Consider the following 87,341-nt stretch of genomic DNA (forward strand, 5'->3'; position numbering starts at 1 on the left):
CGGACCGGCCGGGCCGGTTCCATGACGGGACCTTCGGCGCCTATTATGCCGCGCGCCAATTCGAGACGGCCGTCGCTGAAGCCGCCTGGCACAAGGGGCGTTTCTACCGGGCCACCGCAGAAGCCCCTGGCTGGTTCTCGCAGATGCGCGAACTGGTCGGGGCGGCGACTGCCCGGCTGCATGATCTGCGCGGTCAGGTCGCCTTTGCGCCCTGTCTCGCGCCGGAGGATTATAGCCAATCTCAGCAATTGGCCCGGCATCTGCGCGGGAGTGGATCGGACGGCCTGGTCTATCCAAGCGTCCGGGATGCGGGGGGCGAATGCATCGCCGCCTTCTGGCCGGATGTCGTCGCGCTGCCGGTCCAGGGCCGCCACCTGGCCTATCATTTTGATGGACAGAGGATTGATCTGGTCCGGGATGAAAGCGGCGGGGATATCTGGCGGCTGGACTGATTGACACGTTGAGGGGGGGGGCGCCGCTCGCCTGGACGGCGCGCCAAGTCGCCCCGATCGGGGTTGTCGTCGTGATATTCGGGACAGCGCAGCTATCTTTGGCGCTCGGTACCGGTATGCGGTGCGCGGTGCCCCCCGCGTTGACTGTCGAGGTCGGGGATCTTTTCCTCTCGCCCGAAGCCTCATGAGAACAGCCGGATCCGGCGCCTTCGCGCTCAAGATACATTGCGGATGGGCGTCAGGATGTTGAAAGCGCTCGCCTCCTGATCATGGACGACAAACAAGAAATCGGCACAGGCTTTTCTTTATCTGCGCAATTAGCTGAGCGATATTTGACTTATCTGGACTATTGCCCCCCGCCTTTAAATTGCGCTGGAATTACCCGTTGACGGCTCGCGGATCAGCCTATACATCGGCGCCTTCCTACCCCGTGCCCAGATGGCGGAATTGGTAGACGCGCTACGTTCAGGTCGTAGTTCTCGCAAGGGAGTGGAGGTTCGAGTCCTCTTCTGCACCAGGAATCCCCATAGGTTATTGTTTTTATTCGACTTATTGGTAACTTTCGATTCCGGCCCACCTTTCGGTCCACCTCGATTTTCCCGCAACTATGTTCCGCTATGTTGCCGAGTGACTCCCACATTCAAGGCCGGTACACTCAACTCGCCTAGGTAATGTCGTAATCTTGGGCATCGCGATGCTCTTCATTAGCGGAGACATCGTGATGAGGATACTTTCAAAGCGTCAGTGGAAGGAGCTGGTTTTGTACTCGCCGCAACATAGCGCCAGACTGGACGCTCTGCCCCACCGAGGCGGTCCACCAATAATGTTAGTCCGGCGGTTTCCATGTAGCGGCGTTCATGCCGCCACCTCCCCACAGTAAGGCGGTATGAACGCCGCGGGCAAGATGGTTTGTGGAGCAGGTGGTCGGTAGCCCAGAGAAGAGTGTGGGCGCACGGTGTTGTAGTGCCGCCGCCAAGCCTCGATCAGGATCTGGGCTTCCCTGAGATCGAAGAAGATTTCCCTCGCCAGCAACTCGTCTCTGAGCTTGGAGTTGAAGCTCTCGCAGTAACCGTTTTCCCATGGTGAACCCGGTTCGATATAGAGCGTCTTCACGCCGACCCGGCCAAGCCAGTCACGCAGCGCGGTGGCGATGAACTCCGGGCCATTGTCGGAGCGGATATGCTCAGGCGGGCCATGCGCGACGAACAGCTCGCCCAGCGTGTCGAGCACATCGCGGGAGTTGAGCCTGCGTTCGACGCGGTTGGCGAGGCATTCGCGGGTGAACTCATCGATTACACACAGTATACGGAACACCTTGCCGTCATGCGTACGATCCTGAACGAAGTCATACGACCAGACATGGCCTTTGTGCATTGGCCGCAACCGGATACAGGAGCCGTCATTCAGCCATAACCGGCCGCGTTTTGGTTGTTTCATCGGAACTTTCAGCCCCTCACGCCGCCAGATGCGATAGACGCGCTTCTCGTTCACATGCCAGCCATCCCGTCTCAGCATGGCTGTGATGCGGCGATAGTCATACCGGCCGAACCGCTCGGCCAGGGCGATGATGGCCGCTGTCAGCACATCCTCGTCCTGACGCACCACACGCGGCTTACGCTGGGTGGAACGGTGCTGGCCGATCACACGGCAGGCCCGGCGCTCTGTTGCACCGAGTGTCTCCACCACATGATCGGCCGCTTCGCGTTTGCGTGAAGGGCTTAGAACTTTCCCTTTATGACTTCCTGAAGGATCTGGTTGTCGAGAGTCAGATCGGAGATGGCGCGACGCAGCCGCGCATTCTCCTTCATCCGTTTGGCCTGGCCAACCTGCAGCCCGCCATACTCCTTGCGCCACCGATAATATGTCTGTTCCGTCACACCGATCGAGCGCACAGCCTGTGCCGTCGTCTCACCACGCGCGAGGCGCACCTCTACCTCCTGCAGCTTCGCAATAATCTCTTCAGGCGTAGATCTCTTGCCCATGTCTCAGCTCCATATCTGAAGCCGGAACTAACTCAAATAACGGACCATTTTTGTGGGTGCAGACCGGTGGGACGAGAAAGAGTTCGAGCCGTATGTCGCTTACGCGGTGGAGTGTCGACGCCGGGTCAAGGAGCAGATGAACAAGCGCAAGCCGGACGACGAGTTCGAGCAGATCAACTTGTCATACATAGCGAGCGATGACAGGGAGGTAGTGGTTTCCTGTCCTGAATCTCAGAATGCGATTGCAACCCAACAACCAGCGCGGCGTGGTATAAAAGGGTCGACGCCTGTCGATGATAGTCGCCCTTCAAATGAAGGTCAGGAGACAAAAGTCTCTCGGCCTGCCCTAGGCGCGCTATCAGCTTCGGCTACGCCTAAGCAGGAGGTGACCGAGCCCGAGGAGCAACACTTTACGATTCTGTATGGTGATACTGGGCATAGCTACGAATCGATAATGGGCGACCATCTGCGTGGCGCCAAAGGTGTCATTATAGAAGACCCCTACATCAGATTGCTCCATCAAATTCAAAACTTTATTCGATTTTGCGAAACGTGCCTGAACGTAGGCACGATTAATTCAATTACACTGATCACCGGGTATGACGACGATACCCAGTTGTCGGAGATCTCCGAAAAACTCGATGATTTGAAACAAAGTCTCTTGGAGTTGAATATTATCTTGGAGGTCAAGTTAAACCCAAACATTCATGACCGTGAGATTCGGTTGGACAATGGATGGGTCATCAAGATTGGTCGAGGACTTGATTTTTACCAGAGGCCTGAGAGCTGGTTTTCCATCGGGGTCTATGATCTGAGTTTAAGGAAGTGCTTGGAAACGAAGGTCGACATTTTTAAGTCACCTCTGTAATGCGCAACAGTCGCGCTCGCTAAACCCAAAGCGCAAATAAAAACCACCCCAGCCAATACGTCCCCTTGTCCTTCCCCCTTAAGCCCGGGCCAAATTCATCTTAGTGATTTTGGCGGTTCAGGAGGGATTGGAGATGGCTCGGAAACGTTATTCGGATGAGGACGTGGCATCGGCCCCCGTGGAAATCCTAATCAAATCCTAAGTGATTGGGCGGATATTCCCGTCCGGCTTTTGCAGAGGGCTAACTGAGCGCGGGTAGGGTTAACCCTACAGGCCGAGGATTCCCATGCAGCGATATAACAATAAATCCAAAACGTCGTCCTGGGATAGCCCGGTGGATGCGTTTGCCGAGTCCATCCTTAGCCCGGACCGCCTGCAGCAATCGATCATTTTCTACAGTGCTCTAACAGCCCTTATCATCATGTTGACCACGATCACGAGCTTATTTGTGGTCGGTCAGTACAAACCGAATATCGGAACCCTCGTAGACGCACTCACGGTGGCGGCGTTGATCGCATCTGCTTACTTGGCGGCCCAACGTAAATTCATGTTGCTACAGGGATTGCTGCTCTGCGTGAGTATTCCGGTAAATCTGCTCGCGATGCTTGTATTGGACCATGAAGGCATATTTGTCGGTATGCTGTTGCTTAGCATCACGCCGATCATCTGGGGGCTCTTCACCACAATGAAGCTGAGCTTTGCCTACACTGCTTTCATCGTGGGGTTCATCAACTGGTATATGGGGCCAGCCGACCGGCTGGATGTGATCGTGAGCGGAGTAGACAACACGTCACTCACAGCTATCGGGCTGAGCCTGGTTGCCATCGCATGTTGTGTTGCGGCTGTGTTGCCGAAGCAATTTGGGCATAATGTCTACACTACGCTAAAAGAGGTTCTACAACGCGAGAACAGATATCGAGGACGGTCTACATCGTATGCCGAGATGTCGTCGGACTGGCATATCGAAGTCGATTCGACTGGCAAGATTGTCCATTATTTCGGCAAAGGCGACGCCCTTGGTCGTCGCTGGCGCGATGTGTTGGTTGGGTGGGAAAATGATGAGGCGGCATTCAATGGTGCTATTCAACGTCGTGAGCCGTTTTCGAGGATAAAAGGTATTCTACGCGCCGATGGGGTCAATTGCAGCGTCGAGGTTAGCGGGCGTCCGCTATTCTCCGAGAGTGGGGAATTTACCGGGTATCTGGGCGTGGCACATGACATCAGTGTGCGTGAGGAATTTGAGCAGAAGCTGAAGCAGCAGGCTACGACCGATCTTCTAACTGGCTTGGAAAATCGCCATGCATTCAACTCTCTGATCGAATCCTACAAGAGAGATGATCGCCCCGCCTTGATGAGCGTGCTCTACATCGATCTCGACAAGTTCAAGGAATTGAATGACCGGCATGGTCATGCTGGCGGGGATGCGGCGTTGATCGCACTCGGGGGGCGATTGAAACATCTCGCCGACAAGGACGATACCATTCGCATGTTCCGGATTGGCGGCGATGAGTTCTGTTGCGTTGTCGGCAGGGCGGTGAACCTCGGCGAAATCTCGGTCCTGGCAAATCGGATCAGGTCCCTGGTATCAAAACCAATTGCATATGACGGTCGCCTTATTGATGTAACGGCGTCCATTGGTGCGGCCATCGGCTTGCAGGGACAATCTATCGCGGACGTACTGGAACAGGCTGATGCAGCAGTATACGAAGCAAAGTCACAAGGTGGCGATTCCTGCGTCGTTCCGGATGCGAAAGTACGGCAACGCCTGGAGCGCCGCCTGTCCATTCACCGGGATCTCATGCCTGCGATAGATGAGGGCACGATCGAGTTGCATTACCAACCGATTGTCCGGGTTTCAGATTGCCGACTGGTTGGCGTCGAAGCGTTGGCGCGGTGGACCCACCCGAAGTACGGATCGATCAATCCGTCGGAATTCATCGAGATCGCTGAGGCAAGTCGGCACATCATTGCATTCGGACAGTATGTGTTGCGTCAGGCATGCGAAGACATTCTCGGCTGGATGTCGAAGAGCGGTGACAGCATTCGGTTGAGCGTTAATGTATCACCCAACGAATTATTGTCCGACGGTTTTTGTGAATCGGTCGGGGAAATACTTCGAGAGACAGGGTTTCCCCCGAACCTGCTAGAGCTTGAAATCACCGAGCGCGGCGTGCTGCGCAACATAGAAACTTCGTGCAAGGTGATTGAGGTAATCCGGGAAATGGGGGTCACGATCGCGCTGGATGATTTCGGGACCGGGAATTCCTCGCTCAGCCGTCTGGAGCATTTGCCGGTGGACCGGGTCAAGATTGATCGCTCCTTCTTCGTCCGCGCGGAAGAAAGTGATCGCGCCCGTCAAGTCCTCGGCATTCTGTCGGGCATGAGCCGGGTTCTGGATATCAATGTGATTGCCGAAGGTGTGGAGACGGAAGAACAGTTCCGCTTCGTGAATTTGGCCGGCTTTGGTGAAGTACAAGGCTATCTGTTCGGTCGACCTGCCCCGATTTCACAATTGGGACTGGGTATCACGTCGAGTGGCCGTACGGGGCAATTGGCGTGAGTATTACGCGTCGCTGATTGCTTCTTCGATCTTTGGAAGCGTGTGATGCGCCAGATCGCGGTTGAGTTCCGCCACGATTGAAACCGATCCTGAATCCGTGAGCATCGGACGTAATTTGCCGAGTGAGCGAGGATCTGCTGCGACAACAAGATTTGCCGGAACTGATTTGCCTATTTCCTTCAAGGCCATCTCAGCGACGGTTGACAGGAAGCGCTTCTCCGCAAGGTCGTGCCAGTCAGTCTGCTCTGTCGCAGCATGTGCGCCGGAAGGTGTCTTGAATCGCCCGGCTCGATCACTTGACTGATCTCGGTTCGGGGGATTGTCGTCTGTTAAAGTCTCGACAATTCTCAGGTCCAGCAAATCCGCATCGCCCTTGTTTTCCAAAAGCAGTGCTTTTGCGCCATCGCACACAAGGACGAACGCTCCGGTTGGCAAGTGCATAATTTAGTCTCCCAAATGATGCATTCTGCGGGATCGTTCGGTGCCCGGTTTGATCGGTGTCAAGCTTGAACCCTTTCAGGAGGTCAGGACTTCTGACGTTCAGGGCGCATCCAGGCGGCAACAGTGTCCAGGGTCATGCCGGGTTTTCGCTGATCGCGGCCCGCGCATCTGCTGTGACAAAGCAATCTGCATAATCCCCACAAACGGGCTCTGGTGACAGTCGGATCGTGGCGACAGCTTCATATTCTCGCTTGGGCTTGGAGTGCCAAGGGCTATTCAGTTCGTAGACCCCGAAATAGTAGGGGAACATGGCATCCGCAGATTGACGATAGGTGCACGCTGTGTCGGGAGATGTTCTGAGCGTTGTCGTGCAGGCGGTCTCCCGACCGACGATCGTGAAGCTTCCGGCGAAATTCTCTTCAGCGATGTCGACCATGCGATGAAACAGGCTCGCTTCCACCTCGTCTCGGCTTGTCTCTGAATTCCCCCGGAAACTTACCCGTATCAGCCCGTCGCCAACGTTTTCACTCGTATAGCCGTGAAGATTGGTTGCGGGCTGGTAAGGGGTCGGCGCTGTCGCGCAGCCTGTCAGCAGGGCTGCGGCGAGTAATGCGATGGATGCGATAGGTGGGGGATTGAGAGTGACCATGTTTCGTTTGCCTCAATTGGTAAGACTTGGATGATGGACCTTAACCAAACGCGAGCGCCCTCTATTGATGCTTGTCAATTGGGGGAGTTGTTTTCAGTCCTATCGGATGCGTCGCATGGCGAGCCGCATCTGTTTTTCCACTTCGAGCAAGCCGAAAACCGCGATCCCTGCACCGATTATAATGCAAGCGTAAAATGGAGAGAGTGGAACGGTGCCGAATACGGTCTGGGCGGCTGGCAGGTAGGTGGCCATCAGTTGACCGATCATGACGATCAGGAGTGCCGCCCAGACAGAGGGTGTGCCTTTCAGCCCATCCAGTGTGCTGGAAGCGCCATGAAGATAGCGAACGAAGAACAGGTAGGCGACCTGGAGGACGACCAATGTATTAAACGCAACGGTCCGGGCCAGCTCAATGGAAGCGGAGCGATCTAGCGTATAGGTGAAGACTGCGAAGACGGCAGCCGCGAAGAGGACGGTAGCAACGACGATGTCCGCGAGCAATCCACCGTCTAGCAGGCTTGCATCACGCTTGCGAGGCGGCTGTTCCATACTCTTGGGCTCAAGGGGTTCCAGCGCCAGTGCAAAACCGAGAGTCATCTCCGTGATCAGATTGATCCACAATATCTGAATTGCGGTCACCGGAAGCGTCGTGCCGAACAGAAGCGCGAGGATCACCACACTGGACTCCCCGCCGCCGGTAGGGAGAGTCCAGCGGATCAGTTTCCGAATATTGTCGTAGATTCGACGCCCCTCTGTCACCGCGGCAGCGATCGAAGCGAAATTATCGTCTGCCAGGACGACTGCGGCAGCCTCCTTCGCGGCTTCGCTACCCTTGACGCCCATTGCTACGCCAACGTCGGCGCGTTTCAGGGCAGGCGCGTCATTCACGCCGTCTCCGGTCATGGCCACGATCAGGTTTTGGCTCTGCAGGGCCTGCACCAGGCGCAGTTTGTGTTCAGGGCTCGTGCGCGCGAAGACATTGGTCTCCAGCGCCGTGTGGACAAGGTCGACATCATCCATCGCATCCAGATCACGGCCTTCCAGGACGTGACCCGGGTGAGGAAGTCCGATTTCCTTTGCGATGGCCGCAGCGGTGCCGGCATGGTCGCCAGTGATCATTTTCACCTGGATACCAGCGGCATGACACTCAGCGATAGCGTCGACAGCCTCGGCGCGAGGGGGGTCTTTCAAACCGACGACGCCAAGAAACACCAGGGCGCCTTCTAGCGCTTCCCGGGTCAATGCCTGATCCGGTTCGGCCTGTGCAGACGCGAATGCAAGTACTCGCTGTCCCCGCGCAGCCAATTTTGCGGCTAATGCCTTGATTTCCTCGCGGTCGATGGGGACCGGTGTTCCACCTGGACCGATCATGTGCATGCAAAGCGCCGAGATATCCTCAGGTGCACCTTTCGCGTGGATTTGCACGCCCGCTGGCCCCGCATTCCTGGTGGCCATGAAGCGGTGGCGGGAATCGAAGGGGAGAACGGCTTGGCGCGGAGTGTCGCGTCGCACATCCTCGGCATTCCCCAAGACCTTTCCGGCGAAGGCAAGAAGTGCACCTTCCATGGGATCGCCACTGACGACCCAGGCGTCGCCGTGTGTCGTCAGACTGGAATCATTGCAGAGCGCCGCTGTTTCCGCGAGTAGCTCAACGACAGGACGGATGGTCTCCGACGGCGATGGCGTAATATCCCCGCTTGGCGTGTATCCATCTCCTGTCACATCGAATGCCTGTGATGCGATGATGAGTGCTGAGACCGTCATTTCATTGTGAGTTAATGTGCCGGTCTTGTCCGTGCAGATGACGGAAACAGCGCCCAGGGTTTCGATAGCAGGCAGACGTCGAACGATTGCATTCTTTCCAGCCATTGCCCGAACACCAATCGCCATGGTGATGGTCAGGACTGCCGGTAGGCCTTCCGGAATGGCGGCAACCGACAAGCCAACCACGGACATGAAGGTTTCGGAAAAGTCAGCATGTCTGATGAACACGCCGAATGAGAGCAAGGCGGAACCAATCAGCAGGATCAGAATGGTCAGCCATTTGGCAAAGGCATTCATCTGGCGCAGCAGTGGCGTCTGCAGCTGGTCCACAGATGACAGCATACTGCTGATCTGGCCGATTTCCGTATTGACGCCCGTTGCGGTGACCAATCCCTCGGCCTGCCCAGTGGTGACAATGGTACCACTGAATGCAGAGCTCGAACGGTCTCCCAGGACCGCGTTAGCGCGCGACGGTTCCACGGATTTCTCGACAGGTACGGATTCTCCAGTCAGGATTGCTTCCTGAATTTTCAGGCCACTGGATTTTATCAGCCGGAGATCTGCCGGAATTCGGTCTCCAGCCTCAACGAGCACGATATCCCCCGGAACAAGGGTTTCTGCGTCGACTGTTATCCTGTCTCCATCTCGCAGCACGGCCGCATGAGGAGAGAGTAGGGTCGCGATGGCCTCGATGGCGGATTCTGCGCGGCCTTCCTGAATGAAGCCGATGACACCATTGGCCAGCACTACGAACAGGATCACGGCCGTATCGACGGGATGACCGAGCCACCATGTGATGGCGGCTGAGGCGATGAGCACATAGATCAGGGCATTGTGGAAGTGGCGCAGGAACCGTAGCAGAAGTGGCGTTCTGCGTCCGCGGGGCGTCCTGTTTAATCCGTATTCACTCAAACGGGCTGCCGCTTCAGCCTGTGTCAGTCCAAGCCGGGAGGACGAGAGGCGTTCCAAAGCCGCTTCAGTCGGTTCGGCATGAACAGGTACTGACATATGGTTGGGGGTTGGCCGATGATCATGCATGGGCGTGGTCCGGATCCTGTGTCGGGATGCGGAACAGATACATGATTGCGTGTGGTTCGCGTCTCCGTAGAAGTACGGATGGAGACGGGGTGGTGCGGGTGAGTATAGTGTCATGCGATCATGAGGTATTCGATCTCGCGGTCGACTTGAGAGGTTTACTCCCATGACGTTCAAGACAATCTTCGCTCCGCTCGCTTTTGAAGAAACAGCAAGACTGGTGTCAGAGACAGCCTTGTTGCTCGCGGGTGCGTTCAAGGGCCATGTGATGGCTCAACATGTGCGTCCGCGTTTTACAGGCTACCCGCCCATGGAGTTCTATCCAGCATCTGCCTCAGCCACCGTGATGGCAATGGAGGGGCATGATGAAGCCGCGGGCCGCTATGCCCGCGCGTTGCGAACGAAGTTCGAAGATCTCTGCGCTGCTTCGGACGCCCATGTCGTGCCGGTACCGGAGGCGTTGAAACAAAACGGTGTGACCGCTTCGTGGACAGAAGAAGTTGGACAATTCCCGCTCAATTACGGTCTTTCGGCACGTGCGGCAGACCTTGTCGTCATGGCAATTCCCGATGCCAAGGGGGCGCATCCGGAGCGTGAGCTGTTTGAAGCCGTGTTGATGCAATCGGGTGCGCCAGTTTTCCTTACGCCGCGTTCTGGCCTGAGCGCCGTACCGCGCCGACCGCTGGTCGCATGGGATGGCAGCCTGCAGGCATCAAGAGTCGTCCGTGCGGCTCTTCCCCTACTATTGCAAAGTGACGAGACGACACTGCTGACGATTGGGGAAACGGACGCAGCCACGCCGAGCCTTGAGCAGGCAAAGCTGTGGCTCGAGCGGGCAGGGGTTCTGGTCACGAGCCGTCACGTGGAGTGGCCGGAGCGGCCAATCGCGGAACGAATTCTCAATCAATGCGAAGCGAGCAACAGCGATGTTGTCTTGATGGGCGGTTACTCTCATTCCCGGTTGCGTGAATCCATCATGGGCGGCGTGACCTTGCACATGATCCAGCATTCAGACTTGCCAATCTTGATGGTTCATTAGGGGGCGTGGATGAACGTGTTGACGCCCGCACCGGCATCGTATGCAGATACCGATACGGGCGTGCTGCTGTCTGCCCGGGGGCTGACCAAGGTCTATGACACGGGTGAGGTCAAAGTTCAGGCGTTGCGCGGGGTTGATCTGGACGTTCGGCGAGGCGAATTGTTGGTCATGCTGGGAGCGTCCGGCAGCGGAAAGTCCACCTTGCTCAACATTCTCGGAGGACTTGATCGCCCGACCGAGGGGGATGTCCAGTTCGAAGGCAAGTCACTTACCCGGAGGTCGGACGCGGGATTGACCCGGTACCGCCGGAACCATGTCGGCTTTATCTTCCAATTCTACAATCTCGTACCTAGCCTGACAGCGCGAGAGAATGTGGCGCTGGTGACAGAGATCGCACGTGATCCCATACCCCCTGAAGAAGCCCTCGCCATGGTTGGGCTGAGTGCGCGCCTGGATCACTTCCCAGCTGAACTGTCCGGGGGCGAACAACAGCGCGTGGCCGTTGCACGAGCGATCGCAAAGCGACCCGCATTGCTCTTTTGCGACGAGCCAACCGGTGCCCTCGATAGCAAGACCGGCATCCAGGTTCTGGAAGCGCTTGACCATGTAAACAGTGAACTCGGCGCGACAACGGTCGTCATCACGCACAATTTCGGTATCTCCGAAATGTCAGACCGCACAATTCGGCTGTCTGATGGGCGCATTGTGGATGTTGAAGAAGTCGGCAGGGCGAAGAAGCCGGCTGATTTGTCATGGTAGGATGGATATCTGCGCTGGACCGCAAATTGTTGCGGGATCTGTTGCATATGCGCGGTCAGGGGCTGGCCGTGGGCGCGATTGTGGCGTGCGGCGTAGCGATCATGGTGATGGCGCTAGGTGCGATATCGTCTCTCGAGTTGAGCCGCGATACTTATTACGACCGGTTTCGATTTGCGGACGTCTTCTCGAATGCGAAGCGCGCGCCCGAGCGACTCGCAAATGAAATCGCGGAGATTGATGGCGTCCGAACCATCGAAACACGCATTTCTCGCCTTGTAACACTGGACATTGAAGGCATGCGCGAGCCAGCGAACGCTCAATTGGTGTCGGTGCCTGAGAACGGAAAACCAAGACTGAACGGCGTCCTGCTGTATTCCGGACGCTTCCCCGATCCCAGCCGCCCGGACGAGGCAGTGGTTTCCAAGGCGTTCGTAGATGCGCACGGGTTTACGCTGGGCAGCCATGTACGTGCCATCATCAATGGACGTGCGCGTGACCTGGAGATTGTCGGGGTTGGGGATTCCCCAGAGCATGTCTACATGCTGGGCCCGAGCGGTCTGCTACCTGATGAAAAACGTTTCGCTATCTTCTGGCTAAGCCGTAGGGCACTTGAAGCGGCCTTTGATCTGGATGGAGCGTTCAACAGTGTGAGCGTCTCTCTCAGTCCCGGAGCCAACTCACAAAGGGTGATCGACTCGCTGGACAAATTGTTGGAGCCATACGGCACTGGCGGGGCTTATGGCGCGGAAGATCAATTGTCTAATGCGTTCATCGAAAGCGAGATGCAGCAACTGGCATCGATCGCTGCGATCATACCGCCAATATTCCTGATTGTTTCAGCCATGCTGATAAATGCGATTCTGGCGCGACTGATCGCGACGGAGCGCCAGCAGATTGGTTTGCTGAAAGCTTTCGGTTACGATGAGTGGGAAATCGCCTGGCACTATGTGAAGATGGCGTTGGGCATGGTGATCGGAGGTATCCTGGTCGGTTTTGTCCTTGGTGTAGCACTGGCGCGCTTGATGACCAATCTCTATACGGATAGCTTCCGGTTTCCCGATATGATTTTCCGGCTGGATCCGTCGGCATTTGTGATCGGTGGGGGGGCTGCAACCCTTGCCGCGATATTTGGCGCAGTCGGGTCCGCGCGATCTGCAGCGAAGCTAGCGCCAGCCGAGGCAATGTCTGCTGCGCCGCCAACCGTTTATGGAAAAGGACCGGTTCAGCGTGCGTTCGCACACATACACTTTGATGAGCCAACCCGCATGATCCTGAGGCATGTCACGCGGTGGCCCGTGCGTGCAGGCGTGACCGTCATAGGCGTTGCGGCGGCGCAAGCCTTGCTGGTGGGGACTTTGTTTGCGTTCGATTCAATTGACGAAATGATGGAGCAGCACTTTCACCGCACGGATGCATACGACGTCGCAATCAACTTTGTCGAACCGACAAACATTGGCGCTGTGCGAGAAATAGAGCGAATGCCGGGTGTGCTTTCGGTGCAGCCTAACCGGGACATCTCTATCCGCGTGAGGCATGGCCAGTTGGACGAACGGGTGAGGTTGGTGGGTGTGGAGCCTGACGGCCGGCTGCGGCGGCTGCTCGATGATCAGGATAAATTCCTGGGTGTTCCGGATCGAGGATTGGCTGTGTCTTCGCAGCTGGCAGGAATGATCAATGTCGGGCGCGGTGATCGGGTCAGTCTGGAAGTGCTTGAAGGGGAAAGGCCGACGTTGGATGTGTCCGTTACGACCATTGTGAATGAAGCCATGGGATGGCCAGCATTCATGGATGTGGATTCGCTAGAGCGCGCCTTGGGTGAAAGCAATGTCGTCAGTGGTGTTTATGCCATGATTGATCCTGACAGGGAGGCAGTCTTCAGCGCTGCGGTTCTGGAGCGCCCCGGGATTGCCAGCGTCTCTCTCCAGCGCGCTTCGATTGAGAGCTTCAATGACTCAATGGAAGAGAACATCAATATCATGATGACAATCTACGCTTTGATCGGCGGCGCGATTGCCGCGGCGGTCGTTTACAATGCTGCGCGTATCGGCCTGACTGAGCGAGGTCGCGAGTTGGCCAGCCTGCGTGTGCTCGGATTTTCGGAAGGCGAGGTATCTTACATCCTGATTGGAGAATTGGCCTTGCTGGTTTTCCTGGCTCTGCCGCTGGGTGGGGCGATGGGAATGGGGCTCGCCTATCTCGTGGCGATATCAATGGCGACTGAATTATTCCGAGTACCCATTACAGTCGCCCCCTCCACGCACGGGCTGGCCGCCTCCATTGTGATCGTGTCATCGATCGCCGCTGCTCTATTCGTGCGCCAGCGCGTGAAATCGCTCGACCTTATCGCCGTTTTGAAAACCCGGGAGTGACCTCATGGCCCTTCGTAATCGTCTTCTGTTTTGGGCTGTCATCGCCATAATTGTGCTGGCGCTGGCGGTTTGGGCATTCTCACCCCGCGCCATCGACGTAGATATCGTGAAAGCAAGCAGGGGGTCGATGACCGTTTCCGTAAATGAGGAAGGCAAGACGCGCATCCATGATGTCTTTGAAATCTCCGCGCCTGTCTCCGGGCAATTGGAGCGGATCAGTCTCGACGCAGGCGACTGCGTATATCAAGGGGAGACCGTCGTCGCAGGCATCCGGCCGGTGGCTGCGCCCGTGCTGGACAGTCGATCCCAAAAGCAATTGTCGGCAGTTGCCGATGCTGCCGCTGCTGCTGTGACGGCGTCCAAGGCGGAGCTCGACCGGGTTCGGTCCGAACTGAATCATGCCACAACGGATGCCAATCGTTATCGGCTTCTGGCACCGGGTGGCGCGATATCGCGCCAGATGCTGGAACGGGCCGAATCCGAAGAGACGACGCTGCAGGCGGCTGCTCGGGCCGCGGAAGCTGCACTTGCCATGCGCCGGCAGGAACTGGCAGCTGCCCGCGCTGCGCTTAGACCGAGCAGCGAGGACGAGGGCGGAGAGCTCATCGATGTCATAGCACCTATCGATGGGGTTTTGCTGCGGCGCCTTCGCCAGAGTGAAGGACCGGTGGCACAGGGCGCGCCTCTTGTGGAAGTTGGGGATCCTAAGGAGATCGAGATCGTGGCGGATCTGTTGTCGGAGGATGCGGTGCGAATTTCACCCGGAGATCCAGTCGTCATCTCTGACTGGGGTGGGCCCGTTCTGCATGGTAAGGTCCGGCAGATCGAACCTTTTGCCTTTACAAAAGTATCCGCACTCGGGATTGAGGAGCAGCGCGTGAATCTCGTTGTGGACTTGCTGCAAGGCCAGCCTGCGGATCGGCTGGGGCATGGATACAGGGTAGACGTGGCCGTCCAGATCTGGTCGCAGGACGATGTTCTTACGGTCCCGATAACTGCCCTTTTCAAGCAGGACCGCAGCTGGTCTGTCTATCGCGTTGAGAACGGCCGCGCACGCTTGCGTCAGGTAACGATCGGGCATTTGAATGGCCAGGAGGCAGAGATCCTGTCGGGTCTCAATGAGGGAGACGTGTTGGTAGAGCACCCTTCCAGTCGGATTGTCGACAAGGTGTTGGTGCGCGCCCGTGAAGCCGCACAAACGGCTTTCGAAACGCCGGATGATTCAGACTCGGCTGCAGTGCAGCTATCGGCCACGTGGGACAAAGCGGTAGGTGGCTGTGATTTTCTGATCCGCTAGAGAAGGGAGGCGCATTCGCGCGCAATGATCCGCTCTTCATCCGCGACAACGCGCACCACCGGAACCGACGCCCCCCCGGGAGATAGAACTTCTGCATTTGCTTCATTCGCGGTGTCGTCAAGAGTTGGGCCCAGCCAATCGAGGTGCTGAATAATTCGTGAGCGGATTGCTGATGCGTTTTCACCGACCCCGCCGGAGAATACAATTGCGTCAAACCCTTTCATATCTACGGCAAGTGAACCGCATTGGCTGGCGATCCTGTAGCAATATAGATCGATAGCTTCTTTCGCCTCTTGGGCAGGGCTTTCCAGAAGCGTTTTGGTATCTCCCGATATGCCAGAGACGCCAAGTAGGCCAGACTTCGTATAAAGCAGGTCGGAAACCTCTTCGACTGGCATAGCACGATCCTTGATCAGGTGCAGGACCACGCCCGGATCCAGATCCCCGCAGCGAGTCGCCATGGGCAAACCATCAAGTGCGGTCAGGCCCATGGACGTGGCGATGCTTTTTCCGTCAATCATGGCACAGGCGCTCGCGCCGCTGCCCAGATGCAAAGCAAGCACACGCTTTGGACGCGCGCCCAGAACCTCGCCAAGAGTTTCTGCTATGTGTGCATAAGACAATCCATGAAACCCAAAGCGCAATATGCCTTGCTCACTTAGCGCGCGGGGCAAGGCGTAGAGTTCGGCAATGTGCGGCATGGTCCTGTGGAACGCTGTGTCGAATGACAAGGTTTGACGAATCTCGGGCAGGGCATTTGCAACGGCTTGCACGCCCGCGAGATTATGCGGTTGGTGCGCTGGCGCGAAGACTGCGAGGGCCTGTAAGCGCTCAATAGCCCTGTCGCTAACGGCGACCGGGCCCTCAAACAGGGTGCCGCCATGCACGATCCTGTGTCCTATGCCGGAAAGCGTCACACCGGCATCCTGCCTGGTTAGCCATGTTGCAAGCGCGGTGATCAAATGTTTTGGATCGGGTGTGCCAGCGATGACACTTTCAAGCGGATTCTGTTTATCTGGGTCTGAGACGTCCACGCGTCGCGCGCCAGAAAGGTCGCGCACTGCGCCGCGAAAGAGGCATCTGCCCAACCCGCCGCCATCGTCGATTTCGAACATCGAGAATTTGAGACTGGAAGAACCGACATTGAAGGTTGCGACAGCGCGGCGCGTCATGACTGGTCTCGCTGCCAGTGCGCCACGGCTGACGCAAAGGCGCATGAGGCCAGTCGTTCTTCGGCACTGTCGGCGCGGCTGGTCAAAATGATCGGAACACTGGCGCCCAGAACAATTCCAGCCGCAGACGCACCGGCAAGATAGTCCAGCTGTTTGGCCAACATGTTTCCAGCCTCGATGGCGGGAACGATCAGAACATCTGCATCCCCGGCGACCGGAGACTTCAGGCCTTTGGTTGCGGCCGATTCAGGTGAGACCGCCAGGTCAAATGCAAGGGGGCCATCCACGATGCCGCCCTTGATCTGACCTCGGTCCGCCATCTTGCACAGGGCGGCTGCATCCAGGGTGGACGGGATGATCGGATCCACCTCTTCGGTTGCAGACAGGATGGCGACTTTTGGCGGATCGATGTCGATGGCACGTGCCGCGTCAATTGCGTTCTGCGTTATCCAGCGTTTCGAGGTGAGGTCCGGCGCAATGTTGAGAGCGCCATCACTGATGAGTAACGGTTTGTGATACCCGGCGGTCGAGAGCAGGAACACATGGCTCATGCGCCGGTCAGTGCGCAAGCCGCCGTCGCGTTTGACGACTTCAGCCATCATTTCATTTGTGTGGAGTGCGCCCTTCATGAGGGCATCTGCCTCGCCTTCATGGATCAGCTCTACGGATCGTGCTGCGGCCGCGTGGCTGTAGGGTGCTTCAATTTGCACAAGGCCAGAGATGTCCAGGCCCGCCGATTCCGCTGCGGCCGACATTTTGGCAATGGGTCCCACCAGGATGGGCGACATGATACCTGCCTGCGCCGCGTCCAAAGCACCCTTCAGGCTGGAGGCGTCTACAGGATGTATAACCGCAACGCGCAATGTGGGGCCCGATTGAGATGCAGCTTTCGCAACGAGCCAATCGAACTTGCCGTCCATATCGTTGGTCACGGCTTGGGTCGGCTTTTTGCGGGATATCGAATTGTGCGGATCATGCGATCACTTTCTCCAGAAAATTGTTTTGTACACTCAATCCTGACGGAGACATTTCGGCAAGCCCGTAGAAGTACGTGAATTCAGGGGTAATGCGTATTTCAAGGCGAGATAGACTTTGGTTGAATGGCAAAAGACAGAGCTCAAACTCGCATACATCAACCCTTGCAGGAGAAATGCCGTGGCCCAGACAAAATCCCAGACTCCGAAAGCGACAGCGAGCCCGAAACCAAGTCCGCAAGTCGGCACAAACGGAACAGGTTTCATTCCCAATAGCGCGATACCGATCCCGGTAGCCGACACGATGCAATTTGGTGCCGACAGCATGAAGCACTTCATGGAGGCAAGTCAGGACATGGCGAAATTCTACAACAGGCGTCTGCGGAAGGACATTTCTTTCATGAGCGAACTTGGCACTTGTAAATCCCCACAACAGGGTGTCGCAGTTTGGTGTCGCGCAGCCAGCGAAGCAGCGCATGATTATGTTGACCAGTTCGACCGCTATGTGGCGATCACGCTGGATAGCTCATCACCTGAGTAACACTAAGGTGCACAATCAGCTTCACCCGTAGTCAGAGGAAAATCCCTCTACGGATGTACTTGCGACTTGCAAGCGCAAGGTCCCGTATCGAGACTTCAAGTTTCGAACGTAGTTGCAGCATTCATCGTTCGAGGATTGATCGGCAATGGAGAGTGGCTGACTTACAGGGCCATCCTGCGATGTCTGCGGTCAGCTTCATCATTCTGACCAGCCAGTCGTTTGAGATACTGGCGATTCTTAAGGCTAAAGCGATCAGCCCGAGGCATGTCGATGACGCCATCTTGCTTGAACTGGTTGAGCATGCGGCTAACCGTTTCAAGTGTCAGCCCCAGATGATCGGCCATATCACATCGGCTCATGCGAATAGGTGTGTAGCCGTCAGCTTCGGGCGCGAAATGTGAGTCCAGGAAAAGTACGAAATCTGCCACTCGCTCCTTCGCACAGCGACAAGCCAGCAACGTGGCCTGACGGCGCGCGTCTGCGGAAGCCTTGTCTATCTCGTGGAACACCGTCTGACGAAATTGCGCTTCTTGCAGAAGGCGTCGCTCAAAAGCTTCACGGCTCACATAGTTTGTTTCCACGCGGCTCAGCGCTTCTGCACTTGTCGGGCTGGTGGTGCACAAACACAGGGAAACGTAGTCACCCGGGCCCGAAAATGCTTCGATCTGACGATGCCCGTCCGCCGTGACCCGGTAGACCGTTACGGTGCCCGATACGATCTTGTGGATACCCCGCTCAATGTCGCCTTGATGGAAAAGGTGAGCCCGGGCGGGGTAGACCTGCCGTGTGCTAGCCAAGGTCGCATGCGCTTCATGAACTGCTGCAAACCGTGCCATGCCATTCTCCTAGCAATCATCCATCAAGTAAGAATGATGCAAAGCGGCGGCGCGGACACTCCGGAAGAATACGCATATTGGAAAATGGGGATGATAAGAGGGCCGGCTGGTGTGCGCGGCTGGTTGAATGATATGCCGGTGAAATGGCAATTTAAGCGATCAGGCCGGATTGGATGGCCTTGACGACCACTTCGGTCCGATTGCGTGCTTCCAGTTTCAAGGCCAAGGACCGCAAGTGTAGTTTTACCGTCGTTTCCTGAATGTCGAGCAAGCGGGCGATCTGCTTATTGGACTCTCCTCGCTGCAGGCAGAACAGAACTTCTCGTTCACGTGGTGTAAGACTTGAGCCATCCGCTCCTTGGCCCTTTTCAGTCTGTGTGGGACTGAAAACCTGTCCAGCCAGAATAAGCCGGACCGCGGCGACCAGGCCATCGCCCGGCATCGTCTTGGGAATAAAGCCCCGGGCGCCACTTTCCAACAGGGCGGTTATCTCCATTTGACCTGCGACACCTGACAGGATCGCAATCGGCTGATCGGAAAACATGGCAATAAGTTCTTTGACGTCCTGAACACCCGTGATGCCCGGCATCCGCAGGTCCAGCAAAGCGAGATCATAGCGATCGCCATTCTGAAGAGCGGTCCGAACGACATCGCCATCGCGCATGATGGTAATCTTCGCATCGGGCAATTCGTGCTCCAGCAGTGAGCGGACGGCGTCCAGTACGAGATCGTGATCATCGGCAATTAGAAGGTGCATGCTGTAAATCCGATTCAATCGTTCGCTGACAATGGTGGGTGTGCCGGCGCGGTTTTGCCAATCTTGTGCAGGGTGGCCCATAATTTCTCACGAGACAGTGGTTTGGCAATCGTCGCGGCCAGACCGGCTGGCAAAGGGGAAGCGAGAGCGCCGGAACTCATTACGACGGGAATGTCCGCCCGGACATTCAGCAATTCGAGAACCAGTTCATCACCGCTCATTTGTGGCATGCGCCGGTCCGTTACAATCAACTCGAAGGCCCAGGGTGCGACTTTGAAGACGCCAAGCGCGGCAACCGGATTGGTAAAGCCCACAGCATCCCAACCGAATTCTCTCAACAAGGCCACGACAAGGTCTACCTGAAACTGATCGTCGTCAATTACCATCGCGCCTTGAGCGCTTGAAATTGGCGTATCGGTGTCGATGATGGAATTGGAAGATGTTCTGGAGGCGCAAGCATCCAGCAAAGGCAAATCGATTACGACCATCGTACCTTCGCCCGGTCGACTGTAAGCGCGCATCCGACCGGTCTGCCCCTGTAGCAGGGCATCGACGGTGACAAGGCCAAGTCCGCGACCGGTACCTTTGGTCGACTGAAATGGCAAAAAAGCTGTATCAAGAGCTTTTTGAGACATGCCGACTCCATCGTCGCGCACGATCAGGCGCGCAGCCGGGAATGAGTGGCAGTCTCCGCGGTTGCAAATTGCGGATGGGTGGAAGTCCGGTTCTACCGTAATGTCTTCATCAATCTGCTCCAGAGAGAGGTAGACACTCCCATTCTCGTTGATGGCCTCGCGCGCATTCTTGACAAGATTGAAGACCATTCGGGAAAACAGGGTTGGATCGGTTTCGCAGATAAGCTTGCTTGTGGTCGCCAGAGTTTCGAAGCCCTGCGTTGCCAAGAACTGGTTGCTGTTGAGTTCGCTGACATCCCGCACGAGATCGTTCAGGGAACAGACTTTTTGCTCTGGTTCGGTATCGAAATGCATCAGGTCTTCGACCAGATCATTGGCCTGATTACAGGATTGCAGAATGCGCTCTATCAACAATTCGGAGATGTCGGCCTGTCCGTCGTCAGTCAATAATTGCGCGGAGGCGTTTATGATGGCCAGAATGTTTGCAAAGTCGTGCCCGACCGATTTTGCCATTCGGCCGAGGGCATCGCGGCGTTCAGCGTCGAGTAGCATTTCGTGCAATTGTTCTCGCTGGGCCTCGCGGCGCCGAATTATGCCCACATCGCGAGTGGAGCAGAGAATGCCTCCATCCGCGATCGCCGTCAGCGACAGATCCTGATGGACTTTCGAGCCATCATTGGCAATGCCGACAACTTCGCCCCGCCAATATCCGTTTTGCTGGAAGAGAGGAAAAATGTCGCGCTCAAATCGGTGCAACGTGTCCTTGGCGTACAGAATCGTCCAGGGCTGTCCGATACACTCACTGGCATAGGCATACCCGAACATGCTGGCATGGGTCGGATTCATGTAGGTGAATATGCCATCCTTGTTGGTGATGGCGACACCGTCGGCAGACACATCAATCGCGGTTGACAGATGTTTGACCTGAAGGGCTTCTTCGCGGAGCTGTTCGGTGATTTCATAAAGTTCAGCGGATCGAACTTCCAGCAGGTTTTCCGCAGCCGCGCGTGCAGCAGACTCTCTGTCGAGCTTCCGCTGCAGTCTTGCCAGATTTTCTTCGCTTTCGTTCAAGTTCAATCCCTGCGGAACACGTGAAATTCCGCATTATAGAGGTACCGATGTTTACTATCGGTTCGTACAATCTCAAAATCTTCGAGTTTATTATAGTGATCAAGGGCTGCCATGATCATGCCTTCACATAAATCGGCCATCGGTCGTCCTGAGGCGTATGTGATGCGCATTTCGCGGTCTCGATCACGAGATCGGGGCTGGATATCCGGCACTTCAGCATCGGGATAGAGTTTACGCACATCTCGGTGGATGACGCCATGAATGCGTTCGATCAAGTCGAAGGCATGATCAATACCCTCTTGAGGGTGTCCCGCAATTAGCGCGGGGAACAGGCTGCGTCCAAAACCAACCAGTAATTGTCGCGCTGACCGGCCTGTCTGATCTGAGAGCGCGGTAACCAGTTTCAGCATTTCGACATGGTCGTAATATCCGACATTCGTATATATTCCGTCCGATTCCAAATCGGTCGTGCGTAGCAATTCGTCGATTGTGGCTTCGCCGAACTCCTTTTCTGCGAATTCCAGAAACTGTCTGAACACAACTCCCTTCATCATTTGGCTCCAGTTCATCCAAAATTCAGCGAAGCAACAGACCTCGGCCCGATCGCGCCAAGGCTTTTATGCCTTTTGATTGAATACCAGTGATCGATTGAGCGAACTACCTGACCAAAAGGTCAGGTCGGCCCCGCCCTTTGCGCTGCAAGACCGTCCTTCCGGAGAATATACCGCACTACAATAAAGGCCGATTGTGTCCTCGAGCTTAGTACTCATTCGGGGATACGAAATGACGAACTTGAAACTGACACTGCAATCAATTGTGATCTCTGCATCGCTGGTCTCTGCTATCCCGGCTTCCGCCCAGATAAGCATGGAAGCCGGTGGATGGTCAGATGCGCCGCTTGGCTTCAGCCGCGATGCCCAGGCCAATCGGATCATCATCGCCGGAGGGGGATCAGGATCCTCAGCCGCCACCGGTTCATTCGGGAGCACGCGTGCGATGATGCCGTCATGGTCAGGTACGACGACTGGCGGCAGCGCAACCGCAATCGGCAACATGATCAGTGTGGAGATTGAAGGAAACAACAACACCGTGATGGTGGATGCCTCCCAAATCAATTTGGGAAACCAGTCCGCAATCGTTGCCCATCTTCCAACGAGTGGGGGTGACTGATCATGACCTGTCGCAAAGCATTTCGCACGTTTCTGATCGGCGCAGGTCTGGTCATCTCGACGGCTTGCACGTCGATGGAAGGGATCGTCTCCAATCCGGACTATCTGTCGACCGGCGCAATTGTGGAAAACAGCTCCACTGCCTATTCGGGCCAGCTCACTTGCATGAAGTGGAGCACACCAGCGGAAAAGCCACGGATCGCCGTGGGCGACATACGCGACATGACCGGAAGATTTTCGACATTCGAAGGCGCAGTGGCCACGCAGGGCGCCTCTCTGATGGTGATGTCGGCAGTTAGCCAGGCTGGTTTCCCACTCGCCGAGCGCCTTGATACCGCCGTTGCCGAGCAGGAGCTTGAATTTGCAAACAATCGCCTGATCAGTGAAGCGGGCGAGCCAACCGAGGACTACCGTAAAGTATTCACAGGTTCTATTGTCGGCAGCGACTACATCCTGCTCGGCGGTATCACGGAACTGAATTTCAACGTGCACAGCAATGTTCGCGAAGCACGTATAGGGCCGGTTGTTGGTGGTAAGCGCCACTATGCAATGACCGTCGCTCTGGACCTTCGTCTGGTCAACGCCACTGATTTGAGCGTGGTGAATCTGGTCAGCCAACGGAAAATAATTCGCGGGCGCGAAATCCGCGCGGGTGTGTTCGAATTCATTGGGGACACAACCATCGACATCGGCATGGGCGAGCGCGCTCAGGAGCCTGTGCACACCGCAATCCGAACGATCGTCGAAAGCGCCGTTTTCGATCTCGTCTCAGGCATCGCCGGTCCGTCCGCGCAAGCCTGCGCTCAAGCAGAGTTCGTCATGTCGGACGTGCCTGCCTTTCAACAGACTAATCATTAAAGGAGAATATTCATGAAACGGTCTGCTCTTTACTTCGCTTCTGCCCTCATACTGTGCGGACAGGCGGTCGCCGACCGCGGCAACAATAATGGCAGAGGTCCAGTCGATGTCGATCTCGGCATTGGAGACGTCGTCGATGCCTCTGTCGACATTGGTGGCGACAGTGTGGTTGATGCCGATTTGGACGTGCTGGGCGATTCAGCTCTTGGTGACGTGTCCGATGCCGCCGCCAACGCAATTGACTACGCAACGCGTCAGGTCAACAGCGGCAATCAGAGTGCCACCCTCAACCTCCTCGGCGGTGCGATGGGTGAAGTCACCGGCACGGCTGCGACAATCGGCAATTCCTATTCGATCGACTCGGTTGCCGACGCCGTCTCATCGGTCAACCAAGGCAATTCAGGTGCAGCCTATGCCAATGCCAATGTGAACATCGAGAATTCCGGTATCGCAACAGCGACGGCAGCTGCCATCGGCAATACTGCATCGGTCACGTCAGAAGCCAGCACACTCGCAAGCCGCTCTACGCAATCGAACAGCGGATACATGACCACTCAGATGAATGCGACGATCAGTGATATAACTGAAGCCACCGCAACGGCGGCATCGATCGGCAACTCGCTATCCGTTGAGATCCCGGGAAGCGGCAGTATGACTGCTCAACAGTACAATTCCGGTACGATGGTCGCCGAGTTGAATGGTCGTTTGGTTGGCTTCGCTGACGGAACAGCCACCGCAGCTGCGATCGGCAATTCCGCATCGCTCACCAGCCTCAACTCGGATGTCGTGGGCAACGCCCTGACTCGCGTCAGACAGGCGAATTCTGGCCATCAGATTTCTGCACTTGCTGCCCAGGTGTCCCATGGTGCCGAGGCTGCTGCTACCGCAGCGTCCATCGGCAACACGGTGAACATTTCGGTTCAGTAGCTGCGGAAGAGGGCGCCGGGCGGCCGTCAGTCCCCCGAATGATCGTTCGGTGCCCTCATTTTTGGCCGGTTCACTCACCGGTCTCCGGGCCCGTCCGCTTTTGCGGCGGGCCTTTTTTCTTCGGTGAAGACTACGGTTTGGCGGTCTTGGCTTGCATGGAAAACCCTCCATTTGCGCTTTCTCGTATTTGCATGGTTGAAAGTGCTGCTATCCGCGCATAGTCCAGCGTGGACAGGGGCTTTCGGCTATGACATAAGCCGCCCCTTCAGACAGGATTCACAGGGCGCCCGCGCGCATTTCTTGCGCCCGTGACCCAAGATTACGGATGATTGAACCGATGGAAGTTACCCAGACCAAGGCAGAAGGTCTTAGCCGCACGTTCGCCGTTAAAGTGCCGGCCTCGGAACTGCAGGCCAAACTCGACGAGCGGATTGAAGAAATCCGGCCGCAAATGAAGCTTAAGGGCTTCCGTCCGGGCAAGGTGCCCGCATCCCATGTCCGCAAGCTGTACGGCCAGGACCTGATGGGCGAGCTGATCAACAAGCTGGTCACCGAGACCAACCAGAAGGCGCTTGAAGACAATGAGCTGCGCCCGGCTGGCCAGCCAGACGTCCAGATCGATGGCGACATGGAAGCTGTGGTCAAGGGCCAGGCCGATCTGTCCTACAACATGAATGTCGACGTGATGCCGGAATTCGAGCCGGCCGATGTGACCAAGCTAACCATCACGCGCCCCGTCGCGGACGTCGCTCAGGAACAGATCGACGAAGCGCTTGGCCGTATCGCCGAACAGAACACACAGTATGAACCGCGCGCCAAGACGGCGAAAGCCAAGGAAGGCGACGCAGTCGTCATGGATTTCGTGGGCAAGATCGATGGCGAAGCCTTTGAAGGCGGTAGCGCTGAGCAGCAGACACTGGTCATTGGTTCCGGCCAGTTCATCCCGGGCTTTGAAGACCAACTGGTCGGCGTGAAGGCGGGTGACGAAAAAGACGTGACCGTAACGTTTCCGGAAGAGTACGGCGCCGCTGACCTTGCCGGCAAGGAAGCTGTCTTCGAAGTGAAAGTGCACGAAGTTCGTGCGCCGAAAACGGCTGAACTCGATGACGAGTTTGCCAAAGGTCTCGGTCTTGAGAGCTTGGAGCAGCTTACAGGTCTGGTGAAAGACCAGTTGAAAGCAGAGCATGACGGTGCGTCCCGCGCCAAAGCCAAGCGTAACCTGCTTGACCAGCTGGATGAGGCTCACAGCTTCGACCTGCCGCCGAACATGGTGGAGCAGGAGTTCAATCAGATCTGGCAGCAGCTGCAGTCGGAAATGGATGCAGGCCGCACGGCTGACGAAGACAAGGACAAGTCCGAAGACGAACTCAAGGAAGAGTATCGCAAGATCGCAGAGCGTCGCGTGCGCCTCGGTCTGGTCCTCGCCGAGATCGGCCGCGTGGCGGATGTTCGCATTTCCGAGCAGGAAGTGAACCAGGCTCTGGTCCGCGAAGCACGCCAGTATCCAGGTCAGGAAACGCAGGTTGTGGAATTCTTCCGCAACAATCCGGGCGCAATGGCCCAGCTGCGCGCACCGATCTACGAAGACAAGGTCGTCGACCATATTCTGGAAGTCGCTGAAATCACCGAGGAAACGGTGTCCCGCGAAGACCTGTTCAAGGAAGAAGACGAGTAGTCTTCACACCAGTAGACGAATTCAGACGAAAGCCGGTCCGCAGGGGCCGGCTTTTTTCATGCGGCGAACCCCAATAGGTAAACTGGATGTTAACCGCATACCGCGAGTTTGTATCGAATCGAAAACAAGAGGCATCAGAAGATGAGCGTCCAGAGTATTCGCCCACAACTGAACGAACAGGACATCCACAGACTGATCAAGGGTGAAACACCCGAAGATCGGGCATCGGTTGCCCATCGGTTGTGTCGCCGGATCGCTCTGGATGTGCTGAGTGATTCCGAGCGCGAATATGCACAGGAAATCATGGGAATACTCGCGGATGATGCAGCGGACCTGGTGCGGCGCACCTTGTCTGTCACGCTACGAAACTCTCCGATTTTGCCACGAGAAATCGCCTTGAAGCTGGCGCAGGATATCGAGGCTGTAGCCATTCCCGTACTGCAGGACTCGCCGGTGTTTACCGAAGAGGATCTGATTGAACTTGTCCTGTCCGTCACCGCGGCGAAGCAGGCCGCAATTGCCAATCGTGAAACCCTGTCGACGACACTGACAGACGTGATTTCCGAGCATGGAACGGTTGAGGCCGTGCGGATGTTGTCCGCAAATGAGGGGGCGGAGTTTACGGACGCCGCTTATGAAAACTCGATCCGCCGGTTTGGGTCTGATGAGGATGTGCAAAAGGGCTTTATCAGTCGCGAATACATTCCCACCCATATCGCCGAAAAGATGGTTTCGCTGGTTTCTGGCCAGTTGTTTGACCTGCTGGTCAATCGCCACGAGCTTCCGGCACAAATGGCGATCGATCTCGCCTCGGCATCGCGTGAGCGGGCAACGATTGATCTGGTAGAGCAGGCGGGGCGAACTTATGATTTGCCGCGTTTCGTCTCGCAACTGCACCTGAATGGGCGGTTGACCCATTCACTGATCATGCGGGCGCTCTGCTGTGGCCAGATGCCGTTCGTTGAGCATTCGCTGGCGGAATTGTCTGGTGTGGGCCACCAGCGCGTTTGGTTGATGATCCATGATGCGGGCCCGTTGGGGCTACAGGCTGTATTCGATAGAGCCGGTATGCCCCGGAAAATGCTGCCCGCGTTCCGGGCCGCTGTGAATGTTTTCCATGAGACAACGCATGACGGTGGGCCAAATGATCGGGCCCGATTCCGCGCGCGCATGATCGAACGTGTATTGACCCAGTTCCAGGCCATCCCGAAGGAAGACCTCGACTATCTGCTTGAGAAACTGGACTATTATTCGGAAATGGCGGCGATGGACGAAGCCAGCGGAACAGTAGATGTCGCCTAGCAGTCGGTGCGCATTCGGACGCCCGCCTGGACTCCCAGACTGTCGAAAAATGCTCCATCACGCCAATTCGCCTTGTCGGCAATGACGAGAATACCGGCGGCGCTGGCAGATTCGCACAAATCCATCAGCTCTTCATTGATTTGCAGTTCTCGGGCATCCACTCGGATACTATCGATCATCAGGCCAAGACCATCGCGCAGTTGGGTCTGCCACGATTTACGCATATCGATTGATACGCGAAAGCCGCGCTTGCGGAGACTTGCCACGCTGTGGATCGCGTCCGTGCGCCCATCGGCGAAGACAGAATCCTGGAATTCGAGACTGATTTCTTGTTGGCAGAGGGTCGTTCGGCGGATCGCGGCATCACAGCCTACAGCTGTGTTGTCATCCCCAAGCGCTGCTGCCGGGGCCGGCACAATGATTGGGCGCATCCGATTGTCAAATGTATGCGCCGCGCTGGCGACTTCGAGAAGACGATCAGCAAGCCATTTGGCTGGGCCTGTTGCTGACTGGGAAGCGGCCGGGCCGAAGGCGGCCTTCTCTTCATACCGCTTGGACATCTCGCAGACCGTACCAAATGAGGTACCGTCGAGCACATGCATGACAGGCTGGAAGCGGAGATGGACCTTCTGTCCACTGTGGGCGACAACTTTCGTTTGAAGCAATTCCCGCATCACTCTTCCCGTCTTTCTGACCGTGCCTATTGCCTTCCCTAAGGGAGAGGATTGAAGATCACGCGCAGAAATCCGTTAGGATTTTGAGGAAATTTGACAGAAAAATACGGGACCATAACAATGACAACACAGCCCGACGCACCAAGACTCTCGGCCACAGTGCTCATCGTTCGAGATGGAGCAAACATCCCCGAAGTGCTGATGGTGAAACGCCACTATCAGATCGACTTTGCGGCGGGGGCGCTCGTCTTCCCGGGCGGCAAGGCGAATGCAGAAGATGCCAGTGCGGATTGGGATCCTTACACTGATGGCGATTTCGGGCCGGTGCAGCAGGATGCCCGTATCGCAGCGGTGCGCGAGGCGTATGAGGAGTCTGGCCTGTTGCTGGCGCGCCCGCGGGGGCAGCGCGGAACCAATCAGCCGCTTGTCGGACCGGACATGGCGGAAAAACTGGACCCTTTTCGTTCAGCTGTGGATCGGGGTGAGCAGAGCTTCCTTGAACTTGTCCGCGACAATGATCTTGTGCTTGCCCTCGATAGTCTTGTTTATTTCGGACACTGGATCACGCCCGACATGATGCCTAAACGCTTTGATACGCACTTCTATGTTGCACCGGCGCCGCCAGATCAGATTGCTGCCCATGACGGCCGCGAGACAACGGATTCTGTCTGGATAGGGGCGCAGGCCGCACTGGACGCAGAAGAATCAGGTGAGGCGATCATCATCTTCCCGACCCGGATGAATCTGAAAAAGCTCGCTACGGCCAGTTCCGTGGCCGATGCGGTCGAGCGATTTGGCCGCGAAACCGTTATAACCGTCAAACCGCAGCAGTCAGAGACACCCGAAGGCGAGCCGTGTCTGATCATTCCAGACGTGGAGGGGTACGGCCAGACCGTTGAGCTGCTGTCCCGCGTAAACGTCTAGAGAATGAATTTCGAGAGGTCGGCATCTCCAGCCAGGCTCTCGACACGCTCATTCACATAGTCGGGCGTGATCGTGAAGGTCTCGCCTGACTTGTCGGGCGCCTCGAAGCTGATTTCGTCCAGCAGGCGCTCCAGGACTGTTTGTAGGCGACGTGCACCGATATTTTCCACGCTGCTGTTCACGGCCTCGGCAAGATCGGCAAGGCGGTCGATGGCAGCGTCTTCGAATTCCAGTGTGACGCCTTCAGCTTCCATCAGGGCTTGATACTGGCGGATCAGGCTGGCTTCGGGCTCTACCAGAATACGACGTAAATCATCCCGTGTCAGAGCGTCGAGTTCGACGCGGATGGGGAGGCGCCCCTGCAGTTCGGGCAGGAGGTCAGACGGTTTCGAAACGTGAAACGCGCCGGAAGCAATAAAGAGTATATGGTCGGTCTTGATGGCGCCACGCTTGGTGCTGACGGTCGTGCCCTCGATCAGGGGCAAGAGGTCACGTTGAACGCCTTCGCGGCTGACATCAGCGCCGCCGCGGCCTTGTTTGGCGGCAACTTTGTCAATCTCATCCAGGAAGACGATCCCATCCTCTTCGACCGCATGAACGGCTTCCCGGACAATCGCGTCTTCGTCCAGCAGCCGATCAGCTTCTTCGTCGATCAAGGGTTGGTAGGCTTCCTTGACCGTCGTTCGCACACGTTTCGTGCGCCCACCCATGGCTTTGCCCAGCATGTCGGAGAGATTGATCATGCCCATGGAGCCGCCTTGGCCCGGAATATCCATCATCTGCATAGGGCTGCTGGTTTCCGCGATGTCGAGATCGACCGGCTTGTCGTCGAGTTCTCCGGCGCGGAGTTTGGTGCGAAATACTTCGCGTGTGGAGGACTGGGCTTCTTCGCCGACCAGCGCATCGAGTAAACGTTCTTCGGCTGCGTCTTGCGCCTGAGCCGCAACGCCCTCGCGTTTTTGTTCGCGGATCATCGAAATGGACGCCTCGACAAGATCGCGGATGATCTGTTCCACATCGCGCCCGACATAGCCGACTTCCGTGAACTTTGTGGCTTCAACTTTCAGGAAGGGCGCATTGGCAAGTCGGGCAAGACGACGAGACACTTCGGTTTTGCCGACCCCCGTGGGTCCGATCATCAGGATATTTTTCGGCGTGATCTCGGACCGGATCGAGTCGGGCGCCTGTTTCCGGCGCCAGCGATTGCGAAGTGCTATGGCAACCGCGCGCTTTGCGCCAGTCTGCCCAACGATGTGGCGATCAAGTTCTGCGACAATTTCGCGGGGAGTAAGGTCTTTCATCAGGACTTCCGAACAGGGTCTGGCGCTTGGCCAGTGTGGAACAAGGCGCGAAATGCGTGAACCTAAAGGTCCAGCGTTTCCAGCGTGAAATGGCTATTGGTGTAGACGCAGATATCGGCAGCAATCTGCATTGCTTTGCGGCCAATCTCTTCTGAGTCATCCTCGTAATCGTAAAGGCCGCGGGCCGCAGCCAGAGCGTAATTCCCGCCAGACCCGACAGCAACGACATTGTGCTCAGGTTCCAACACGTCACCGGCGCCCGTGATAACGAGCGTCGATTCCTTGTCGGCTACGATCAGTAAGGCTTCGAGTTTTTGAAGATATTTCTCGGTACGCCAATCCTTGGCAAGTTCAACGGCAGCGCGTTGGAGTTGGCCGGGATGACGCTCCAATTTGGCCTCAAGCCTCTCAAACAGGGTGAAAGCGTCCGCAGTTGCGCCGGCGAATCCCGCGAGAATGTCTCCGCCAGCGATTCGACGGACCTTGCGGGCGTTGCCTTTCATGATGGTCTGACCCATCGAAACCTGCCCATCGCTGAGCATGACGAGTTTTCGGCCCTTCCGGACGGCGAGAATGGTAGTGCCATGCCAAATGGCGGAGTTGTCAGTGTCGTGCGTCATGGCAAATGATGTGGCCGATCCGTGCTGTCTGTTCAAGAGAGGACCTGTTACATGAATTTCCACAGAGATATGTCATATAAGTGTAGCTTTGCCCGGCTATTCGGGCGCGGATGGAAGGGAACCGCCTGAATGGTGCAACAGCTCGGCCAACTACCTATGGGATGGTTGCTGACCGCGCTGATAGTCTTCGTGGTCACGACCGGATTTTCTGTGGGGCGAATACGCGCTGAGCGGTATCTGGTGTCGGGCCGACACAAATTTCATTCACGTGGAAATTATCACGGCTATTATGTTGCAATGTGGGGTCTGCTGCCCACACTGTTCATCGCCTCGGCCTATATCCTGTTTTCACGCGCGGCCATCTTCGGATGGCTGGACAGCGAGTTGCCGGAGGGTTTCCGCCAGTTTTCCAAGGCTGAGCTTCAGTCCTATTTGGAGGCTGTCTCGGCGGCGGCGCGGACCGGTGGCTATTCTGGCGCAGACCGCATATTTGCGACGGTCACGAACCGCTACCTCGAATTGTCTGGCAGTCTGAATGGTGCCACGCTGGGGGCGATGGTTCTGGCTGCGATTGGTGGTATCGCCTATGCGCGTCGCCAGGTCGCTCCAGCTTTTCGGGCCCGGCTCAAAGTGGAGCGTGGGGCAGAAGCATTCCTGTTCGTGTGCGCGGCCATCGCGATCGCCACCACAGTCGGCATCGTTGCTTCTCTTCTCTATGAGAGCGTACGTTTTTTTGCTCAGGTGCCGATAACCGACTTCCTGTTTGGCACGCGGTGGAACGCGCAAACGAGCGCAGAATTTGGCGCACTTCCACTTTTCTTCGGCACGTTCATGATTGCATTGATCGCGATGCTGGTGGCGGCCCCGATCGGGTTGTTCGCCGCCATATTCCTGTCGGAATATGCCTCCCCGCGCGTTCGGCGGTACACGAAGCCGTTGCTGGAGATGCTCGCCGGCATTCCGACGGTTGTATATGGTTTCTTTGCGCTTCTGGTCATTGCGCCCGGCGTGAGGGCGGCCGCACTCGGGATCAACAGCTTGTTGATCAATATTGGCATCACGTCCGAACCTTTGCTGGCAGCACAACCGACAAGCGCCCTGGCGGCGGGATTGGTCATGGGCGTCATGGTCATTCCATTTGTGTCATCCTTGTCGGATGACGTGATCAATGCCGTGCCGCAAACTTTGCGTGATGCTGCGTTCGCTATGGGGGCAACCAAGTCGGAGACGATCAAGCAGATCATCTTGCCGGCCGCCTTGCCGGGTATTGTCGCGTCCATGCTGCTGGCCGTTTCCCGAGCCATAGGCGAAACCATGATTGTTGTTATGGCGGCAGGTCAGCGGGCACGCATTTCTTTCGATCCGTCGACGGATTTAACGACAATTACGGTCCAGATCGTGGCGCTTCTGACGGGCGAGACGCAGTTCGACAGTCCGAAGACCCTGTCTGCCTTTGCGCTGGGGCTTGTCCTGTTTGTCGTCACGCTCGGCTTTAACCTGATCGCACTCCGGGTCGTTCAGCGATACAGAGAGAAATATGAGTAGTCCCGTGGAGTCACCGCTCAGGTCTGAAAAAGCCTTGAAGCACTTGCGCCGCCGCCGCGCTGCGGACACGCGATTCCGGGTGTATGGGCTCGTGGCCCTTGGCTTTGCCCTTTTCTCTTTGGTCTTCTTGATCTGCGCGATTGCCTGGAAGGCGAGCAGCGCAGTCACCTATCATGTGGTGAAGACTGATATCGTGCTTGAGGCGGGCCGCATTGTACCCGATGGCAATGCCTCGCCAGAAGAAATCACTCGAAATATCGAAGGCTTCTACACGCTGGTGCGAGATGACCTTTTTGCGAAATTCGCAAACTTGGAAGACACTCCCGCAGTACGGAAGGACTTCAGCGCCTTGATTGACCGGCTGGCGGTTTTGCCGCTCGCGCGTCGGGTGGCGAAAAATCCTACACTGATAGACCAAACGGTTTCGATCCAGATTCCGGTTTCGGATGATGTCGATCTTTTCCTGAAGCGGTCGTCGCCGCGTAGCATACCGTTCCGGCTCGGAGAGGGTGCACAAATCAGCCCGGGGCAGGGTACGGATGAAATGGTCCTGAGGCATCCGGCCTTGGAGTCCGTTCTTTCCTCGCTCACAGCGCTCGGATCGCAGCAAGGCGCACCGTCGGTATTGGTGATCGCCGACAGCGCAGTGGCGCGTCTGACAGATTTGCAAGACCAGACCGCCGGGTTCGAGATACTGGCTGGCGATCTCGCAGACTTTCAAGGCAAGCCGTTGAAGGGTCTGATCGTGGCCGTTCCCGAGAGCAACCGAACGATTTCTGATTTGCAGATCGCATGGGCCTTGGCGCTGAAATCGGAAGGTATCATTCGGCGCGTGCCCCACACGAGCCTTTTGACCAGCACCGACAGCACATATCCGGAACTTGCAGGATCACTGGCGGCAATTGTCGGATCTCTTTTGACGATGCTGGTTACCGGCATGGTTGCCATACCTATGGGTATTTTTGCTGCCATATTCCTTGAGGAGTTTGCGCCGAAGAACCGGCTGACTCAACTGATTGAGGTGAACATCAACAATCTGGCAGCGGTGCCGTCCATCGTCTTTGGCCTGTTGGGGGCAACCTTGTTGCTCGGCACGTTCGGTCTGCCGCGATCGGCGCCCATGGTGGGGGGGCTTGTTCTGGCTCTGTTGATCCTGCCGGTTGTGATCATCGCTGCCCGCGCAGCCCTCAGGGCTGTGCCCCCGTCGATCCGAAGTGGTGCGCTCGCTGTTGGGGCGTCGCGAATGCAGGCCGTGTTTCACCATGTGCTGCCGCTGGCCTTTCCGGGCATGTTGACCGGCGCAATCCTCGGAATGGCGCGCGCATTGGGGGAGACAGCACCATTGCTTCTGATTGGGATGGTGGCCTTTGTTGCGGAAGTGCCGTCCTCGACGACCGACGAGGCAACAGCGCTGCCGGTGCTGATCTATAGCTGGGCGTCGAATGCGGAGCGCGCCTGGGAGCCGATGACGGCTGCGGTTATCGTGATCCTTCTGGCGCTTCTTGTTACAATGAATGTCATCGTCGTTATGTTGCGACGCAAATTCGAGCGGAGATGGTAATGGATACCACTGCCCAGACAGATCACGACCCGGCTTTGACCGGAGAGGGGGCTGACCAGGCGCAGGCGCTGGTTTATCCCCGCATCAATTGTCAGGATGTAAACGTCTTCTACAGCGGCAAACAGGCCGTGTTCGATGTGTCTCTGCCAGTTTTCGACCGTTCGGTTACGGCGCTGATCGGCCCATCCGGGTGTGGCAAGTCCACCTTCCTGCGATGCCTGAACCGTATGAATGATACGATTGATGGAGCGAAGGTGACAGGCGACATCTTCATGGATGGTGAGAACATCAATTCGCCAGATGTGGACCCGGTGCTTTTGCGGTCGCGTGTCGGCATGGTGTTCCAGAAGCCTAACCCGTTTCCGAAATCCATTTACGACAATATCGCTTATGGCCCGCGCATTCATGGACTCGTCGATGATCGCCAGGAACTCGATGCCATCGTCGAGAAAAGTCTTCGCCGCGCCGGTCTGTGGCAGGAAGTCAAAGACCGGCTTACCCAGCCTGGCACCAGCCTGTCAGGTGGCCAGCAGCAGCGCTTGTGTATTGCCCGCGCAATCGCCGTGCGACCTGAGGTCATTTTGATGGATGAGCCGTGTTCTTCGCTGGACCCGATTGCAACGGCACGGATCGAAGAACTGATAGACGAGCTCAGAAAGCGCTATTGCATTGTAATTGTGACCCATTCCATGCAACAGGCAGCGCGAGTGTCACAACGCACGGCCTTCTTCCATCTTGGCCACCTCGTTGAGATGGGCGACACGGATCAAATATTCACCAGCCCGCGTGAGCGGCGCACTGAAGACTACATCACCGGCCGGTTCGGATAGGGAGACTGCATGGCAGATCACATCGTCTCAGCATTTACAGACGAGCTCGACAAGATCGCTGCCGATCTCATGCGTATGGGCGGCATTGTGGAAACGATGATCCTGGATTCCTGCCAGGCGGTAGACCGCAATGACAAGGAACTCGCAAAGGATGTGATCTCCCGCGATCCCAGTGTCGACCGGCTGGAAGAAGAAGTGGAGCGCCAGATTGTGAGTTTGATCGCGCGCCGCCAGCCTATGGCCCATGATCTGCGGTCGGTCTTTGCGGCGCTGAAGACGGCGGGTGAGCTGGAGCGGATTGGTGATCTTTCGAAGAATATCGGCAAACGCACCCTGATGCTGGATGATGCTGTCCCGTCCATGATGCGCCACGGCGTAGCGCGCATGGCACGCCCGGTGTCACTGCAGTTGCATTCCGTGTTGGATGCTTATGCGACCAGCAATGCCGAGACCGCCAAAATGGTCTGGGAAAGCGATGACGACATCGACCAGCACTATAATTCATTGTTCCGGGAAATGATCACTTACATGATCGAGGATCCGCGCACCATCGGTGCTGGAGCGCATATGTTGTTCATGGCCAAAAACCTTGAACGCATCGGCGACCACTGCACGAACATCGCAGAATTCATTTACTTTCAAATCACTGGCGAATATCTCATGCCCCATGAGCGCCCGAAAGCCCCCAATACGGGCGTCTGAAAAGACGTAGGACAAGAGGATCTGTCATGAAGCCCTATGTGCTTATCGCTGAAGATGAGAGCGCCGTTTCGGAGTTGCTTTTCTACAATCTCAAGAAAGAGGATTATGAAGTCGCGATAGCCAGCGATGGCGAAGAAGCGATGCTGATGATCGAGGAACGCGCGCCGGATCTGCTGTTGCTCGACTGGATGCTTCCCAAGGTCAGCGGTATCGAAGTCTGCCGTCGGATTCGCAGTGGCGGGGCCAATCCGAATTTGCCGATCATCATGTTGACCGCACGGGGCGAAGAAAGCGACCGTATCCGGGGGCTCGATACCGGCGCCGATGATTACGTCACCAAGCCTTTTTCAACGACAGAGCTGATGGCGCGTGTTCGCGCCGTGTTGCGCCGTATTCGGCCCGGCCTGAAGGATGACCGAATTACAGTAGGGGATATCGAGATTGACCGGGTCGCGCACAAGGTCGCCCGGAATGGGCAGGATATCCATCTCGGGCCGACCGAGTTTCGCTTGCTGGACTATTTCATGCAGCATCCGGGGCGTGTATTTTCACGCGAGCAGTTACTCGACACGGTCTGGGGATCGGACGTCTATGTCGAGGCGCGGACCGTGGACGTGCATGTCGGGCGCCTGCGCAAGGCACTGCGGCAGGAAGGCGGGGACGATCCGATCCGGACCGTCCGCTCCGCCGGGTATGCACTTCGAGCTGACTAGAAAAGTTCAGTCAGGAAGTTTTCCAGGTTTTCAAAGCTGCGACGGTCCGCATCTGCATTGTAGACCGTCCCCATTTCCTTGTTATCTGCGCCAAGCGTCGTGAAGGAGTGCATGGAATTACCGTGTACGTGTAATTGCCAATCGGCACCTGAGCCGTCCAGTTCCTTTGTAATGGCCATCACGTCTTCCGGAGTGGCCATCGGATCATGCCAGCCATGCTCGATCATCACTTTTGCGGTGATCTTCGGTGCGGGCACATTTTCGGCTGGGCGGAACAGACCGTGGAACGAGGCAACGCCCAGCACCTCATGATTGGCGCGGGCCATGTCCAGAACGGCGAGGCCCCCAAAACAGAAGCCTATGGCTGCGGCTTTCGTCGGGTCAACACCCACTTGTTGCTTTGCGGCGGCAAGACCACCTGCAAGGCGCTTCTGCAATTCGGCCCGGTCGCCAACAAGAGGATTCATGAGGGCTTGGTTCTCTTCGACCGTCGTGCCGCGCTTTCCCTTGCCATAGACGTCCATGGCGAAAGCGGCATAACCAAGCCTTGCTATGCGTTCGGCCTTCTCGCGCTCATTGTCGCCCAGGCCGCCCCATGCATGGGCGATCACGACGACTGGAGCTGTATCCTTGCCCTTTGGGCGTAGGAAGTAGCCCTCATAGGTCTTGCCATCGACAGTGTAATCAACTTCGCTCATGTCTTTGCTCTCCTTGGTGTGTGCCTGTCAGATACAGGGCATTCGGCCCTCTGTTTCAAGGGGGGCGGCGATTAGTATGAAGATTCTAGGAATTTTCGATACGCCCTGTTCCATCGAAACATACGGATAAAGGAGCGCCACACATGGCCAAGAAAAATGAGAAGAAGGTGAAAGCGAAGCCGGCAAAGGCTGCGAGCGCAAAAGCCTCCAAATCCACAAAGAAGCAAGCCAAGGTAAAGAAGGCTTCCAAAGCGCCTGAGCCAAACACGGCTGACATGGCACACAAGATCTGGCTCGCTGGCGTCGGCGCCTATGGCAAAGCCTATGACAAGGCAATCGCCAATACGAAGACGTTCAACAAGCAGTCTACCGAATTGTTCGAAGACCTCGTCAAGCGTGGCGAAGAGATTGAGCATGACGTCCGCGCACGCGTTCAGGACAATGATGTTGTTCAGAACGCTACGAAGAACGCCGCCAAATATGCCAGCGTCGCCCGCGAATTCCAGACCCAGGCGCGTGACGAGTTCGAAGCTCGGATGGAACGCATGCGCGACTTGCTGGGCGTAAAGGGCCTCGGCAAGAAAGGCGGCAAGCTCGCCGCCAAGCTCGACAAACTGGAAGACGAAGTTGCTGAAACGGTTTCCAAGGCTCGGTCCAAAACCAAAGACCGCAGCAATGATCTGAAGCAGCGGATTACGCGGCTGACCGAAGAGATCGAAGCTGTGGCAACGGAGTCCGGAGCGGATCTTGTCAAGACGAGCAAGAAGGCGGCCCAGCGCACATCAAAAGCTGTTCAGGACGCCGTCGCAAAGCCAGCAGCAGCTAAACCGAAGACACCTGCGAAAGCCAAGCCTGCCGCAAAGGCAATACCGGCCTCTGCCGCGTCAACCAAGGCGGATGACTTCACGCTCATGACAGGGGTCGGCCCTGCACTGGCCGCCAAGCTGAAAGCGGCGGGTATCAAGAGCTTTGCCGATATCGCCGCGCTCAAGGCGGCAGACATTCAGGCCCTGGACGCCAAGATAATGGCGCGTGGCCGTATTGCCCGCGATGAATGGGTCAAACAAGCCAAAGTGCTGATGAAGTAGTCCGGCACAATCATGAAACAGGTGAGGGCGGTTCCGTGAGGGACCGCCCTTTTCTTATGCGACGACGGTGTCGTAATGCTCGAAGAGATCTGTCAGCGTCTCCGCACCCCGGTCGCCCATATAGGGTGGCAACAGGCACATGACCTGAAGCACAGTCCTGTGGATCAGGGTTGGCCCATCATGGCTGTCCGCATTCAAATGATCCTCCGCCAACCAAAAGGTCAGGGTCGTCATGAATTGATCTGTCAGAACTTCTCTCAGACGCGGATCCAGCCGCAACACCGATCCCGCGGTCAATTCATCCAGCACATCCACAAGCGCGGTTCGCATCCGCGACAGGATGGTTCTGAACCGTTTGGCAAGGTCAGGATACCGATCGAGCAATAGTCCAAGATCGCGATAAAAAAACCGGAAGTCGTAAATTTCTTCGAGAATGATGTAGAGGTAGACCCAGCTGTCCTCCAGACTGGTAATCCGGCCACGGGACCCGCTCAGGATGATGCGCATCTCGTCCTCGAACCGGTCAAACAGGGCATGGATGATCGCGTCCTTGCCCTTGAAATGGTAATAGAGATTGCCAGGGCTGATATCGAGCGCATTCGAAATATCGACAGCCGTCTGCTGGGCTTCTCCTTCTTCATTGAAGAGAAGCAAGCTAACGTGAAGTATGCGATCGCGTGTTTTCATGGCCTGATATGGTGTTTGACACGCAATTCTCACTATGGAACGAATTTTATTTGAAATTTTGATGTAACCTTTTTCCGAATGCGAAAGAGGCCCAATAAAAGATCCAGTCGCCACGTTTGGTGGAAATAACTGGGCAGACCCAAGGGGAGAGGGGCATGACGCGCCCGAAGAAAGACTACGCAAACAAGGCGACTGGAGCATTCAAGGACGTGAACCCGTTCTTGTCCGGTTCCGACCCGCAGGAGATGGTCGGCGCAGTAGCCATGATGCTGCGCTCGACCATGAAAAATCCGGCCATTACAGCGAAAGCTGCCAGCCGGATGGCAGCTGACAGCGCGAAGATCTTGATGGGCAAGTCCGATCGGGCGGCAGATCCTCGCGATCGCCGCTTCAAGGATTCGACTTGGTCTGAGAACCCCTTCTACAAGCGCGGTATGCAGGCTTATCTGTCGACCCAGGAGCATCTGAATGACTGGGTGGCCAATCTCAGCATGACAGAATTGGAGCATGCGCGGGCGAAGTTCCTGACCAGCATGATTACCGATGCCATGGCACCAACAAACACTTTGCTCGGCAATCCGGCCGCCAGCAAGAAAGTGGTGGAGTCAGGAGGCATGTCCCTGCTTAAGGGGCTGAAGAATGCGTATGCGGATATCACAAAAAATGGTGGTTTGCCGAGCCAGGTAGACAAGCGGCCCTTCGAGGTCGGCAAGAATCTCGCAATGTCGCGCGGCAAGGTGATCTGGAAAAATGAGATGCTGGAACTGATCCAGTACGAGCCAGTTACCGACAAGGTTTACCGCACGCCGGTTTTGATCGTCCCTCCACAGATCAACAAGTTCTATGCGATGGATCTGTCCCCTGCGATCTCAATGGTTCAGTTTCTGATGGCGCAGCAAATGCAGACCTTTGTTGTGTCTTGGCGCAATCCTCAGAAAGAGCACGCGCATTGGGGCATGAGCGCCTATATCGACAGCTTGATCCAGGCGAGCGAAGTTATCCGCAAGGTCACGCGATCCAGGAAAGTAAACATCGCCGGCGCCTGCTCAGGCGGTATCACGGCGGCGACGTTGGCAAGTCTGCTTGCAGCAGCAGGTGACGACCGGATCAACTCGCTGACCTTCATGGTATGTGTCCTGGATCCCCAGCGGGAAGATAGCGAGATGGGACAGATTGTTTCTGATCAGAGCCTTGAGGTGGCCCGTAAGTATTCCAGGCGCAAAGGCATCCTCAAAGGCGATGATCTGGCGCGCATGTTCGCCTGGATGCGTCCGAATGATCTTGTCTGGAACTATGTGGTGAACAACTATCTGATGGGCGAGGATCCGCCGCCCTTCGACATTCTGTTCTGGAACAACGACTCCACGAATTTGCCGGCTCAATTGCATTCGGACTATCTCGACATGGGGCTGAACCAGCCTTTCAGTCACCCGGGCGAGTTTGAAGTGGCTGGCCACGCAGTTGATTTGACGAAAGTGACAGCCGACGCTTTTGTGGTTGGGGGCCTGACCGATCACATCACCCCGTGGAAGGCGTGTTACCGCACAACCCAACTCCTCGGATCACAGAATATAGAATTCGTCTTGTCTTCTAGTGGGCATATCCAGTCTCTATTGAACCCGCCGGGCAATCCGAAGGCCAAGATGCTTCGCAACTCGGACCTGGACGCTGATGCCGATGACTGGGCGGCAAAGGCAACAGAAGAGGCTGGCAGCTGGTGGCCTGTCTGGGGCGAGTGGCTGAAAGAGCGCTCGGGAACACTGAAAGCTGCGCCGCGGGCTTGCGGCAATGAGGCATTCCCGGCTCTCTATGACGCGCCGGGTCAATACGTGTTTGACGAATAGGCCGCAAACCTCACGGGAGCCTTCATGACGTCGCCTGAACGCATGCCGATCATCGAGACACAAGACGTAGACGGTATCGAATTGCGCACAGCGCGATGGACGTCAGCGGCCAATTCGGGGCAAGCGACATTGCTGTTTTTCAATGGCATTGGAGCCAACCTGGAACTGACGCTCGGTCTTGGCGACATGTTTCCGGACCGGGATATCATCACCTTTGATGTGCCCGGCGTTGGCTTGAGTCCTGTGACCAGTTGGCCTTATCGCCCCTGGATGCTGGCACGTTGGGCCCGCAAGCTTCTGGATTTGCATGACATTGAAGAAGTGGACGTGATGGGTGTGTCCTGGGGCGGGGCCATGGCGCAACAATTCGCCTTTCAGTATCGCCGCCGCGTCGGAAAGCTGGTGCTTTGCGCAACCACGGCCGGGATGACCATGATTCCGGGCCACCCGAAATCGCTATCGAAAATGGTGGACACACGGCGGTACTCGGACCCGGAATTCATGCGGAAGAGTTTCGAGTCGCTTTATGGTGAAGCCGTCGATGGAGAGGCTGGCAGCCATATCGACAATCTCCTGCCGCCGGACCCCAAAGGTTATATCTACCAGTTGCTGGCCTTTGTCGGCTGGTCGAGTCTGCCATTCATCCGCTTTCTGACAATGCCAACTTTGGTTTTGATGGGAGACCGGGACACGATCGTGCCTGTCGCGAATGGCCATATATTACGGGTGGCACTGCCTGACGCCGAGCTGAAAGTCATTGAAGGCGGGGGGCATCTGTTTCTTGTGACGCGCGCTGAAGAGACCGCCGACCTGATACGGCAATTTCTGATCAGGTCAGAAAGTGAGCCGAAAGCTGCGGCTTGATCAGGTCTTTGCTGTCTTCACGGCGACCCGCTCTTCAAGGGCATCACACACTGCGTTCGCGACCGATTGGGCTGCGTCGCCACGGCCAATCGATCCATAAGCGGCCATGCAGGCCTCGACATGGAGATTGATCAGCGCGGAATTCTCGCCTGGCTCAGTTTCAGACAGCAATGTGCAGAGCGAACCACAGAGGCGCGACACCGCGGGATATCCGTATGACGTGGCAACACCGCGAATATTGTGCGCGCAGGTTTCGAGCAGCTTGTAGTCCGCATGGCTGGCACCGGAAGTCTTGGCGGCTCCCCAGGCACTCTTCAAGCGATCAAGGTCCGCCTGCATCCATGCGTCAAAACGAGATGACAGGTCTTCGACCGCGGCCTCTGCTTTGTCTCCGAGCTCGTCCGGATCGTGACCGGCGTCCGATGCAGCAACAGCGGTATCATCAACTGGCGCAACGGGTGCCATCTTTATCACTCGGCTGATATCTGGAGTTATCGAGGTAACTGACTGGTCACTTTTTGCGCCAGCATTGGGTTTCAGTTTGTTTATCAGAGCCTTGAGCATCGCGATTCCCTATCGTTCGGGTAATCGTATCGTCCAAGCCTTAACGTTTTCCTGACCGAAGGTCTTTGAAATCGCTTCAGAAACCAAACTGTTCCCGCAAGATACGTTCATCAAGCGCATGCCCGGGATCGAACAGCATGGTAAGCCGACGCCGGTCCTCTTGAACGTCCACGCTGACAATGTCGCGCACTTCCTGATTGTCGGCGGCGGCGGCGACCGGACGCAGGATCGGAGCGATTACATCAATACGTACATGCGCGTCGCGCCGAAGAAGGGCGCCTTTCCATCGGCGCGGTCGGAAGGCGCTAACAGGCGTGAGGGCGAGCAGGCCGGCTCCGATTGGCAGGATGGGGCCATGTGCGGACAAGTTGTAGGCCGTGGATCCTGCTGGCGTTGCGACCATCAAACCGTCACAGGCCAGCTCGTCCATCCGCATCTTGCCGTCGATTGTGATCTTGAATCTCGACGTCTGCGCCGTCTGGCGAAACATCGATACTTCATTGATCGCAAGAGCGCGGTGTTCGTGATCATGTACGTCGCGCACGGTCATTCGCAGGGGCGAGATGACAGCGCGTTCGGCTGAGTTGATGCGGTCAGGGAGATTGTCGACGCTGAATTCGTTCATCAGGAAGCCGACCGTGCCACGGTTCATGCCGTATACGGGCTGGCCCCCTTCGAACTGACGCCGCAACGAATCCAGCATTGCGCCATCGCCGCCAAGTGCAACGATCACATCGGCATCATCCTCGCTGCACTGGCCGTACTTTTTGGTCAGGACAGACAGCGCATCCTGGGCTTCTGGGCGCTTGGACGCGTAAAAGTGCAGACGTAGACCACTCATGATGGCCCATCTGCTTTGCGAAGGGTGGGAGCGTCAAGGCGGATTCTGGCATACCTCCGCGTAGATTGGATACCGGGAGTCCACCAAGTTGACGCGGGTGTCAGCTTTTTCTGGCCTGCGATCGGATTTTCCGCTAGTTTGCCGGCAAAACATATCTGGGAGATTCAATCATGGCCGACGGCGCGCACAAATTAGATATTCGTTCCTCTGTATCCGCAGACGAGTGGCAGGCTCGCGTGGACCTCGCTGCGCTGTATCGCCTGATCGCGATGCATGGTTGGGACGATCTGATTTTCACGCATATTTCTCATCGCGTGCCCGGGCCGGATCATCACTTCCTGATCAACCCTTATGGTTATTTCTTCGAGGAGATTACGGCGTCTTCGCTCGTGAAAGTCGATCTGGAGGGCAATATCGTCCAAGAGACGGATAGCTTTATCAATCCGGCCGGCTTTACCATCCATTCGGCAATCCATGATGCGCGCGACGATGCGCAGGTCGTGATCCATGTTCACACCGATCAGGGCGTTGCTGTCTCGGCGCAGAAGGAAGGCCTGATGCCACTCAGCCAAACCGCCATGATTGTACGTGAGGACATCGCCTACCATGATTATGAAGGTATCGCGCTGGACCTGGACGAACGTGAGCGGCTCGTCGCTGATCTGGGCCCCAAGAAACATTCAATGCTTCTGCGCAACCACGGTACCCTGACGGTCGGCGACACGGCGGCGTCTGCATTTACGCGGATGTTCTTTCTGGAGCGTGCCTGCAACATGCAGATCATGGCGCTTTCGGCTGGGCGCGACGGTGTGTTGGAGTGCGAATCTGATCTTCAGCAGAAGGTTGCCGGGCAGGGCGGCATGACAGAACACAGTTCCGGCATGAACATGGTGACGGAAAAACTGGTTTGGCCGGCGCTGCTTCGCAAGCTGGATCGCGAAATGCCGGGCTATGACGCCTAGGGGTAATCCCGTATGCGACAAAAGCGGTCCGCGACGTATGGAGCCATTATCAATCGTCGTTTTGGCCACTATGTAGGCTCGGAAAAGATCAGGAACGAAACAGATGAAGCATCTGAAGGCCTTCGAGGACGCGCTTAATTCGATTCACGGCGAAGGCCGCTATCGCGTATTTGTAGACCTGCACCGTCACAAGGGCAGGTTTCCAAAGGCGACGGCGCGCTTCGAGGATGGCGAGCGAGAAGTCACCATCTGGTGCTCTAATGACTATCTTGGCATGGGCCAGGACGAAGACGTCATCAATTCCATGCATGAAGCCATCGACAGCTTCGGTGCGGGCTCGGGCGGCACGCGTAACATCTCCGGCACTACGCGCTATCATGTCGACCTGGAGCGAGAACTGGCAGATCTGCACGGCAAGGAGTCAGCGCTCCTGTTCACATCCGGCTACGTTTCCAATGAGGCGACATTGTCGACCTTGGGCAAGATTTTGCCTGACCTGATCATTTATTCCGACTCGTTGAACCACGCTTCGATGATTGAAGGCATTCGTCGCTCAGGGGCAGACCGTCGCATCTTCAAACATAATGACGTGGATCATCTGCGGGCGCTGATGGAGAATGATGATCCGGATCGCCCGAAGCTGATCGCGTTTGAGAGCGTTTATTCCATGGACGGTGATTTCGGCCGGATGGAAGAAATTTGCGATCTAGCCGATGAATTTGACGCGATGACCTATCTGGATGAAGTGCATGCGGTTGGCATGTATGGCCAGAATGGCGCCGGCGTTGCGGAGATGTGGGGTCTGGCAGACCGGATCGACATCATCGAGGGCACGCTTGGCAAGGCCTATGGTGTCATGGGCGGCTACATTGCCAGCCACGAGACCGTGGTCGATGCCATCCGCTCAATGGCTTCAGGCTTTATCTTCACGACATCCACTTGTCCCGTGATGGCGGCGGGTGCGCTGGCCAGCATCCAGAAACTGCGCACGGATGCGGGACGGGAATTGCGCCGGACGCATCAGGCGAACGCTGCCAAGCTGAAGCAGAAATTCCGCGATGCCGGCCTGCCCATGATCGACACTGACACGCATATCGTACCATTGCTGGTGGGAGATCCGGAGCGCTGCAAGGCGCTGTCCGATACATTGCTGTTCGATTTCGGCATCTATGTGCAGCCGATCAATTATCCGACTGTCCCGAAGGGTACCGAGCGCTTGCGCTTCACGCCGAGCCCTGTGCATGACGAAGTCATGATGGATGAGTTGGTGGCTGCGATACTTGCCGTTTGGAAGCAGCTCGGCCTCGACAAGGCAGCCTGATCCGATTTTTCGACTATTTGGTCTTTTTCCTGGGCGCGGGCGGCGCCTTCTTGCCAAGCCCGATCTGTTTGGCGTGCTTTGAGCGCAGTTTCGCGTAATTTGGCGCAACCATCGGATAATCGGACGGTAACCCCCATTTCGCGCGGTACTCTTCGGGTGTCATGTCGAATTTTGATCGCAGATATCGCTTCAGCATCTTGAGCTTCCGGCCATCCTCTAGACAGATCAGGAAGTCCGGTGTGATGGATTTCGCAATTGAAACTGCTGGTTCCTGAGCGTCTGCTACAGGTTCCGGGCCTTTCGAAAGCCCGGAAACCGTCTCATAGATGTTCGTGATGAGCTGCGGTAGCGCATCTGCTTCGACCTGGTTGTTCGACACATATGACGAGACAATCTCGGCAGTCATGTCGAGCAGGTCGGATGACTCGTATTCACTCATGGCCCACCAAGACTCTGTCAGGTATTTGGATATTCAGCTGCACAATCGCGCCCCAACTAAACTGCTAAATACCATAGTTCTTCAAGTATTTGCACGACAATCCCGACACAATCTCTCAAATTGTGCATGCAGGGTGCGATATTGTGGGCCCAGCACGCACCGGCGGTTGCGGCGGGACCCGCCTGAGCGTAAATAGCGCAAGACCCAGCAGGAGATTCGCCCATGGCAGACACAGCCCAGCCCGCCCGGTTTGATACCACGGAATTTTTCAGCCAATCTCTGGAAGATCGTGATCCCGAGCTGTTCGATGCGATCCGGAAGGAACGTACCCGTCAGCAGCAGCAGATCGAGCTGATTGCGTCAGAGAATATTGTTTCCAAAGCCGTGCTGGAGGCTCAGGGAACGGTGCTGACGAACAAGTATGCTGAAGGCTATCCAGGCAAGCGATACTACGGTGGCTGCGAGTTTGTGGACATTGCGGAAGAGTTGGCGATTGAGCGGGCCAAGAAGCTGTTCAATTGCGGATTCGCCAATGTGCAGCCGAATTCCGGCAGCCAGGCTAATCAGGGTGTGTTCAATGCGGTGCTGAAGCCGGGCGATACGATCCTCGGCATGAGCCTGGACGCAGGTGGTCACCTGACCCACGGTGCCAAGCCAAACCAGTCCGGCAAATGGTTTAACGCCGTTCAGTATGGTGTGAGTCGGGAAGATGATCGAATTGACTTCGTGGAAGTGGAGCGCCTTGCCAAGGCGCACCGCCCGCAGCTGATCATCGCGGGTGGCTCTGCCTATCCTCGTGAGATCGACTTCAAACGATTCCGCGAAATCGCTGATGAGGTTGGGGCGTTGTTCCTCGTGGACATGGCGCATTTTGCGGGTCTCGTTGCCGGCGGCGCGCATCCGAACCCACTGGACCATGCGCATATCGCGACGACAACAACGCACAAGACATTGCGTGGCCCGCGTGGCGGCATGATCCTCACCAATGACGAAGCGCTCGCGAAAAAAATCAACTCAGCCATCTTTCCCGGCATTCAGGGTGGACCGCTGATGCATGTCATCGCGGCCAAGGCGGTGGCCTTCGGTGAGGCGCTTCAGCCAGAATTCAAGAATTATGCGGCTCAAGTTGTTGCAAATGCGCGCGCTATGGCTGCGGCTTGCAAATCCAGCGGGCTGGACGTTGTCTCTGGCGGTACGGATACGCACGTCGCATTGATCGATTTGCGACCGAAGAATGTTACCGGTCGCGACGCTGAGCATGCGCTCGAGCGTGCCTTCATCACCTGTAACAAGAACGGCGTACCCTTCGACCCGCAAAAGCCGATGATCACCAGCGGTATTCGTGTGGGCTCGCCAGCCGGTACGACTCGCGGTTTCGGCGAGGATGAGTTCACGCAGATCGGTAACTGGATTGGCGAGATTGTCGACGCGGTTGCGTCCGGCGAAAGCACATCAGCAGAAGACAAGGTGCGCGAAGAGGTGAAAGCCCTGACGGCGCAGTTCCCGATCTATAATGGATTGGGAGGCTGATAGACCTTGCGATGTCCGTTCTGCGGTTCCGAGAATACATCGGTGAAGGACAGCCGCTCGGCTGAAGACAATACGGCTGTACGCCGCAGGCGTGTATGCGAGGCGTGCGGAGCGCGTTTCACGACGTTTGAACGTGTTCAGTTGCGCGAGATCATGGTGGTGAAGCGGGATGGCAAACGCGTGCCGTTTGATCGGGACCGTCTGACGCGCTCAATCACCATCGCCTTGCGGAAACGCCCCGTGGATCGGGAACAGATCGACCAGATGGTATCCGGTATTGCGCGCAAGCTGGAAAGTGGTGGCGAAACCGAGGTGACGTCCAATGAAGTGGGCGAATTTGCCATGGAGGCGCTGCGGCAAGTCGATCCGGTAGGGTATGTGCGGTTCGCAAGTGTCTACAAGGATTTCAGGGATCCGAACGATTTCGCTCAATTCATTGAGCAGACATCGCTGGAAGATGAGAGCGATCCTGAATGAGCGGGGTGAAAGTCACCCTCAAGATCGCTACATCGCTGGATGCCCGCATAGCTTTGTCCGATGGAACGAGCCAGTGGATCACGACCAGCGAGTCTCGCGCACGGGCACATGAGATGCGCGCCGCGCATGATGCAGTCTTGGTTGGAGTAGGCACGGTGCTCGCCGATGATCCGTTGCTGACCGCCCGGACCGTTCCGCTCCCCAAGACGCAGCCCGTCAGGATCGTCGCAGATTCTCAAGGACGCACACCACGCAGTTCCAGACTGGTACAGTCGGTTTCATCTGGACGCGTTGTTGTCGCAACCAACGGCCAGCCGCAGGATATCCTCGCTGCGAGCGGTGTTGAGATCTGGCGCTGCGGGAAAGGCATTCGCGTGGACGTGAATGACCTCCTTCATCGCGCAGAGATCGAAGGAATTGCATCTCTCCTGATAGAAGGTGGCGGCACGCTGGCGGCCAGCTTCATTCGGGAAGGGCTTGTGGACGAAATTGCCTGGTTTCGTGCCCCCATCCTGATCGGAGGAGACGGCCTGCCACAATCTGGGCGAAGCGTCACGTTGGCGCGCTATCGCTACGGAACGGATTGGGGTTGATGTCCTGGACACCTATGTAAGGGTCTAAATAAGAAACTGAGGGCAGGAAAATGTTTACAGGCCTCGTTACCGATGTCGGTACCGTTCGCTCCGTGGAAGACCGAAACGGGCTTCGCCGGTTCGAAGTGGAAAGTGGCTACCCACTCGACGACATTAGCCTAGGCGCTTCAATCATGCATTCAGGCGTCTGCCTGACCGTGGTTGATATGGGCAAAGGAGAGCGCGGCGCGTGGTTCGCCACCGAAGCCGTGCCGGAAACGCTTTCCAAGACGATTCTGGGTGACTGGACGGTCGGATCTCACGTCAATTTGGAACAAAGCCTGAAGCTCGGCGACGAATTGGGCGGCCATTTCGTGTTTGGCCATGTTGATGGTGTCGGTCAGGTAGTTTCCGTCGAACCGGAAGGTGAAAGCTACCGTTTGACCATACGGCCACCTGAGCAGATCGCGCGCTACTTCGCGACCAAGGGGTCCGCGGCGGTGAATGGCGTGTCTCTGACTGTGGCTGAAGCATTGCCCAATGGAGACTTCCAGCTGGCGATCATTCCTCACACCTGGGACGTTACGACACTGAGCGAGCTGCAGACTGGCTCCAGCGTGAATCTTGAGATCGACATGCTGGCACGCTACGTGGCGCGGATGATCGGCGCCGATGCGCCGAAGGGATGAGGGCGATATGAGCAGCGAATTTCATCAAGCTATCTCCTCGATTGACGAGATCATTGAAGATGCCCGCAATGGCCGAATGTATATTCTGGTCGATGCAGAGGACCGGGAGAATGAGGGCGACCTGATCATTCCGGCCAATTTTGCGACGCCCGAACATGTGAACTTCATGGCACGCCACGGCCGCGGGCTGATTTGCCTGGCGATGGGGCAGGAGCGTGCGCATACGCTCAACCTCGACATGATGACCCGGAACAACAGGGAAAGCATGGGCACCGCCTTCACGGTCTCCATTGAAGCGAAAGACGGTGTCACGACGGGTATTTCAGCCCATGACCGTGCCCGGACAATCGCCGTCGCCATCGACCCGACCAAGGATCATGAGGACATCGTGTCCCCCGGACACGTCTTCCCGTTGATTGCCCGCGAAGGCGGCACACTCGTCCGCGCTGGGCATACAGAGGCGGCGGTAGATATTTCCCGCATGGCAGGCCTCTACCCAGCTGGCGTGATCTGCGAAATCATGAACGAAGACGGCACCATGTCCCGCCTTCCGGAATTGATCGCCTTTGCCCAATTGCACAATCTCAAAATTGGCACGATTGCCGACCTGATCGCGTGGCGCCGCAAGAATGACCGGTTCATGGAGCGCCGCGTCGAAGCGCCCCTCGATTCCGGTTACGGGGAAGGGTTCCGGACCGTCTGTTTCCGCAATGCGCTAGATAATTCCGAGCACATTGCCATCGTGCACGGGGATATAACGCCGGACAGCACAACGCTGGTACGGGTGCACCGGATGGATGTCCTGTCGGACGTGTTGGGAGAAAACGGCCCAAGACACGGTCTGGTTGAGCGCGCGATGCGCGTGATTGCTGACGCTGAAGAACCGGGCGTTGTCGTTTTCGTGAACACGATGCGGCCGAACATCATTGCCGAACGGCTGGGCCTGAAGCCCTCAGTGGCCCCCGATCCGACCGCGCCCATTCGTGAATACGGTGTCGGTGCTCAAATTCTGCGGGATTTGGGCGTACGTCGCATGATCTACCTGTCCGGAACGCAGCCCACCCGCTTGGCAGGCCTTGACGGCTACGGCCTGACGATAGAGGGGTGGCGCAATCTTCATGAGGAGAACAATTGATGGCAGACCGCGTTCTTGTCGCCATTTCGAAATACTACAAGCACATCTCCGATGAGCTGGAAGCTGGCGCACTGGAAGCTCTTGAAGCTGCTGGCGCGACTGTGACGGTCATGGAAGTGCCGGGCGCGTTCGAGCTGCCGGGCCTGATTGCTATGGCGGCCGACAGTGGCCGGTTTGACGGCGCTGTGGCACTGGGCTGCGTGATCCGGGGCGAAACCAGCCATTACGACTATGTCTGTGGTGAAAGCGCCCGCGGTCTGATGGATCTGATCGTGCAGCGTCGTCAGGCGATTGGCTACGGCATCCTGACTGTCGAGAATGAAGAGCAGGCGCTCACCCGCGCTGACCGCAAGCGCGGCAATAAGGGCAAGGATGCCGCAGATGCCTGTTTGGCCATGATCAAATTCCGTAAGGAACTCATTCGGTGAACGACCAGAACATTCCCTTCGAGGTTACACGGGCGAGGCGGGCGGGAGCGCGCCTCGCAGCCGTTCAGGCGCTTTATGAAATGGAGCAGACCGGCAAGTCGGCCCGCGCGACCATTCGCGCCTTCATGGAAGACCGGCTCGGCATTGGTCCGAATGAAGAACCGATCGAGGAAGCCGATCCCGACATTTTCAAATCTATCGTGAACGCGGTCGTTGATCATCAGGCAGCCATCGACAAGGCGATCCTTGGGAGGCTGGCAAACGGATGGAAGCTGACACGGCTGGATGCAACCATGCGCGCGCTTTTACGTGCGGGTTCCGGTGAATTCATCGCGCACCAACATCTGTCGAACGCCATCATCCTGGATGAGTATGTGTCGCTGGCGCATGATTTCTTCGACGAGCAGGAAGCGAAATTCGCAAATGCCGTTCTCGACAATCTGGCCAAGGACCTGCGCAAATAGCCGGACTGGCCTATGCTATCCGGTTTGTGCGGGGATCGGTCCTTGCGGATGGGAGCAGGGCTCCGCTGTCACGAGGACGAATAGTCAAGTTACTGGATAGTAGTAGGTGCCCCCATGCATTGGGGCCCGTCCCATCCGCGTAGTGAAACTCAACTGGTTGCCAGACCAGACTGCTGCATTTCACCAGACCTAGCTGCGGAAGAAGACGAAACCCCGCAGCAGGGCCAGACTAGACGGTTCACCCTGCTGTCGGATTCCTGCCGGGCCATCGCCCGGTCCAGTTGTGATCACCCCGCGGACAGGCAGCCATCAGTCCTCGTGATCGGCCACGCTGTTGCCCCAGGCGCGGATCTCTTCGACATATAGGTCGGGCTCTTCCATCGCTGCGAAATGACCGCCGCGCGGCAAATCCGTCCAGCGGGTGAGGTTGTAGGCTCTGTCGAACCAGCTTCGCGGCGCGGGTTTGTAGACGGGCTCTCCGGGGAAGTTCGCAAACGCCGTCGGTGTCTCGCATCGGACGCCTTCCGGCAAGGCATTGCCACCTTCCTGCGCAAAGCCATTGTAGAACCAGACGCTGGTGGCGATGGCATCATTGACTAGGTAGATCATCACATTGGTGAGCAGCTGGTCTTTTGAGTAGGTATCCAATAGTCCGCCCTCAGAGAGGTCCGACCAGCCATTGAACTTTTCGAGAATCCACGCCGCAGTGCCGACCGGGGAATCCATCAGCGCCATCGCCAGTGTCTGGGGCTTGGTCATCTGCTCCATCAGATAGGCGCCCTCGCGCTGCATGGCTGCTTGCGATGCGGCCAGCCATTCGCTTTCGGCCTCTGTCTGTGGCGAGGCGGGGGTCGGCCGGAAGGCAACCATGTTGAGATGGATGGCGCGGCAACCGCCTTTACCGTCGACCGTGCCATGATTGAGGCCTAGCCAGGATGTGACCATACTGCCCCAGTCGCCCCCTTGGGCGAGGTAGGTGTCATGTTTCAGGACGTCGCGCATCAGCGTATCCCAAAGCGCCGCAGTGCTTTTTGGACCGATCGGAGATTTTGGCCGTCCGGAAAACCCATAGCCGGGCAGGGAGGGGATGATCAGGTCAAAGGCGTCTTCGGCCTTGCCGCCATAGCGGGACGGAAAGGCCAGGGGTGCGATCGCTTCCCAAAATTCAAACACTGAACCCGGCCATCCGTGCGTGATGAGCAGGGGGCGCCGCCCGCCAGCTTCGCCCACGACGTGGACAAAGTGAATCATCTGGCCATCTATCTCAACTTTGTAGCTGGGGTACTTGTTGAGGATTTCCTCTGATTTGCGCCAATCATAGCCAGCAATCCAATAGCGCTGGATATCTTTCATCACCGGCGTGGACATGCCGTAAGCGAAGCCTTCTTCATTGGCGGGTGCCGGAAACCAATCATACGCTTTCACCCGCGCCATGATGGCGTCGAGCTTTTCCTCGGGGATGTCGATGCGGAAGGGCTGAGCGGTCGGCATGTTTGTCTCCTCGCTAGTGTGTCATCCAGCTAGCCGACATACCGTGGGGCGAAGCAAGTTAAATCGAGAAACTGGTTCCGCAGCCGCATGCCGCCGTAGCATTCGGATTGCTGATCTTGAAGGCCGCGCCGATCAGTTCGGTTGTAAAATCGATCTGTGAGCCCTTCAGGAATTCGAGGCTCATTTCGTCGATCAACACTTTTGCGCCATCGCGTTCCAGGATGATATCGTCTTCCTTGGCCGCTTGGTCGAAGTCGAACTTGTAGGAAAAGCCTGAACATCCGCCGCCTTCGACGGAGACGCGCAGAAAATCAACGCCGTCCTGTTTGGCCAGAATCGCATTAATCCGCTTGGCAGCAGAGGCTGTAAGGGTCACATCGGGGGCAGTTGTCGTGCTCATGACCTCAACATAGGGATTCCCGAGCCAATGGAAAAGAGATCAGTGTATGCCACCCGGCACGAAGATAGCCGCGGCCGGTATTTCCCGGAGGCGCCATCGGCCACCCGGACGCCGTTCCAGCGTGATCGAGACCGGATTATCCACTCGACCGCCTTCCGGCGACTAAAGCAGAAGACGCAGGTATTTGTTGCACATGAGGGCGATCATTTTCGTACGCGTCTGACGCATTCCCTTGAGGTCGCGCAAATAGCGCGCAGCATTGCGAGGACGCTCGGGCTTGATGAAGACCTCGCCGAAGCGCTGGCGCTGGCCCACGATATGGGCCACCCGCCCTTCGGTCATGCGGGCGAGGACCAGTTGGACGCGTGCATGGCGGACTATGAAGGGTTTGACCATAACGCCCAGACCCTGCGCATTGTGACCAAGCTGGAGGTCCGATACCCCAATTTCGAGGGCCTGAACCTGACCTGGGAATTGTTGGAGGGCCTCGTGAAGCACAATGGCCCGATGGTGACGCGCGATACACCGGTGGAATCGCTGCCGGCCGCTTTTCGGGAATATGCGAACTTCATGGACTTGGAGCCGCACCAATTTGCAGGTCCGGAAGCGCAGGTGGCCGCGCTGTCAGACGACATCGCCTACAACAATCATGATATTGATGATGGTATTGCAGCCGGCCTGTTCACGATTGACGATCTGATGGATTTGCCGATCGTCGGAGACGAGTTCCGCGCGGTGAAGTTGGAATATGCGCATCTCAGCGACCGGATGGTCTCCTATGAGGCGGTTCGTCGCCTGATCGGCCTGTGGGTCAACGACCTGACCGCCGAGACGGGTCGGCGCGCAAAGCAGTACGCGCCGCAGAGCGCAGCGGAAGTGCGCGCCATGGACGTGCCACTGGTTGCGTTTTCCGAAGAGCTGGAAAGCCGTCAGCGGGCTCTGCGCGCCTTTCTGTATGAGCGGATGTACAAACATTACACAGTCAACCGCATGCGCAGCAAAGCCAAACGCATGCTCGCCGAGCTGTTTCAAATATTTCTGAGTGAGCCCGACACACTGCCGAGCCCGTGGCGGCAAGATGCGTCACAGGCTAACGAAGCGCGCCGTGCGCGCATTGTTTGTGATTATATTGCCGGGATGACGGATTCCTACGCAATCGAGGAACATCGACGGCTCTATCATCCGGATGTACTGCGCTAGCCGTACTGTCATCACATTTACCGGTTTTAAAGCGTTGCACGGGCCGGGGCCGGTGAAAGCGCTTGGATATTCAAGTGTCGTTAACGAAACGCGCCGTAATCTTAACTCTGTGAACCTATTCTGAGGATGATTCCATGGGGCGATATCGGGAAAACGAGCGGGACTATTCCCCGTTTGAAGACGATTACCGCGGATTTGACGTTCGCGAGGACGATTCCACGCGCGGACCGCTCATCCTGGCGCTTGCCGTGGGCGTGTTGCTCGTCTTTGGCGCGGTTGTATGGAACACATATCGTCAGGGTATCCGGGACAATGGTGCCGGTATTCCCAGCGTAATTGCCGATAAAGAGCCCTACAAGCGTGCGCCGGAAGATCGTGAAGGCTTGGCAGTCCCCGACACTGACAAGCGTTTCTACGATCAGATGGATGACTCCGAGCGTACGGTGGAGCCGGGCACCGACTTCGCTGCAAATGACACTGAAGATGGGGATGCGCTGCAAGGCGGCCCCCCTATTGAGCTCAGGCCAGGCCGGGAAGGCATCGAGCCGGACGATGCGCAAGTGCGCGCACTGGCTGACCTGGAGGCGATGCCAGAGGATGAGGAAGAAACCCTGCGAGTCGTGCCGGCAAATCCGGTGGTGCAGGCGCCCGCTCCCGCACCGCGGAATGTGCCAGCCGCTGGCGATGCGTCCTCACAGTTTGCCTTTGCAGATGATGGCATTTACCTGGTCCAATTGGCCGCTTTCCGCTCACAGGACGCCGCTGAAACCGCTTGGGCGAAAATGAACAGTACAAAGCCCGGCCTGTACCGGAGTGCACAGAAGCGTATCCAGCGAGCCGATCTTGGCGCCAAGGGTGTCTTCTATCGGTTGCGCGTCGGCAGCTTTGCGGAACGGTCTGAAGCATCGAAATTCTGTGATGCGGTGAAGGCAGGCGGCGATAATTGCATTGTGGTGACAGGATAGTGATCAAGGCATGCATCCTCAGTGTTTCGGGGCCTGTACTCACGAAGGAGGAAGCGGCACTGTTCGCCGCCGAGCAGCCCTGGGGGGTCATCCTGATGGGCCGCTCCTGCGTATCGCGGAACCAAGTCCGAAGCCTCGTCGATGATGTCTGGAACGCGATGAATCGGCCGTGCCTGATTTTTATCGATCAGGAAGGTGGCCGTGTGGCACGGCTGAAGGCGCCTGAGTGGCCTCTTTTTCCGCGTGGTCAGGACTATGCCGATATGTATGCCAATGATCGTGAGCGAGGACTTTCCGCTGCCTGGCTTGGACACAGGCTCATCGCCGCAGAACTGGCTGCCCTGTCAATTCATGCAGATTGTGCGCCTGTCGTCGATTTGCCGGTTCCGGGCGCACATGACGTAATTGGCGACAGGGCTTTTGGCACTGATCCCGAAACGGTCGCAAATCTCGCCGGCGCGGCTCTGAGAGGGCTTGCATCCGGCGGTGTTGCTGGCGTGATCAAACATATTCCGGGTCATGGGCGCTCCATGTCCGATAGCCATCTGGAGTTGCCGCGCGTAGCGGCGAGCGAAGCGGAACTGGCGAAAGATTTTGATGCCTTTGCCCGTCTCGCCGATGCGCCAATGGCGATGACAGCGCACATTTCCTATGATGCATTTGACGCCAATGTCCCCGCCACCCTGTCAAAAATCATGATTCAAGACGTGATCCGCGCGCGAATCGGGTTTGATGGCTTGCTGATGACGGATGATCTGGGGATGCAGGCGCTGGGCGGTAGCCTGGGCGAACGGGGCGAAGCGGCGATTGCTGCGGGCTGTGACGTGCTGTTGCACTGTTCCGGCTTTCTTTCTGATCCACTTGCGATCCATTCAGAAATGGCTGAAGTCGCAGCTGTTTCGCCAGGGCTGACGGGACGGCCACTGGAGCGGGCACTGCGTGCTGAAGCACTCTCGACCCATCAGGAGGAGTTCGACCTCGTTGAGGGCTGGCAGACATTCCGGTCATATTTTCCTCATTTGGTGGGGGCGGCATGAACTCCGAAATGATGTCGATTGATGCGCTGTCTGCAGACGCGCAGGAGGCCGAAGCTGGCGATCTCTTTACGGTCGATGTTGGCGGTTATGAAGGCCCGCTTCATCTGTTGCTGGAGCTTGCCCGCCGGCAGAAGGTTGACCTGCTGCATCTGTCGATCCTGTCGCTGGCAGAGCAATACCTCGACTTCATCGAAGAGGCGAAGTCTCAGCGCATTGATCTGGCGGCCGACTATCTTCTGATGGCGTCTTGGCTCGCCTTCATGAAATCGCGCCTTTTGTTGCCGAAGCCGGAAAAGGCCGCGGAAGACGAACCAACTGGCGAAGAAATGGCAGCGCGGCTGGCCTTTCGCCTGAAGCGGCTTGATGCCATGCGCGGGGCCGTCGACGAACTCGAAGCGGGGCCTATTCTCGGCAATGTGGTCTTCCTGCGCGGTACGCCGGTACAGCCCAAAGTCGTCAAGCACACTGAATACAAAGCGTCGCTGTACGAGCTGACACAAGCCTTCGGGACGATTCGCGATCGCCGCGAAAAGGAACGCCCGCACACGATTGAGCAACAGCTTGTTTTGCCGCTGGAACTGGCGCGAACAACACTGCGCGCACTCAGGCAACAGTTAGAGCAGTGGTCTTCGCTGGACGAGATCCGCTCAACCATGACAGACGTGGACCCGGAATTGCCACCTCGGTCTGTCACCGCAAGTGTCTTCTCGGCTGCATTGGAACTCGCCCGCGATGGCGAAGTCGATGTGCGCCAGGACGAGCACTTTGCGCCACTTTACCTGCGCAATGCGGGTATCAGACCGGAAGGGGGCAGAGATGCAACCGCTTGAGAAGTACTTGATGACTGACGACACTCCCGAAACAGAACGCGACGCGGTTGCGCAGTTGGCGTTTGCGTATCGTCGTTCCGAAGAGGCCCTGACCGAAGGTGCCAGCGAAGCGCTGGTCGAGGGCATCCGCCGTGCCGAAGCCATTCTGTTTGCCGCTGGCGAGCCGCTGAGCGCCGAGCAGATTGCCGAAACTTTGCCGCATGGCGTCGAAGCGGCCGAAGTGTTGATGGCGCTCCGGGCGCAATATGTGAACCGTGGGGTCAATCTGGTTGAAGTCGCGGGCAAATGGCGCTTCCAGACCGCTTCCGATCTCTCCTATTTGTTTGTCGAAGAGCGTCAGGTCCAGAAAAAGCTGGGTCAAGCGACGCTCGAGACATTGGCCATTATTGCCTATGGCCAGCCGGTCACGCGGGCTGAAGTCGAGGCAGTGCGCGGCGTTGCGGTTTCAAAGACAACAATTGATACATTGCTGGAAACCGGCTGGGTGAAGATCAAGGGCCGCCGCAAAACCCCTGGTCAACCAATCACCTATGGTACGACCGATGCCTTCATGGAGCATTTCGGGCTGGAAAGCCTCGACACTTTGCCGGGCAAAGCCGACCTCGAAGCCGAGGGGCTATTGTCGGATGTTATTCCGGACGGTTTCCAGATGCCGGATGAGGAAGCCCTGAACGGCGAAGAAACGCCAGAAGTCGAGGCCCTTGAAATCGCGGAGACAGAATCTTTCGTCACAGACTTCATGGAAGAAAGTGATGAGGATGACCCAGAGACCGATGAGGGTGTCAGCCAGGAAATGCCGTCGACTGACATCGGCGTTGATGCTGAGGCCGATCTCGATAGCGAAGATGATGCCGCCGTCAGTGTGTTCTCCTATACGCGCGCACCGGAACGTGCGCAGTCTGATGTCGATGAGTTCGACAGCGGTGACGTGAAAGCCGCCGTGATTCAGCTGGCAAAGCAGCCGCGCATTCCGGAGCAGCCCATGGATGCCTGGGACGATGACGAATAGCTAGTAGTTCGGTGCGGATGATGCCTGTCGCTCTACTTCAACGCTTCACGTCGAAGGAGGCGATCTGGCTTTACACTTTGTTCGCGGTACTGATCTTGCCTGCGGTGCTGAACGGATTCCCGCTGGTGATGTCTGACTCCATTGCCTATTCAGGGAAGGGGGCAAACTGGTTCAGGGGCAAGTTTCCGGCCCTGCTGCTGACGCTGCCTTACAAACTGGTTGGGTATTGGGCGATGCCAATCCTCAACAGCGCAATGGTTGCGGGCGCATGGATTCTATTGTTCCGCGTTTATGATATTCGCCCCAGCCGCATAGTGTTGTGTATACTGATTGTGCTCAGCCTGCAGCCGATCTATACGAGCGCAGTCCTGGTCGATGCGTGGTTCTTTCCAGCGATCATACTGCTCCTGTCTGCACGTAAGCTTCCAGAAATGTATGTGGGAATTTTAGCTGGCCTGCTTTTGTCAGGTCACGGATCAGGACAAATTTTTGCTCTTGTTTTCGCTGTGCTGGCGGCGGTGCTTTTCCGTTCGAGGCGGCAAGTCGTGGCTGGCATGGTTGCCGCGGTCATCGCATTTGGCATGAACGTGCTGCTTGATGCCATGATCATGCCTGAGACGCCGCGACTGTCGAAGACGTTTCCAGCCGCCCGGGTGTTCTCGGTCCAGCCGGAATTGCTGCGGAGGGAGGCTGACCGGTCGGGGAACCTGGTTCTGTCTGAAGCGGCTGAAGAAGTGGCCAGGATTAAAACCTATCCAGAGAACACAGGTCGGCGTGATCTGTTCTGGGATGTCTGGAAAACCTCAGAGGGCGAATTCGACCTGGCCAGGTTTGAGGAGCACCATGCGCTTCCAATACTCAAAGATGCATTCATTTTTGAGCCTGTACCCTTGGCCCGTACCATCTTTCTGGACTTTCTGGGCTATTATGGGCCGGCAACCCAGTTTGATTTCCAACCTGTCTTGTCAGAGCCGTTTCCGGAACCCTTCCATGCGTCCCATCAGGCGAAGGGCTTTTTCGCGGCGGGGCCGGTGGAGTTGACCGCGACGATCTTGAGGTATGGGTGTTATCTTGCATTTGCGGCGGCGCTTTTCGTCGGATGGAGACAGGCTGGTGCAGATATTCGCAGGACCATAATAGGGATTGGCTTGATCGCAATCGCCAATGACGCGCTGTTTGCCCTTCTGTCTGGTCCACCTGACCGGTACCATCATCGGGTGCTGCCGTTGCTTGCGGTCGGGACGGTCTTGCTGATTTCAGGCAGGGTCAAGCAGCAGATTGCGGTGTAAGCCTGAAGCGGCGCTCATGCTGAAACTGACCGATAATGTCGTCCTCGGACGTTCCCCAACCCATGTTATGAATGACCAGAGGGCGGCCCGTCCGTGTGGTTTTGTCAGAAACAATTCCGATATGAGGAAGGCTTCCCTTGTATCGCATCGTATAGAGATCGCCTGTTTTCCAGCCTGTATCGTCTGGCGGCGTTGACAGGGCGAGGCCGTGGCGCTCGATATATATCTCCAGATTTGGAACGCGGCGATGGTCGATATTGCGGTCAGGGCGGGTTAGACCCCAAATTGTCGGATACTTGCTGAAAGCAGTGGTCATGTCTTCATGGACAAGTTGCTGTAAGTCCATTGCGAACGCATCGCGATAGGCCCGGACAATCACATCGGTGCAAACGCCCCGCGATCTTTCCACATCTCCCATCGGATAGGAGAGGCGGACATAGGCCGGGTCATACATGCGTGTGATCCCAATCTGGGATCTGGCGGCAAATACGAGGCGAGTCTGCCACGGCAGCGTTCTCTGCCCGAGGCGGATCGGCGCGAGCGGGACACTGAAACCTCCCAGGATGGCGGCACGACGTGTGAGCATGGTCTCATTGCGCCATGCCGATCCGGCAGGAATAGGGCCGAAATTAGAAACCCTGCAGTTCTGCGATCTCTTCCAATGGTGCGCGCTCGGCCCGCAACATGTTTACCGGATGGGATGGGTCGGGCTTTCCGACTGCCATCGCGCACCAGACCATTTCGTTATCTGCCAGATTGAAATGGTCTTTCAGGGCGGGGCGCAGCATGCCCCAGCATTCTTGCATGCACGTCCCCCAGCCACGCTCTTCCGCGAGCAGTGCCAAGGTTTGGAGGTACATGCCAGTGTGTCCCCACTGGCCATGGCCCATCCGCTCATCGATGACGATGAATGCCGCCACGGGGGCGCCGAAGAAGCGGAAATTATTGGCGAACCATGCGATGCGCGCTGCGCGATCTTCTCGAGGAATGCCAAGCGTTTCGTACATCATCTCGCCCACTTTGCGGCGGCGCGCTTCATGGGGTTCCCAAAGATCTTTCGGGTAAATGGGGCGGTCTGTTGGCTGACCCTTGGGGTTTGCAGCCAGTACAGGCGCGGCCATGCGAATGACGGCATCCTTGGCGTCGCCAGTGACGGCAATGGTTCGCCACGGCTGTGTGTTGCCGCCGGACGGCGCCCGCTGGGCCTGATTCAGCCACTCGCGGATATCGGCTTCGGAAAGCGCATCAGGCTTGAAGGCCCGGGTGGAGATACGTTGCGCGACTGCCTGTGATACGTCCATGAAAAAACCTCCCATCTGATCTGATGGGAGGTTTATCGTCTTGGCGTGGCGTCAGCCAAAACTTATTTGCCGTGCAGGACCACTGGCATCCAGGTGTAGCCCTTCACGAAGCCGCCGGCCGAAAAGGATGGTTCGTCGAGCACTTCGATATGGCTGAAGCGTTCCATCAGTTCTTGCCACAGGATTTGAAGCTGCAGTTCTGCGAGACGGTTGCCGACGCAGCGATGGATACCAAAGCCGAACGAGATATGCCGACGCGCATCGGGACGGTCGATGATATAGTCGTTCGGACGGTCCCAGAAGCGTTCATCCCGGTTGCCTGAGACGTACCACATGGCGACTTGGTCACCCTTCTTGATGGTCTGGCCGTGCATCTCGACATCTTCGAGCGCCGTGCGGCGCATGTGAGCCAGCGGCGTCTGCCAGCGGATCGTCTCGGATACCATGTTCGGGATCAGTGACAGGTCAGCTTTCAGCTTGTCATACTCGGCTGGGAACTTGTTCAACGCATAGACCGAAGCGGTCATCGAGTTGCGAGTCGTGTCATTGCCGCCGACGATGAGCAGGATGACGTTCCCGAGCAGTTCCATCGGCGTCATGTTGCGGGTCTTCTCACCGTGCGCAAGCAGGCTGATCAGATCATTCTTCTGTGGCTGTGCACCACGCTCCTGGAAGATCTGCATGAAAGTGGCGAGACATTCCATCATCTCGCGCTTCCATTGTTCTTCCCCGCCGGGGCAGATGTCCGGATTGTTCATGCCGGTCGCCATATCGGACCAATGGGTCAGGTCGCGACGTTTTTCGAATGGATAGTCGAACAGCGTGGCCAGCATCATCGTGGTCAGCTCGATGGAGACGGTGTCGACCCAGTCGAACGGCTCACCAACCGGAAGGGAGTCGAGCAGGCCCTGCGTCCGCGAGCGGATCAGTGGCTCGAATTCCTTGAGCATGTTTGGGGCAACGGCTGGCTGGACCGTCTTGCGCTGTTCAGAATGGCGCGGTTCATCCATTGCGATGAACATTGGCAGTTCAAAATCTTCCGGCGGGCTGCCCAGCGTGATGCCGCCATGTTCCCAGCTGGAAGAGAAGCGTTTGTGGTCGGTATCGACCGCCATGATGTCTTCATAGCGGGTGATCGACCAGAACGGGCCGACAAAAGAGTCAGCTGTGTAGTGAACGGGGGCTTCATTCCGCAGTCGCTCGAAACGATCCCACATTGCCTGTTGCCGCCAGAGTTCGGGGTCTTCGGGGTGCAGTTCCGCAAGAGGCAGCGAGCTGGCAGGCGGCGCTTTCTGGCCAATTTCGAGATAGCCTTCGAAGAGCGGATCACGATGAGTGATCTTCGGGCGCTCCAGGGCAGGGTGATCAAGCAGGTGAACCGTATCAGCAGCCATCAATTTTCCTCCGACAGTAAGCCTTTATCCCAGGCTCGATTTATGACGTCGGCGTCACCTTAACACGGCTATTCTGAAAAAACTATGACGCAGGCGTCATTTTTTACGCGATATGCCGTTCGCGCTTTGCATTTTGCAGTGCCGCGCGCGTCGCGCGGGCCAGCGACTTCCGTTCTGGCAAGGTCAGGAAACGCCCAATGACATAGGCGGTCTGGCCGTACTCAACCCGCAACCAGCTATTCGCATTCAGCGGCTCATCAAGTTCAATACGCGCGAAGGCGGACGGCACAATCGCTGATCTCTCGCTGCCATTGGCGCTTTTGTGAGTTAATCGCAGCTCTTCAGCTGTCACGACGATTCGAGTTTCTTCCCGCTGTTTTCGGAAGGACATGCGAAATGCAAAATAGAAGGCGAGGGCATCGAGACCGAAGAAGCCGATCACGGGGACGGCCCCCATGGAGATGAAGGCGATACCCGTCAGGAAGCTGACGCCGCCGACAATTGCCATAACGATGGCGAAACCGCGCTGGCTGAGCGACTGATTAGGTCGAAGAATGGCGTCCATGTAGATGATTTCGTCAGGCGCGGTCATGTTCCTAAAATAGCATGGCCTTGTGCGAAGGCGAGGGGGCATTAGACAGGCGGAATGACACAGCTCAAATCCACCCCGAAAATCAGGAAGAAGCGCGCCCCGCGCGTTTTTGGACGTGAGAAGGCGACCGCGCTCTTTTCGGCACTTGCCGAAGATCGCCCGGATCCTCGCACGGAACTTGATTTCGTGAATCCGTATACGCTGGTGGTGGCCGTGGCCCTGTCGGCACAGGCCACCGATGTCGGGGTGAACAAAGCCACTGCAAAATTGTTCGCGCTTGCCGATACGCCGGAAAAGATGCTGGTGCTGGGCGAGGCCGGCGTTGCGGAGCACATCAAGACGATTGGCTTGTGGCGCAACAAGGCCAAGAATGTCATCGCGCTCAGTCAGATGTTGCTTGATGAATTCGGGGGTGAGGTGCCGCAGACGCGGGAGGAACTTGTGCGTTTGCCTGGCGTCGGCCGAAAGACCGCCAATGTCGTGCTGAACGAAGCCTTCGGGCACCACACGATTGCGGTCGACACGCACATCTTCCGGGTCTCGAATCGGACAGGGCTAGCCCCCGGCAAGACGCCGGACGAGGTCGAGGCCGGGCTGGAGCGCGCGACGCCTACCGAGTTCAAGAAGGGCGCCCACCACTGGCTGATCCTGCATGGGCGGTATGTCTGCAAGGCGCGCAAGCCCGAATGCTGGCATTGCGCCATATCGGATCTGTGTCGTTTCAAACCCAAGACACCGGACCCGGCGGCTGTATCGTCTCTTGGACCGAAAGCCTGACGGGACAGGTGTTGCGCGACTGCACTGCAGTCGGCCTGCCTCCAGTTCGCCCAAATTTAACCAAATCACGGCCACCTCCACCCGACACCGCATCGCACAGGTAAAAATGGAGCGTACCGCATGAATCGCATTGGCAAACTCGTCCTTGGCGCAACTTCCCTCTGTCTTCTTTCCGGCCTGCCAGCTGTGGCTGAGGATGGCTGGTCTGGGGAGTCTTCCCTCAGTGCGGGATTGACAACCGGGAACACGGAAACGTCTGAAGCCGGTCTCGGCATCGACCTTGATCGTGGTGCCGGTGATTGGAATTTCGGGATTCAGCTCTCCGGGGACTATGGCAAGGAAGATGGCGTTGAAAGCCGCAACCGCTACTTCGGCGCTGTGGACCTAGAGCATGACTTCAACGACACGATGTTCACTTTCGGACGGGCCTCCTATGAGGTCGACCAGTTTACCGGCTTCGACAGCCGTACGTTTGTTGGTGGTGGTGTAGGTTGGCACGTCCTGGATGATGAAGACCATCATTGGACGGTACGCGGCGGTCCCGGTTTCAAGATTGATGAAGTCAAGCGCCAGATCACGACGGATAGCACCGGTGCTGTAACGATCACGCCGGCAAGTACCGAAGAGTCATTGGGTGCGGTAGCGCAGTCTGAGTACTTCTATGCCTTCAATGAGGCTGTGTCTCTGAGCAACAAGACCAATGTGGTCTATGGTCAGGAATCCACCCAGATCAACAACAGTATCGGACTGACCGCGGCGTTGAATGGTCACCTTGCGGCTCGCGTGTCCTTCGATGTACGCCACGACACTGCGCCTCAGCCAACCTATGAGGCAACCGACACCGCCACGAAATTCTCGCTGGTCTACACGCTCGGTGAATGAGGTCGCCTAGGCCGCTTTTAGCCGGGCCTTCACTGCCTTGGCGATAAGCCTTCCAAGACGTGCGCCCTGTTCCGGATAGAGATACGGCTCGATCAATTCGAGTTCCATCAGGAGCAGGGAGCCGTCAGGATGGCGCAACATATCGACCCTGGCGTATAGCGGGATTTCGTCAAGCAGGCCGAGTATCGCGCGCGCTGCGTCCAGATCCGCCCGGCTCGGCTCGACCGTTTCGACTGAATGCGATAGTCGCCGGGCTTGGCGCGCTTGATCAGCGCGTGCGATAGCTCACCATCAATAAAGATGAAGCTCAGTTCGCCTTCGGTCTGGATCGTCGACAGGAAGGGCTGCACCATCATTGGGTGTGGCATCCTGGGGGCTGGGTCATCTGAGTTCAGCAAGTGCTGACCGCTCGCCCCTGCGCCGACCTGACGCTTGAACACCAGCTTCGTTTCGCCGAGCGCGTCAAAGGCGCTTCGGTACTGACCGTCGGTCATCTCATCAACCCAGAGAGTCGGGATCAGATCTGCGCCGCGAGCTGCGAGATCCTTGAGATAGACCTTGTCGCTGTTCCAGCGGACCAGCGCGGCAGGATTGAACAAGAGTGTCTGAGCCTCGATGGTCTCAAGCGTGGTCAGGAATTCGTCCTGTCGGTCCCAATAATCCCACGTCGTGCCAATCAGCGCGGCGTCATGGTTTGACCAATCAACAGAACTATCGTCCCAACAGATATCCACAATGTCCATGCCACGCTCTGAGAATTCGGGTCTCAATGCGCGCATCATGTAATCGTGCTCGAACGCATCGGACCGCCGGATGGGAGAGCCGGGCTGGGTAACTTGGGAGGACAAATATGCAATTTTCATCCGCAGGCGTTTATCATGCGCAGCTGTTGCGTCCAGCAGGCAGCTCTGGCAATTGGCGCCGAGCAATCAGGGAGTCTGTGAAATGAGTGAAATCCGCTTCGATGTCGTCGGCTTGGGAAATGCCATTGTGGATGTGATGTCGAAAACGGACGATGCGTTCCTCGAAAAATGGGGCATTCACAAGAACGCGATGAATTTGATCGAGGAAGATCGTGCAGAAGCCCTGACCAAGGCCGCGGTGGACCCATTCTATACATCTGGCGGCAGTGGCGCCAACACGATCGCCGGTCTTGCGAGCTTCGGCGCACGTGCCGCCTATATTGGCAAAGTCTCCAAAGATGAACTCGGCAGCCAGTTTACACGCGAGATGACCGCGTCGGGTGTGCCCTTCGCGACGAAACCTCTTGAGAGCGGACCCGCCACGGCACGCAGCATCATCTTCGTGACGGAAGACGGTGCGCGGAGCATGAACACATTCCTCGGCGCGTCGGTCCTGTTCTCCAAGGATGACGTGGACGAAAACACCGTGCGGGCAGGGGGCATTCTTTATCTGGAAGGATATCTGTTTGACCGCGAAGATGCCAAGGAAGCGTTTGTATTTGCCTCAGAAATAGCCAAGGCCGCTGGCCGCAAGGTGGCGCTCACCCTATCGGACAAATTCTGTGTAGACCGGCATCGCGCAAGCTTCGTTCAACTGGTTCGCAACAATGTCGACATTCTGTTTGCGAATGAGGAAGAGCTGCTCTCCCTATACGAGACGGAAGATTTCGATGCGGCTTTGGCTGCGCTTCAACAGGACACCGCCGTCGCGGCGATTACGCGCAGCGAGAAGGGCTCGGTCGTGATTGGCGCCGGTGACCCAATCAGCGTCAAGGCAGAACCGGTCGATCAGGTTCTGGATACGACCGGTGCCGGCGATCAATATGCAGCGGGCTTCCTGTTCGGAATATCTCGTGGACTGCCGCTGGAGACATGCGCGCACCTTGGCCACATCGCTGCAGCCGAGGTCATCGCGCATTTCGGACCACGTCCAGAACAGTCCTACAACGCACTCGCCGAGCGGGCTGGCATTTACGCCTGAGCCTTCAGCGCCTCCTCGACATAGTCTAGCCGGTCATGCCCAAAGAACATGTCGTCGCCGACAAAGAATGTCGGCGCGCCGAACGCTCCTCGGGCAATGGCTGAGTCGGTGTTGGCCTTCATGGCATCCTTGCTTGCGCTTGCCTGAGCGAGTTCCTGAATCTGACTGAAGTCGAACCCTTCCTGCTCGCACATTGCCCGGACCGAATCGTCATCATCTGGTTTGAGTGGGGTCGGGGACGCCCACATATGATGGAAGCAAGCATACATGAATCGTTTCTGCTCGGCGGTGTCATTATCCAGTCCGCACGTTGCGCGTAGCAGATTGCGGGTGCTGACCATCGGAAAATAGGGGTTCATCCGAAAGTCGAGGCCGTAACGGCTTGTACAGCGCTGGAGATCTTTCATCATATAGGCGCCCTTCGCAGGGACCATGCCCGGCGGCCTGTTGTCTGTGGCCTGCATTACGGCGCCCAGGAACATGGGCTTGATCACGATATCTGCCCCAGTACGGGCGGATATTTGTTGCACTGCGGCATTGGCCACGTATGAAAATGGACTGATATAGTCGAAATAGAACTCGAATGTGCCTGCCATAATATCCTCCCGGATGAGTTTCATTTTGGAACTATGGCAAATCAGTATAGGTGTGTCAGCATGAAATGGTCTGATTTATCCGATAATTGGTGCCCGGTTGCGCGAACGCTTTCGCTGGTCGGGGATCGTTGGACGATGCTGATACTTCGAGACTGCTTCTTGGGCCTGTCTCGTTTCGAGCAGTTTATTGCTTCAAGCGGTATGACGCGCCACATCCTGGCCGACCGCCTGAAGCGGCTTGTCGAGGCAGGCGTGCTCGAGCGCAAAGCCTATACGACGACGCCAAAACGGTATGACTATGTCTTGACGGAAAAGGGGCAGGAGCTGGCTCCAGCCCTGCTGACCCTGAAGGATTGGGGCAAGAAGCACATGCCCGTGCGGCGCGCGACGTCGGCTTAGTCGTTCAGCAGGGCTTCTACTTTCTTCTGCACGGCACCATAGTCGATCTTGCCGGTTCCGAGGACCGGGATTTCATCCACATGATAAACGCGTTTCGGAACTGACAATTCCGGTACGCCGTGATTCTTGGCCCAAGCGAGGATGTCTTCGCGATTGCTTGCCTTGGTATCGCTGAGCAGAATGACCTGCTCGCCCTTGCGAGGATCAGGAAGAGTGACGGCTGCGTGCAGATTGTCTGGCCAGATCGCACTCGCGCAGTTTTCAACCACCGCCAGAGAGACCATTTCTCCACCAATCTTAGCGAAGCGTTTGACACGGCCCATGATGCGAATGATCCCACTATCGTCGATCGCAACTATGTCGCCGGTATCGTGCCAGCCGCCCTCGGGGCGCTCGAGCATGCCGGGGTTTGACGGGCGCAGATAGCCCATCATGATGTTTGGCCCGCGAACATGTAGCCGACCGCCATCCTCGATGCCTTCGACCGGCAACAGCTTGGACTCCATGCCTGACATGAGACATCCGACCGTTCCCGGCCGATTGTCTTCCCACTTATTGGCCGCGATGACGGGAGAGGCTTCGGTTGCGCCATAGCCTTCGAGGATTTCGATTTCGAATTTGCGGCGGACCAGGGCGCGGGTTTCATCCTTTACCCGTTCCGCGCCGCACACAGCCAGCCGCACAGAGCTCATGTCACCGTCATTCCCGATCCGGGCATATTGAGAGATGAACGTGTCCGTTGCGAGCAGGATTGTCGACTGGTTCGCACGGATTCGTCGCACGATTTCACGGGGCTGCAGCGGTGAAGGATGGAATATGACCGGGATGCCGGCCACGAGCGGCAAGACCGCACCAACTGTCAGGCCGAAACAATGAAATGTCGGCAGGGGATTGAACAGACTGTCCGTATCGGGGCTGAGACCTATATGTGCCCGTACCTGTTCAACATTTGCCATGACGTTTTCATGACTCAGCACGACCCCTTTGGGTTCGCCCTCTGTGCCAGACGTGAACAGCATGACGCCGGGGGATTTGTAGCGGGACTGTTTCCGGACAAGACCGGGCAGGATGCTCCCTACAGCGGCTATCAGCTTGTTGGCCAGTGTCAGGTTTTCCCGCACATCCTCAAGGTAGACGATCTCGGCGGAGCCCGACAATTCCTCCATCAGTGCTTCGAGTCCGCCGAGCTCGACGAACTTGTGAGCCGTGATGATGCGGCTTATCTGACCTGCCTTAAGCGCGGCCTTCAGGTTTCGCGAGCCAGCGGTAAAGTTCAACATGGCGGGAATGCGATTGAAGGCGCTGAGCGCGAAAAACCCAATCACGGCACCGGCGCCGCTGGGCAACATCACGCCGACTGCCTCACCCGATTTGGTTCCTTGGCGCAACGCTGATCCGAGGGCGAGGGACCCCTGAACAAGATCCTTGTAGGTGAGTTGCCGGTCGTCGCCATCAACGAGAATCGTCTTGTCCGCGCCGAATTCCTTTTTCGCGCGAAAGAGCGCGCTGAAAAGGTCGGTTCTGGTGCGAGATGGCTGGTATGGCAAAGGTGCCGGGATGGTCTGTCCGGTCATGATGGCCTTCGTTTCCTCCGAGGCGTTGCCTCATGTTTATTGTAACAATCTGTCATTTATCGACACTGTCGCAACCCCTAATGCAAGATTGCATAAACACTCTGCAGTGTATTTCCCTTGATGAAACAGCTGGTCACGTCCATTTTCACACCATGGCAAATCTCATCGATCTGACGCAGAGCACGCGTAAGCACAGACACCCGGAAAAGCAGTCGCGGCCGGATACGCCGCTCCTGCGCAAACCTGATTGGATTCGTGTTAAAGCGCCGACCTCGCAGGGCTATGCTGAAACGCGCCAGATCGTAAAATCGAAAGGGCTGGTCACTGTTTGTGAAGAAGCCGGATGCCCGAATATCGGAGAGTGTTGGGACAAGAAACACGCCACGATGATGATTCTGGGTGAGATATGCACCCGGGCATGCAGTTTCTGCAATGTTTCCACAGGCAAGCCACTGACTCCGGGCCGGGTAGAAGAAGATGAACCGCGCCGTGTGGCAGAGGCCGTCGCCGAAATGGGCTTGCAGCATGTTGTTATCACATCGGTAGATCGGGATGACCTGTCCGATGGCGGGGCGATGCACTTCGTCAACACGATTCAGGCAATCCGGGCGATGTCACCCGGAACCACAATTGAAATCCTGACGCCAGATTTCCTGCGCAAGGACGGTGCCGAAAATCTGGTGATCGACGCCAAGCCGGACGTATTCAATCACAATCTCGAAACGGTGCCTCGCCTTTACCTGTCCATTCGACCGGGCGCGCGCTACTTTCATTCCCTCAGACTTCTGGAGAAAGTGAAGGACCGTGATCCGACCCAATTCACAAAATCTGGTTTGATGGTGGGTTTGGGTGAAACCAAGGAAGAGGTCATGCAAGTCATGGACGACATGCGGTCAGCGGGAATCGACTTCCTGACCATCGGCCAATATCTGCAGCCGACTCGCAAGCATGCCGCGATCGATCGCTATGTATCGCCGGAAGAGTTCAAGACATATGAGGAAATCGCCCGCTCCAAAGGTTTCCTGATGGTGTCAGCTTCACCTCTTACCCGGTCGTCGCACCATGCGGGCGAAGATTTTGCCCGGTTGCGGGCTGCGCGTGAGGCCAAAATGGCCGCTGCCGCCGTTTAGGCATGCCGCATTTCTCGAAATCTGTTCGTGTTCCGTATAGTGGGGAGCAGGCTTTCGAGCTTGTGTCTGACATTGCGGCGTATCCGAACTTCATCAAGTGGATCACCGCCATGCGCGTGTCCGAAATGACGGCACGCCAGGATGGCAGCTTTACCTGTATCGGAGAGGCCGCCGTTGGCTTCAAGGGGTTCGTTGAGCGGTTCACCACGCGAGTCGTGGCCGACCCGAATGCCGGCAATGTGGTTGCGTCCCTGGTCAAAGGGCCATTTCGGAAGCTGAAAGCCGAGTGGACGATTCTTGCATCGAGCCAGGATGGCTCTGATATTTCGCTTTCAATCGATTATGATTTTCGGAATCCGTTCATCGGCATGCTGGCCGCCGCCAATCAGGAGCTTGCGGTCAACAAGATCCTCTCGGCTTTCCTGGCCGAGGCCGAGCGGCGTTATGGCGGTTCAGCCTAGGCGATCTGCATCTGGATCTGTTTCAGCGCGCATTCCATTGCCGCGAGACGAATCTGCTCACGTCCGATATCGCCAACTTGAAGCATTTCATGAATGACGGCGCGATTTTCGCGCGCACACGCCACATGGACGGTCCCCACTGGTTTCATGGGGGTGCCACCACCGGGGCCAGCTACGCCTGTGATGGCAACGGAGATATTAGCGCGGCTGGCGTCCAGCGCGCCTTCTGCCATCATGCGCGCAACGGGCTCGGACACGGCACCATAGTCAGCCATGACATCGCCAGCGATGCCCAGCATTTCTTCTTTGGCGCGGTTGGAGTAGGTGACGAAGCCCCGTTCGAACACGGCGGAGCTGCCGGGGATGTCTGTCAGCAAGCCTGCAAGAAGGCCACCTGTGCAGCTTTCGGCCGTGCAGATGCGCAGGCGAGCCTGAGCCGCATCGTCCAGGATCAGCATTGCGAGATTTCGAAGTCGGTCTGGAAACATGTGGCGCACGATATGGGGAGTTCGGCCTGCCGTGAAGAGTAGATTTGAGCCTCAATCGGTCGTCGTCGGGTAAAGTGTGACTACGGCCTCGGCGGCGATGCCCTCCCGGCGCCCTGTAAAGCCAAGCCCTTCGGTTGTCGTTGCTTTCACGCTCACTGCTTCCAGAGGCAGGTCGAGCAATTCCGCGGTCCGGACTCGCATACTTTCCCGATGCGGTTTCACCTTCGGCAGTTCGCAGATCACGGTGATGTCACAATTTCCTATAGCCAGTCCGGTTTCGCTGACGAGTCGTTGGGCATGCTTGAGGAACATGCCGCTGTCGGCATCCTTCCACCGGTCGTCGCTCGGAGGGAAATGATCGCCAATATCGCCAAGTGCAGCCGCACCCAGAATTGCGTCGGTGAGGGCATGCCAGGCAGCGTCTGCATCAGAATGTCCTTTCAGCGACGCCGAGTGCGGGATTTTCACGCCGCACAGCGTGACATGATCTCCCGGCTCAAACGCATGGACGTCGAACCCCTTGCCAATCCGCATATGGCTGACTGGTGGCGCCATAAGCCTCGAAACCATATCGAAATCCTCGGGATAGGTGATTTTGTGCAGCTGGTCCGATCCGCGTACGAGTTTTATCTTGATGCCTTGCGCCTCAGCAGCCGCCAGATCGTCCACCAGATCGTCACCGGCTTTTGCCAGCGCATGCGATATAGCGCCGAACCGGAAGGCCTGGGGCGTCTGGACGCGAAACAGGGCCTCGCGGGATACGGTCTCCAGGATGTGATCGGTCTGCCGTTTCAGCGCATCTTGGACGGGCAGGGCAGGTGCTGCAGCAGCATGTGTGGCCAGCGCGTCCAAAAGAACATCGATAACCACATGGGTCAGCCCCGGTCTTGCTGCATCATGTATCAGGACGATTGCGTCGTCTTGCGGGGCATTGATCGCATTGAGCCCGTTGCGGACGGATATTGTGCGGGTGGCTCCGCCGGATACGCAAAGGCAGTGTGTTGGAGCGAAATCCTCCGGGGCATCCGAACCCGTAACGACAATAATCTCATCAACACGAGGGTGTGTCCTGAAAGCCTCAATTGACCAGTCGATTACTTGTCGGCCATTGAGATCGCACCATTGTTTCGCACGTGCACTCTGTGCCCGTCGACCTTGACCCGCGGCGACTATGATGGCGACCACCTTGTTCATACGACGCTTTTTATGGGAGGTCGCAAAGGTTGGCTACAGGTGATTGCGGCGACATTCGCGTAAAATTGCTTGCATATTGTGCACTTGCGAAAGTCTAAAAAAACGGAAAGATAGTAAAATGACCAATTTTCGGGCACCTCGAGTATGGCTGGCGCCGATGTCCGGCGCGACAGATGCGCCGATGCGTCGGCAAGCAAGTCGCTTTGGCGCGCCTGCTGTCGTGTCCGAAATGGTTGCCGGTGACATGCTCGCTGCAGCTCGTCCGGATGTGGTGCGTCGCACGTGTAGGCATGATGGCGAGGGGCACTGGATTGTCCAGCTTGCGGCCAGCCGTCCTGAAGCGATGCTGAGGGGCGCGCAACTGTTGCGTGAGACTGACGTTGACGTGATCGATATCAATATGGGGTGTCCATCCCGTCAGGTGACCGGCGCGCAGTCAGGTTCTGCGCTGATGCGGGATGTGCCTCTGGCGCTTGAAATCATTCAAGCTGCCCTTGATGGCGCAGGCGGCCTGCCCGTGACATTGAAAATGCGCCTTGGTTGGGACGACCAGAGCTTGAACGCGCCGGAGATCGCGGCCGCTGCCGAGCGGATGGGTATTTGTATGCTCACCGTGCATGGCCGGACGCGATGCCAATTCTACAAAGGCAATGCAGACTGGGCGCGGGTGGCTGACACGGTTGCGGCGGTATCCCTGCCATTGATCGTGAATGGCGACATCGAGACGTCCGAAGATGCTGACGTCGCACTGGCTCAGTCGGGCGCGCATGGCGTCATGATTGGCCGCGCCGCCATGGGTCGTCCCTGGCTGCCGGGTCAAATCAGCGCTCATCTCGAAGGTAGAATCTTTCATATGCCTGGCCTTTCCGAGCAACTCGATAGTCTGCTTGAGCAGGTTTCTGACAGTGTTGAACTCTACGGAGAGTTTCTCGGTCTTCGCACGGTACGCAAGCACGTTTCGGCGGCGATTGATGCTGTCCACCTGCCGCTCGAATCTGATGAGCGGCGGAGGCTTCGCTCACGGCTCTGTCAGATCGCCGATTTCGAAGAACTGAAATCAGCGCTTCGCGCCGTCTACTCAAGAACCAAAGAAATGGAGGCCGCCTGATGGCCAGCGACGTCGCCATGTCAGCTCCGAGGTTGGGAGATCTGTCTCCTATTGCGTTGTTGCTGATTGATTCACGCAGGAAGGTTGTTGAGGTGAACGCGGCAGCGGAAAGCCTGTTGCAGCTGTCTCGTCGGGGCCTTCGCAGCAAGCCTCTGAGCGAGATCGTCTATCACGACTCCCCGGTCTTCGAACTGCTTGACCGGGCCCATCGAACCGTGGGCGATATTACTGCGCCAGGGACTCCGATCACCGGCCCTGGTCTTATGTCGCGACAGATCTGCGATATTTGGGTCAGATCAACTGACGACAATGGTTTCATGATCGCCATGTGCGAAGCCGCTACGCGGGACGTCAACGAGTCTGCCGCTGGTGTGGCTGGTTTCGGTCGCATATTGGGCCATGAAGTGAAAAACCCGCTCGGCGGCATTATCGGTGCTGCGCAATTGCTCGAACGCCAATCGGTTGATGGTCAGTCCGAGTTGCTATCAATCATCAAGGAAGAGGCCCGGCGCATAGAGCGACTGGTGAACCGCCTTTCGGCATTCGAACTGTTTTCAGCGCCGCACATGGAGCCTTTCAATATCCACGCTCTTTTGGAGCGGGTACTGGCCTCGGAACGTGCCGCGATGGGGAGCAAGGTGGAATTCAAACGGGACTTTGATCCATCGCTTCCACCAGTGATTGGGGATTCTGATCATCTGCAGCAGGCATTCCAAAATCTCATCCGCAATGCGGCGGAGGCCGCGATGGACGGCGACACGCCGGGCAAGGTGACAGTAAGAACCTCTTATGCCGCCGGCCTGTCTTTCCGCCAGGCGCGACTGGGCGCAGGTCTTCGCCGCGCGATGCTCGTCTCGGTAGAAGACACCGGAAAGGGCATAGCTCGCAATCGGCAAAACACCATTTTCGAGGTTTTCCAGAGCAGCAAGTCTGGGGCCCGTGGGCTTGGACTGTCGATTGTGAAGGAAGTCGTGACCGCTCATGGCGGCCAGATTCGTGTAGACAGCGTGCCGGGTTCGACGCGCTTTTCAGTATTGTTACCGCTTGGCACTGGGGAAAAAACTGATGGCTGAGAAAACCGTTCTGCTTGCAGAAGATGATGCAAGCATTCGATTGATCGTGAACCAAACCCTCGTGGCTGCGGGCTATGAAGTCCGGGCGACGAGTTCCCCTGAGGCCTTGGAGCGCTGGGTGCGTAACGGGGAGGGCGACGTGGTCGTCTCGGATGTGTTCCTTGGGGACGCCTCCATTTTTGACCTGCTCCCTTCGCTGAAGCTCGCCAGGCCTGATCTACCCTTCATCGTCATGAGTGGCCAGAATACAATCCTGACCGCAGCCTCGGCGGCGCAGCATGGTGCGTTCGACTATTTGCCCAAGCCATTCGACATCGACATGCTGTCCGGGCTTGTCCAGCGCGCCTTGAAATCACAACCCAAAGTGTCTGCCCGCGCGATCAATCCCGAGTCTCAAAAGGCCATCAGCGATGCGGGTCTTCCGTTGATTGGGCGGTCTGATGCGATGCAGGAAGTCTATCGGATCATCGCGAAAGTGATGAACACCGATTTGACTGTGTTGATAGAGGGAGAGAGCGGGACCGGCAAAGAGCTGGCGGCACGTGCGATCCATCAACTTGGCGACGCGAAAAATGGAAACTTCGTCGCTCTCGACCTCGCCGCATTGCCCGCTTCGGAAATCAATCGACAGCTATTTGGGCAGAATGGCGAGCAAGGCGCTGTCCATCAGAAAGGGGGCACACTTTATCTGGACGAGATTGGTGATCTTCCCGCTGAAGCGCAGACGCAGCTTGTGAAGTTGATGCGAGATTCAAGTGGCGCGCGGATCATTGCATCCACCCGCAGAAACCTCGGCAGGCTGGTTGATGACGGCAAGTTCCGCGAGGACCTCTATTATCGACTGAATGTGGTGCGGCTGACCATGCCGCCTCTGCGACTTCGCAAGGAGGACATTCCTGAGCTCGCTCGGGCTTTTCTTATCCGGGCACAGCGACAGGGCCTGGCCGCCAAGACGCTGGACAAATCAGCGCTTGATCTGCTCACCGCCTATGATTGGCCGGGCAATGTGCGTGAACTTGAAAACCTTGTCTTGCGGCTGGCAGTGCTTTGTCCCGACGAAACGATCACATTGCGCGATGTGGAGCGGGAGCTCCGCGCCGGTGCCAGCGAGCAGAAGGGATCGAGTGCGGGCTTTGAAAAAGACATCGAAACCCTGTTGCACCGCTATGTGATGGGCGACCTCATAGCGAGCGGTGACCATGAGGATTCAAGCGTGTATTCCAACGTCATAGATCAGGTTGAGCGGCCTCTGATCCGGTTGGCTCTCTCAGTGACTGCGGGCAACAAGGTCAAGGCGGCACAATTGCTGGGCATGAACCGCAACACATTGCGAGCCAAGATCAATGCATTGGGGATTGCAGAAGAGTGATTGACTGCATCGACGACTGTGGCTTTACTGCACCACTGTTGCTTTTGAGGCACGACAGTGTGACTTAAGCGCAACTGGGCCGGGGCGGCCATGTGTAGAGCGGTGTATCGTTGTCGAATGTACTGAGCCAACAAGCCACCAAGGCCAGTTGGGCACTCTTTGAAGGTCTCTTTATCATTGCGGCTCTCGTCGCCGTGTTTGCGACCTTCATTGCCATCTCCGGAGTCGATCCTGACAATCCGACCGCCGGCGCCACACCTTGGCTGCTCGGACTGAACTTTGTCGTCATTATTGTGCTCGCGACCATCATTGTTCGTGAGTACCTGACGATCCAGTCAAACAGCGAGAGTGAAGGACGCGGTAGGCTGGCCCGCCGTTTCGTCATGCTGTTCGGTTTCTCCGCGCTTGTTCCATCGGCCATCGTCGCGGTTTTTCTAGGAGCCATTTTTACCCAAGGCCTGGATAACTGGCTTGGAGAGCGCGTCGATTCCGTCATGGAAAAGAACGCTGAAATCTTTCGTACCTATGTCGATAATTTCGAGACTACGTTTGACGTGGATGTGCGCCTCGCCGCGCTTGATGTTGAAAACTTCGCGCGTGAAGTTGAGGCCAATCTCACAGACGCAGAAGCCGCCAGAAACCTGTCATCTGAAGCGTCCCTCGCATTCTCGGAAGGCTTGCGTTCGGAACTCGCCTTTCGCGATTTCCTTACCATCGCTATTTTGGGGGCCGATGGTGTTGAACTGATTGCTCAGGAGAGCGTGCAGGATGCGATCCTTATTCCGCCCCCGGCGCCTGCCTTTGAAGAGGCGGACCGGGGCGAGATTGCGACCACGCTTTATGAAAATCGAGGCATTGCAACAGCCCTTATCCATATTACGGAACCGCTGGATGGATACATCTATGCAGTCAAGAATTTCGATCGGAACGCTGCCGTGCGTCTCCGCGAAGCCGAAGCCGAGATTATTCAATACAATAATGCCAAGCGGCAGGGTGGCCGGTTGCAGACGATTTTCGCCATTGGTTATGCGCAAATCGCGGCCCTGGTCCTGTTGCTCGCGGGCCGGCTTGGCCTCGAGGCGGCTGGTCGCGTTACGGGCCCCATTGGTCGCCTTGCGATTGCAGCGCATACAGTTCGCGACGGGGATCTCACTGTTCGTGTTCCTGTGACGGGTGCGAAGGACGAGGTCTATGCCCTGAGCCAGTCGTTCAATGCGATGACAGAGCAATTGTCAGAACAACGAAATGCGCTCATCCAGGCGCGCGAAGTGGAAGAAGACCGCCGGCGCTTTGTGGAAACATTGCTGGCAGAAGTCAGCGCAGGCGTTATCCGCATGGATGGCAATATGGTCGTGACGTTGGCCAATAGGTCCGCCGGAGACCTGCTCGGGATTGAGACGATTGAAGATGGTGAAAGTCTCGGCGACATAGCACCTGACTTCGTTCGATATGCTCACGATACACTACAGCAGAACTCTCCGGTCGATGCATCGATCGACATCAATCGCAACGGTGCCATTCGACACTTCCGGCTCAAGACAGCGCCAGATCCGGCCGGCGGCTGCGTTTTGACCTTCGATGATACAACGCGGCTTGTGAATGCGCAGCGACAGTTGGCCTGGCGAGATGTCGCCCGACGTATTGCCCATGAGATTCGCAATCCACTGACGCCTATTATGCTGTCCACGGAACGCCTGAGGAGGCGTTATGCCGACAAGATTGATGACACTGACGGCGTATTTGACCGGTGCATCGAAACAATTCTGCGTCAGGTAGGCGACATAGGCCGAATGGTTGAGGAGTTTTCGTCATTCGCGCGCATGCCGAAGCCGAATGCCAGCCAGTTCGATATGACGTCCCTGTTGAAAGCGACCAGCTTTTCTCAAGGCATGGTTACGCCGGATATTGTCGTGGAGTTTGAATCAGAGCTTGAAAAGGTCCCCTATCTTGGCGACGAACGCCTGATCGGTCAGGCGCTGGGCAATCTGCTCAAGAACGCTGCAGAGGCGATCGAGGGCATGCCGGAAGAGGCTGAGGTGCGTGGCCAAATTCGAGTTGTGCTCTCGGATACTGACAAGGGCGTTGATATTACCATCGAAGACAATGGTCCCGGATTTCCAGAGGACGCACGCGACCGCTTGCTGGAGCCATACGTCACGACGCGCGAAAAGGGGACCGGACTTGGTCTGGCCATCGTCAATCGGATCATAGTTGATCATGGTGGGTCTATCTCGCTTCAGAACAGGCTTGATGGGATGCGCGGCGCGCGTGTGCGCGTCTGGCTGCCACATAATACGATGCGGGTGCACGACGCTTTTGAAGCGACGCCCGAAGATGAAACAGATGAATCACCGGCAAGTGCCGGACTAGTGTAGAGGAGCCCGCATTATGGCCTTGGACATTCTTGTGGTTGATGACGAACCCGATATCCGTGAACTGATTGCGGGTGTACTCGGAGATGAGGGCTATTCGGCCCGAACGGCCGACACCGCTGAACGCGCTCTTGAGGAAGTCCGTGCGCGGACGCCCAGGCTCGTAGTGTTGGATGTCTGGCTTCAGGGCAGTGGCATGGATGGGCTTTCGCTCCTCAAATACCTAAAATCGATTGACCCAATTCTTCCTGTCATCGTGATAAGCGGCCATGGCAACATCGAGACTGCCGTCGCGGCTATCCGGCGTGGAGCCTATGACTTCATCGAAAAGCCTTTCAAGACGGATCGTCTGTTGCACATGGTGGAACGTGCAATTGAATCGGCGGCGCTGAAATACGAGAATGCTGCGTTGAAGAACAGAGCCGGCGACAACGAAGAATGGATCGGAGGCAGTCAGGCGGCTTCCGCATTGCGGGCGTCCATTGAAAAAGTCGCACCGACGAATTCCAGAGTGATGATCTCCGGACCAGCCGGATCTGGCAAGGAACTCGCTGCACGGCTCATCCATCGCAATTCCCTGCGGGAAAGCGGACCCTTCATTGTTGTCAACGCGGCCACCATAGCGCCGGACCAGATGGAAAGCGCCCTATTTGGCGAAGAGGACTCCCAGGGTAGGACAACCCGGATCGGCCTTTTTGAAAAAGCTCATACCGGCACGCTGTTACTTGATGAGGTGGCTGATATGCCACTGGGGACCCAGAACAAGATTTTGCGGGTCCTGACAGAGCAGCGTTTTCAACGCGTAGGCGGGAAGTCGGACGTGACCGTAGATGTTCGCGTCATGTCGGCCACAACCAAGGATATCCGTCATGAAATCTCGGAAGGCCGTTTTCGCGAAGACCTGTTCTATCGGTTGAGTGTCGTGCCGTTGCGGGTCCCGTCGCTTGCAGAGCGGCGAGACGATATCGGGGACCTCGTCACATACTTCACCAACCGGATTGCAGATTCTTCTGGCCTCACACCGCGTACGTTTTCAGCTGAGGCCATGGCCGTCCTTCAGTCGATGGACTGGCCTGGTAATATCCGGCAGTTGCGCAATGTGGTGGAAAGAATCCTGATCTTGTCGCCATCTGACTCCAGCCGTCCGGTAAGTGTTGATGAGCTGCCGCGTGAATCGTCCGGTATTCCGGGGGATGCGGGCAAAAGCGGATCGGCAGAGCTTGTCGGATTGTCTCTGCGTGATGCGCGAGAACAATTTGAGCGAGAGTATCTTGCTCTTCAGATCACCCGATTCAATGGCAATATTTCTCGCACTGCTGAGTTCATCGGCATGGAGCGTTCGGCCTTGCACAGAAAATTAAAGGCTTTAGGCGTAAATTCGAATCTTACTCGTCAGGACGGCTGAGGCCGTTGAGAGGCTGTAGACCATGCATGTTCTGATTTGCGGTGCGGGCCGCGTAGGGCACGGAATTGCCCGCCGCTTGGCGCGCGAAAAGCATGATATCACGATCATCGATGAAAACCCGGACTTGGTGGACCAGGTTTCTACCGACTTGGACGTGCGTGGATTCACGGGCCATGCCGCGCATCCCGATGTGTTGAAGAAGGCGGGCGCGGCTGACTGCGAAATGATTATCGCGGTGACGCATTTCGACGAAATCAACATGGTGATTTGCCAAATTGCCCACACGCTGTTTTCCGTTCCCTACAAGATCGCGCGTGTGCGAGAGCAATCCTATATTGACCCGGCATGGAAGAATATCTTTTCGCGGGAAGGCCTGCCGATCGATATGGTCATCTCGCCAGAAGTTGAAGTTGGCGAGGCAATCCTGCAGCGTTTCCGTACGCCCGGCGCCGTGATGAGCGCGACCTTTGGCAAGGGTAAGGTGCGTCTGCTTGGTCTGGAAATCGATGACAGTAACCCGCTGCTGGATACGCCGGTAGACCAGTTGCGGGGCCTGTTTCCCGACCTCTCAGCCAGAATTGTGGGGATCGGGCGGGGCGACTCGGTTCGCGCGCCTCGCGCAACTGATGTGCTGAAAGTGGGAGATCGTGCCTATGTTGCCGTTCTGGATGAACATGCCGACCGACTGACATCTATCTTCAACCGGGAATCGGAACAGTCCGGCCATGTCGTGATTGTTGGCGGGGGCAATGTGGGGCTCTACGTTGCAACCACATTGGAGCGAGAAGGCAAGAACCGTGTTCGCCTCATCGAGCACAATGCGGAACGGGCCAATGAAGTCGTTTCCGAGGTCAAGCGGACAATCGTCATTCAGGGCGACGGGCTGAACCCTGATATCCTTGCGGAAGCTGGTGCGCCGAAAGCCGACTTCGTGGTTGCGATTACCAATGACGACAAGGCCAATTTGCTGATTTCCAATTTGGCCAAACGTGCGGGCGCAAAACGTACTCTGGCACTCGTGAATGCGACTGAGCTGGCTGGGCTGGCACGTGACCTGCGAGTGGATGCTGTTCTCGATCCGCGGGCCCTTACGGTCTCGCAGATCCTGCTGCGCATGCGTCGGGGGCGTATTCTTGGGCTTCAGTCCATTGAAGACGGCAAAGCGGAAGTTGCAGAGGGAATAACGCTCGAGTCGTCGTCGCTGATCGGCAAGCCGCTTGGCTATGATGATTTGCCGGAAGGCATGACCGCTGCTGCTGTCATACGCGGCAAGGAAGTATTCATTGCCGGACCTGATGTTACAGTCCAGGCCGAAGATCATCTGATCATTTTCTATCAGGAAGAGATGGTTCGAAAGGTTGAAAAGTACTTCCGGGTCAGTCCGGACTTTTTCTAAATCATGTACTACGCTTCTGTCGTCCGCGTTCTTGCTTTCTTACTGCTGATCGTCGCTGCCGCCAGCATTCCGTCAATCTTCATGGCGATTGCAGCGGGTGAAGATAGCCAGACCTTTGCCTTCGGCACGATGGTCCTGTGTATTGTCGTTGTATCAAGCAGCGTTCTGCTGCTCACACCCAAACCGGATAGGAAGGCCCGACCCTCCGATGCGTTGGGAACGGTTATCCTGTGGTGGTTTATCACGCCGGTGGCGACTAGCTTGCCGTTTGTGCTGGGGGTCGAAAACGATAGCGTTCTCAGCGCGATACATGAGGCGACTGCTTGTCTTACGACCACCGGGCAATCGGTCATTTCTGTCCAGAACAATGAGTGGCCAATCAGCCTGGTTGTATGGCGCGGCATGCTGCACCTATTGGGAGGACTCGCCACCATAACGGTAGCTGCCAGCGTGTTGGCTGCGCTCAATCTCGGCGGTCCGGGCATTCATCGAACCGTCTTGTTTACCGTGCCGGAAACAAGCTTCTTCAATGCTGTCCCGCGCGTCGCCCGCGTGGTCAGCATATTGATGGTAATTTCAATACTCGCCCTGTTCTCCGCTCTGGTCTTCATGGGGGTTCCGGCCGAACGCGCCTTGGGCGACTCGGTGAGTGCGCTGACAACTGGCCTGGTGCACCCACAAGGCATCATGCGCGCACCACTGGACACGGGACCATCTATCGTTTTGGGCATTGGTCTACTAGTTGGAGCCATGGGCCTGGCGATCTGGTTGCCGCTGAAGGACCGGAAGCCTCTCAAAGCTGTTACGGACCCTGAAGTTACACTTTTCGTAGGATTGCTATTCGTATTTGTCGGTTTTGCGGTGGCGTCCGATCTCAATGTAACCGAGGGATTGTCTTGGGCTTTGTCAGCCTTGTCGACGTCCGGCCTCTCTCTGTCTGACCCTGCAGATTACAACCGCATTCCTCTCCCTGTACTGGTTTTGCCGGCCTTGATCGGCGGGTCGGCGCTGTCAGCAGCGGGCGGAGTCAAAATTGCGCGTTTCATTGTGCTGGCCCGAAGGGCTGGTCAGGAATTCCGTCAACTCGGATATCGCCAGTCGGTCTTGGGATTTCGTTTCCGGGATCGGGAATTGAACGAACGAAGCGTGATAGGGGTCTGGGTTTACCTGATCGGTTACGTACTCTCGGTATTCCTGCTCATGTCCGGTTTTGCCTTTCTGGGGCTGGATTTCATCCCGGCCATACGTCTCTCTATTGGCGGTCTGACCAATTCAGCAGCCGTACTGGGGAGCTATCCGGTGGACTTAACTGGGCCTGCGCAAGCATTGATCATTTTTTCAATGATTCTCGGGCGATTGGAGGTTTTAGCCCTGATTCCAGCCCTTTCCCTCAGCTTTTGGAGGGGGTAACGGCTGTTCGCACTTGCACTGAAGCTGTAATCCCGTTAGCGCGACACATAACAAGAACAGGCCAGATTGGATTCCCGTCATGTCCGCCGACAAAAAACAGAATTTGCAAGACACCTTCCTGAATGCCGTCCGGAAGTCCCGGACCCCACTGACAGTCTTCTTGGTCAATGGCGTTAAACTTCAGGGTGTGGTGACTTGGTTTGACAATTTCTGTGTTCTGCTTCGCGGTGACGGACGCCCACCACAGCTTGTTTACAAGCACGCCATCTCTACAATTGCTCCAAGCGCCCCGGTGCAGTTGTTTGATGAGGAAATGGATGCGGACTAGGCCATTTTGACTGACAGGATGATTGATCGCACGCCAGTGCCCGAGGTGGCTGGCGTGATTATCCCTTGGTTTACACCTGCAAACAGACCCACCGAAGACCGTCTGCAAGAAACGGCAGGCCTCGTGGAAGCGCTTGGCTGTGAGTTGGCCTTCCTGCGTGCTGAACATGTTCGCAAGGTAAACTCATCGGTCTTGCTGTCGGGAGGTATTCTTGATCGATTAGCCGAAGGCCTCCGCCAGAATGATTGCACTGTAGCTGTCATAGACGGCGACCTGACACCGGTTCAGCAACGCAACCTCGAGCGCAAGCTTGAAGTGAAAGTTATCGATCGTACGGGTCTGATCCTCGAGATTTTCGGTTTGCGCGCCCGGACCAAGGAGGGCCGTCTTCAGGTCGAATTGGCCCGTCTCCTTTACGAGCGGTCGCGACTGGTGCGGACCTGGACCCACCTTGAGCGCCAGAGGGGCGGTGGCGGCTTCCTGTCTGGCCCCGGTGAAAGCCAGCTCGAAGCAGACCGGCGGATGCTGGACGACAAGATCCTGCGCCTGCGGCGCGACCTGGACGATGTGAAACGAACGCGGGCTGTTCAGAGAGCAGGGCGCAAACGCAGCGGCAAGCCGGTGATCGCGCTGGTCGGCTATACCAATGCCGGCAAGTCGACCCTGTTCAACCAGATGTCCGGCGCTGACGTGTTTGCCCGGGACATGCCGTTTGCGACGCTGGACCCAACGATCCGCCGGTTCGACTTGCCCACGCTTGGCGAAGCGGCCTTGATCGACACTGTGGGGTTCATCACCGATTTGCCGACCCATTTGATCGACAGTTTCCAAGCGACGCTGGAAGAGGCGATGCAGGCGGACCTCCTCGTTCATGTGCGCGACCGGTCGAGCCGGGCAGACCTGGAACAGGCCGAAGATGTGATGATCGTATTAGAGCAATTGGAGGCCGAGACCGGCCTGCCATTGCCGCCCATGATTGAGGTCTGGAACAAGGCCGACCTGCTTCCGGATGATCGTGCCGAGGCGCTCGCCTTCTCTGCGCGTGGGCCACTCGATACACCGGCTGTGCTTGTTTCGGCGTTGACGGGGACGGGGGTCGACGAGCTGCTCGATCTCATTGAGGCCGTTCTGTTGAAGGGCGCGACCGAGATTGAGTTGGAGCTGGGGGCAAAGGATGGGCGGGCCCGGGCCTGGTTGCACCGCAACGGGGAAGTCCTTTCGGAGACGACATTGGACAGCGGGAACGTTGTGATGACAGCGCGCCTGCCCAATGACAGGCTGGGTCAATTCTATTCCGAATTTCCGGACTTTAATCCTGCCTGACGCGCTCCTGCTGTTTCACCCGCTGCCATAGAGATTCCTGCGCGTCGATATCGAGCGCTGCAAAGTCCTGACCATCCTGTTCAGCGAGTCCTTCCATAGCGCGGAAGCGGCGTTCAAATTTGGCATTGGCGCGTCGCAGGGCCTGTTCCGGATCCACATTAAGGCGGCGGCTGAGATTGGCCGCAACGAACAGTAGATCGCCCAATTCGTCTTCTATCTTGTCCGGGTCGCCGGTTTCGATGGCTTCGCGTACCTCGCCGGTTTCCTCAGCCAACTTGTCGAAGATGTCGTCAGCCTCGGTCCAGTCAAAACCCACTCGCGCTGCCCGTTTCTGGAGTTTCTCGGCTCGTAGCAAGGCTGGCAGCGCGAGTGCAACGCCATCAAGTGCGCTGGCGGGGTCTTCGGGGCGTCCTTTGCCAGCGCGTTCTTGCGCCTTGATCACTTCCCATGCGGCGACCTGTTGATCCTCCGTCCTTGAGCTTTCATCGCCAAACACGTGCGGATGACGCCGAATCATTTTTGCATTGACCGCCTCGATCACATCCGTAATCTCGAAGGTGCCAGCTTCTCTGGCCATCTGACTGTGGAAAACGACCTGAAAGAGCAGGTCACCCAGTTCTTCCTTCAGCTCCTCCATATCCGCGCGCTGGATGGCATCGGCGACCTCGTAGGCTTCCTCAATTGTATAGGGCGCAATCGTCGAAAAGTTCTGTGCAACATCCCATGCGCAGCCTGTGTTCTTGTCTCGAAGTTTTGCCATGATGTCGATCAGGCGAGCCATGGCTTCGGTGGCAACGGAAGGGGAATTGAGGTCGTTGGTCATTTGAATCGACTAACCTGACTCTCCAACGGAATCGACCGATTGATTGACAATATGTCGATGTCGCGTGACCTGAGTGCCGGGTATATCGGTGTGGCATTGCATACGCCTCGTGTCTGGGCTCCGGTTCGATCTGCCAGGCATGCCCGAGAGACAGGTGCACAGCCGATTGCAAAGCTTGCTGGTTTGTCGGCGGACGAGTCGCTACGATGGGCCGGATTTGCGTAATCAGCCGAAACGAGGATGCTTGATGTTCATGACGCCCGAATGTGTTGCGCCGACAGGATGCACGCTAGGTGAGGGGCCGCTCTGGAGCCCATCGGAAGGCTTCCTTTGGTGGGTGGATATCAAGCGAGCGAAACTGCATAGGTTCAATCCAAGAACCGGCAATACACGTCGCTATGACTTGCCTATAAAAGCCAGTACCCTCGCTCTGTATGATGGTAGCATACTTATGGCCGGTGACCGGGAAATCGGAGTCTACGACCCGTCGACCGAAGCCTATGATCGACTTGCCGTGCTGGCTGAGGAGCCGGAAACAAATCGCACGAATGACGGCGGCATCGCGCCGGACGGGTCCCTATGGTTCGGTACAATGGACGAATCCGAAAAGGAACCGAAGGGTGGCTACTACAAATTCAGCCTGGATGGGTCAGTTGACGCGCTACGCCTGCCATCGGTCCTGATTACCAATACGTTCCAATTTTCTCCAGACGGACGGAAGTTCTACACATGCGATTCTGCAGAACAGGAAATTCTGTCTTTTGATCATGATCTGGAGACCGGCAAGCTGTCCGGGCGAAAGGTTTTATCTGATACTTTCGAGCTAGCGGGCTATCCAGATGGTTCGGCCATTGATTCGGAAGGCTGTCTTTGGACCTGTTTGTGGGATGCATCTCGAGTCATTCGACTGACCCCGGATGGAGAGATTGACCGGATGATCGTTCTTGCGGCAACACGCCCGACCAGCGTGGCGTTTGGAGATGACGACTTGAAGACGCTGTTCATAACGACCGCGCGATCCGGCTTGTCCTTTCCGCAGCTGGATGCCCGACCCTTATCAGGCAGCCTGTTTGCGATTCGGGTGGATGTTCCGGGTTTGCCGCCTCGCGAATTTGGCAAACCGCTTTGAACTCAAGCGTTCCCTTGCAGGACCTGCACAAGACACCACCTAGCCTAGACAATGCCAGCAGTGTACTTAACCGTGGACGTGGCGGCTCAAAACCGCTAACTCCCCGCTTTTCAAGAGAGAGTCGGAATGGCCGATAAGGTGAAAAAGAAACGCGTAGGTCCTATTACCTTCTTTCGGCAGGTTCGTGCCGAAGGGAACAAGGTGACGTGGACGTCCCGTCAGGAAACGATCCAGGCGACGATTTTTGTCGTTATCATGTCTATCCTGATCGCCCTTTTTCTGTTCTTAGCCGATTTCGTCATCAATTTGGCCGTTAAGGCGATAACGGGCCTCTGAGACCAGAACGGCCCGTCAACATTTCATTAGGGAGCGCGTAGGCCTCATGGCTGAAGCCAAATGGTACATTGTCCATGCTTATTCCAACTTCGAGAAGAAGGTCGCTTCGACCATTCTCGAACAAGCGGAACGCAAAGGACTGGCAGACCTGATTGAAGACATGCAGGTGCCGACCGAAGAAGTCGTCGAAGTCGCGCGCGGTAAGAAGAAGACCGTCGAGCGCCGGTACTTCCCGGGCTATGTCCTTATGAAGGCCGTCATGACGGATGATGTCTATCACCTCGTGAAAGATACGCCGAAAGTGTCGGGCTTCCTCGGCGCAGAAGGTGGCAAGAAACCCCTTCCAGTTCGCCAGCGTGAAGTTGATCGCATTCTTGGTTCCTCTACCGACTCAGCTGCCGAGCGTCCGCGTCCGCAGATTTCCTTCGAAATCGGCGAACAGGTTCAGGTCAACGATGGTCCGTTTCAGGGCTTTGAAGGTTCTGTTGAAGAAATCGATGAGGAAAACGGTCGCCTCAAGGTCACGGTTTCCATTTTCGGCCGTGGAACACCGGTCGATCTCGAGTTCGAGCAAGTCGCTAAAGTCTGATTTGTCAGACGAATCAGGTAGAGCGCAGTTCGCTACCGGGTTTTGCTTGAAACAAAACGAATTGAGCGGTATTTCCCGCTCATCGTGCCGCCTTAGCTCAGTTGGTTAGAGCACTAGATTGTGGATCTAGGGGTCCCCCGTTCGAGCCGGGGAGGCGGTACCATTTTTTCTTGTCAATTGTTCCCGACCATTGAAAACATTGGCAATTTGCAAGTTCCAAAAGTTTGACGAACCGGCAACAATCTGTTGCAATTGGGTCGCGGTTATAAAAAATGCCGCTATTCAACTGATACGCGACTCTAATAGGGCTCGAAGTATCTGATAAATGAGTTTATTCAGGAACCATACGTGGTTTAACCCGTATGAACCTGCGGCCGAGGACAATCCCGTCATTCGGCACACAAAAGGGGATTGAGTATGAAGAAAACTCTTATGTGCGCGACAGCCGCGGCCGCATTTGCGTCTGCCGGCTTTGTCGCACATGCTGAGGACGGGTGGTACGCCCGCGCCGACGCAACTTACGGATTTTCGGGCCAATTCGACCATGATCCTGCCGACCGCGATGTCGTCGGTACGATGGGCGGTACGTCCGACGCTGATGAGACCATCGGTTTCGATCTCGGTCTTGGTTACGGCTTTGACAACGGCTTCCGCCTTGAAGGTGTCGGCGGCTATGGCGATGACGACCTGAGCGTTCCGGCTGCTTCCTACAATGGCGCTCCATCCGGTGCGGTTCCAGCCACAGCTGGTAACCTGCAGACAATGGAACTCATGCTGAACGGCATTTACGACTTCAACCGCGAAGGCGAGATCCAGCCCTATGTCGGCTTGGGTCTTGGTGTCCTGCGCGCGAATGCCAAAGCGAATAACCTTGTTTTCACCAACGGTACCGATGTTTCCGCTGCTAACGGTTTCTCCGACAGCGACACGGGCTTTGCTTACCAGGGTCTGCTTGGCCTCGGTTACAAAGTATCTGATCAGCTGACGCTAGATCTGGGCTATCGCTACAAAGTTGCTGAAGGTCTTGACTTCGGTGGCGTTCATGGCGGCCCGAACTATGATGCCGATTACGAGGCTCACCTGGCAACTGTAGGCATGCGTTTCGCATTTGGTGCGCCGCCA

The 87,341-nt window shown here is 56.9% G+C and carries 85 protein-coding genes, 2 tRNA genes and 1 pseudogene; 58 read left to right on the forward strand and 30 right to left on the reverse strand.

Annotated elements, in window-relative coordinates; all coding sequences use genetic code 11:
* The coding region (locus L53_RS04980) for an RES family NAD+ phosphorylase (RefSeq protein WP_034812711.1) at positions 1-452 on the forward strand (452 nt) is incomplete at its 5' end.
* Positions 453-884: 432 nt separating this feature from the next.
* A tRNA-Leu gene (locus L53_RS04985) sits at positions 885-969 on the forward strand.
* 338 nt (positions 970-1,307) lie between these two features.
* Here the strand turns inward: L53_RS04985 and L53_RS04990 are convergent.
* A protein-coding gene (locus tag L53_RS04990; protein WP_156947827.1) for an IS3 family transposase occupies positions 1,308-2,434 on the reverse strand; the annotation gives its coding sequence in 2 pieces (ribosomal slippage) (positions 1,308-2,188 and positions 2,188-2,434; 1,128 coding nt in all).
* Between the two features lie 73 nt (positions 2,435-2,507).
* On the opposite strand from L53_RS04990, the pseudogene L53_RS05000 reads away from it, so the two are divergent.
* A pseudogene (locus tag L53_RS05000) lies at positions 2,508-3,302 on the forward strand (MIT C-terminal domain-containing protein); the annotation flags it as partial.
* Between the two features lie 286 nt (positions 3,303-3,588).
* On the forward strand, positions 3,589-5,862 hold the full coding sequence (locus L53_RS16240; RefSeq protein WP_051607605.1) for a bifunctional diguanylate cyclase/phosphodiesterase: 2,274 nt from the start codon (positions 3,589-3,591) through the stop codon (positions 5,860-5,862).
* A 3-nt stretch (positions 5,863-5,865) separates the two neighbouring features.
* Here the strand turns inward: L53_RS16240 and L53_RS05010 are convergent, their stop codons facing one another.
* The 3 genes from L53_RS05010 to L53_RS05020 all read right to left on the reverse strand — a co-directional run bounded on the left by L53_RS05010 (position 5,866) and on the right by L53_RS05020 (position 9,754).
* Positions 5,866-6,303, reverse strand: a complete 438-nt coding sequence (locus L53_RS05010) for a host attachment protein (RefSeq protein WP_034812718.1) — start codon at positions 6,301-6,303, stop codon at positions 5,866-5,868.
* Positions 6,304-6,436: 133 nt separating this feature from the next.
* Positions 6,437-6,952 (reverse strand): hypothetical protein, encoded by a 516-nt coding sequence (locus L53_RS16245; RefSeq protein WP_051607606.1) that lies wholly within the window; start codon positions 6,950-6,952, stop codon positions 6,437-6,439.
* A gap of 99 nt (positions 6,953-7,051) precedes the next feature.
* Positions 7,052-9,754, reverse strand: coding sequence for an HAD-IC family P-type ATPase (locus L53_RS05020; protein WP_233347581.1), 2,703 nt, complete (start codon positions 9,752-9,754; stop codon positions 7,052-7,054).
* Positions 9,755-9,917: 163 nt separating this feature from the next.
* Between L53_RS05020 and L53_RS05025 the strand changes: the two genes are divergently transcribed.
* The 4 genes from L53_RS05025 to L53_RS05040 are packed head-to-tail and all read left to right on the forward strand — an operon-like array spanning position 9,918 to position 15,215.
* Complete coding sequence (locus L53_RS05025) at positions 9,918-10,790, forward strand: universal stress protein (RefSeq protein WP_034812720.1); 873 nt, start codon at positions 9,918-9,920, stop codon at positions 10,788-10,790.
* A 9-nt stretch (positions 10,791-10,799) separates the two neighbouring features.
* Entirely contained in the window at positions 10,800-11,549 is a 750-nt protein-coding gene (locus L53_RS05030) for an ABC transporter ATP-binding protein (protein WP_051607607.1), read from the forward strand.
* Complete coding sequence (locus tag L53_RS05035) at positions 11,543-13,918, forward strand: ABC transporter permease (protein WP_051607608.1); 2,376 nt, start codon at positions 11,543-11,545, stop codon at positions 13,916-13,918. Before L53_RS05030 ends, L53_RS05035 begins: the two co-directional genes overlap by 7 nt.
* 4 nt (positions 13,919-13,922) lie before the next feature.
* Positions 13,923-15,215: an efflux RND transporter periplasmic adaptor subunit gene (locus L53_RS05040; protein ID WP_051607609.1), complete on the forward strand. Its 1,293-nt coding sequence runs from the start codon at positions 13,923-13,925 to the stop codon at positions 15,213-15,215.
* Here L53_RS05040 and L53_RS05045 read toward each other — a convergent pair.
* Both L53_RS05045 and L53_RS05050 read right to left on the reverse strand, forming a co-directional pair.
* Positions 15,212-16,387 carry an acetate/propionate family kinase gene (locus L53_RS05045; RefSeq protein WP_034812722.1) on the reverse strand — a complete coding sequence of 392 codons (1,176 nt, stop codon included), beginning with the start codon at positions 16,385-16,387 and terminating at the stop codon, positions 15,212-15,214. The two genes, L53_RS05040 and L53_RS05045, sit on opposite strands and share 4 nt — an antisense overlap.
* Positions 16,384-17,346 (reverse strand): bifunctional enoyl-CoA hydratase/phosphate acetyltransferase, encoded by a 963-nt coding sequence (locus L53_RS05050; protein ID WP_084333121.1) that lies wholly within the window; start codon positions 17,344-17,346, stop codon positions 16,384-16,386. Before L53_RS05050 ends, L53_RS05045 begins: the two co-directional genes overlap by 4 nt.
* A gap of 196 nt (positions 17,347-17,542) precedes the next feature.
* Between L53_RS05050 and L53_RS05055 the strand changes: the two genes are divergently transcribed.
* Positions 17,543-17,902, forward strand: a complete 360-nt coding sequence (locus L53_RS05055; protein ID WP_034812726.1) for a hypothetical protein — start codon at positions 17,543-17,545, stop codon at positions 17,900-17,902.
* Between the two features lie 161 nt (positions 17,903-18,063).
* On the opposite strand, the gene L53_RS05060 is transcribed toward L53_RS05055, so the two are convergent.
* The 4 genes from L53_RS05060 to L53_RS05075 all read right to left on the reverse strand — a co-directional run bounded on the left by L53_RS05060 (position 18,064) and on the right by L53_RS05075 (position 21,755).
* The gene (locus L53_RS05060) at positions 18,064-18,738 is read right to left on the reverse strand and encodes a Crp/Fnr family transcriptional regulator (protein WP_034812728.1); all 675 of its coding nucleotides are present in this window, start codon (positions 18,736-18,738) and stop codon (positions 18,064-18,066) included.
* 151 nt (positions 18,739-18,889) lie between these two features.
* Positions 18,890-19,495 (reverse strand): response regulator transcription factor, encoded by a 606-nt coding sequence (locus tag L53_RS05065; RefSeq protein ID WP_034812872.1) that lies wholly within the window; start codon positions 19,493-19,495, stop codon positions 18,890-18,892.
* A 14-nt stretch (positions 19,496-19,509) separates the two neighbouring features.
* Positions 19,510-21,201, reverse strand: a complete 1,692-nt coding sequence (locus tag L53_RS05070; protein ID WP_034812730.1) for an ATP-binding protein — start codon at positions 21,199-21,201, stop codon at positions 19,510-19,512.
* A 2-nt stretch (positions 21,202-21,203) separates the two neighbouring features.
* Positions 21,204-21,755: a heme NO-binding domain-containing protein gene (locus tag L53_RS05075; protein WP_198019745.1), complete on the reverse strand. Its 552-nt coding sequence runs from the start codon at positions 21,753-21,755 to the stop codon at positions 21,204-21,206.
* Between the two features lie 229 nt (positions 21,756-21,984).
* Here L53_RS05075 and L53_RS16250 point away from each other — a divergent pair, with 229 nt between their 5' ends.
* The 5 genes from L53_RS16250 to L53_RS05100 all read left to right on the forward strand — a co-directional run bounded on the left by L53_RS16250 (position 21,985) and on the right by L53_RS05100 (position 27,132).
* Positions 21,985-22,371: a hypothetical protein gene (locus L53_RS16250; RefSeq protein WP_051607613.1), complete on the forward strand. Its 387-nt coding sequence runs from the start codon at positions 21,985-21,987 to the stop codon at positions 22,369-22,371.
* Between the two features lie 2 nt (positions 22,372-22,373).
* Complete coding sequence (locus tag L53_RS05085) at positions 22,374-23,228, forward strand: CsgG/HfaB family protein (RefSeq protein WP_051607614.1); 855 nt, start codon at positions 22,374-22,376, stop codon at positions 23,226-23,228.
* Positions 23,229-23,240: 12 nt separating this feature from the next.
* A complete protein-coding gene (locus L53_RS05090; protein WP_034812733.1) occupies positions 23,241-24,155 on the forward strand; it encodes a hypothetical protein in 915 nt (304 codons plus the stop codon).
* A 337-nt stretch (positions 24,156-24,492) separates the two neighbouring features.
* Positions 24,493-25,830: a trigger factor gene (tig, locus tag L53_RS05095; RefSeq protein WP_034812882.1), complete on the forward strand. Its 1,338-nt coding sequence runs from the start codon at positions 24,493-24,495 to the stop codon at positions 25,828-25,830.
* Between the two features lie 141 nt (positions 25,831-25,971).
* Complete coding sequence (locus tag L53_RS05100) at positions 25,972-27,132, forward strand: DUF2336 domain-containing protein (protein ID WP_034812736.1); 1,161 nt, start codon at positions 25,972-25,974, stop codon at positions 27,130-27,132.
* On the opposite strand, the gene L53_RS05105 is transcribed toward L53_RS05100, so the two are convergent.
* On the reverse strand, positions 27,129-27,806 hold the full coding sequence (locus L53_RS05105; protein WP_034812738.1) for an EAL domain-containing protein: 678 nt from the start codon (positions 27,804-27,806) through the stop codon (positions 27,129-27,131). The two genes, L53_RS05100 and L53_RS05105, sit on opposite strands and share 4 nt — an antisense overlap.
* A 120-nt stretch (positions 27,807-27,926) precedes the next feature.
* Here L53_RS05105 and L53_RS05110 point away from each other — a divergent pair, with 120 nt between their 5' ends.
* The gene (locus tag L53_RS05110) at positions 27,927-28,730 is read left to right on the forward strand and encodes an NUDIX hydrolase (RefSeq protein ID WP_034812741.1); all 804 of its coding nucleotides are present in this window, start codon (positions 27,927-27,929) and stop codon (positions 28,728-28,730) included.
* Here the strand turns inward: L53_RS05110 and hslU are convergent.
* Entirely contained in the window at positions 28,727-30,031 is a 1,305-nt protein-coding gene (gene hslU, locus L53_RS05115; RefSeq protein ID WP_034812744.1) for an ATP-dependent protease ATPase subunit HslU, read from the reverse strand. The genes L53_RS05110 and hslU overlap by 4 nt on opposite strands.
* Before the next feature lie 62 nt (positions 30,032-30,093).
* Positions 30,094-30,651: an ATP-dependent protease subunit HslV gene (gene hslV / locus L53_RS05120; protein WP_034812757.1), complete on the reverse strand. Its 558-nt coding sequence runs from the start codon at positions 30,649-30,651 to the stop codon at positions 30,094-30,096.
* A 129-nt stretch (positions 30,652-30,780) separates the two neighbouring features.
* Here hslV and pstC point away from each other — a divergent pair, with 129 nt between their 5' ends.
* From pstC to phoB, 5 genes are read left to right on the forward strand one after another with little or no spacing between them, the layout of a single operon-like run.
* A complete protein-coding gene (pstC, locus tag L53_RS05125; protein ID WP_034812760.1) occupies positions 30,781-32,196 on the forward strand; it encodes a phosphate ABC transporter permease subunit PstC in 1,416 nt (471 codons plus the stop codon).
* Complete coding sequence (gene pstA / locus L53_RS05130; protein WP_034812763.1) at positions 32,189-33,757, forward strand: phosphate ABC transporter permease PstA; 1,569 nt, start codon at positions 32,189-32,191, stop codon at positions 33,755-33,757. Before pstC ends, pstA begins: the two co-directional genes overlap by 8 nt.
* On the forward strand, positions 33,757-34,587 hold the full coding sequence (pstB, locus tag L53_RS05135) for a phosphate ABC transporter ATP-binding protein PstB (RefSeq protein ID WP_084333129.1): 831 nt from the start codon (positions 33,757-33,759) through the stop codon (positions 34,585-34,587). The genes pstA and pstB overlap by 1 nt, the downstream gene beginning before the upstream one ends.
* A 9-nt stretch (positions 34,588-34,596) precedes the next feature.
* The gene (gene phoU, locus L53_RS05140) at positions 34,597-35,289 is read left to right on the forward strand and encodes a phosphate signaling complex protein PhoU (protein WP_034812765.1); all 693 of its coding nucleotides are present in this window, start codon (positions 34,597-34,599) and stop codon (positions 35,287-35,289) included.
* A gap of 26 nt (positions 35,290-35,315) precedes the next feature.
* Entirely contained in the window at positions 35,316-36,002 is a 687-nt protein-coding gene (gene phoB / locus L53_RS05145; RefSeq protein WP_034812767.1) for a phosphate regulon transcriptional regulator PhoB, read from the forward strand.
* Here phoB and L53_RS05150 read toward each other — a convergent pair.
* Complete coding sequence (locus L53_RS05150) at positions 35,999-36,700, reverse strand: dienelactone hydrolase family protein (protein WP_034812770.1); 702 nt, start codon at positions 36,698-36,700, stop codon at positions 35,999-36,001. The two genes, phoB and L53_RS05150, sit on opposite strands and share 4 nt — an antisense overlap.
* Positions 36,701-36,843: 143 nt before the next feature.
* Between L53_RS05150 and L53_RS16255 the strand changes: the two genes are divergently transcribed.
* Complete coding sequence (locus L53_RS16255) at positions 36,844-37,788, forward strand: phasin family protein (RefSeq protein WP_051607615.1); 945 nt, start codon at positions 36,844-36,846, stop codon at positions 37,786-37,788.
* A gap of 54 nt (positions 37,789-37,842) precedes the next feature.
* On the opposite strand, the gene L53_RS05160 is transcribed toward L53_RS16255, so the two are convergent.
* Positions 37,843-38,475 (reverse strand): TetR/AcrR family transcriptional regulator, encoded by a 633-nt coding sequence (locus tag L53_RS05160; protein WP_051607616.1) that lies wholly within the window; start codon positions 38,473-38,475, stop codon positions 37,843-37,845.
* Positions 38,476-38,630: 155 nt separating this feature from the next.
* Here L53_RS05160 and L53_RS05165 point away from each other — a divergent pair, with 155 nt between their 5' ends.
* Complete coding sequence (locus L53_RS05165; protein ID WP_034812772.1) at positions 38,631-40,319, forward strand: alpha/beta fold hydrolase; 1,689 nt, start codon at positions 38,631-38,633, stop codon at positions 40,317-40,319.
* A 24-nt stretch (positions 40,320-40,343) separates the two neighbouring features.
* Positions 40,344-41,183: an alpha/beta fold hydrolase gene (locus L53_RS05170; RefSeq protein WP_051607617.1), complete on the forward strand. Its 840-nt coding sequence runs from the start codon at positions 40,344-40,346 to the stop codon at positions 41,181-41,183.
* On the opposite strand, the gene L53_RS16260 is transcribed toward L53_RS05170, so the two are convergent.
* Complete coding sequence (locus L53_RS16260; RefSeq protein WP_198019746.1) at positions 41,184-41,648, reverse strand: Hpt domain-containing protein; 465 nt, start codon at positions 41,646-41,648, stop codon at positions 41,184-41,186.
* A 175-nt stretch (positions 41,649-41,823) separates the two neighbouring features.
* On the reverse strand, positions 41,824-42,588 hold the full coding sequence (locus L53_RS05180) for an NAD kinase (protein WP_034812774.1): 765 nt from the start codon (positions 42,586-42,588) through the stop codon (positions 41,824-41,826).
* 170 nt (positions 42,589-42,758) lie between these two features.
* Here L53_RS05180 and L53_RS05185 point away from each other — a divergent pair, with 170 nt between their 5' ends.
* Positions 42,759-43,550 carry a class II aldolase/adducin family protein gene (locus tag L53_RS05185; RefSeq protein WP_034812775.1) on the forward strand — a complete coding sequence of 264 codons (792 nt, stop codon included), beginning with the start codon at positions 42,759-42,761 and terminating at the stop codon, positions 43,548-43,550.
* Positions 43,551-43,653: 103 nt separating this feature from the next.
* Positions 43,654-44,871: a 5-aminolevulinate synthase gene (gene hemA / locus L53_RS05190; protein WP_034812777.1), complete on the forward strand. Its 1,218-nt coding sequence runs from the start codon at positions 43,654-43,656 to the stop codon at positions 44,869-44,871.
* Positions 44,872-44,884: 13 nt separating this feature from the next.
* Here hemA and L53_RS05195 read toward each other — a convergent pair whose 3' ends face one another.
* Entirely contained in the window at positions 44,885-45,310 is a 426-nt protein-coding gene (locus tag L53_RS05195; protein WP_034812779.1) for a MucR family transcriptional regulator, read from the reverse strand.
* Positions 45,311-45,532: 222 nt separating this feature from the next.
* Here L53_RS05195 and glyA point away from each other — a divergent pair, with 222 nt between their 5' ends.
* Genes glyA through nusB form a run of 7 tightly spaced genes read left to right on the forward strand, consistent with a single transcriptional unit; the run spans position 45,533 to position 50,605 of the window.
* The gene (gene glyA / locus L53_RS05200; RefSeq protein ID WP_051607619.1) at positions 45,533-46,840 is read left to right on the forward strand and encodes a serine hydroxymethyltransferase; all 1,308 of its coding nucleotides are present in this window, start codon (positions 45,533-45,535) and stop codon (positions 46,838-46,840) included.
* 6 nt (positions 46,841-46,846) lie between these two features.
* Entirely contained in the window at positions 46,847-47,317 is a 471-nt protein-coding gene (gene nrdR, locus L53_RS05205) for a transcriptional regulator NrdR (RefSeq protein WP_034812780.1), read from the forward strand.
* Positions 47,314-47,910 carry a RibD family protein gene (locus L53_RS05210; protein WP_051607620.1) on the forward strand — a complete coding sequence of 199 codons (597 nt, stop codon included), beginning with the start codon at positions 47,314-47,316 and terminating at the stop codon, positions 47,908-47,910. Before nrdR ends, L53_RS05210 begins: the two co-directional genes overlap by 4 nt.
* A gap of 50 nt (positions 47,911-47,960) precedes the next feature.
* Entirely contained in the window at positions 47,961-48,578 is a 618-nt protein-coding gene (locus tag L53_RS05215; protein ID WP_034812781.1) for a riboflavin synthase, read from the forward strand.
* A 7-nt stretch (positions 48,579-48,585) separates the two neighbouring features.
* Complete coding sequence (gene ribB, locus L53_RS05220) at positions 48,586-49,713, forward strand: 3,4-dihydroxy-2-butanone-4-phosphate synthase (protein WP_034812782.1); 1,128 nt, start codon at positions 48,586-48,588, stop codon at positions 49,711-49,713.
* Complete coding sequence (ribH, locus tag L53_RS05225; protein WP_034812784.1) at positions 49,713-50,141, forward strand: 6,7-dimethyl-8-ribityllumazine synthase; 429 nt, start codon at positions 49,713-49,715, stop codon at positions 50,139-50,141. The genes ribB and ribH overlap by 1 nt, the downstream gene beginning before the upstream one ends.
* Positions 50,138-50,605 carry a transcription antitermination factor NusB gene (nusB, locus tag L53_RS05230; protein ID WP_034812786.1) on the forward strand — a complete coding sequence of 156 codons (468 nt, stop codon included), beginning with the start codon at positions 50,138-50,140 and terminating at the stop codon, positions 50,603-50,605. The genes ribH and nusB overlap by 4 nt, the downstream gene beginning before the upstream one ends.
* A 309-nt stretch (positions 50,606-50,914) precedes the next feature.
* Here the strand turns inward: nusB and L53_RS05235 are convergent, their stop codons facing one another.
* The gene (locus L53_RS05235; protein ID WP_034812788.1) at positions 50,915-52,096 is read right to left on the reverse strand and encodes an epoxide hydrolase family protein; all 1,182 of its coding nucleotides are present in this window, start codon (positions 52,094-52,096) and stop codon (positions 50,915-50,917) included.
* A 58-nt stretch (positions 52,097-52,154) separates the two neighbouring features.
* Positions 52,155-52,496 (reverse strand): iron-sulfur cluster insertion protein ErpA, encoded by a 342-nt coding sequence (erpA, locus tag L53_RS05240; RefSeq protein ID WP_034812790.1) that lies wholly within the window; start codon positions 52,494-52,496, stop codon positions 52,155-52,157.
* Positions 52,497-52,523: 27 nt separating this feature from the next.
* Here erpA and L53_RS05245 point away from each other — a divergent pair, with 27 nt between their 5' ends.
* The 6 genes from L53_RS05245 (at position 52,524) to L53_RS05270 (ending at position 58,826) form a co-directional block, all read left to right on the forward strand.
* The gene (locus L53_RS05245; RefSeq protein ID WP_034812792.1) at positions 52,524-53,696 is read left to right on the forward strand and encodes a deoxyguanosinetriphosphate triphosphohydrolase; all 1,173 of its coding nucleotides are present in this window, start codon (positions 52,524-52,526) and stop codon (positions 53,694-53,696) included.
* A gap of 134 nt (positions 53,697-53,830) precedes the next feature.
* Positions 53,831-54,661 carry an SPOR domain-containing protein gene (locus L53_RS05250; RefSeq protein WP_034812794.1) on the forward strand — a complete coding sequence of 277 codons (831 nt, stop codon included), beginning with the start codon at positions 53,831-53,833 and terminating at the stop codon, positions 54,659-54,661.
* The gene (nagZ, locus tag L53_RS05255) at positions 54,658-55,698 is read left to right on the forward strand and encodes a beta-N-acetylhexosaminidase (protein ID WP_034812896.1); all 1,041 of its coding nucleotides are present in this window, start codon (positions 54,658-54,660) and stop codon (positions 55,696-55,698) included. The genes L53_RS05250 and nagZ overlap by 4 nt, the downstream gene beginning before the upstream one ends.
* Positions 55,695-56,528, forward strand: a complete 834-nt coding sequence (locus tag L53_RS05260) for a ScpA family protein (RefSeq protein ID WP_034812796.1) — start codon at positions 55,695-55,697, stop codon at positions 56,526-56,528. The genes nagZ and L53_RS05260 overlap by 4 nt, the downstream gene beginning before the upstream one ends.
* A gap of 10 nt (positions 56,529-56,538) precedes the next feature.
* On the forward strand, positions 56,539-57,537 hold the full coding sequence (gene scpB, locus L53_RS16715; RefSeq protein ID WP_233347593.1) for an SMC-Scp complex subunit ScpB: 999 nt from the start codon (positions 56,539-56,541) through the stop codon (positions 57,535-57,537).
* A gap of 20 nt (positions 57,538-57,557) precedes the next feature.
* Positions 57,558-58,826: a hypothetical protein gene (locus L53_RS05270; protein ID WP_156947828.1), complete on the forward strand. Its 1,269-nt coding sequence runs from the start codon at positions 57,558-57,560 to the stop codon at positions 58,824-58,826.
* Here L53_RS05270 and L53_RS05275 read toward each other — a convergent pair.
* From L53_RS05275 to L53_RS05290, 4 genes are all read right to left on the reverse strand, one after another.
* Positions 58,804-59,412 carry a DUF1287 domain-containing protein gene (locus L53_RS05275; RefSeq protein WP_051607621.1) on the reverse strand — a complete coding sequence of 203 codons (609 nt, stop codon included), beginning with the start codon at positions 59,410-59,412 and terminating at the stop codon, positions 58,804-58,806. The genes L53_RS05270 and L53_RS05275 overlap by 23 nt on opposite strands.
* Before the next feature lie 43 nt (positions 59,413-59,455).
* Entirely contained in the window at positions 59,456-60,127 is a 672-nt protein-coding gene (locus L53_RS05280) for a nitroreductase (RefSeq protein WP_034812802.1), read from the reverse strand.
* Positions 60,128-60,189: 62 nt separating this feature from the next.
* Positions 60,190-61,521, reverse strand: coding sequence for a cytochrome P450 (locus L53_RS05285; RefSeq protein WP_084333135.1), 1,332 nt, complete (start codon positions 61,519-61,521; stop codon positions 60,190-60,192).
* Between the two features lie 103 nt (positions 61,522-61,624).
* Complete coding sequence (locus L53_RS05290; protein WP_051607622.1) at positions 61,625-62,113, reverse strand: DUF2244 domain-containing protein; 489 nt, start codon at positions 62,111-62,113, stop codon at positions 61,625-61,627.
* Between the two features lie 54 nt (positions 62,114-62,167).
* Between L53_RS05290 and nth the strand changes: the two genes are divergently transcribed.
* A complete protein-coding gene (nth, locus tag L53_RS05295; protein WP_034812804.1) occupies positions 62,168-62,890 on the forward strand; it encodes an endonuclease III in 723 nt (240 codons plus the stop codon).
* A gap of 120 nt (positions 62,891-63,010) precedes the next feature.
* A complete protein-coding gene (locus L53_RS05300) occupies positions 63,011-63,772 on the forward strand; it encodes a YdiY family protein (protein WP_034812808.1) in 762 nt (253 codons plus the stop codon).
* Positions 63,773-63,879: 107 nt separating this feature from the next.
* On the opposite strand, the gene L53_RS05305 is transcribed toward L53_RS05300, so the two are convergent.
* A complete protein-coding gene (locus L53_RS05305) occupies positions 63,880-64,635 on the reverse strand; it encodes a RimK family alpha-L-glutamate ligase (protein WP_198019747.1) in 756 nt (251 codons plus the stop codon).
* Between the two features lie 82 nt (positions 64,636-64,717).
* Here L53_RS05305 and L53_RS05310 point away from each other — a divergent pair, with 82 nt between their 5' ends.
* Positions 64,718-65,716, forward strand: a complete 999-nt coding sequence (locus tag L53_RS05310) for an adenosine kinase (protein ID WP_034812812.1) — start codon at positions 64,718-64,720, stop codon at positions 65,714-65,716.
* Here L53_RS05310 and L53_RS05315 read toward each other — a convergent pair.
* Positions 65,707-66,312, reverse strand: coding sequence for a 2-hydroxychromene-2-carboxylate isomerase (locus L53_RS05315; protein WP_034812908.1), 606 nt, complete (start codon positions 66,310-66,312; stop codon positions 65,707-65,709). The two genes, L53_RS05310 and L53_RS05315, sit on opposite strands and share 10 nt — an antisense overlap.
* Positions 66,313-66,372: 60 nt before the next feature.
* Here L53_RS05315 and L53_RS05320 point away from each other — a divergent pair, with 60 nt between their 5' ends.
* Entirely contained in the window at positions 66,373-66,711 is a 339-nt protein-coding gene (locus L53_RS05320) for a helix-turn-helix domain-containing protein (RefSeq protein WP_034812815.1), read from the forward strand.
* Here L53_RS05320 and L53_RS05325 read toward each other — a convergent pair.
* Positions 66,708-68,285, reverse strand: a complete 1,578-nt coding sequence (locus L53_RS05325) for an AMP-binding protein (protein ID WP_051607623.1) — start codon at positions 68,283-68,285, stop codon at positions 66,708-66,710. The genes L53_RS05320 and L53_RS05325 overlap by 4 nt on opposite strands.
* A gap of 152 nt (positions 68,286-68,437) precedes the next feature.
* Between L53_RS05325 and lipA the strand changes: the two genes are divergently transcribed.
* Positions 68,438-69,415 (forward strand): lipoyl synthase, encoded by a 978-nt coding sequence (gene lipA / locus L53_RS05330; protein WP_034812819.1) that lies wholly within the window; start codon positions 68,438-68,440, stop codon positions 69,413-69,415.
* Positions 69,416-69,417: 2 nt separating this feature from the next.
* On the forward strand, positions 69,418-69,876 hold the full coding sequence (locus L53_RS05335) for a type II toxin-antitoxin system RatA family toxin (RefSeq protein ID WP_034812822.1): 459 nt from the start codon (positions 69,418-69,420) through the stop codon (positions 69,874-69,876).
* Here the strand turns inward: L53_RS05335 and L53_RS05340 are convergent.
* Both L53_RS05340 and L53_RS05345 read right to left on the reverse strand, forming a co-directional pair.
* Entirely contained in the window at positions 69,873-70,364 is a 492-nt protein-coding gene (locus tag L53_RS05340; protein WP_034812824.1) for a CinA family protein, read from the reverse strand. The genes L53_RS05335 and L53_RS05340 overlap by 4 nt on opposite strands.
* Positions 70,365-70,415: 51 nt before the next feature.
* Entirely contained in the window at positions 70,416-71,558 is a 1,143-nt protein-coding gene (locus tag L53_RS05345) for a bifunctional 2-C-methyl-D-erythritol 4-phosphate cytidylyltransferase/2-C-methyl-D-erythritol 2,4-cyclodiphosphate synthase (protein ID WP_034812827.1), read from the reverse strand.
* Between the two features lie 118 nt (positions 71,559-71,676).
* Between L53_RS05345 and L53_RS05350 the strand changes: the two genes are divergently transcribed.
* From L53_RS05350 to hflX, 9 genes are all read left to right on the forward strand, one after another.
* Entirely contained in the window at positions 71,677-72,666 is a 990-nt protein-coding gene (locus L53_RS05350) for a tRNA-dihydrouridine synthase (RefSeq protein ID WP_034812828.1), read from the forward strand.
* The gene (locus L53_RS05355) at positions 72,666-73,739 is read left to right on the forward strand and encodes a nitrogen regulation protein NR(II) (RefSeq protein WP_084333139.1); all 1,074 of its coding nucleotides are present in this window, start codon (positions 72,666-72,668) and stop codon (positions 73,737-73,739) included. Before L53_RS05350 ends, L53_RS05355 begins: the two co-directional genes overlap by 1 nt.
* Complete coding sequence (locus L53_RS05360; RefSeq protein WP_034812831.1) at positions 73,732-75,108, forward strand: sigma-54-dependent Fis family transcriptional regulator; 1,377 nt, start codon at positions 73,732-73,734, stop codon at positions 75,106-75,108. Before L53_RS05355 ends, L53_RS05360 begins: the two co-directional genes overlap by 8 nt.
* A gap of 110 nt (positions 75,109-75,218) precedes the next feature.
* A complete protein-coding gene (locus tag L53_RS05365) occupies positions 75,219-77,483 on the forward strand; it encodes an ATP-binding protein (RefSeq protein WP_051607624.1) in 2,265 nt (754 codons plus the stop codon).
* 13 nt (positions 77,484-77,496) lie between these two features.
* Positions 77,497-78,885 carry a sigma-54 dependent transcriptional regulator gene (locus tag L53_RS05370; RefSeq protein ID WP_034812833.1) on the forward strand — a complete coding sequence of 463 codons (1,389 nt, stop codon included), beginning with the start codon at positions 77,497-77,499 and terminating at the stop codon, positions 78,883-78,885.
* Positions 78,886-78,907: 22 nt separating this feature from the next.
* A complete protein-coding gene (trkA, locus tag L53_RS05375) occupies positions 78,908-80,281 on the forward strand; it encodes a Trk system potassium transporter TrkA (protein ID WP_034812835.1) in 1,374 nt (457 codons plus the stop codon).
* A 3-nt stretch (positions 80,282-80,284) separates the two neighbouring features.
* Entirely contained in the window at positions 80,285-81,691 is a 1,407-nt protein-coding gene (locus L53_RS05380; RefSeq protein WP_034812837.1) for a potassium transporter TrkG, read from the forward strand.
* A 79-nt stretch (positions 81,692-81,770) separates the two neighbouring features.
* Positions 81,771-82,019 carry an RNA chaperone Hfq gene (gene hfq / locus L53_RS05385; RefSeq protein WP_034812840.1) on the forward strand — a complete coding sequence of 83 codons (249 nt, stop codon included), beginning with the start codon at positions 81,771-81,773 and terminating at the stop codon, positions 82,017-82,019.
* A gap of 6 nt (positions 82,020-82,025) precedes the next feature.
* Complete coding sequence (hflX, locus tag L53_RS05390; RefSeq protein WP_084333141.1) at positions 82,026-83,342, forward strand: GTPase HflX; 1,317 nt, start codon at positions 82,026-82,028, stop codon at positions 83,340-83,342.
* Here the strand turns inward: hflX and mazG are convergent.
* Positions 83,329-84,165, reverse strand: a complete 837-nt coding sequence (gene mazG / locus L53_RS05395; RefSeq protein WP_051607625.1) for a nucleoside triphosphate pyrophosphohydrolase — start codon at positions 84,163-84,165, stop codon at positions 83,329-83,331. The two genes, hflX and mazG, sit on opposite strands and share 14 nt — an antisense overlap.
* Before the next feature lie 253 nt (positions 84,166-84,418).
* Between mazG and L53_RS05400 the strand changes: the two genes are divergently transcribed.
* The 5 genes from L53_RS05400 to L53_RS05420 form a co-directional block, all read left to right on the forward strand.
* Positions 84,419-85,294, forward strand: coding sequence for an SMP-30/gluconolactonase/LRE family protein (locus tag L53_RS05400; protein WP_198019748.1), 876 nt, complete (start codon positions 84,419-84,421; stop codon positions 85,292-85,294).
* A 126-nt stretch (positions 85,295-85,420) separates the two neighbouring features.
* Positions 85,421-85,630, forward strand: coding sequence for a preprotein translocase subunit SecE (gene secE / locus L53_RS05405; RefSeq protein WP_034812848.1), 210 nt, complete (start codon positions 85,421-85,423; stop codon positions 85,628-85,630).
* A gap of 46 nt (positions 85,631-85,676) precedes the next feature.
* Positions 85,677-86,219: a transcription termination/antitermination protein NusG gene (gene nusG / locus L53_RS05410; protein ID WP_034812852.1), complete on the forward strand. Its 543-nt coding sequence runs from the start codon at positions 85,677-85,679 to the stop codon at positions 86,217-86,219.
* An 86-nt stretch (positions 86,220-86,305) separates the two neighbouring features.
* A tRNA-His gene (locus L53_RS05415) sits at positions 86,306-86,382 on the forward strand.
* A 254-nt stretch (positions 86,383-86,636) separates the two neighbouring features.
* Positions 86,637-87,341, forward strand: a 705-nt coding sequence (locus tag L53_RS05420; protein WP_034812921.1) for an outer membrane protein, incomplete at its 3' end; no start/stop codon positions are given.

The sequence above is a fragment of the Hyphomonas sp. L-53-1-40 genome, from assembly GCF_000682775.1.
GTDB lineage: Bacteria > Pseudomonadota > Alphaproteobacteria > Caulobacterales > Hyphomonadaceae > Hyphomonas.

What these genes read in the sequence shown, in the direction of transcription:
- L53_RS16240 (WP_051607605.1), top strand. Translation starts at nt 3,589, where the DNA reads ATGCAGCGATATAACAATAAATCCAAAACGTCGTCCTGGGATAGCCCG.
- L53_RS05010 (WP_034812718.1), bottom strand. Translation starts at nt 6,303, where the DNA reads ATGCACTTGCCAACCGGAGCGTTCGTCCTTGTGTGCGATGGCGCAAAA.
- L53_RS16245 (WP_051607606.1), bottom strand. Translation starts at nt 6,952, where the DNA reads ATGGTCACTCTCAATCCCCCACCTATCGCATCCATCGCATTACTCGCC.
- L53_RS05020 (WP_233347581.1), bottom strand. Translation starts at nt 9,754, where the DNA reads ATGCATGATCATCGGCCAACCCCCAACCATATGTCAGTACCTGTTCAT.
- L53_RS05025 (WP_034812720.1), top strand. Translation starts at nt 9,918, where the DNA reads ATGACGTTCAAGACAATCTTCGCTCCGCTCGCTTTTGAAGAAACAGCA.
- L53_RS05030 (WP_051607607.1), top strand. Translation starts at nt 10,800, where the DNA reads ATGAACGTGTTGACGCCCGCACCGGCATCGTATGCAGATACCGATACG.
- L53_RS05035 (WP_051607608.1), top strand. Translation starts at nt 11,543, where the DNA reads ATGGTAGGATGGATATCTGCGCTGGACCGCAAATTGTTGCGGGATCTG.
- L53_RS05040 (WP_051607609.1), top strand. Translation starts at nt 13,923, where the DNA reads ATGGCCCTTCGTAATCGTCTTCTGTTTTGGGCTGTCATCGCCATAATT.
- L53_RS05045 (WP_034812722.1), bottom strand. Translation starts at nt 16,387, where the DNA reads ATGACGCGCCGCGCTGTCGCAACCTTCAATGTCGGTTCTTCCAGTCTC.
- L53_RS05060 (WP_034812728.1), bottom strand. Translation starts at nt 18,738, where the DNA reads ATGGCACGGTTTGCAGCAGTTCATGAAGCGCATGCGACCTTGGCTAGC.
- L53_RS05065 (WP_034812872.1), bottom strand. Translation starts at nt 19,495, where the DNA reads ATGCACCTTCTAATTGCCGATGATCACGATCTCGTACTGGACGCCGTC.
- L53_RS05075 (WP_198019745.1), bottom strand. Translation starts at nt 21,755, where the DNA reads ATGATGAAGGGAGTTGTGTTCAGACAGTTTCTGGAATTCGCAGAAAAG.
- L53_RS16250 (WP_051607613.1), top strand. Translation starts at nt 21,985, where the DNA reads ATGACGAACTTGAAACTGACACTGCAATCAATTGTGATCTCTGCATCG.
- L53_RS05085 (WP_051607614.1), top strand. Translation starts at nt 22,374, where the DNA reads ATGACCTGTCGCAAAGCATTTCGCACGTTTCTGATCGGCGCAGGTCTG.
- L53_RS05090 (WP_034812733.1), top strand. Translation starts at nt 23,241, where the DNA reads ATGAAACGGTCTGCTCTTTACTTCGCTTCTGCCCTCATACTGTGCGGA.
- tig (WP_034812882.1), top strand. Translation starts at nt 24,493, where the DNA reads ATGGAAGTTACCCAGACCAAGGCAGAAGGTCTTAGCCGCACGTTCGCC.
- L53_RS05100 (WP_034812736.1), top strand. Translation starts at nt 25,972, where the DNA reads ATGAGCGTCCAGAGTATTCGCCCACAACTGAACGAACAGGACATCCAC.
- L53_RS05105 (WP_034812738.1), bottom strand. Translation starts at nt 27,806, where the DNA reads ATGCGGGAATTGCTTCAAACGAAAGTTGTCGCCCACAGTGGACAGAAG.
- L53_RS05110 (WP_034812741.1), top strand. Translation starts at nt 27,927, where the DNA reads ATGACAACACAGCCCGACGCACCAAGACTCTCGGCCACAGTGCTCATC.
- hslU (WP_034812744.1), bottom strand. Translation starts at nt 30,031, where the DNA reads ATGAAAGACCTTACTCCCCGCGAAATTGTCGCAGAACTTGATCGCCAC.
- hslV (WP_034812757.1), bottom strand. Translation starts at nt 30,651, where the DNA reads ATGACGCACGACACTGACAACTCCGCCATTTGGCATGGCACTACCATT.
- pstC (WP_034812760.1), top strand. Translation starts at nt 30,781, where the DNA reads ATGGTGCAACAGCTCGGCCAACTACCTATGGGATGGTTGCTGACCGCG.
- pstA (WP_034812763.1), top strand. Translation starts at nt 32,189, where the DNA reads ATGAGTAGTCCCGTGGAGTCACCGCTCAGGTCTGAAAAAGCCTTGAAG.
- pstB (WP_084333129.1), top strand. Translation starts at nt 33,757, where the DNA reads ATGGATACCACTGCCCAGACAGATCACGACCCGGCTTTGACCGGAGAG.
- phoU (WP_034812765.1), top strand. Translation starts at nt 34,597, where the DNA reads ATGGCAGATCACATCGTCTCAGCATTTACAGACGAGCTCGACAAGATC.
- phoB (WP_034812767.1), top strand. Translation starts at nt 35,316, where the DNA reads ATGAAGCCCTATGTGCTTATCGCTGAAGATGAGAGCGCCGTTTCGGAG.
- L53_RS05150 (WP_034812770.1), bottom strand. Translation starts at nt 36,700, where the DNA reads ATGAGCGAAGTTGATTACACTGTCGATGGCAAGACCTATGAGGGCTAC.
- L53_RS16255 (WP_051607615.1), top strand. Translation starts at nt 36,844, where the DNA reads ATGGCCAAGAAAAATGAGAAGAAGGTGAAAGCGAAGCCGGCAAAGGCT.
- L53_RS05160 (WP_051607616.1), bottom strand. Translation starts at nt 38,475, where the DNA reads ATGAAAACACGCGATCGCATACTTCACGTTAGCTTGCTTCTCTTCAAT.
- L53_RS05165 (WP_034812772.1), top strand. Translation starts at nt 38,631, where the DNA reads ATGACGCGCCCGAAGAAAGACTACGCAAACAAGGCGACTGGAGCATTC.
- L53_RS05170 (WP_051607617.1), top strand. Translation starts at nt 40,344, where the DNA reads ATGACGTCGCCTGAACGCATGCCGATCATCGAGACACAAGACGTAGAC.
- L53_RS16260 (WP_198019746.1), bottom strand. Translation starts at nt 41,648, where the DNA reads ATGGCACCCGTTGCGCCAGTTGATGATACCGCTGTTGCTGCATCGGAC.
- L53_RS05180 (WP_034812774.1), bottom strand. Translation starts at nt 42,588, where the DNA reads ATGAGTGGTCTACGTCTGCACTTTTACGCGTCCAAGCGCCCAGAAGCC.
- L53_RS05185 (WP_034812775.1), top strand. Translation starts at nt 42,759, where the DNA reads ATGGCCGACGGCGCGCACAAATTAGATATTCGTTCCTCTGTATCCGCA.
- hemA (WP_034812777.1), top strand. Translation starts at nt 43,654, where the DNA reads ATGAAGCATCTGAAGGCCTTCGAGGACGCGCTTAATTCGATTCACGGC.
- L53_RS05195 (WP_034812779.1), bottom strand. Translation starts at nt 45,310, where the DNA reads ATGAGTGAATACGAGTCATCCGACCTGCTCGACATGACTGCCGAGATT.
- glyA (WP_051607619.1), top strand. Translation starts at nt 45,533, where the DNA reads ATGGCAGACACAGCCCAGCCCGCCCGGTTTGATACCACGGAATTTTTC.
- L53_RS05210 (WP_051607620.1), top strand. Translation starts at nt 47,314, where the DNA reads ATGAGCGGGGTGAAAGTCACCCTCAAGATCGCTACATCGCTGGATGCC.
- L53_RS05215 (WP_034812781.1), top strand. Translation starts at nt 47,961, where the DNA reads ATGTTTACAGGCCTCGTTACCGATGTCGGTACCGTTCGCTCCGTGGAA.
- ribB (WP_034812782.1), top strand. Translation starts at nt 48,586, where the DNA reads ATGAGCAGCGAATTTCATCAAGCTATCTCCTCGATTGACGAGATCATT.
- ribH (WP_034812784.1), top strand. Translation starts at nt 49,713, where the DNA reads ATGGCAGACCGCGTTCTTGTCGCCATTTCGAAATACTACAAGCACATC.
- L53_RS05235 (WP_034812788.1), bottom strand. Translation starts at nt 52,096, where the DNA reads ATGCCGACCGCTCAGCCCTTCCGCATCGACATCCCCGAGGAAAAGCTC.
- erpA (WP_034812790.1), bottom strand. Translation starts at nt 52,496, where the DNA reads ATGAGCACGACAACTGCCCCCGATGTGACCCTTACAGCCTCTGCTGCC.
- L53_RS05245 (WP_034812792.1), top strand. Translation starts at nt 52,524, where the DNA reads ATGGAAAAGAGATCAGTGTATGCCACCCGGCACGAAGATAGCCGCGGC.
- L53_RS05250 (WP_034812794.1), top strand. Translation starts at nt 53,831, where the DNA reads ATGGGGCGATATCGGGAAAACGAGCGGGACTATTCCCCGTTTGAAGAC.
- L53_RS05260 (WP_034812796.1), top strand. Translation starts at nt 55,695, where the DNA reads ATGAACTCCGAAATGATGTCGATTGATGCGCTGTCTGCAGACGCGCAG.
- scpB (WP_233347593.1), top strand. Translation starts at nt 56,539, where the DNA reads ATGACTGACGACACTCCCGAAACAGAACGCGACGCGGTTGCGCAGTTG.
- L53_RS05270 (WP_156947828.1), top strand. Translation starts at nt 57,558, where the DNA reads ATGCCTGTCGCTCTACTTCAACGCTTCACGTCGAAGGAGGCGATCTGG.
- L53_RS05275 (WP_051607621.1), bottom strand. Translation starts at nt 59,412, where the DNA reads ATGCTCACACGTCGTGCCGCCATCCTGGGAGGTTTCAGTGTCCCGCTC.
- L53_RS05280 (WP_034812802.1), bottom strand. Translation starts at nt 60,127, where the DNA reads ATGGACGTATCACAGGCAGTCGCGCAACGTATCTCCACCCGGGCCTTC.
- L53_RS05285 (WP_084333135.1), bottom strand. Translation starts at nt 61,521, where the DNA reads ATGGCTGCTGATACGGTTCACCTGCTTGATCACCCTGCCCTGGAGCGC.
- L53_RS05290 (WP_051607622.1), bottom strand. Translation starts at nt 62,113, where the DNA reads ATGACCGCGCCTGACGAAATCATCTACATGGACGCCATTCTTCGACCT.
- nth (WP_034812804.1), top strand. Translation starts at nt 62,168, where the DNA reads ATGACACAGCTCAAATCCACCCCGAAAATCAGGAAGAAGCGCGCCCCG.
- L53_RS05300 (WP_034812808.1), top strand. Translation starts at nt 63,011, where the DNA reads ATGAATCGCATTGGCAAACTCGTCCTTGGCGCAACTTCCCTCTGTCTT.
- L53_RS05305 (WP_198019747.1), bottom strand. Translation starts at nt 64,635, where the DNA reads ATGAAAATTGCATATTTGTCCTCCCAAGTTACCCAGCCCGGCTCTCCC.
- L53_RS05310 (WP_034812812.1), top strand. Translation starts at nt 64,718, where the DNA reads ATGAGTGAAATCCGCTTCGATGTCGTCGGCTTGGGAAATGCCATTGTG.
- L53_RS05315 (WP_034812908.1), bottom strand. Translation starts at nt 66,312, where the DNA reads ATGGCAGGCACATTCGAGTTCTATTTCGACTATATCAGTCCATTTTCA.
- L53_RS05320 (WP_034812815.1), top strand. Translation starts at nt 66,373, where the DNA reads ATGAAATGGTCTGATTTATCCGATAATTGGTGCCCGGTTGCGCGAACG.
- L53_RS05325 (WP_051607623.1), bottom strand. Translation starts at nt 68,285, where the DNA reads ATGACCGGACAGACCATCCCGGCACCTTTGCCATACCAGCCATCTCGC.
- lipA (WP_034812819.1), top strand. Translation starts at nt 68,438, where the DNA reads ATGGCAAATCTCATCGATCTGACGCAGAGCACGCGTAAGCACAGACAC.
- L53_RS05335 (WP_034812822.1), top strand. Translation starts at nt 69,418, where the DNA reads ATGCCGCATTTCTCGAAATCTGTTCGTGTTCCGTATAGTGGGGAGCAG.
- L53_RS05340 (WP_034812824.1), bottom strand. Translation starts at nt 70,364, where the DNA reads ATGTTTCCAGACCGACTTCGAAATCTCGCAATGCTGATCCTGGACGAT.
- L53_RS05345 (WP_034812827.1), bottom strand. Translation starts at nt 71,558, where the DNA reads ATGAACAAGGTGGTCGCCATCATAGTCGCCGCGGGTCAAGGTCGACGG.
- L53_RS05350 (WP_034812828.1), top strand. Translation starts at nt 71,677, where the DNA reads ATGACCAATTTTCGGGCACCTCGAGTATGGCTGGCGCCGATGTCCGGC.
- L53_RS05355 (WP_084333139.1), top strand. Translation starts at nt 72,666, where the DNA reads ATGGCCAGCGACGTCGCCATGTCAGCTCCGAGGTTGGGAGATCTGTCT.
- L53_RS05360 (WP_034812831.1), top strand. Translation starts at nt 73,732, where the DNA reads ATGGCTGAGAAAACCGTTCTGCTTGCAGAAGATGATGCAAGCATTCGA.
- L53_RS05370 (WP_034812833.1), top strand. Translation starts at nt 77,497, where the DNA reads ATGGCCTTGGACATTCTTGTGGTTGATGACGAACCCGATATCCGTGAA.
- trkA (WP_034812835.1), top strand. Translation starts at nt 78,908, where the DNA reads ATGCATGTTCTGATTTGCGGTGCGGGCCGCGTAGGGCACGGAATTGCC.
- L53_RS05380 (WP_034812837.1), top strand. Translation starts at nt 80,285, where the DNA reads ATGTACTACGCTTCTGTCGTCCGCGTTCTTGCTTTCTTACTGCTGATC.
- hfq (WP_034812840.1), top strand. Translation starts at nt 81,771, where the DNA reads ATGTCCGCCGACAAAAAACAGAATTTGCAAGACACCTTCCTGAATGCC.
- mazG (WP_051607625.1), bottom strand. Translation starts at nt 84,165, where the DNA reads ATGACCAACGACCTCAATTCCCCTTCCGTTGCCACCGAAGCCATGGCT.
- L53_RS05400 (WP_198019748.1), top strand. Translation starts at nt 84,419, where the DNA reads ATGACGCCCGAATGTGTTGCGCCGACAGGATGCACGCTAGGTGAGGGG.
- secE (WP_034812848.1), top strand. Translation starts at nt 85,421, where the DNA reads ATGGCCGATAAGGTGAAAAAGAAACGCGTAGGTCCTATTACCTTCTTT.
- nusG (WP_034812852.1), top strand. Translation starts at nt 85,677, where the DNA reads ATGGCTGAAGCCAAATGGTACATTGTCCATGCTTATTCCAACTTCGAG.